The organism is Thioclava sp. GXIMD4215, from assembly GCF_045291555.1.
GTDB lineage: Bacteria > Pseudomonadota > Alphaproteobacteria > Rhodobacterales > Rhodobacteraceae > Thioclava > Thioclava litoralis.
In genome coordinates this window covers 171,990-286,781 of record NZ_CP149517.1, presented here as the reverse complement: position 1 = coordinate 286,781, position 114,792 = coordinate 171,990, and the positions used below count along the sequence as shown (strand labels likewise).

Annotated in this window: 102 protein-coding genes, 5 tRNA genes, 3 rRNA genes and 1 pseudogene (2 of these 111 running past the window's edge); 54 read left to right on the top strand and 57 right to left on the bottom strand. The window is 61.7% G+C overall.

From position 1 onward, the window contains the following. Positions 1-186: the final stretch of a dipeptidase gene (locus tag WDB86_RS17880; protein WP_341485977.1), read on the top strand. It extends 1,191 nt beyond the left edge of the window; only the last 186 of its 1,377 coding nucleotides appear in the window; its start codon lies off the left edge, out of view; its stop codon occupies positions 184-186. Positions 187-247: 61 nt separating this feature from the next. On the opposite strand, the gene WDB86_RS17875 is transcribed toward WDB86_RS17880, so the two are convergent. Next, a complete protein-coding gene (locus WDB86_RS17875) occupies positions 248-1,153 on the bottom strand; it encodes a LysR family transcriptional regulator (protein ID WP_330629300.1) in 906 nt (301 codons plus the stop codon). Positions 1,154-1,308: 155 nt separating this feature from the next. Between WDB86_RS17875 and WDB86_RS17870 the strand changes: the two genes are divergently transcribed. The 4 genes from WDB86_RS17870 to WDB86_RS17855 all read left to right on the top strand — a co-directional run bounded on the left by WDB86_RS17870 (position 1,309) and on the right by WDB86_RS17855 (position 5,416). Further along, positions 1,309-1,470, top strand: coding sequence for a hypothetical protein (locus WDB86_RS17870; protein WP_330629301.1), 162 nt, complete (start codon positions 1,309-1,311; stop codon positions 1,468-1,470). Positions 1,471-1,481: 11 nt separating this feature from the next. Beyond that, on the top strand, positions 1,482-2,957 hold the full coding sequence (locus tag WDB86_RS17865; protein WP_341485976.1) for a cytosine permease: 1,476 nt from the start codon (positions 1,482-1,484) through the stop codon (positions 2,955-2,957). Continuing rightward, positions 2,950-3,900, top strand: a complete 951-nt coding sequence (speB, locus tag WDB86_RS17860) for an agmatinase (RefSeq protein ID WP_330629303.1) — start codon at positions 2,950-2,952, stop codon at positions 3,898-3,900. Before WDB86_RS17865 ends, speB (WDB86_RS17860) begins: the two co-directional genes overlap by 8 nt. Positions 3,901-3,973: 73 nt before the next feature. Further along, complete coding sequence (locus WDB86_RS17855) at positions 3,974-5,416, top strand: aldehyde dehydrogenase family protein (RefSeq protein WP_341485975.1); 1,443 nt, start codon at positions 3,974-3,976, stop codon at positions 5,414-5,416. A 227-nt stretch (positions 5,417-5,643) separates the two neighbouring features. Here the strand turns inward: WDB86_RS17855 and nhaC are convergent, their stop codons facing one another. The 3 genes from nhaC to rocF all read right to left on the bottom strand — a co-directional run bounded on the left by nhaC (position 5,644) and on the right by rocF (position 9,295). Continuing rightward, positions 5,644-7,092 (bottom strand): Na+/H+ antiporter NhaC, encoded by a 1,449-nt coding sequence (nhaC, locus tag WDB86_RS17850; protein ID WP_330629305.1) that lies wholly within the window; start codon positions 7,090-7,092, stop codon positions 5,644-5,646. Between the two features lie 212 nt (positions 7,093-7,304). After that, entirely contained in the window at positions 7,305-8,366 is a 1,062-nt protein-coding gene (locus WDB86_RS17845) for an ornithine cyclodeaminase (protein ID WP_406737087.1), read from the bottom strand. After that, positions 8,366-9,295, bottom strand: a complete 930-nt coding sequence (rocF, locus tag WDB86_RS17840) for an arginase (protein WP_339109866.1) — start codon at positions 9,293-9,295, stop codon at positions 8,366-8,368. Before rocF ends, WDB86_RS17845 begins: the two co-directional genes overlap by 1 nt. 120 nt (positions 9,296-9,415) lie before the next feature. On the opposite strand from rocF, the gene WDB86_RS17835 reads away from it, so the two are divergent. After that, the gene (locus WDB86_RS17835) at positions 9,416-9,877 is read left to right on the top strand and encodes an Lrp/AsnC family transcriptional regulator (protein WP_330629307.1); all 462 of its coding nucleotides are present in this window, start codon (positions 9,416-9,418) and stop codon (positions 9,875-9,877) included. Positions 9,878-9,943: 66 nt separating this feature from the next. Here the strand turns inward: WDB86_RS17835 and WDB86_RS17830 are convergent, their stop codons facing one another. After that, positions 9,944-10,525: a TetR/AcrR family transcriptional regulator gene (locus WDB86_RS17830; RefSeq protein ID WP_330629308.1), complete on the bottom strand. Its 582-nt coding sequence runs from the start codon at positions 10,523-10,525 to the stop codon at positions 9,944-9,946. A 161-nt stretch (positions 10,526-10,686) separates the two neighbouring features. On the opposite strand from WDB86_RS17830, the gene WDB86_RS17825 reads away from it, so the two are divergent. From WDB86_RS17825 to WDB86_RS17815, 3 genes are read left to right on the top strand one after another with little or no spacing between them, the layout of a single operon-like run. Then, positions 10,687-11,364: a PspA/IM30 family protein gene (locus WDB86_RS17825; protein ID WP_341485974.1), complete on the top strand. Its 678-nt coding sequence runs from the start codon at positions 10,687-10,689 to the stop codon at positions 11,362-11,364. Between the two features lie 25 nt (positions 11,365-11,389). Beyond that, a complete protein-coding gene (locus WDB86_RS17820) occupies positions 11,390-11,665 on the top strand; it encodes a YiaA/YiaB family inner membrane protein (protein ID WP_330629310.1) in 276 nt (91 codons plus the stop codon). A gap of 60 nt (positions 11,666-11,725) precedes the next feature. Beyond that, positions 11,726-12,736 carry a DUF4105 domain-containing protein gene (locus WDB86_RS17815; protein WP_406737086.1) on the top strand — a complete coding sequence of 337 codons (1,011 nt, stop codon included), beginning with the start codon at positions 11,726-11,728 and terminating at the stop codon, positions 12,734-12,736. A 3-nt stretch (positions 12,737-12,739) separates the two neighbouring features. Here WDB86_RS17815 and WDB86_RS17810 read toward each other — a convergent pair whose 3' ends face one another. Continuing rightward, the gene (locus WDB86_RS17810) at positions 12,740-13,201 is read right to left on the bottom strand and encodes an Lrp/AsnC family transcriptional regulator (protein WP_330629634.1); all 462 of its coding nucleotides are present in this window, start codon (positions 13,199-13,201) and stop codon (positions 12,740-12,742) included. Between the two features lie 151 nt (positions 13,202-13,352). On the opposite strand from WDB86_RS17810, the gene WDB86_RS17805 reads away from it, so the two are divergent. Further along, positions 13,353-14,273 (top strand): DMT family transporter, encoded by a 921-nt coding sequence (locus WDB86_RS17805; protein WP_341485971.1) that lies wholly within the window; start codon positions 13,353-13,355, stop codon positions 14,271-14,273. Between the two features lie 15 nt (positions 14,274-14,288). On the opposite strand, the gene WDB86_RS17800 is transcribed toward WDB86_RS17805, so the two are convergent. Then, a complete protein-coding gene (locus tag WDB86_RS17800) occupies positions 14,289-15,686 on the bottom strand; it encodes an ATP-binding protein (protein WP_341485970.1) in 1,398 nt (465 codons plus the stop codon). After that, entirely contained in the window at positions 15,677-16,354 is a 678-nt protein-coding gene (locus WDB86_RS17795; RefSeq protein WP_339109870.1) for a response regulator transcription factor, read from the bottom strand. Before WDB86_RS17795 ends, WDB86_RS17800 begins: the two co-directional genes overlap by 10 nt. 72 nt (positions 16,355-16,426) lie before the next feature. Here WDB86_RS17795 and dsbD point away from each other — a divergent pair, with 72 nt between their 5' ends. The 6 genes from dsbD (at position 16,427) to WDB86_RS17765 (ending at position 22,556) form a co-directional block, all read left to right on the top strand. Continuing rightward, positions 16,427-18,253, top strand: a complete 1,827-nt coding sequence (gene dsbD, locus WDB86_RS17790) for a protein-disulfide reductase DsbD (protein ID WP_341485969.1) — start codon at positions 16,427-16,429, stop codon at positions 18,251-18,253. 72 nt (positions 18,254-18,325) lie between these two features. Continuing rightward, positions 18,326-19,066 carry a L,D-transpeptidase gene (locus WDB86_RS17785; protein WP_341485968.1) on the top strand — a complete coding sequence of 247 codons (741 nt, stop codon included), beginning with the start codon at positions 18,326-18,328 and terminating at the stop codon, positions 19,064-19,066. Next, positions 19,063-19,680 (top strand): DsbA family protein, encoded by a 618-nt coding sequence (locus WDB86_RS17780; RefSeq protein WP_330629318.1) that lies wholly within the window; start codon positions 19,063-19,065, stop codon positions 19,678-19,680. Before WDB86_RS17785 ends, WDB86_RS17780 begins: the two co-directional genes overlap by 4 nt. Before the next feature lie 126 nt (positions 19,681-19,806). Further along, positions 19,807-20,847 (top strand): SLAC1 anion channel family protein, encoded by a 1,041-nt coding sequence (locus WDB86_RS17775; RefSeq protein WP_330629319.1) that lies wholly within the window; start codon positions 19,807-19,809, stop codon positions 20,845-20,847. Positions 20,848-20,859: 12 nt separating this feature from the next. Continuing rightward, the gene (locus WDB86_RS17770; RefSeq protein WP_330629320.1) at positions 20,860-21,636 is read left to right on the top strand and encodes a sulfite exporter TauE/SafE family protein; all 777 of its coding nucleotides are present in this window, start codon (positions 20,860-20,862) and stop codon (positions 21,634-21,636) included. Between the two features lie 23 nt (positions 21,637-21,659). Then, complete coding sequence (locus tag WDB86_RS17765; protein ID WP_341485967.1) at positions 21,660-22,556, top strand: MBL fold metallo-hydrolase; 897 nt, start codon at positions 21,660-21,662, stop codon at positions 22,554-22,556. Positions 22,557-22,671: 115 nt separating this feature from the next. Here WDB86_RS17765 and WDB86_RS17760 read toward each other — a convergent pair whose 3' ends face one another. Then, on the bottom strand, positions 22,672-23,277 hold the full coding sequence (locus WDB86_RS17760; protein WP_339109875.1) for a TetR/AcrR family transcriptional regulator: 606 nt from the start codon (positions 23,275-23,277) through the stop codon (positions 22,672-22,674). A gap of 246 nt (positions 23,278-23,523) precedes the next feature. Here WDB86_RS17760 and WDB86_RS17755 point away from each other — a divergent pair, with 246 nt between their 5' ends. From WDB86_RS17755 to WDB86_RS17745, 3 genes are read left to right on the top strand one after another with little or no spacing between them, the layout of a single operon-like run. Next, positions 23,524-24,732, top strand: a complete 1,209-nt coding sequence (locus WDB86_RS17755; protein ID WP_330629323.1) for an efflux RND transporter periplasmic adaptor subunit — start codon at positions 23,524-23,526, stop codon at positions 24,730-24,732. A 4-nt stretch (positions 24,733-24,736) separates the two neighbouring features. Next, the gene (locus tag WDB86_RS17750) at positions 24,737-27,847 is read left to right on the top strand and encodes a multidrug efflux RND transporter permease subunit (protein ID WP_330629324.1); all 3,111 of its coding nucleotides are present in this window, start codon (positions 24,737-24,739) and stop codon (positions 27,845-27,847) included. Next, positions 27,844-29,235, top strand: coding sequence for an efflux transporter outer membrane subunit (locus WDB86_RS17745; protein ID WP_330629325.1), 1,392 nt, complete (start codon positions 27,844-27,846; stop codon positions 29,233-29,235). The genes WDB86_RS17750 and WDB86_RS17745 overlap by 4 nt, the downstream gene beginning before the upstream one ends. A gap of 169 nt (positions 29,236-29,404) precedes the next feature. Here the strand turns inward: WDB86_RS17745 and WDB86_RS17740 are convergent, their stop codons facing one another. Next, positions 29,405-30,349 (bottom strand): capsular polysaccharide synthesis protein, encoded by a 945-nt coding sequence (locus WDB86_RS17740; protein WP_330629326.1) that lies wholly within the window; start codon positions 30,347-30,349, stop codon positions 29,405-29,407. Positions 30,350-30,403: 54 nt separating this feature from the next. Next, positions 30,404-31,456, bottom strand: coding sequence for a hypothetical protein (locus WDB86_RS17735; RefSeq protein ID WP_341485965.1), 1,053 nt, complete (start codon positions 31,454-31,456; stop codon positions 30,404-30,406). A 189-nt stretch (positions 31,457-31,645) separates the two neighbouring features. On the opposite strand from WDB86_RS17735, the gene WDB86_RS17730 reads away from it, so the two are divergent. Together WDB86_RS17730 and WDB86_RS17725 are read left to right on the top strand one after the other, a co-directional pair. Beyond that, complete coding sequence (locus tag WDB86_RS17730; protein WP_330629328.1) at positions 31,646-32,581, top strand: glycosyltransferase family A protein; 936 nt, start codon at positions 31,646-31,648, stop codon at positions 32,579-32,581. A gap of 169 nt (positions 32,582-32,750) precedes the next feature. Next, the gene (locus WDB86_RS17725; RefSeq protein WP_341485964.1) at positions 32,751-33,833 is read left to right on the top strand and encodes an acyltransferase; all 1,083 of its coding nucleotides are present in this window, start codon (positions 32,751-32,753) and stop codon (positions 33,831-33,833) included. Between the two features lie 57 nt (positions 33,834-33,890). Here WDB86_RS17725 and WDB86_RS17720 read toward each other — a convergent pair whose 3' ends face one another. From WDB86_RS17720 to WDB86_RS17705, 4 genes are read right to left on the bottom strand one after another with little or no spacing between them, the layout of a single operon-like run. Beyond that, on the bottom strand, positions 33,891-34,982 hold the full coding sequence (locus WDB86_RS17720; protein ID WP_330629330.1) for a 4-oxalomesaconate tautomerase: 1,092 nt from the start codon (positions 34,980-34,982) through the stop codon (positions 33,891-33,893). Continuing rightward, on the bottom strand, positions 34,975-35,649 hold the full coding sequence (locus WDB86_RS17715; protein WP_339109879.1) for a 4-carboxy-4-hydroxy-2-oxoadipate aldolase/oxaloacetate decarboxylase: 675 nt from the start codon (positions 35,647-35,649) through the stop codon (positions 34,975-34,977). Before WDB86_RS17715 ends, WDB86_RS17720 begins: the two co-directional genes overlap by 8 nt. A gap of 12 nt (positions 35,650-35,661) precedes the next feature. Continuing rightward, positions 35,662-36,630 (bottom strand): VOC family protein, encoded by a 969-nt coding sequence (locus tag WDB86_RS17710; RefSeq protein WP_341485963.1) that lies wholly within the window; start codon positions 36,628-36,630, stop codon positions 35,662-35,664. 38 nt (positions 36,631-36,668) lie between these two features. Beyond that, positions 36,669-37,400: a PIG-L deacetylase family protein gene (locus tag WDB86_RS17705; protein WP_330629333.1), complete on the bottom strand. Its 732-nt coding sequence runs from the start codon at positions 37,398-37,400 to the stop codon at positions 36,669-36,671. Positions 37,401-37,565: 165 nt separating this feature from the next. Here WDB86_RS17705 and WDB86_RS17700 point away from each other — a divergent pair, with 165 nt between their 5' ends. The 8 genes from WDB86_RS17700 (at position 37,566) to WDB86_RS17665 (ending at position 46,613) form a co-directional block, all read left to right on the top strand. Further along, positions 37,566-38,441, top strand: coding sequence for a DUF1932 domain-containing protein (locus tag WDB86_RS17700; protein WP_341485962.1), 876 nt, complete (start codon positions 37,566-37,568; stop codon positions 38,439-38,441). A gap of 5 nt (positions 38,442-38,446) precedes the next feature. Next, positions 38,447-39,622, top strand: a complete 1,176-nt coding sequence (locus tag WDB86_RS17695) for a LysR family transcriptional regulator (protein ID WP_341485961.1) — start codon at positions 38,447-38,449, stop codon at positions 39,620-39,622. 112 nt (positions 39,623-39,734) lie between these two features. Next, complete coding sequence (locus WDB86_RS17690; RefSeq protein WP_330629336.1) at positions 39,735-40,712, top strand: TRAP transporter substrate-binding protein; 978 nt, start codon at positions 39,735-39,737, stop codon at positions 40,710-40,712. Positions 40,713-40,717: 5 nt separating this feature from the next. Next, entirely contained in the window at positions 40,718-41,221 is a 504-nt protein-coding gene (locus WDB86_RS17685; RefSeq protein WP_330629337.1) for a TRAP transporter small permease, read from the top strand. Further along, entirely contained in the window at positions 41,218-42,525 is a 1,308-nt protein-coding gene (locus WDB86_RS17680) for a TRAP transporter large permease (RefSeq protein WP_330629338.1), read from the top strand. The genes WDB86_RS17685 and WDB86_RS17680 overlap by 4 nt, the downstream gene beginning before the upstream one ends. Positions 42,526-42,956: 431 nt before the next feature. Next, positions 42,957-43,526 carry a sugar dehydrogenase complex small subunit gene (locus WDB86_RS17675; protein ID WP_406721708.1) on the top strand — a complete coding sequence of 190 codons (570 nt, stop codon included), beginning with the start codon at positions 42,957-42,959 and terminating at the stop codon, positions 43,524-43,526. A 22-nt stretch (positions 43,527-43,548) separates the two neighbouring features. Then, positions 43,549-45,138: a GMC family oxidoreductase gene (locus tag WDB86_RS17670; protein ID WP_330629340.1), complete on the top strand. Its 1,590-nt coding sequence runs from the start codon at positions 43,549-43,551 to the stop codon at positions 45,136-45,138. 2 nt (positions 45,139-45,140) lie between these two features. Next, a complete protein-coding gene (locus WDB86_RS17665) occupies positions 45,141-46,613 on the top strand; it encodes a cytochrome c (RefSeq protein ID WP_341485959.1) in 1,473 nt (490 codons plus the stop codon). 269 nt (positions 46,614-46,882) lie between these two features. Here the strand turns inward: WDB86_RS17665 and WDB86_RS17660 are convergent, their stop codons facing one another. The 9 genes from WDB86_RS17660 to speB (WDB86_RS17620) all read right to left on the bottom strand — a co-directional run bounded on the left by WDB86_RS17660 (position 46,883) and on the right by speB (WDB86_RS17620) (position 61,872). Next, positions 46,883-48,277 carry an oligosaccharide flippase family protein gene (locus tag WDB86_RS17660; RefSeq protein ID WP_341485958.1) on the bottom strand — a complete coding sequence of 465 codons (1,395 nt, stop codon included), beginning with the start codon at positions 48,275-48,277 and terminating at the stop codon, positions 46,883-46,885. Positions 48,278-48,385: 108 nt separating this feature from the next. Continuing rightward, positions 48,386-51,334 (bottom strand): hypothetical protein, encoded by a 2,949-nt coding sequence (locus WDB86_RS17655; RefSeq protein ID WP_406737085.1) that lies wholly within the window; start codon positions 51,332-51,334, stop codon positions 48,386-48,388. A 233-nt stretch (positions 51,335-51,567) separates the two neighbouring features. Beyond that, positions 51,568-54,342: a calcium-binding protein gene (locus WDB86_RS17650; protein ID WP_341485956.1), complete on the bottom strand. Its 2,775-nt coding sequence runs from the start codon at positions 54,340-54,342 to the stop codon at positions 51,568-51,570. 307 nt (positions 54,343-54,649) lie between these two features. After that, positions 54,650-56,044, bottom strand: a complete 1,395-nt coding sequence (locus tag WDB86_RS17645) for a phosphomannomutase (protein ID WP_341485955.1) — start codon at positions 56,042-56,044, stop codon at positions 54,650-54,652. Between the two features lie 9 nt (positions 56,045-56,053). Continuing rightward, positions 56,054-57,220, bottom strand: a complete 1,167-nt coding sequence (locus WDB86_RS17640; RefSeq protein WP_330629346.1) for a nucleotide sugar dehydrogenase — start codon at positions 57,218-57,220, stop codon at positions 56,054-56,056. A gap of 5 nt (positions 57,221-57,225) precedes the next feature. Then, complete coding sequence (locus WDB86_RS17635; protein WP_339109890.1) at positions 57,226-58,689, bottom strand: mannose-1-phosphate guanylyltransferase/mannose-6-phosphate isomerase; 1,464 nt, start codon at positions 58,687-58,689, stop codon at positions 57,226-57,228. 293 nt (positions 58,690-58,982) lie between these two features. Beyond that, a complete protein-coding gene (locus tag WDB86_RS17630) occupies positions 58,983-60,113 on the bottom strand; it encodes an acyltransferase (protein ID WP_330629348.1) in 1,131 nt (376 codons plus the stop codon). Positions 60,114-60,463: 350 nt separating this feature from the next. Further along, positions 60,464-60,829 (bottom strand): RidA family protein, encoded by a 366-nt coding sequence (locus WDB86_RS17625; RefSeq protein ID WP_339109891.1) that lies wholly within the window; start codon positions 60,827-60,829, stop codon positions 60,464-60,466. 2 nt (positions 60,830-60,831) lie between these two features. Then, a complete protein-coding gene (gene speB / locus WDB86_RS17620; protein WP_330629350.1) occupies positions 60,832-61,872 on the bottom strand; it encodes an agmatinase in 1,041 nt (346 codons plus the stop codon). Positions 61,873-61,991: 119 nt separating this feature from the next. On the opposite strand from speB (WDB86_RS17620), the gene WDB86_RS17615 reads away from it, so the two are divergent. Further along, on the top strand, positions 61,992-62,906 hold the full coding sequence (locus tag WDB86_RS17615; protein WP_341485954.1) for a LysR family transcriptional regulator: 915 nt from the start codon (positions 61,992-61,994) through the stop codon (positions 62,904-62,906). An 86-nt stretch (positions 62,907-62,992) separates the two neighbouring features. On the opposite strand, the gene WDB86_RS17610 is transcribed toward WDB86_RS17615, so the two are convergent. The 8 genes from WDB86_RS17610 to WDB86_RS17575 all read right to left on the bottom strand — a co-directional run bounded on the left by WDB86_RS17610 (position 62,993) and on the right by WDB86_RS17575 (position 70,350). After that, entirely contained in the window at positions 62,993-63,280 is a 288-nt protein-coding gene (locus WDB86_RS17610) for an SH3 domain-containing protein (RefSeq protein WP_330629352.1), read from the bottom strand. A gap of 419 nt (positions 63,281-63,699) precedes the next feature. Next, positions 63,700-64,551 carry a fumarylacetoacetate hydrolase family protein gene (locus tag WDB86_RS17605; protein ID WP_339109894.1) on the bottom strand — a complete coding sequence of 284 codons (852 nt, stop codon included), beginning with the start codon at positions 64,549-64,551 and terminating at the stop codon, positions 63,700-63,702. Between the two features lie 73 nt (positions 64,552-64,624). Next, positions 64,625-65,680: an amidohydrolase family protein gene (locus WDB86_RS17600; RefSeq protein WP_339109895.1), complete on the bottom strand. Its 1,056-nt coding sequence runs from the start codon at positions 65,678-65,680 to the stop codon at positions 64,625-64,627. A 24-nt stretch (positions 65,681-65,704) separates the two neighbouring features. Beyond that, on the bottom strand, positions 65,705-67,009 hold the full coding sequence (locus WDB86_RS17595; protein WP_339109897.1) for an FAD-dependent monooxygenase: 1,305 nt from the start codon (positions 67,007-67,009) through the stop codon (positions 65,705-65,707). 40 nt (positions 67,010-67,049) lie between these two features. After that, positions 67,050-68,267 carry an MFS transporter gene (locus tag WDB86_RS17590; RefSeq protein ID WP_330629357.1) on the bottom strand — a complete coding sequence of 406 codons (1,218 nt, stop codon included), beginning with the start codon at positions 68,265-68,267 and terminating at the stop codon, positions 67,050-67,052. Between the two features lie 175 nt (positions 68,268-68,442). After that, positions 68,443-68,847: a nuclear transport factor 2 family protein gene (locus WDB86_RS17585; RefSeq protein WP_330629358.1), complete on the bottom strand. Its 405-nt coding sequence runs from the start codon at positions 68,845-68,847 to the stop codon at positions 68,443-68,445. Then, positions 68,847-69,629 carry an SDR family oxidoreductase gene (locus WDB86_RS17580; protein WP_341485953.1) on the bottom strand — a complete coding sequence of 261 codons (783 nt, stop codon included), beginning with the start codon at positions 69,627-69,629 and terminating at the stop codon, positions 68,847-68,849. The genes WDB86_RS17585 and WDB86_RS17580 overlap by 1 nt, the downstream gene beginning before the upstream one ends. A gap of 10 nt (positions 69,630-69,639) precedes the next feature. Then, entirely contained in the window at positions 69,640-70,350 is a 711-nt protein-coding gene (locus WDB86_RS17575; protein WP_341485952.1) for a dienelactone hydrolase family protein, read from the bottom strand. 228 nt (positions 70,351-70,578) lie between these two features. Here WDB86_RS17575 and WDB86_RS17570 point away from each other — a divergent pair, with 228 nt between their 5' ends. Next, positions 70,579-70,971 carry a hypothetical protein gene (locus WDB86_RS17570; RefSeq protein ID WP_330629361.1) on the top strand — a complete coding sequence of 131 codons (393 nt, stop codon included), beginning with the start codon at positions 70,579-70,581 and terminating at the stop codon, positions 70,969-70,971. Between the two features lie 88 nt (positions 70,972-71,059). On the opposite strand, the gene hpaD is transcribed toward WDB86_RS17570, so the two are convergent. From hpaD to WDB86_RS17555, 3 genes are all read right to left on the bottom strand, one after another. Next, positions 71,060-72,067, bottom strand: coding sequence for a 3,4-dihydroxyphenylacetate 2,3-dioxygenase (gene hpaD, locus WDB86_RS17565; RefSeq protein WP_330629362.1), 1,008 nt, complete (start codon positions 72,065-72,067; stop codon positions 71,060-71,062). A gap of 155 nt (positions 72,068-72,222) precedes the next feature. Further along, on the bottom strand, positions 72,223-73,029 hold the full coding sequence (locus WDB86_RS17560; RefSeq protein ID WP_330629363.1) for an IclR family transcriptional regulator: 807 nt from the start codon (positions 73,027-73,029) through the stop codon (positions 72,223-72,225). Between the two features lie 58 nt (positions 73,030-73,087). Beyond that, complete coding sequence (locus tag WDB86_RS17555; RefSeq protein WP_330629364.1) at positions 73,088-73,735, bottom strand: GntR family transcriptional regulator; 648 nt, start codon at positions 73,733-73,735, stop codon at positions 73,088-73,090. 179 nt (positions 73,736-73,914) lie between these two features. On the opposite strand from WDB86_RS17555, the gene WDB86_RS17550 reads away from it, so the two are divergent. The 9 genes from WDB86_RS17550 (at position 73,915) to WDB86_RS17510 (ending at position 84,718) form a co-directional block, all read left to right on the top strand. Beyond that, positions 73,915-75,150, top strand: a complete 1,236-nt coding sequence (locus tag WDB86_RS17550; RefSeq protein ID WP_341486149.1) for a DUF3500 domain-containing protein — start codon at positions 73,915-73,917, stop codon at positions 75,148-75,150. Between the two features lie 98 nt (positions 75,151-75,248). Next, positions 75,249-76,103: a fumarylacetoacetate hydrolase family protein gene (locus tag WDB86_RS17545; RefSeq protein ID WP_330629367.1), complete on the top strand. Its 855-nt coding sequence runs from the start codon at positions 75,249-75,251 to the stop codon at positions 76,101-76,103. Continuing rightward, on the top strand, positions 76,100-76,918 hold the full coding sequence (hpaH, locus tag WDB86_RS17540) for a 2-oxo-hept-4-ene-1,7-dioate hydratase (RefSeq protein ID WP_341486148.1): 819 nt from the start codon (positions 76,100-76,102) through the stop codon (positions 76,916-76,918). Before WDB86_RS17545 ends, hpaH begins: the two co-directional genes overlap by 4 nt. Before the next feature lies 1 nt (position 76,919). Then, positions 76,920-77,705, top strand: a complete 786-nt coding sequence (locus WDB86_RS17535) for an HpcH/HpaI aldolase/citrate lyase family protein (protein WP_341486147.1) — start codon at positions 76,920-76,922, stop codon at positions 77,703-77,705. Positions 77,706-77,849: 144 nt separating this feature from the next. Next, positions 77,850-78,953: a hypothetical protein gene (locus WDB86_RS17530; RefSeq protein WP_330629370.1), complete on the top strand. Its 1,104-nt coding sequence runs from the start codon at positions 77,850-77,852 to the stop codon at positions 78,951-78,953. 289 nt (positions 78,954-79,242) lie between these two features. Then, positions 79,243-80,652, top strand: a complete 1,410-nt coding sequence (locus WDB86_RS17525; RefSeq protein ID WP_341486146.1) for a M20 family metallopeptidase — start codon at positions 79,243-79,245, stop codon at positions 80,650-80,652. Between the two features lies 1 nt (position 80,653). Beyond that, positions 80,654-81,466 (top strand): sulfite exporter TauE/SafE family protein, encoded by an 813-nt coding sequence (locus tag WDB86_RS17520; RefSeq protein ID WP_341486145.1) that lies wholly within the window; start codon positions 80,654-80,656, stop codon positions 81,464-81,466. 1,259 nt (positions 81,467-82,725) lie between these two features. Then, positions 82,726-84,306 carry a malate dehydrogenase (quinone) gene (mqo, locus tag WDB86_RS17515; RefSeq protein WP_330629374.1) on the top strand — a complete coding sequence of 527 codons (1,581 nt, stop codon included), beginning with the start codon at positions 82,726-82,728 and terminating at the stop codon, positions 84,304-84,306. A 336-nt stretch (positions 84,307-84,642) separates the two neighbouring features. Beyond that, positions 84,643-84,718, top strand: a tRNA-Val gene (locus WDB86_RS17510). Between the two features lie 976 nt (positions 84,719-85,694). Here WDB86_RS17510 and WDB86_RS17505 read toward each other — a convergent pair. Continuing rightward, positions 85,695-86,156: a hypothetical protein gene (locus tag WDB86_RS17505; protein WP_341486143.1), complete on the bottom strand. Its 462-nt coding sequence runs from the start codon at positions 86,154-86,156 to the stop codon at positions 85,695-85,697. 339 nt (positions 86,157-86,495) lie between these two features. Between WDB86_RS17505 and WDB86_RS17500 the strand changes: the two genes are divergently transcribed. Then, positions 86,496-86,585, top strand: a tRNA-Ser gene (locus WDB86_RS17500). A 1-nt stretch (position 86,586) separates the two neighbouring features. Here WDB86_RS17500 and WDB86_RS17495 read toward each other — a convergent pair. Further along, a complete protein-coding gene (locus WDB86_RS17495) occupies positions 86,587-86,730 on the bottom strand; it encodes a hypothetical protein (protein WP_406737108.1) in 144 nt (47 codons plus the stop codon). Between the two features lie 137 nt (positions 86,731-86,867). Continuing rightward, complete coding sequence (locus tag WDB86_RS17490) at positions 86,868-87,305, bottom strand: hypothetical protein (RefSeq protein ID WP_341486142.1); 438 nt, start codon at positions 87,303-87,305, stop codon at positions 86,868-86,870. A 187-nt stretch (positions 87,306-87,492) separates the two neighbouring features. On the opposite strand from WDB86_RS17490, the gene WDB86_RS17485 reads away from it, so the two are divergent. Both WDB86_RS17485 and WDB86_RS17480 read left to right on the top strand, forming a co-directional pair. Further along, entirely contained in the window at positions 87,493-87,666 is a 174-nt protein-coding gene (locus WDB86_RS17485; RefSeq protein ID WP_341486141.1) for a hypothetical protein, read from the top strand. A gap of 15 nt (positions 87,667-87,681) precedes the next feature. Then, positions 87,682-87,924 (top strand): hypothetical protein, encoded by a 243-nt coding sequence (locus WDB86_RS17480; protein WP_341486140.1) that lies wholly within the window; start codon positions 87,682-87,684, stop codon positions 87,922-87,924. A 189-nt stretch (positions 87,925-88,113) separates the two neighbouring features. Here WDB86_RS17480 and WDB86_RS17475 read toward each other — a convergent pair. The 6 genes from WDB86_RS17475 to WDB86_RS17450 form a co-directional block, all read right to left on the bottom strand. Continuing rightward, positions 88,114-88,190 (bottom strand) — tRNA-Met (locus WDB86_RS17475). 60 nt (positions 88,191-88,250) lie between these two features. Next, positions 88,251-88,365, bottom strand: a 5S ribosomal RNA gene (gene rrf, locus WDB86_RS17470). 77 nt (positions 88,366-88,442) lie between these two features. Next, positions 88,443-91,273 (bottom strand): 23S ribosomal RNA (locus tag WDB86_RS17465). A gap of 286 nt (positions 91,274-91,559) precedes the next feature. Beyond that, positions 91,560-91,635 (bottom strand) — tRNA-Ala (locus WDB86_RS17460). 15 nt (positions 91,636-91,650) lie between these two features. Then, positions 91,651-91,727, bottom strand: a tRNA-Ile gene (locus WDB86_RS17455). Between the two features lie 144 nt (positions 91,728-91,871). Further along, positions 91,872-93,339: ribosomal RNA gene (locus WDB86_RS17450) — 16S ribosomal RNA — on the bottom strand. Together the 16S, 23S and 5S rRNA genes with 3 tRNA genes alongside form the textbook arrangement of a ribosomal RNA operon. A 108-nt stretch (positions 93,340-93,447) precedes the next feature. Here WDB86_RS17450 and WDB86_RS17445 point away from each other — a divergent pair. Further along, positions 93,448-93,813, top strand: coding sequence for a hypothetical protein (locus WDB86_RS17445; protein WP_341485891.1), 366 nt, complete (start codon positions 93,448-93,450; stop codon positions 93,811-93,813). Positions 93,814-94,016: 203 nt separating this feature from the next. Here WDB86_RS17445 and pcaF read toward each other — a convergent pair whose 3' ends face one another. The 3 genes from pcaF to WDB86_RS17430 are packed head-to-tail and all read right to left on the bottom strand — an operon-like array spanning position 94,017 to position 96,612. Further along, positions 94,017-95,216: a 3-oxoadipyl-CoA thiolase gene (gene pcaF / locus WDB86_RS17440; RefSeq protein ID WP_341486139.1), complete on the bottom strand. Its 1,200-nt coding sequence runs from the start codon at positions 95,214-95,216 to the stop codon at positions 94,017-94,019. Continuing rightward, positions 95,216-95,893 (bottom strand): 3-oxoacid CoA-transferase subunit B, encoded by a 678-nt coding sequence (locus tag WDB86_RS17435; protein WP_330629387.1) that lies wholly within the window; start codon positions 95,891-95,893, stop codon positions 95,216-95,218. Before WDB86_RS17435 ends, pcaF begins: the two co-directional genes overlap by 1 nt. Next, positions 95,893-96,612: a 3-oxoacid CoA-transferase subunit A gene (locus WDB86_RS17430; RefSeq protein WP_330629388.1), complete on the bottom strand. Its 720-nt coding sequence runs from the start codon at positions 96,610-96,612 to the stop codon at positions 95,893-95,895. The genes WDB86_RS17435 and WDB86_RS17430 overlap by 1 nt, the downstream gene beginning before the upstream one ends. Before the next feature lie 105 nt (positions 96,613-96,717). Here WDB86_RS17430 and WDB86_RS17425 point away from each other — a divergent pair, with 105 nt between their 5' ends. From WDB86_RS17425 to WDB86_RS17415, 3 genes are all read left to right on the top strand, one after another. After that, on the top strand, positions 96,718-97,476 hold the full coding sequence (locus tag WDB86_RS17425; RefSeq protein WP_330629389.1) for an IclR family transcriptional regulator C-terminal domain-containing protein: 759 nt from the start codon (positions 96,718-96,720) through the stop codon (positions 97,474-97,476). Positions 97,477-97,557: 81 nt separating this feature from the next. After that, on the top strand, positions 97,558-98,277 hold the full coding sequence (locus WDB86_RS17420) for a hypothetical protein (RefSeq protein WP_341486138.1): 720 nt from the start codon (positions 97,558-97,560) through the stop codon (positions 98,275-98,277). 38 nt (positions 98,278-98,315) lie between these two features. Then, complete coding sequence (locus tag WDB86_RS17415) at positions 98,316-98,816, top strand: YdcF family protein (protein ID WP_341486137.1); 501 nt, start codon at positions 98,316-98,318, stop codon at positions 98,814-98,816. Here WDB86_RS17415 and parA read toward each other — a convergent pair. The 5 genes from parA to WDB86_RS17390 form a co-directional block, all read right to left on the bottom strand. Then, positions 98,800-99,423: a ParA family partition ATPase gene (parA, locus tag WDB86_RS17410; protein WP_330629392.1), complete on the bottom strand. Its 624-nt coding sequence runs from the start codon at positions 99,421-99,423 to the stop codon at positions 98,800-98,802. The genes WDB86_RS17415 and parA overlap by 17 nt on opposite strands. Positions 99,424-99,614: 191 nt before the next feature. Further along, positions 99,615-99,800, bottom strand: a complete 186-nt coding sequence (locus WDB86_RS17405) for a hypothetical protein (RefSeq protein ID WP_330629393.1) — start codon at positions 99,798-99,800, stop codon at positions 99,615-99,617. 369 nt (positions 99,801-100,169) lie between these two features. Further along, positions 100,170-100,964 (bottom strand): metal ABC transporter permease, encoded by a 795-nt coding sequence (locus tag WDB86_RS17400; protein ID WP_330629394.1) that lies wholly within the window; start codon positions 100,962-100,964, stop codon positions 100,170-100,172. Beyond that, positions 100,961-101,743, bottom strand: coding sequence for a metal ABC transporter ATP-binding protein (locus tag WDB86_RS17395; protein ID WP_341486136.1), 783 nt, complete (start codon positions 101,741-101,743; stop codon positions 100,961-100,963). The genes WDB86_RS17400 and WDB86_RS17395 overlap by 4 nt, the downstream gene beginning before the upstream one ends. Next, positions 101,736-102,254: a Fur family transcriptional regulator gene (locus tag WDB86_RS17390; RefSeq protein ID WP_330629398.1), complete on the bottom strand. Its 519-nt coding sequence runs from the start codon at positions 102,252-102,254 to the stop codon at positions 101,736-101,738. The genes WDB86_RS17395 and WDB86_RS17390 overlap by 8 nt, the downstream gene beginning before the upstream one ends. Before the next feature lie 89 nt (positions 102,255-102,343). On the opposite strand from WDB86_RS17390, the gene WDB86_RS17385 reads away from it, so the two are divergent. Genes WDB86_RS17385 through WDB86_RS17375 form a run of 3 tightly spaced genes read left to right on the top strand, consistent with a single transcriptional unit; the run spans position 102,344 to position 104,647 of the window. Continuing rightward, positions 102,344-103,348, top strand: a complete 1,005-nt coding sequence (locus WDB86_RS17385; RefSeq protein ID WP_339109924.1) for a metal ABC transporter solute-binding protein, Zn/Mn family — start codon at positions 102,344-102,346, stop codon at positions 103,346-103,348. Between the two features lie 55 nt (positions 103,349-103,403). Further along, positions 103,404-104,159, top strand: a complete 756-nt coding sequence (locus tag WDB86_RS17380) for a 2-dehydro-3-deoxygalactonokinase (RefSeq protein ID WP_406737107.1) — start codon at positions 103,404-103,406, stop codon at positions 104,157-104,159. Continuing rightward, on the top strand, positions 104,156-104,647 hold the full coding sequence (locus tag WDB86_RS17375; protein WP_341486134.1) for a MarR family transcriptional regulator: 492 nt from the start codon (positions 104,156-104,158) through the stop codon (positions 104,645-104,647). The genes WDB86_RS17380 and WDB86_RS17375 overlap by 4 nt, the downstream gene beginning before the upstream one ends. Positions 104,648-104,763: 116 nt before the next feature. On the opposite strand, the gene trpB is transcribed toward WDB86_RS17375, so the two are convergent. The 5 genes from trpB to WDB86_RS17350 all read right to left on the bottom strand — a co-directional run bounded on the left by trpB (position 104,764) and on the right by WDB86_RS17350 (position 110,925). Further along, the gene (gene trpB / locus WDB86_RS17370; RefSeq protein ID WP_330629403.1) at positions 104,764-106,002 is read right to left on the bottom strand and encodes a tryptophan synthase subunit beta; all 1,239 of its coding nucleotides are present in this window, start codon (positions 106,000-106,002) and stop codon (positions 104,764-104,766) included. Positions 106,003-106,150: 148 nt separating this feature from the next. Beyond that, the gene (locus WDB86_RS17365; RefSeq protein WP_341486133.1) at positions 106,151-107,173 is read right to left on the bottom strand and encodes an AraC family transcriptional regulator; all 1,023 of its coding nucleotides are present in this window, start codon (positions 107,171-107,173) and stop codon (positions 106,151-106,153) included. Positions 107,174-107,348: 175 nt separating this feature from the next. Next, positions 107,349-108,713 (bottom strand): ethanolamine permease, encoded by a 1,365-nt coding sequence (gene eat / locus WDB86_RS17360; RefSeq protein WP_341486132.1) that lies wholly within the window; start codon positions 108,711-108,713, stop codon positions 107,349-107,351. Between the two features lie 40 nt (positions 108,714-108,753). Then, positions 108,754-109,524, bottom strand: coding sequence for an ethanolamine ammonia-lyase subunit EutC (gene eutC, locus WDB86_RS17355; protein WP_341486131.1), 771 nt, complete (start codon positions 109,522-109,524; stop codon positions 108,754-108,756). A gap of 9 nt (positions 109,525-109,533) precedes the next feature. Beyond that, positions 109,534-110,925 (bottom strand): ethanolamine ammonia-lyase subunit EutB, encoded by a 1,392-nt coding sequence (locus WDB86_RS17350; protein ID WP_341486130.1) that lies wholly within the window; start codon positions 110,923-110,925, stop codon positions 109,534-109,536. A 273-nt stretch (positions 110,926-111,198) separates the two neighbouring features. Between WDB86_RS17350 and WDB86_RS17345 the strand changes: the two are divergent. From WDB86_RS17345 to WDB86_RS17330, 4 genes and pseudogenes are all read left to right on the top strand, one after another. Then, a pseudogene (locus WDB86_RS17345) lies at positions 111,199-112,189 on the top strand (ABC transporter ATP-binding protein). Then, positions 112,186-113,079 carry a sugar ABC transporter permease gene (locus WDB86_RS17340; protein ID WP_341486129.1) on the top strand — a complete coding sequence of 298 codons (894 nt, stop codon included), beginning with the start codon at positions 112,186-112,188 and terminating at the stop codon, positions 113,077-113,079. Before WDB86_RS17345 ends, WDB86_RS17340 begins: the two are co-directional and overlap by 4 nt. Beyond that, the gene (locus WDB86_RS17335) at positions 113,079-113,897 is read left to right on the top strand and encodes a carbohydrate ABC transporter permease (protein WP_341486128.1); all 819 of its coding nucleotides are present in this window, start codon (positions 113,079-113,081) and stop codon (positions 113,895-113,897) included. Before WDB86_RS17340 ends, WDB86_RS17335 begins: the two co-directional genes overlap by 1 nt. Positions 113,898-113,935: 38 nt before the next feature. Then, positions 113,936-114,792, top strand: partial view of an ABC transporter substrate-binding protein gene (locus WDB86_RS17330; RefSeq protein ID WP_341486127.1) — the 5' portion only. It continues 433 nt past the right edge of the window; the window shows 857 of its 1,290 coding nt (coding positions 1-857); its start codon is at positions 113,936-113,938; its stop codon lies off the right edge, out of view.

Genomic DNA, 114,792 nt, shown 5'->3' with positions numbered 1-114,792 from the left:
ACCGGCATGGGCGGGTCCATTCCGATTGCGGGCTATTTCAAGGATATCCTCGGCATGGATGCGATGCTGATCGGCTTTGCCAATGAGGATGACGCCATTCACAGCCCGAACGAGAAATACGACGTGACAAGCTTCCATAAGGGCATCCGGTCCTGGGTGCGTATTCTGGACCGCCTCAACGGCTGACCCTTCACGGCTTTACGGCAAACCCGCGGGGCGGAGGCCATGGCCCCTGCCCCGCGCGGCCTCAACGCCGTTTCTTGGCCTGCACGGCCAGATCGCGCAGATGGCGCATCGCGGCGGTGTCGCGCTGTCCGGCCCGCGAGATCAGCGAGACCTCGAAGGTGACCGAATAGTTATCCGTCACGCGCCGGATCTCGTTGCGGGTCACGAAAGAGGCCGCTGCATGCGAGGGCAGATAGCCCAGCACCGGCAGCGCACTCAGGATCACCCCCACCGCTTCCAGATTGGCTGCCGTGGCGGCGGCAGGCCCCAAGGCCAGCGGGAAACCCGCTTCGGGGTCCAGCCGGTAGCTCCGGCGCACCCATCGCTGCGCTTCCAACGTCTCGGCATCATAGTCCTGCGGCGCATCCTTGAAAAACGGGTGGAGCGGGCCGCAATGGATAAACTGGCGCTCTTTATAAAGCGGCAGGCGGTCATATTGTGCATCCGACGCCGGAAACGCCCCGATGGCCATATCGAGACTTTTATTCAGGATCTGGTCCACCAGCACCGACTGGATATCCTGCACCACCTGCAAATTGACCTCGGGCGCAAGCTCGTGAAAGCCGCGCAGCAGTCTCGAAACCGAAAAACTGGGCGTGTTCGACAGATGGTCCATCAGCCCCAGCCGCAATGTGCCCACGGTCTTGTTGGTCAGCGCCGCGGCCGTCTGGGTGAAGCTTTCCACCGCCAGATTAAGCCGCGCGCTGGCCTCCAGAAGGGTGCGCCCCCGCTCGGTCAGGCGCAGCCCGCCGGGCCCCCTGTCGCACAGCCGGAACCCCAGACGGCGCTCCAGATTGGCGATCTGCACACTGATGGTGGATTGCCGGACATCTAACTTTCGTTCAGCCGCGGCAAAGCTTCCGCATGCACAAATCGTCTGAAATACGTGCAAAGCGCGTAAATCTGCCCCTGTCAGGTCAGTTAGCATCGGCCCCCCGAAAATAAGCATTGATGTTTATCTATGAATTCTTTCGTCCGCAAATGATAGCCCCCTGTCGGCAGAGCTGATAGCCCGAAGCTCTCAATGACAAAGATGATGCGCCGCTTTGCGGTCAAGACATCATCATGCAACAGGATAATGGTATGAAACTTTCCCCCGAGATGCGGGCCGAGCTGAGCTATCGGCTTGAGCGCAAACAGCAAGAGGCCGCAACCGACCCCGCCCTGCGCCCGCTGCCCAAAGCCGATTGGCTCGTCCTTTTCGCGATCACCGCCCTCGCCCTTCTGGCGGCGCTGGTTCTGTAAGGGAGGCGCGCATGACATCGGCATCTTCCCTCCCGTCCCGCTCAGCCCTGCCCGGCGCCCATCACGGGGCGATGCGCGACTGTCTTCCGGTGCTGGCCGAAGACCGCAGCTGGGGCCTTCTGGATTTCGTCTGGGTCCAGAGCGGGCTGGCCATCGCCACATGGGCCTTTCTCTTTGGCGGTGTGACCGCCCTTTTTGTCGGCTTCTATGACGGGCTCTGGACAATGCTCGTGGGCAATATCCTCGGCGCGGTCGTGATGATGATGGCCTCGGCGATCATGACCTGCAAATGGGGCACCGAGCATTTCGTGATGCAGCGGGCCATTTACGGCGCAATCGGTGTGCTGGTGCTGGCCATCGGTCTGATCGCGCCCTTCATTCTGGGCTGGACCACCATTCTGGCGCTGATGTTCGGACGCGCCTCGACACAGGTGATCAGCTATATCGGCGGCACCGATCTGAGCGGCAACACCACCGTGATCACCGGCTTTGCCTTTGCGGCTCTGGCCTTTGCATGGCTGATCGTGGCCAAGGGCGACAAGGCCGTGCGGCTTCTCAACCGTTTTGTGGCACCGGGCCTGATCGTGATGAGCGCGATCCTGTTCGCGATGATCTTCACACAGCATAGCTGGGCCGAAATCGTGGCCGCAGCCCCCATCGACCCCGCCGCAAGCCACGCCACCAACCTGATGCTGGCCATCGAACTCAATATTGCCGCCGGTGCGGGCTGGTGGTGCGCGGTGGGCAATATCGCCCGCGGTGCCAGAACCCAGCGCAGCGCCACTTGGGGCAGTTTCATCGGGTTGGTGCCGGTGGCGGTGCTGGCGCAGATGGTGGGTCTGACGGCGGCGCTGGTGATGGGCGATAGCGACCCGACCGTGTGGATGCTGCCGATTGTCGGCCCTGCCGTGGGGGCGGTCCTGCTGGCCTTTCTGGCCTTCGCCAACCTCACCAGCATGTCGAGCTTCGTCTTCTCGGGCGCGCAGACCTTTACCCAGCATCTGGGCAGCTGGACCCAGCGGATCGGCTGGACCGCCCTGACGGGGGCCATGTTCGCCATCTGCGCGCTGTTGATCCTGTTCACCGCCAGCGAGCTTTATGACCGCTTCTTCGTCTTTGTCGCATGGACACAGGCCGTGCTGATCTCGGCCATCGGCATTGTCATTGCCGATTACTATATCCTGCGGCGGCAATGGGTCGATCTGGAGGCGCTTTATACCACAGGGCCGCAGGGGCGCTATCACTTCTGGGCGGGCATCAACCCTGCACCGCTGGTCGCTCTGGCCGCAGGGATTGCCACCTATGCCGCGCTTTTCGACCCCTATGCCCTTGTCGGCAACGCTGTGTTCACCGCGTTTTCGGCCTCGATCCCCGCCTTCATGGCCGCCTTCCTCTGCCACCTCCTGCTTTCGGTGCTTTGGGTCATTCCGGCAGGCAAAGGCGGCTATCGCAGTATTTCCGACCGTAAAGGACCACGTCATGACTAATTCTTCTGCGTTCAACCAGCCGCTGGGAGGCAACACGATGCCGCGCTTTGGCGGACCGGCCACGATGATGCGGCTGCCCGCTCAGGACAGCGCCAAGGGTCTGGACGCCTGTTTCGTGGGAATCCCGATGGATATCGGCGCCTCGAACCGCGCGGGCACCCGTTTCGGCCCGCGCCAGATCCGCGATGAAAGCCGGATGATCCGCCCCTATAACATGGCCACGGGGGCGGCCCCTTTCGAACGGATGCAGGTGGCCGATATCGGGGATGTCCCGATCAATACATTCGATCTGAAGAAATCCATCGGGATTATCGAAAGCTTCTATGACGAGATCCTGTCCCATGACACCATTCCGCTGACCCTGGGCGGCGATCATACGCTGACATGGCCGATCCTGCGCGCGATGCGCAAGAAACACGGGCCGGTTGCGCTGATCCATGTGGATGCCCATTCGGACACCAACGAGGACATGTTCGGCGAAACGGTGGCGCATGGCTGCCCGTTCCGCCGCGCATGGGAAGACGGCTGTCTGCTGAATGACCGCGTGACCCAGATCGGGCTCAGGGCGACAGGCTATGCGGCGGATGATTTCGACTGGGGCCGCCAGCAGGGCTGGCGCGTGGTGCAGGCCGAAGAGTGCTGGTACCAGTCCCTCAAGCCCCTGATGGAAGAGGTGCGCGCCCGCGTGGGCGATGCGCCGGTCTATCTGTCCTTCGATATCGACAGTCTCGATCCGGCCTTCGCACCGGGTACGGGCACTGTCGAGCCGGGCGGTCTGTCGACATGGCAGGCCTACGAAATCGTGCGTGGATGTGCGGGGCTCAATCTTGTGGGCTGCGATCTGGTCGAGGTCTCGCCGCCCTATGACCCCTCGGGCAACACCGCCGTGATTGCGGCCAATCTGCTCTACGAGATGCTCTGCGCCCTGCCCGCGCGCCGCTGACCCCGAAGCGCGGCCCTGTGGCAGATGCGATGCCACAGGGCCGCCCGTCCTTTTCCCGAAAGACCGTTAACGCATGACCGACCTTACCCACCGGCCCCGCCCGCTTTTCATTGATGGCCTCTGGCATGAAGGCCATGCCGAGGCACGGATCACGGTGATGGACCCCGCGACCTCCGAGATCTTTGCCCGTATCGGTGCCGCTGATCGTGACCAGACCGGCATGGCCTGCGCCGCCGCCGCGCGGGCATTTCCCGCATGGCGGTCTCTGACAGGGGCTGCGCGGGCGCAGGTTCTGGAGGGCTTTGCCCAAGGATTGCGGGCGCGCCATGCGGCGCTTGTGTCGTTGCAGATGCGCAATAATGGCAAACCGCGCGCCGAGGCCGAGCTGGATCTGGCCGATGCGGCGGCCTGCTTTGACTATTACGCGGGACTGGCGCGTGCGCTGGACAGTCCCGCCCCTGTGCAGGATCTGTCGGAGGACGGGCTGACTGGGCGGGGGCTTGCCCATGCTGTGGGGCCGGTCGGGCTGATCGTGCCGTGGAATTTCCCTCTGGTGACAAGCGCATGGAAAATTGCCCCGGCGCTGGCTGCGGGCTGTAGCGTGGTGCTGAAACTCTCGGAGATGACACCGCTGGCCGAACTGGTCTATGGCGATATCGCGGCCGAAATGGGCCTGCCCGCCGGTGTGCTGAACATTCTCACGGGCTTTGCCGAGGTCGGGCAGGCGCTTTGCGACCATCCGCAGATTGCCAAACTGTCGTTTACCGGCTCGAACCCCGTGGGCGCGCAGGTGATGGAAGCCGCCGCGCGCAGGATCGTGCCGGTCTCGCTTGAGCTGGGTGGAAAATCCCCGATTGTGGTCATGGCCGATGCCGATCCGGCGCGGGCGGCAGAGCTGGTGCTGGACGGGATCTTCATGAATGCGGGCCAGATGTGTTCGGCCACCTCGCGGCTGATCGTCGAGGCTCCGATCGCGCCGGATCTGATTGATGCCGTGGTCGAGGGCGCGCGGGCACGCCGCCTTGGCGCGCCGGACGGGGCACAGATGGGGCCGATCACCACTGCGCCGCAATACCGCCATGTGCTGGAGCATTTCGCCCGCGCCAAGGCCGAAGGCGCGCGATGTCTGACCGGCGGTGCCGCGCGCACGGATCTGGCCGGACAATTCGTCGCGCCGACGGTTTATGCGGATGTGCCGACAGACAGCTTCCTCTGGCGTGCGGAACTCTTCGGGCCGATCCTGTCTGTCCGGCAGGCCGCATCGGAGCATGAGGCCATCGCGCTGGCCAATGATACGGAATTCGGGTTGGCCGCGACGGTGGTGACCGCCGACGCCGCGCGCGGCCAGCGGATAGCCAGCCAGATCGCCGCAGGCCATATCTGGGTCAACGCGCCACAGATCATCCTGCCGCAAAGCCAGTGGGGCGGCTTCCGCGCCAGCGGCATCGGGCGCGAATTGGGACCGGCCGGATTGCAGGCCTATCAACAGCGCAGCTTTATCACCACACAGGGCTAGACCGCCCGCCTTCCCTGCCTTTCCCCGAGTTGCGGGCCCTGCCGGAAGCGGGGCCCGCAATTTTATATCCGCCCCTTCCGGTGACGGGCCTCGGGTGTGCGGCAAGGGCCCTATCTCTTCAGGCAGGGGTCTCGGGCCTCCCGCCGCCCGAATGAGAGTAACCCAAATGAGAACAGGCGGGGAGATCCCCGCCTGTTCTGCGTCCGTTTGACCGGATCGTGGCTTGCTCAGGCTTCCTCGGCCACGGGCTCGGCGCCCTCGGCGGCAACGGGCTCGGCCTCGTCCTTGGCAAGCGGGGTGATGGTCCAGCCCATATAGCCAAACAGCACCGTCACCAGCGGCGAGAGCCAGCAGAAGAAGGTGAAGGGCAGATAGGCCAGCGTCGCAACGCCCAGCGTGGTCGCCTGATAGGCCCCGCAGGAGTTCCACGGCACCAGAACCGAGGTGACCGTGCCGCTATCCTCGATGGCGCGCGACAGGTTCTGCGGTGCCAGCCCACGGGCACGGTAGGCATCGGCATAGCTGCGGCCACTGATCACGATCGACATATACTGGTCACAGAGCACCAGATTGGCGCCGACTGCGGTCAAAACGGTGGACAGGATCAGCGAACCGGTCGATTTCGCCCGCGACAGGATATGCAACGCCACGACACGGATCTGGCCGGTACGTTCCATCACGCCGCCAAACATCATCGCAACGAGGATGATCGACACGGTATACAGCATGCTTTGCATCCCGCCGCGCGAGAGAAGGCTGTCAACATCCTCGACCCCCGTGCTTGCGCTGAACCCGTTGAACGAGACCGTCATCAGATGCGCGAAATCCGCGCCTTGGAAAATGACACCGCACAGGGCACCGGCCAGAATCCCGACCGTAATCCCCGGAATGGCGGGCAGTTTGCGATAGCTGACCAGCATCACCAGCACCGGCGGCAGAAGCAGGATCGGCGAGATGGTGAAGTTCTGTTCAAGCGTGCTGAGAATGGTCTGGATACGGGTCAGGTCGACGGCGGTCGCGCTGTAATGCAGGCCCAGACCGATCTCGATCAGCAGCGTCAGGGTGATGGTGACGCCGGTGGTGTAGGTCATATGGCGGATATGGGTGAACAGGTCGGTGCCCGCCATCGCCGGAGCCAGATTGGTGGTATCGGACAGCGGCGACATCTTGTCCCCGAAATAGGCCCCCGACAGGACGGCCCCTGCAACGATGGGCAGCGGGAAGCCCAGACCGGCCCCGACCCCCATCAGTGCCACGCCGATGGTCCCTGCCGTGCCCCAGCTGGAACCGGTGGCCAGTGACGAGATCGAGCAGATCACCAGTGTCGCGGGCAGGAAGACGCTGGGCGACAGCACCGTCAGCCCGTAATAGATCAGCGTCGGCACCACACCGGCAAGGATCCAGACGCCGATCAAGATCCCCACGACCAGCAAAATCATGATTGCGGGCAGGGCATTCGAGATGCCACGGACCATGCCCTGTTCGATATCATGCCATTTGAACCCTGCCCGCACCCCGATCAGGCTGGCGGCAATGACCCCCAGCAACATGGGCACTTGCGGGTCGAGCCCGTAGAGCACGATTGAAACACCGATTCCGACGGTAAGCGAAAGCAAGGAGAACACCGCTTCCCACAATTTGGGAAGGCGCGCCCCTTCGGGCAGGTCTGGCATCATCGACTAATTCCCTGTCTAGGCCCGAACGGCGGGCCCCTGTCTGACGCCCCTATTGCGGGGCTGTTGTGGTTTAGGACCCGAGGATGGAATCCTCCAGCCCTTTTCGGGGCGTTGCAGCCGGAAATTTCAGGCGACAACGCAGGTTGTGAACGCTTTCGCCCCTCACCGCATGTACAGGATGTCGCCCTGATGCGGGTGCGGGGCGCGCAGGCTCAGTTCGCGGGGGCCACTTCGGCGCGCGTGACCATGCCGAACAGATCGCGCGGATCATCGGGGTCTGCCAGCATGTCGAGGCGCTCGGAGAACGCGGTGCCCGCAACCTTGTCGCGCACGTAACGCAGCGCCGAGAAATCCTCGATGGCAAAGCCCACGCTATCGAACAGCGTCAGCTGTTTCGCATCGCGACGGCCGGGGATCTCGCCGCGCATGACCTGCCACAGCTCGGTCACCGGATAATCGTCATCCAAGGCCTGGATCTCGCCCTCGATGCGCGTTTGCTCGGGATATTCCACAAAGATGTCGGACCGCAGCAGGATGTCGCGATGCAGTTCCGTCTTGCCGGGGCAATCGCCGCCGATGGCGTTGATATGCTGACCCGCGCCGACCATGTTGTCGGTCAGGATCGTGGCATATTGTTTGTCTGCGGTGCAGGTCGTGATGACATGCGCGCCTTCCACAGCTTCCTGCGCCGAACGGCAGGTCACCACCTCGAAGCCGCGCGCCACAAGGTTGCGCTGCGCTTTTTCGGTCGCTTTCGAATCGATGTCATACAGGCGCAGCGTGTTGATCCCGCAGAGCGCGCGGAACGCCATCGCCTGGAACTCGCATTGCGCGCCATTGCCGATCATCGCCATCACCGAGGCGTCTTTGGGGGCCAGATAGGTTGCCACCAGAGCCGAGGTGGCCGCCGTGCGTAGCGCGGTCAGCACCGTCATTTCGGTCAGCAGCACCGGATAGCCCGTCGTGACTTCCGACAGAACGCCGAATGCGGTCACGGTCTGGTGGCCGGTTTTGGTGTTCTTGGGGTGGCCGTTGACATATTTGAAGCCGTAAAGCGACTTGTCTGCCGTCGGCATAAGTTCGATCACACCGCCGGGCACATGCGATGCCACGCGCGGGGTCTTGTCGAATTCCGGCCAGCGCTTGAAGTCTTCTTCAATATAGACGGCCAGTTCTTTCAGAAAATCTTCGATTCCGATGTGGTTCACGAGGCCCATCATATTTTCTACGGAAACGAACGGCACATAGGCCAATGCGGAAGGCGCGAGTGTCATCAGCCAAAACTCCTTGTCATACGGTCCATTACGCGGCGGCCGAACAGGCTCGCCGTGAGATCACATAGCAGCACGGCCGTCCGGCCGCGTTCGTCGAGGAACGGGTTCAGCTCGACCAGATCGAGCGAGGTCACAAGCCCGCTGTCGCAAAGCGTTTCCATGATCAGATGCGCTTCGCGGAAGGTGGCGCCGCCGGGCACGGTGGTGCCGACCGCCGGTGCGATCGACGGGTCGAGGAAATCGACATCGAAAGACAGGTGCAGCATACCATTGGCCGCCTTCACCCGTTCAAGGAAGGCCTGCAGCGGCGGCAGCACACCGGTTTCGTCGATGGCGCGCATGTCATGCACTTCCAGACCGATCTTCTTGATGCGCTCACGCTCGGCCTGATCGACAGAGCGGATCCCCATCATGCAGATATTGGCGGGATCAACGGCATGGCCCAAAGCCGGATAGGCCTCGCAATCTTCCTGCGCCGTGAAATAGGCCGCAGGCGTCCCATGCAGGTTGCCGCTTTCGGTGGTTGCCAGCGTATGCATGTCGGGATGCGCATCCAGCCAGAGCACGAACAGCGGACGTCCTTCATCGGCGGCACGACGCGCCATAGCCGGCACGGTGCCTGCCGCCATCGAGTGGTCGCCGCCCAGAAAGATCGGGACATCACAGGCTTTGCCTGCTTCGAATGCCGCTTTCTGCAGGGCCGTAATCCATGCCGAGGTCTCGGCCAGATGGTGCAGCGCCGGATTGGCATGGGTCTGCGGTGCGACCGGCGCAATGGTGACATCGCCCAGATCCGTCACATCCCAACCAAGCGCGCGTAGCTCGGAATCGATTTCGGCAGTCCGCAGGCTTGCAGGCCCCATCAGACAACCGCGCTGCGATGCGCCTGTTTCAATCGGCGCGCCAAGGATGGCGCAGGTTCTGGACATTGTCTCGTCCCCTCTTCGTCAAATCTTTTGTAAATCATGCACAGGAAAAGATCTTATTTGACAATTAAATTGACCATATAGAAAGTATATCTGATCATTTTGAAAATACTGATGGGCATAATGACGAGTTTACGAAAAAATGGTGACATCCTCGGGGCGGATATTTCGGCCAGCGACCACGCGCTGATCTCCGCCCTTCGCGACAATGCACGCATGTCGGTTACCGAGCTTGCGCAGGTCACCGGATTGTCGCGCACCACGGTGAAGGCGCGGCTTGACAGCCTCAAGGCCAGCGGGCGAATCCGCCGTTTTACCATTGAAACAGATGTGGATGTGGAAGGCGGGGTGCGCGCCATCACGATGGTCGAGCTGCAAGGCCGCATGTCGCGGCAGGTTGTGCATACGCTCTCGCGGATCAACGGCGTCAGCACCGTATGGTCAACCAACGGGGCATGGGATCTGGTGGTGGATATCCGCACCGACACCCTTGTGTCCTTCGACAAGGTGCTGCGTGCGATTCGCGAGGTGCCCGGGGTGATCAACTCGGAAAGCTCGCTGCTGCTGACCCATGTAGCAGGCTAGAGGCGCGCCCGCCGGAACGGGCGCACAGGATGCAGGGCCACAAAATGCAGGGGCCGGAAAGACGCCCTACCCGACCAGCGCGGTCACCAAAGCCGCCACTTCGGATTGCAGATGCTCGCGCGGGACGCCGACGAACCGCCCCTTGAACGACAGATGCACCACCCCCTGCACCGCCGCAAAAAGGGTGCGCCCACGCATGGAGAGCTGATCGCCGCTCAGTCCCGGCACCAGTTGCGACAGCGGGCCGTTGATCTGCGCGATCAACTGCTCGTGGTCCTGTTTGTGCCAGTCGGGGATGTCGCGCCCCTCGGGCAGACGATGCTCGAACAGCGCAATCCACAGCCGTTCATTCTGCGTGGCAAAGGCCACATAGGCATGCGCCAGAGCCAGAAGAGCCGCTTTGGCCGTCATATCGGGCCGCACCGCCTGCGCAAGCTCCTGCCCCAGACGCGCCAGCGTCTTGGAGTTGACGTGCAGCACGAGCATGTCGAGATCTTCCACCGCATTATATAGCGCCCCCAAAGCACATCCCGCCTGTGCGGTTACGGCCCGTGCCTTCAGCCCGCCCAGACCATGCTCCCTGATCTGGTCTTCGGCGGCTGTGATCAGGCGCTGCTTCAGATCTTCACGTTTTGCGTCTTTGTTCATAGGTCCTCGATTTTTTTGAACAGCGTTCACAAAAGGGCTTGAACATCGTTCATGACTCTCGTAAACAGTCCTCATGAACAGCGTTCATAACGAAAAACGAATGCAAGTCAACGCGTTCCACGGCGCACCCCGCGTCAGATAAGAAAGAAACGAGGTCTTCGATGTTCAAATTTATCAGCACGCTCGTTCGCGCCCGCAGCCATGATGCGGCCGAAGCCCTGAGCGATGCCAATGCCATGTCCATCCTGCGCCAGCAGTTGCGCGATGCGACCCAAGGGCTGGAGGCCGCCAAGCGCTCTGTGGCGGTGACAATGGCCTATGCCGAGCGCGAGAAAACGAATGCCCAACGGATCGAAGCGCAACTGGCCGATCTGGAAACCCGTGCCTGTGCGGCTTTGGCCCAAGACAAGCTGGATCTGGCGCAAGAGGCCGCCGAGGTGATTGCCCAGCTTGAAGAGGAGCGCGCCGTTAGCCAGCAGGCGATTGCGACCTATACCGCGCAGATCCGGAAATTGCGGGAAGAGATGTCGCTTGCGGAACAGCGCCTGCGCGCCCTGCAACGCGGCAAGCAACTGGCCGAGGCCACCGACCGCACCCAACGCCTGCGTGGCGCGGCCCCTGCCGGTGTGGTCTCCTCGATCGCCGAAGCCGAAGCGACGCTGAAGCGTCTGCAGGACCGCCAGTCCCTGACCGAAAGCACCGAAACCGCCCTTGCCGCGCTGTCGCTGCCCAACGAGGCCGAAACCACCCGCGACAGGCTGGCCGCAGCAGGCTGTGGCCCTGCCCAGAAATCCTCGGCCTCGGCGGTCCTTGACCGCCTGAAAGCCAAAGCCCAATAACCCTTATTCCCGAAGGAACAGACCCATGAACAATTACATCCCGCATGCTTCGAAAGCCTGGAACTACTTCACCTATTTCAACTTCGCTCTGGCCGCGATCATGATGGCTGGCGGGATTTACTCCCTTGAGGCCAGCTTTGCCGCGAAAGGGTTCTATAGCATGGCGGCCATCATGCTGGTCTATTCGACCGCCTCGATCACCAAAGCCCTGCGCGACAAGGAAGAAGCCGACCGGATCTATAACAAGCTCGAGGATGCCCGCACCGAGCGCCTGCTGTCCGAAAGCTCGCAACACGATTGATCCCGATAGCTGCCGGCCCGTCGACGGGCTGGTGGCTTGCTCCAGCCGATGGTGGTTCCCATGACCTTCTTTCTCAAAACCTTTCGTATCATCTGTTTCAGCCTTGTTCTTCTGGCTGCCACCGGCTGGAGCGCCTGCGCCCTTTGGTTCCATCTGGACGGACCGCTGCGGGTGGCCGCGCTCTGTCTTCTGGGCGGGGCCGCCTGCGGTCTCTGGGGGCTGCGCCTATGGCGCAAACGCTGGGCCTATGCCGGTTTTCTGGCCGCGGCCTGCATCATGGCCGGATGGTATAGCACGATCCTGCCCCGTCAGGACCGCGACTGGGCTCCGGAGGTATCGCGCGGGGTGATCGCCCGCCGCGACGGCGATCTGGTCCAACTGGCCAATATCCGCGATTTCGACTGGAAAACCCGCGACACCGCGACACCGCGCTGGATCACGCAGGAATATGACCTGACCCAGCTTGAACGGGTGGATATGCTGACATCGGTCTGGGACAATCCCGATATCGCCCATCTCATCGTCAGTTTCGGCTTTGCCGACGGGCGCGAGGTCGCCTTCTCTGTCGAAATCCGCCGCGAGGCCGGTGAAAGTTTCAATGAGCTGGGCGGGTTCTTCCGGCAGTTCGAAATGGTGCTGATTGCCGCCACCGAAGAGGATATCGTCAAGCTGCGCACGAATTACCGGCAGGAAACGGTCAGCCTCTATCCTGTGAACCTGACCGCTGCACAACGCCGCACGCTGTTCCTGTCCTATATCGACCTGGCGCAACAGCTTGAGGAAAAGCCTGCCTTCTACAATACGATCACCGCAAACTGCACGACAACCGTCTACCGGCTGGCCAAGACGCTGGATGCCGACCTGCCGTTGGGCAGCGATCTGATTTTCTCGGGACGCCTGCCCGAATATCTCGACCGTCTGGGCGTGCTGGACCCCGCCCCTTCGATGCAGGCCCGCCGCGCCAGTGCCGAGATCAGCGCCCGTGCCCGTGCCCTGCCGGAGGGCGGTGACTATTCGGCATGGGTGCGCCGCCCTCAACCGGAACCAGAGCCGCAACTGGCTGCACAATAACGCTCAGGTCTTCAGGTGATTGGTCGGTAGCGCGGTGGTGTATTTCACCTGATCCAGCGCGAAGCTGGAGCGGATATTGGCCACACCGGGGATCTGGGTAAGAAAATTCATCACCAGATCCTGATAGCGCAACAGATCCTCGACCACGACGCGCAGCATGAAATCCTCGGAACCGGTCATCAGATAGCATTCCATGATCTCGGGCCGGTTCCGGATGGCATCGGTAAAGGTCTTGAGCGTCTTTTTCTCCTGCTTTTCCAGCGTCACATGCACGAACACATTGACCAGCAAGCCAAGGCTCACCGGATCAACCAATGCGACCGACCCACGGATCACCCCTTTCTCGCGCATATCGGCCACCCGCCGCCAGCAGGGCGAGGCAGACAGATGTGCATGGGCGGCCAACTCGGCCGTGCTGAGTTCCGCATTCTGTTGCAGCGCCTCGAGAATGCGCAGGCTGGCCATATCCAGATCTTCGGGCTTGCGGTTCAATTTTTCCCTCATTGGCAGATAAGCGGTGAGATATACCTATAAACCGCCATTCCGCAGCAAGAAAGAACAGCTTCACCCGCGATGATACGAAAAGATGGGCCGAACCAGTCACACCGGATATCCCATGCTCAGTTCCCCAGCCCTTCACCTGTTTCCACCCTCCGATCTGTCGCGCACGGGGGGCGCTCTGGGGATGATGGTGCTGCTTTGGGGGCTCAGCTGGCCCGCGACCCAGATGGCATTGCAAGAGATCCCGCCGCTCTGGCTGGCGACATTCCGCTTCGGCTCTGCCGCCCTATGCCTGTTTGCGGTGCTGGCCGTGCGGGGCGCGATCACATGGCCCAAACGCGCCGACCTGCCGATCGTGCTCAGCATCGCCCTGTTGCAGATGACCGTGTTCACCGGTCTCGGGATGATCGCCATGACGGTGACCGATACCAGCCATGCGGTGCTGCTGGCCTATACCACCCCGCTCTGGACCGTGTTTCTGGGCGCTGTGATGTTGCGCCAGCGCCCGAGCCGCGCCCAGCTTGTCGCTTTGGGGCTTGGCCTTTCGGGCATCGCGCTGGTCTGTTCGCCGCTGGAAACCGACTGGACGCAGCCCGATGCCTTCATGGGGGCGGGCTTCCTGCTGATCGGGGCGATCTGCTGGTCGGGGGTCATCGTGCATATCCGCCGTCACCGCTGGCACAGCAGCCCGCTGGCCCTTGCGCCGTGGCAGATGGCGCTGGCGGCGCTCTGCCTTGGTCTTGGGGCCTTCTGGCTTGAGGGCCCGCCCCGCCAGATCCGCTGGAGCCTGTCTCTGGTCGGGATGCTGGTCTTTATCGGCCCTGTCGCCACCTCTTTGTGCTTTGTGATCGCGGCAGATTATGGCCGCCGCATTTCGGCATTCGCCATGTCGAATGTCACGCTGGGTGTGCCGCTGATCGGCATTGCGGCGTCGGTGCTGCTGCTGGCAAACCGGCTGTCACTTCTGTTCCTGACGGGGTTGGCGCTGGTATTCTGCGGCATGGTCCTTGCCGCCCGCGCCACATCCAGAGCCTGAGATCAAAACCCGAGGTCAGAGGCCGACACCGGAGTGGGCGGACGGCAGCAGGAAGCTCATCTTATGGCCCCGCACCGTCTGCGCGCAGACCAGACGACAGCCCAGAAGCGCGAGGGCATCCGATGTGATGGCCAGCCCCAGCCCGCTGCCCAATCCGCCAGCAGCGGACGGGCGCAGGAATTTCTCGCCAATCCTTCCGGCCAGCTCTGGCGGCAGCCCCGGCCCGCCATCATAGACGGCCAGTTCAACCCCCTCGGGCCGCAGGCAGACCTCCACGCCGATCTGCCCCCCGGCGGCTGTGGCATGAATCGCGTTTTCCACCAGATTGCGGATGGCCAGCCCCAGCAGGACAGCATCGCTGCGGATCATCGGCCGCTCGGGCGCTTCCAAGGCATAGCCCACCCCTTTCGCATCCGCCATATCGGTCAGCGAGATCATCTGCTCGCGCGCCAGTGCCGCCAGATCCAGTGCTGCGGGTTCCAGCGGGCGGTTCTCGATCTGCGCGAGATCCAGAAGTTGCCGCACCATCCGGTCCGTGCGGGTCACCGAATACTCGATCGCCTGCAGAGCATGAAGCCGCGCGGCCTCGTCAGGGGCATGGCGCGCGACATAGGCCTGCATCTTCAGCCCCGCCAAGGGGGTCTTCATCTCATGCGCGGCATAGCTGACAAAATCCTTCTCGCGCCGTCGCGCCCGATGGAGCCGTGCCAGAAGATCGTTCAGCGCGGCAATCACCGGACGGATTTCGCGCGGCGTGGCGGGTTGCTGCGGGATCTGGCCCGCATCATCGATATGACGGTGCCCCAGCGCCTTGGCCAGACGTTCCAGCGGTTTTAGCCCACGCCCTGTCGACCACCAGATCAGCCCGCCCATCAGGGGCAGCACAACCAAGGCAGGCAGGGCCAGACCTTCCACCACGCCATGCACCAGCCGGTCCCGCATCTCGAGGCTATCGCCCACCGTCACCTGCACCCGCAGATCGGGATTGACGATCGCATAGACCCGCAACGCCTTGCCCTGACTGGTCACATCGTGAAAGCCGGTCTGGTCAAAGGACAGAAGCCGCCCGTCCGGCGCATCTTCCGAACGTCCGATCATCTGCCCGCTCAGCGACCAGATCTGGCAGAATTGCTGCTGCGTATACCCCGCTCCCGTCAGGAGTGCCCCCGCCGCCTGTCCCCCCTTCGCCTGTGCCCCCCTCGACAGTGCCCCCGCCGCCTGAGCGCTGTCACCCCTGCGCATATCGCTGCTCTCGACCAAAGAGGCCACCATCCGCGCCGCTTCCATCAACCGCGCGTCCAGCACCTTTTCCACCTGCGCACGGGTGACATGTTCGATCCAGACCACCGCCGAGAACCAGACGATCAGCGTCGAGGCCGTGAGGATCAGGAACAACCGGAGCTTTATCGACATGACCGGCCCTCCTCGGGGCGGATACGGTAACCGATGCCGCGCAGGGTTTCGATGAACCCGCGCCCGAGCTTGGCGCGCAGATGATGGATATGCACCTCGACTGCGTTGCTTTCGATCTCTTCCCCCCAACCATAAAGCCGGTCCTCCAGATCGGATTTCGCCAGCACCCGCCCGGGGCGTTCGGCCAGCGCCAGCAAGACCGCATATTCGCGCCGCGACAGGGACAGCTCGCGGTCCAGATAGACCGCACGCCGCTCGGCCGGAAAGAGACAGAGCCCCTGCACCTGCAGTTGCGCTTCGGCCCGCCCGTCCGAGCGGCGCATCAGCGCACGCAACCGCGCGGCCAGTTCGTCAAGCTCGAAAGGTTTGCCCAGATAGTCATCCGCCCCGCAATCCAGCCCTGCCACGCGGTCGGCCACCTGATCGCGGGCGGTCAATAGCAGGATCGGCACCTGATTGTGCCGCCTGCGCTGTTCGGCCACCAGATCCAGCCCGCTACCGTCCGGCAGCATCAGATCCAGCACAAGCGCGGCATAGGCAATGCCGGCCAGCGCATGGCGCGCATCCTCCAGCGTGGCGACCTGATCCACCGCAAACCCCGCGATCCTCAGCCCTGCCACAAGCCCGTCGGCCAGCACATGATCATCTTCAACCACAAGTAAGCGCATGATGTCTCCTTTGGCGTCAGGGGCGGCACCAACCTTAAGACTGACTTAAGGTGGATTTCCTGTCTGCCCCTTATGAAACACACTCCGTCCCTTCTGGCCATTGCCCTGACGCTGACTGTCGCACTTGGCACCGCCGCTTCTGCCCAGCCGGATCTGCGGCACAGCCTGACCCCGCGCGCCCAGCCCCTGCCCCCCGATCAGGCGTTCGGGGTGCAAACCCGCTGGCAGGGGGACAGGCTGATTGTCACGATGGACATCGCCAAAGGCTATTACCTTTATGAGGACAGGCTGACGCTAAGCCCTGATGCGCCTCGGGTGGAGGCCAGCCCGACCCAAAGCAAGCAGGACCCGAATTTCGGGCAGGTCGAGATCTGGCAGAACCATGCCCGTGTCGTTTTCGCCCCTATCAATCATACCGCAACCCTCAGTTGGCAGGGCTGCGAGGAAGCAGGGCTGTGCTATCCGCCGCAGGCGCGTCAGGTGGTTCCGCCCGCAGCTTCGGCCTCCCCCCCGACAGGGCCGCTCCAAAGCACGCCGCACCAAACAGGGCCGCTCCAAACAGAAGCCCCGCAGGCAGTCCTTCCGCCCACAGACCCTGCATTGGCAGACACTGCGAAGACAGGCATTCCGGCGAAAGAAGCCTCGGGGCTGGTGGCCTCTTTGGGGCAGTCGGGCGGCGCGCTCTGGGTGGTGGTCGCGTTTTTCGGCTTCGGGCTGGCTTTGGCCTTTACCCCCTGCGTGCTGCCGATGGTGCCGATTGTCGCAGCCATGATCGGCACCCGCATACAGGGCATCACGCCGCGGCGCGGATTGGGCCTTGCCACGGTCTATGTGCTGGCAATGGCACTGGCCTTTGCGCTGATCGGCGCCGTGGCGGCCGTTTCGGGGGCCAATCTGCAGATCCTGCTCCAACAACCGCTGGCGGTCGGGCTGATGGCGGGGGTCTTTGTGTTGCTGGGCTTGGGCAGCTTCGGTCTGTTCACCATGCAAATGCCGCAGGCACTGGCCGCACGGGTCGGGCAGATCGCGCCACGACCGGGATCTCCGGCCCGCGCGGCCCTGTTGGGGTTCTCGTCGGCCCTGATCATCGGCCCCTGTGTCACCGCCCCTTTGGCGGGAGCCCTGCTCTATATCGCGCAAAACGGGGATGTCGTGCTTGGCATGGGGGCGCTCTTTGCGCTGGGGCTCGGGCAAGGCATGCCGCTTCTGGCCGTCGGGCTGTTCGGGGCCAGTATCCTGCCGAGAATGGGCCCGTGGACGGGGCTGGTCAACCGCGCGATGGGGCTGCTGTTTCTGGCCCTCGCGATCTGGTTGCTGGGGCGCATCCTGCCCGGTCCACTGACGCTTGCGCTTTGGGCGGTGCTTCTGCTGGGCCTTGGCGGCAGCCTGCTGGGCCGCGGCGCAGGCATGGGCAATGCGCTGGGGGCCATCGCCCTTTGCGGCGGTGCGCTGCAGGGGGTCGGGGCCGCACTGGGCGGCACGGACCCCCTGCAACCGCTGGCCGCGCTACAGGGCCGGACCGAAAGGCCCTTGACCGAAGACGCGGCGGCGGCGTTTCAGGCGATTGGCACGCCGGAGGCATTGGACGCCGCGCTGGCCCACGCCCGGCAGACCCGTCTTCCGACGCTGATCTATGTCACCGCCGACTGGTGCACATCCTGCCGGACCATCGACCGCAAGGTTCTGACCGACCCAGCCATTCGTCACGCCCTGCAGAACTGGCAGCGGCTGGTCGTGGATGTCAGCCACCTTGACCAGAACCGTCAGGCCCTGATGACGCAGCTTGCGGTGATCGGCCCGCCGACCATGATTTTTGTCACCCCCGAGGGCGAGACGCGGCTGCTGGGCGAGATCACCGCAGACCAACTGCACAGCGCACTCGCGGCGCATCCCTCCTAGTGGCCCCCGCCCGGGCCCCAATGGCACAGGCCTGCGCCTGATGCCCCCCTTTTTCAAATGAAAGATCCCAAGATGACCCGATCCCCTACAGGGCTTGCCCTGATCTGTATCGCCTTTCTGGCCGCTTGTGCGCCCAGACCGGACCCCTCCGCCACACCGCCCGCCCCTGCGGTGCCTGCCGATGTCCTTGCGAAATACGGGGCCGAGCAGGATGGCACGCGCGTCATCCCTGCGGTGGACCCGAAATATCTTTCCGCCGAGAAAGCCCGTCAGGAGGTCGATTACTGGACGGAGGAGGCGCCCGGCACGATCATCGTCGACCCGTGGGCGCGCAAACTTTACTTCGTGCAAAAGAACAACCGCGCCCTGCGTTATACCGTGGCCGTGGGCGAGGAAGGGCGCGGTTTCACCGGTGAGGCGCATATCCCCTATCAGCGCGACTGGCCCAGCTGGCGGCCCACCCAGAACATGATCAACGATGACCCCCAGCTTTACGGGCCGGTCAAAGACGGGCTGGAGGGCGGGCTGGAAAACCCGCTCGGGGCACGGGCGCTCTATCTGCACAAGGGCAATCGCGACACCTTCTACCGCATCCACGGCACCAGGCAGCCGTGGAGCATTGGCGAGGCGACCTCGGCGGGCTGCATCCGGCTTTGGAACCAAGACATCGTCGATCTGGCCGCACGGGTCAAATCGGGCACCCATGTCGTGGTGCTCTCGCAGGCCGAAAGCGGCAAGGGCACCGTCCCGCCCGGCACGCCCCTGCCGCACCATCCCCAAGATCCGATCCCCAGCAAAGGAGCCGCCCTATGATCGACCGTCGAAATTTCCTGATCCTGTCAGGGGCCGCAATGGTCCTGCCCGCCGCCGCCAAGGCCGAAGCCGAAACAGGGGCGCTTGACCCGCAGATGGTCTTCCACGACCCCGATGCCCCCGCTTTGGGCAACCCGCAGGGCGATGTCACTCTGGTGGAGTTTTTCGATTACCAATGCCCCTTCTGTAAAAAGAACCATCCCGTTCTGGAAGAGGTGATGGCCGAAGATCGCGGTTTGCGGGTTGTCATGAAGGACTGGCCGGTCTTCGGGCCGGTCTCGCTGCGGGCTGCACGGCTGGTGCTGGGCGCGCAGGAAAACGGCGCCTATGCCACCGCCCTTGAAGCCCTGATGGCCACCAAAGGACGGTTGAGCGATGCACAGGTCGACAAAACCCTGAACGCGGCGGGCGTTTCCGTGCCGAAGGCGCAGGCGGGCTATCAGAGCGCCCGCCAGAAGATCGACGCCGTACTGGCGCGCAATGACCGACAGGCCAGCGGTTTGGGTTTGTTCGGCACACCGGGTTTTGTGGCGGGGCGCATGATCTATCCCGGCGCGCTGGACAAAGCCGCCCTGACCGAGGCGATCCGTGTGGCCCGCCATCCGCAAGGATGACATCTCACGCCCCCGTGAGGGCCGCGCGTGACAATGTCACCGTCGCGGCCCCGCAAAGGGTCTTATGCCGGACCCCGAGCCACCCTCACGACCCCGCCGCGTGCGCCGCGCCCAAGGAGCCCTTCCATGCGCCCTGATCATCCTGTCCGGTTTGCAGCCCCCTCCCCCGCCTCCTCGCTGGGGGCCGCGCAGACCCCGTCGGCGGGCCCCGCCGCACTCCCCCCCGAAAGCTCCGGCTGGCTGGCACATTTTCCGGTCAGCCTGTTCGGCATGACGATGGGGCTTATGGGCTATGCGCTGGCGCTGCGTTCGGCCGGAGCGATGATGGCGTCGCATATGGTCTTCGGGCTGGCCTGCGCTGTCTTCGGGCTTCTGGCCACGCTGTTTGTGGCCAAGGCCCTGCGCCAGCCACAGGCGTTGAAAGCCGAATGGAACCACCCCGTGCGGCTGGCATTCTTTCCGGCCATCGCCATTTCGGGCCTGCTCTTGGCGCGTCTGGTGCTGGAATATGCCCCGAGCCTGGCCAATATCCTGTGGATGCTGGGGGCTGCGGCGCAATTCGGCCTGACGCTGGTGATCATCTCGGCTTGGATCTCGGCGCGTCCCTTCGGTCCCGAAAGCCTGTCACCGGCGTGGTTCATTCCGGCGGTGGGCAATCTGGTGGTGCCGCTGGCAGGGGTGCCGCTGGGCCATATCGAAGCCAGCTGGTATTTCTTTGCCGCAGGGCTGACCTTCTGGATCATCCTCACCACCTTGGTCATCAACCGGCTGATTTTCCATGCGCCCTTGCCGGGCAAGCTGCGCCCCACACTGGTGATCCTGATCGCGCCGCCCGCGATGGCCTTCCTGTCATGGCTGCTGCTGACCGGCCCCAACCCCGATGCGCTGGCGCGGATCTTGCTGAATGTCGCCTATCTCTTCGCGGCGCTCGTGCTGTTCCAACTGCCGGGCCTGCTGCGCCTGCCCTTCTCGATCTCGTTCTGGGCGCTGTCTTTCCCGCTGGCGGCGCTGACCACGGCGAGTTTCCGCTTTGCGGCCATGACGGGATCGGTCTTCCACCAGAGCTTGGGCCATGCGGGTCTGGCCCTGCTGAGCCTGACCGTAATCCTCCTGCTGTGGAACACCCTCCGCCTCGCGCTGCGTGGCCAGATCTGCCTACCCGAATAAAGGACCGACCCGATGTATGACACCCTGCACTACTCTCTTGGCGCGCTTTCGGGCGGGCTGGTCGGGCTGACGTTAGGCCTCGTGGGCGGCGGCGGCTCCATTCTGGCCGTGCCGTTGATGGTCTATGTGGTGGGGGTGGCCAGCCCGCATGTCGCCATCGGCACCTCGGCGCTTGCGGTGGCCGTGAATGCCGCCAGCAATCTGGCGCTGCATGCCCGCGCCCATACCGTCAAATGGCGCTGCGGGGCGATCTATGCCGGTGCGGGGATCATCGGGGCTTTCGGCGGATCGACGCTGGGCAAGGCCATCAACGGCCAGCACCTGCTGTTCCTGTTCGCGCTGGTCATGGTGGTCGTGGGAGTGTTGATGCTGAAAAACCGCCATGCCGAGGGCATTCCGGGGGCGCAATGCGGCCGCGAGAATGCAGGCAAAGTCGCCGGTTTCGGCTTTGGAACGGGGGCCTTTTCAGGGGTGTTCGGGATTGGAGGCGGGTTTCTGATCGTGCCCGGGTTGATGGCCTCGACCAGAATGCCCACCCTCAATGCCGTGGGCACAAGCCTTGTGGCCGTGACCGCTTTCGGCCTGACCACCGCGCTGAATTACGCGTTTTCGGGGCTGGTGGCATGGGGGATCGCCGCGACCTTCATCGCAGGCGGGTTTCTGGGCGGGATCGCCGGCACGGGCCTTGCGCGGAAACTTTCGGGCAAAGGCACCCTGACCACCGTCTTTGCGGGCCTGATTTTTGTCGTCGCGGCCTATATGTTATGGAAAAGCTGGACCGCGTTGTGATCCGGCTGGAAAGGAGATCTGTCATGCTTACCAAAATCAGCCCCTCCCGTGGGTCCGGCTCGCCGGTCGTGGTCGGATTTTACGAACCGGTTTCAGGATCGTGCCAGTATCTGGTGATCGACCCTGACACCCGTGCCAGCGCCCTGATTGATGTGGTGCAGGAATTCGATGTCACCGCCGCGCGCAGCGGCACAGAATCGGCGGATCATGCACTGGCGCTGGTCAAGGACCATGAGGCCGATCTGAAGCTGATCCTTGACACGCACCCCCATGCCGACCACCTCACCGCAGGCCGCCTGCTGGCCGAACGCACCGGTTGCCCGCATTGGATCGGCGAGAAATGCACCGATATCGCGAAAATCTGGACCGAAATCTATCACCTCCCGCCCCAGACGCTGGACCCTGCCACGCTGTATGACAGGCTTCTGGCCGATGGCGAGGAATTCACGCTGGGCCGGCTGCCGGTCAAGGTGATGCTCTCGCCCGGCCACACGCTTGGCTCGATCACCTATGTGATCGGTGATGCGGCTTTCGTGCATGACACGTTCATGCAGCCCGATGCTGGCACCTCGCGCGCGGATTTTCCCGGCGGTTCGGCGGCAGAGCTATGGGACAGTCTGCAGGCCATCCTTGCCCTGCCCGACGAGACGCGGATCTTTGTGGGCCATGATTACGGCACCAAAACCCGCGAGGAACCGGCATGGGAAAGCACCGTGGCGCAGCAGAAAGCCGAGAATATCCATATTGGCGGCGGACGCAGCCGTGCAGAATATATCGCATTGCGTGAAAAACGGGATGCCACGCTGAGCCTGCCCAAGCAGATGCTGCATGCCCTTCAGGTCAATCTGCGTGGCGGTCGCCTGCCCGAGCCGGAAGCCGACGGGCATCGCTATTTCAAAATCCCCGCAAACAGGTTCTAGGACCGGTTGCGTCTTGGGTCGGGCACCGGACAGCCCGACCTGCCGCCCCGACCTCTGGCATGGGCAGTCATGGCCCGCGCCCCCTTTGGCCCGAAGAACAGCCCCGAGGGGCGCGTCAGGGGGAGGACGGACCCGGGGCCTCGGGGCCGACAAACAGCTGGGCGATTTCACAGATGGCGCGCCAGCCCTGTTCCAGGGCCATGTCGGATGTGACCCTGTTTTCCAGCCACGCCATGATCCCGTTCCAGGAGGCGCTCATCAGCATCTCCGCAAGCACCGCGCGGAAAAGCTGGGTGGATTCGGGCAGACGGTCCTCCAGCATCTGGGCCAGCCTCTCGCTCATGGCAGCCCGCTCGGCCATATAGACCTTCAGCACCTTCGGCTGCGTCTGCAAGGCAGGGACGATGATCGCCAGTTCGGCCTTGCGCGGCACCGCCCGCATCATCATCGCCCGCAAAAGCTGGTAGAGATCGTCCGCCAAAACCCCGCTGCCCGGAACAAGTGTGCGGCAGATCTCGTCCGTCAGAAACGGAACCTGCCCGAAAAGCGCGGCTTCCTTGTTGGCGTAGTAGTTGAAAAACGTCCGCGCACTGATTCCCGCCTGCTGGCTGATCATTTCGGTCGTAATGGCGTCAAAGCCGTAATCCCGCGAGAGATCGATCGTCGCCTGCTGAATCACCTGCGCCATTTCCGCCTTACGGCGCGATCTCAAATCACTCATGCCTCTCCCCTGAGCAAGTCGGCACATCCCGCTTTATAGGAAGCCTTGGCCGCGTATCAGAACACCTGACCCTTGCTGTTTTTACGTGCATCGGGCCGAAATATTTTCAAAAATCAAGCGCTCGTTATCGCGCCAGATATTTACACTTTCGGCAAATTTTGCACACTCTGCAAGAATTGACCATAGACTTCGTCGCCAGGCCATCGTCAAGAGCGAGTGACAGCGGAACGATAGAAACGAGCGGATATGATGAACACAAAATTACGCATGCCTCTGGTGGCGGCCTTCCTTGCACCGGCGATGGGGCTGGGCACCACAGGGATCGCCTTTGCACAGGCCTACCAACAGCCGAATGCCGAAGTCGGGTATGTCGTGCTGCATCCAAGCGACGTTCCGCAGACCATCGAGCTTCCGGGCCGCGCCGTGGCCTTTGAACAGGCCGATATCCGTCCGCGCGTGGACGGGGTGATCATGCAAAAGCTCTATAAACCCGGGGCAGAGGTGAAAACCGGCGATCCGCTGTTCCAGCTGGACGATGCCAGCTATCAGGCCACGGTCGAGGCGGATGAGGCGACAGTGGCCGAAGCCGAAGCCGATCTGCCTGTCAAACAGGCCGCCTATGACCGTGCCGCCAAGCTTGAGGGGTCGGGCTATACCGCAGCCGATGTGGAAACCGCCCGCTCGGATCTGGCATCGGCAAAAGCGACGCTGCAATCGGCGCAAGCGGCGCTGAAATATGCCAAGATCGAGCTTGGCTGGACCACGATCCGTTCGCCGATTGACGGGGTGGTGGATGTGGCCGATGTCTCGACCGGCGACCTTGTGACCTCGGGGCAGGACACCGCCCTGACCACGGTCACGACGCTTGATCCGATCGATGTCGAATTGCTGGAACCTGCCGCCGATATCCTGTCGCTCCGCTCCAAGGTCAAGAACGGCGAATTGCAGCTTTCCGACAAGTTGCAGGCCAATCTGGTGCTTGAAAACGGCGAGACCTATAAAGCGACTGGCGAGCTGGTCACCCCGTCTCCGACGGTGTCCACCACCACCGGTTCGGTCACGGTGCGCTTCCGCTTCGACAATCCCGACCATATCATCCTGCCGGGCATGTTCCTGCGCGGGAATGTGCAGCTCGGCTCACTCAAGGCCTTTCTGGTGCCCCAGCGCGCAGGCGAGCATGATACCAATGGCAATCTGAGCTTCTTCGTGGTCGATGCGGACGGCAAGGCCAAACAGGTCAGCGTGCCGACCGAAGGCAGCACCGATACCGCGTGGATTGTGACCTCCGGCCTTGAGGACGGGGTGAAAGTGATCGTGGACGGGCAGAAAACCCTGCAGGACGGTGCCACAGTGAAGGCCGTGCAGGTGAAGATTGCCGACGACGGCACCACGCAGGATGTCGCCACCGACGCCGCCTCTCAGGACAGCGCCGAGAGCGCAGCAACGGCGGACTGATCCGATGGCACAGTTCTTCATTCACCGGCCCGTCTTTGCTTGGGTGCTTGCGATTGTCCTGATGATCGCGGGTGTCTTCGGGCTGAACTCGCTTGCGATTTCGCAATATCCCGAAGTCTCGCCGACCACGGTGCGGATTCAGGCCACCTATACCGGAGCCTCCGCCCAGATCGTGGCCAATTCGGTGACATCCGTCATCGAGGACGGCATGACGGGGCTGGATGGTCTGCTTTACATGACCTCGAATTCCTCGCAGGGCAGTTCGCAGATCTCGCTTGTCTTCAACTCCAGCACCGACGCCGATATGGCGCAGGTGCAGGTGCAGAACAAGTTACAGCTGGTCGAGAGTTCCCTGCCTACAGCCGTGACCCAGACGGGGGTCTCGGTCACCCGCTCCACCAGTTCGATCCTGCTGGTGGGCGCGCTTGTCTCCGACGATAACAAGCGCAGCAATGTCGAGTTGGGGGATCTCTTCTCGAACCAGATGGAAGATACCGTCCAGCGTCTGGAAGGCGTCGGCTCGATTCAGGTCTTCGGGTCGGAATATGCCATGCGCATCTGGCTCGATCCGGCAAAGCTTTACAAATACTCGCTGACCCCTTCGGATGTCACCGATGCCGTTTCGGAACAGAACACCAATGTCACGGTCGGGTCGCTGGGCGATCTGCCAAGCAAGAACGGGCAGGAAGTCACCATCTCGCTGAAGGCCCAAAGCCAGCTTTCGACGGTGGATGATTTCCGCAAGATCCTGCTGAAAACCAATGATGACGGCTCTTCGGTCTATCTGGGCGATGTCGCTACGGTCGAGCTGGCCGATGACGATTACTCGGTGCTGGGCCAGTATAACGGCAAGAACGCCACCGGTTTCGGCGTCAACCTGCAAAACGGTGCCAATGCCGTCGAGACCTCCGAGCGCGTCCATACCGCGCTTGACAAGCTGGCCAAGTCGCTGCCCGAAGGCGTGACGCTGGTCTATCCCTATGACACGACCCCGTTCATTCAGGAATCCATCCACCAGATCTATCACACCCTCTTCGAGGCCATCGTGCTGGTCTTCGTGGTGATCATGGTCTTCCTGCAAAGCTGGCGGGCGACCATTATCCCTTGTATCGCCGTGCCGGTGGTTCTGCTGGGCACATTCGCCGTGCTTGCCGCCACGGGGATGTCGATCAACACATTGACGATGTTCGCCCTTGTGCTGGCCATCGGGCTATTGGTGGATGACGCCATCGTTGTGGTGGAAAACGTCGAACGGGTGATGGAAGAAGAAAAGCTGGGCCCTGTCGAGGCGACCGAGAAATCCATGAAGGAAATCTCGACCGCGCTGGTGGGGATCGTGGTGGTGCTGTCTTCGGTATTCCTGCCGATGGCCTTCATGTCCGGCTCGACCGGTGTGATCTACCGGCAGTTCTCGGTGACCATCATTTCGGCAATGGTGCTGTCGTTGCTGGTGGCGCTGATCCTGACGCCGGCCATGTGTGCAAGCCTGCTGAAACCCTCGCATGACAAGCCCAAGATCTGGCCCGCGCGCAAGTTCAACAAAGGCATGGACCGCGTCAATTCCGGCTATACCGGCACGGTCATCCGCCTGATCCGCCGTCCGTTCCGGATGCTGGTCGTGGTGGTGGCGGTTGGCGTGGGCATCTATGGCGTCTATTCCCGCCTGCCCTCGAGCTTCGTACCGACCGAGGATCAGGGCGTGCTGATGGCGTCGATCTCGCTGCCGCAGAACGCGACGCGGGCGCAGACCCAGCAAAGCGTTACGGCCATCACCGACTTCATGAAGCAGAACTACCCCGACGCGACCAAAAGCGTGTTTGCGGCGATCGGCTTCGGCTTCTCGGGGTCCGGCCAGAACAATGCGATGATGTTCGTCAAGCTGTCGGATCTGGAAGACCGCAAGGGCATCACGGCAGCCTCCATCGCGATGAAAGCCAATATGTTCTTCGGCTCGGGGCGTTACGGGCAGGTCTTCTTCCTGCAACCGCCGCCGATCCACGGGATGGGCTCGTCTGACGGGTTCGAGATGTATCTGATCGACCAAGGCAATGAGGGGCTCGACAAGCTGCGCGAGACGGCCGCCAAGGTGGCCCAGAAAGCGCAGGAATCGGGCAAGGCAACCGCCATCCGCGGCTATGAGGCCAATTCCAAGACGCAGCTTGCGATCAATCTGGATGCGGCCAAGGCGCAGTCGATGGGGCTGACGATCTCGGATATCAACTCCAACCTCTCGACCATCTTCGCGGGCAGCTATGTCAACGACTTCACGCTGAACGGCAAACTGCGCGACGTGCGGGTGATGGGCGATCAGGCATACCGGATGCAGCCGGGCGATATCAAGAAATGGTATATGCGTAACAGCGATGACGAAATGGTTCCGATGTCGGCCTTCTCGTCGCAAAGCTGGGGGCAGACCTATACCAAGATCGCCCGTTATGGCGGCGTCAACGCGATCGAATTGCAGGGCTCTCCGGCATCGGGCGTCTCGTCCGGGGATGCGATGGCCGAAATGGAGAAAATCGTCGATAGCATGGATGGCAATTACCAGAGCGCCTGGGTCGGCCTGTCCTATCAGGAACAGCTCTCGGGCAATCAGGAACCGATCCTGTATACGCTTTCGGCAGTGGTCGTCTTCCTTGCGCTGGCGGCGCTTTATGAAAGCTGGTCGGTGCCCTTCGCGGTGATGCTGGCCGTGCCGATCGGCCTGCTCGGGGCGCTGATCGCGGCTCTGGTCTTCGGGCAGTCGAATGACGTCTACTTCAAGGTCGGGATGCTGACGACCATCGGTCTGGCGGCGCGTAATGCCATCCTGATCGTGGAATTCGCCGAGACACTCCGCGCCGAGGGGCTGGGCCTGTTCGAGGCGGTGAAAACGGCCGCGCGGATGCGTCTGCGCCCGATCCTGATGACCACCTTTGCCTTCGGGCTGGGGGTTCTGCCCCTTGCCATCGCCAGCGGCACAGGTGCAAATGCGCAGAACTCCATCGGGATCGGCATGTTGGGCGGGATCCTCTTCTCGGCTGTCTTCGGTATCCTGATGGTTCCGGTATTGTATGTGGCGGTCCGTCGTCTTGTTGACAGAAAATCCGGCGCAGGCCGCAAGGAGAATGCATGATGCGCTTTATGAAACTGGTTCCGCTAATGGTTCTCGCGGGATGTGCGGTCGGGCCGGATTACAAAACGCCCGCCGTGCCTGTCACCACCCAATTCGTGGGCGGGGACACCAGCCCGCTGGCGCAGGTGGCCTATCGTGCATGGTGGCGCGATTACCGTGACCCGCTGCTCAACGAGCTGGTCGAGACGGGGATGAAACAGAGCCTCGACATCCTGCAGGCGCAAGAACGCATCCGTCAGGCACGCGCCCAGCTTCGCCAGACCGGCGTGAACGAGGCGCTCAGCGGGTCGGCCAGCGGGTCCAAGACCCGCTCGGGCGTCACCAAAGGGGGCGGGTCCGGCTGGGACAATGCCACCGGCACGCTGGATGCGGATTTCGTGCTCGACCTGTTTGGCGGATTGCGCCGCGAACGCGAGGCGGCCAAGGCCAATCTGGCAGCCAGCCAGGCCAATGTCGGCACCGAGCGTCTGGCATGGCTGGCCGAGCTGGTCGCCGATTATGCCGATGCGCGCTATTACCAGCAGGCGCTGGAGCTGACGCGCAAAACCATCGCGACCCGTCAGGATACGTTCAACATTACCCAGCAGGAGGTGAATGCCGGTGCCGCGACCACGCTGGAACAGGCCGAAGCCGAAGCCGCGCTGGAATCGGCCAAGGCCGATTTGCCCAACTACCTTGCGCAATTCCGCGCCAAGGTTTTTGCCATCGCGACCTTGCTGAACGTGCCCGCAGGCCCGTTGATGGACCGGATGGAAAAAGGGGCCGCCCCGTTGCGGATTCCGACCGACAGCGCCACCGGCGTTCCGGCGGACCTGCTGCGCAACCGTCCCGATATCCGCTATTACGAAGCGGTGCTGCATCAGGAAGTGGCCACCGTCGGCGTGGACACGGCAGCCCTTTACCCCTCGCTCAGCCTCTCGGGCACCGTGTCGGGCACCAGCAAATCCACCAGCTGGAGCTTCGGCCCCACCATCACCCAGGCCATCTTCAATCAGGGGTCCCTGCGCGCCGCCCGCGATGCGCAGGTCTCCGCCGCCAAACAGGCCGAGATCGACTATCGCTCGGCCATCACCTCGGCGGTGGAAGATGTGCAGGTCGCGCAGTCCAACCTGCGTCAGTACCGCGCGCAGGCCGCACAGCTTAACCGCGCGGCGCAATCCTATTCCAAAGCCTTGGAACTGGGGCGCACCACCTATCGCAATGGCGGCATGACCCTGCTTGACCTGCTGGATACCGACCGTTCCGAAGCATCGGCACGGATCTCGGCAGCCTCGGCGGCCAATAGCGCGGCACAGGAATGGGCGACCTTGCAGATCGCCATCGGCGCGGGCGCAGGCTATGCCGAAAGCCCCGAAGAGGCTCCGGCCCCCAAGGCCGCCGCCAAATAGGCTTTGGGATAGGGGGGCGCGCCCCCCTGCACCACCAGAAAAGGGCGGTCCCGTGAGGGGCCGCCCTTTGTGGTTTCGGCAAGCCGCGCGGGCAAACCGTGCCGTCCCTCGGAACGGCGCTTAGGAGCAGCCCCTAAGAGCGGCGGGAACGACAGGCGCGCCGCACGGGCTATTGCGCCGGAAGGGCGGATCGTGGGGCGGCCAACACGGGCTGCGCCTCGGCAAGAAGTGCCTCCAGCCGGTCGACCAGCCCCTGCGGGTCAAGGCTGGAGCGGTGACTGAGCTTGCTGACCGGAAAGCCACATTCCTGCGCGGCAAGGAAGGGATCGAGCGTCGCATTCCCCTCCAGCGCGGCCATCAGATAATAGGCGGGCACGGCGGGCAGGCTTCCGGCGGCACGAAATGCATGGCGCAGCTTCGCATTGCGGATCATCGCCCATTGGAAGGTGTAGATCATCATGAAATACTTGCGCGGCGTATGGCGCAGGCGGGTCACATAGGCATCGTAATCGGCACACCAGCGCTGGATCAGCGGGTTTTCGGGATGGGCGGCGATAAACCAGTTATCCACCCAGCGGTCATGATAGGGGCCACCAAAGGTGAAAAAGCCGGTCTGCCCGCCCAGAAGCGGCATCCATTCATCCAGCGGGCGGTGGCAATAGGTGGTCACATCGGCCCAAAGCCCGCCATAGCGGGCCAGCAGGCGCAGCCGGAGCGCATTGGCATGCAGACGGAACGCGAGGCTGTCATCGATATCGGACAAATCGACCCATTCGCCGACCGTCTCACGCGTCAGCACGCGCAGATCCCAGCCCGGGTTCATTGCCCGCCACTGGGCAATGCAGCGCTGCACGACGGGGGGGGCGGCCTCGATCCCCTGTGCCCAATACATCCAGATGATCTTCGGGATCGCCCGTCCGCGATAGGGGGCGTAATATGCCGGTGTCGCCTCGGGGGCATTGAACATCATCTGCGCGGTCAGATGGCGGTTATGACGGTCGATATGGCGGGCGTAAAGTTCAAGCCCCGGCGCATAAGGCAGCTCCGAACGCAGCCATTTCGCGGTGAACCGCGCGGATTTGAGAGCTTTGGACAGGCAGGAAGGAAGGGGCATGGGAGATCCTGAAAACGGTTTTCAGAAGGAATTTAGGGAGAGATGGCGCGCGGGCTACAGGATTGCGTCGAGTTCGCGCCACACACGCAGGGCATTGGTTTCGAAATAGGTTTGCGAATACCGCTCATGGATTCTGGCACAGGCGCGGGCGCAAAGCCCATCGAAAACCTTCGGGCTCTCCTCGAAAGCGGCAATTTGTTGCTCGACCGTCAGCACCATGCCCGCGAAATCGCCTTCGGGGATCGGGAAGCCGGTGCTCCGGTCGAAATATTCCGCAGCCCCCAGCCCGTCATAGCCAATGGCCACCGCCCCCGCAGCCATCGCTTCCGCCGCCGGAAAGCCAAGGCTTTCGCGCCGCATGAGCGAGATGAAAAAGCGGCTTTTGCGCAACTTGTCGATCACCTGTGCGCGCGGGATGCCATCAATCGCTTCCAGCCGGTAGCCCTGTAGCTTGCCGCGTTTTTCCAGCATCTCGACGATCTGGCGCGCCTCTTCGGGACGCTTGCGCGGCATATAGGTGATCAGCCGCTCCTTGTCGGGCATCGGCACGAAACCGATCTCTTCGGGCTTCATGCTGACCGGAAATTTCAGCACCGTCTCGGCCTCGATCAGGTCGAGATGGGTATGGCAGACCTCGGAGGTGCTCAGATAGGCCCGCACCGAGCGCGCCGGATCAAGGCCGCGCTCGACCGCGCGTTGATAGCTTTCCATCAGCAGGAACGGGTTCTGCACCAGAATGCACAGTGTCTGGCCGGGGAACGCCTCCAGCGCCTCGGCCAGAAAGAGTTCGGGCATCACGATCACATCCTCCGGCCGCGCCACGTAACGCGGATTGGGGCCGGCAAGGCGCACCCGACGGCGCGTCTTGAGATAATATCCCAGACGGCTGCGGCGCGGCTGGTAACGGCCATAGATACGGTCGAATGCGCCGGTCCAGAATTTGGGCAGATCCTGCGGATGGTCGGGATAGCAGCCGGACGGGCTGTTATGCAACAGCGCGCAATCCAGCCCATTGCGTCGCAACAGCGCCACCAGATCATAGATCACCGCGACCCCGCCTGCAGCTTTTGTGATGTCCGGGCTCCAGAAAAGATAGCGACGGGTCATTGAATATCCATGATAAGGAATAAATTTAACCCTGTTTTGGCCTTTTGCTGCGCAGTTGACAAGCATGTAAGCGGATAATCGTCAAGGTTGTGCCGCGACGCAGCGACAATCGTGTGAGGTCTCTTGTCATGAGCGCGCCAAAGAGTCAAACTGCACCAAAGTCGCTTCAATTTCAGCACGGAACCTTTCATGCCCCACTCAGGTCGTCGCTATGCACTGATCACCCCCTGCCGTGACGAGGCGCAATATATGCGCCGCACGCTGGACAGTGTTGTCGCGCAAACCGAACACCCCGCCCTTTGGTTGATCGTCGATGACGGTTCGACAGATGACACCCCGCAGATCCTTGCCGAATATGCCGCGCGGCATGACTGGATCCGCGTGGTTCCCAAACCCAATCGCGGCGCGCGCGCTGTGGGTCCGGGCGTGATCGAAGCCTTCTATTTCGGCCTTGACCAGATCGATATGGGCGCATTCGACTATATCTGCAAATTCGACCTCGATCTGGAAATGCCCAGCGGATATTTCGCGATCCTGATGGACAAGATGGAGGCCAATCCGCGTCTGGGGTCGTGCTCGGGCAAGCCGTGGTTCATGTGGAACGGGGCCAAGGTCTCGGAGAAATGCGGCTCGGAAATGTCGGTCGGCATGACCAAATTCTACCGTGTGCAATGTTTCCGCGAGATCGGCGGCTTCGTGCGCGAAGTGATGTGGGATGCGATCGATTGCCACAAATCCCGCCAGCTTGGCTGGCAGGCCCGCGCCTTTGACGACGAGGCGCTGTCTTTCGAGCATCTGCGCCCGATGGGGTCGTCGCAGAAGTCGGTCTATACGGGACGGATGCGCCACGGCTATGGCCAGTATTTCATGGGGTCGAGCTTCTGGTTCTTCACCGCAAGCTGCATTTTCCGCATGGCGCACCCCCCCTATGTCACCGGCGGGCTTGCCTCGTGGTGGGGATATGTGCGTGCCGCCCTTCAGGGCAAAGAGCAGCTCCCCGACCCCGAGTTGCGCGCCTTCATCCGGTCTTACCAGCGCCGCGCACTGGTCAAGGGCAAGGATGCGGCGATTGCCGAAATCGATGCAGCACAGGCACCGGTCTGGGATGCGCGCGCCGCCGTCTGAGGCGCGGCACTCCACGCCGGTTCCTGCCACCTAGCCGCTCAGTCGCCCTGGCGCCGCGACCGAAAGCCTCTGGCCACGCCGCCACAGGCCGCCCGCTCGAACAGCTCGCACAAACGGGGCGCTCAAACGGGGCGCGCTCCCCTTCTTTCCGGGTCAGAAAGGCACCGCGATGACAGGACCACAGAAACGCGAAACGCATGTGGAAACCATGCGGGGACTGGCCTGTCTGGCGCTGGTATCCTACCATGTGGTCGGCGCGACCCCGCAGGTCGGGCTGGAGGTTCCCGGCACCGACTGGCTGTTCCGGCTGCAACTGATGCTGGCGGATATGCGGATGCCGCTGTTCAGCTTCATCTCGGGCTATGTCTTCACCGCCGTGCTGAGTGCGCGCAAAAGCTGGGGGCAGGTGCTGACCAGCAAGATGCGCCGCCTGCTGGTGCCGATGATCTTTGTCGGCGGCCTGTTCTGGGTGATTGGCGATGCCACCGGACGGGTGCAGATGCCGTGGGTCGATACTCTTTTCCTGCCCTATGCGCATTTCTGGTTCCTGCAGGCGACCTTCACGCTGATGGTACTGCTTCTGGCGCTCAACTGGCTTTATGCGCAAATCAGGCCCGACGCCTTCGCCCGCGACCCCAAAGCGGTGTCGGTGCGCAATGCCGCGCTGATCGGCGCCCTCGGGGCGGCCATCTTCATCTCGGGGCGGCTGGACGGGTTCCAGATCTTTTCCTTCCCGCGTGCTGCCTATCTGGCGCCGTTCTTCATGGGCGGGCATATCGTTGCGCAGCGCCTGAAACCGGCACTGGCGGGGCTGTCGGATCGCGGCTGGCCGCGTGTGCTTGCCGGTCTCTGGCTGGGGGCGCTGGTTCTGTGGGGGGCGCTATGCGCCTTCCAGCTTCTGGGCCCGTGGCAGTCCGAGATCCGGCGCAGCCTGTCGGTGCTGGTCGGGCTGACAGCCGCCCTGTCCTTTCTGGTGCTGCGGGTCCATATCCGGTTTCTGGCATGGATCGGCGACAAGTCCTTTACCATCTACCTGTTCCACGTCTTTTTCACCGCGGCGGCAACCTTGGCGATGCAGCATCTCCTGCCCGCTCTTGACCGACACTGGATCTATCCGGTCTCGCTTCTATGCGGCCTGACCGGCCCGATCCTGTTGCATCAGGTGATCCTGCAGTCGCGCCTGTCGCGCTTCCTCTGTCTGGGGATCGGTATGCCCTTCGCACCGCGTCGCGTGGCCACTGCGGCACGATAGAACGGGACGGGCCTGCCCGACCCGCCCCGCATCAGAATGTCCATCCCCGCGCAGGGATCAGTCAGCGAAAACCTGCCCCGCAAACAGCTTGCGCGCCGTGCGCACAGATCCTGCGGCCACGGGATAACCCGCGCCATCGGTGCGCAGGACAATATCGGCCGCCCCCGTCGGATGCTCTATGCGGAAGGTCTCACCCTCTGGCAGCCGCGCAAGAGGCGCGGCCACCGTGCCTTCAATCGTGCAGGCCGAGGCCACACTGATCGCCGCGAAAACCCCGATAGAAGCGTGACAGCGATGGGGAATGAAACTGCGCGTCGCAATCACCCCGTCCTCTTGCGCGGCACTGAGAATGGTCATTTTCGGCACGGATTTCTCGGACACATCGCCAAGCCCCATCAAAGGCCCCACCTGCAGCCGCAGGGCCTCGAGCCTTGCGCGCAGGGGCATGTCCCCTTCCAGCGTCTCGCGGCTTTCCTGCCCTGTCAGCCCCAGATCCTGCGCGGCGACAAGCGCGACCGGCATGCCATAATCGATCAGGGTCATCGCTATGCCATCCACCCAATCGCGCGGCTGGCCGGTGGGAAACAGGTGACCGCACATCGACCCCGCCAGATTGGAAAACAGCAACCGCACCGGTGCCGCCGTACCGGGCACACCGTCAATCGCGGTCGTGCCCCGATAGCTGACCCGCCCTTGCGGTGTCTGCACAGTGGCCTCGGCAATCTCGCCGGTATTGCGCATATGGATCCGCAGCGATGTCTCGCCCTCCTGCGCGGCAACAAGCCCCAGCTCCAGCGCCGCAGGCCCGACACCGGCCAGAATATTGCCACAGGCCTGCGCATCCGACACCAGCGCCTGATCGACAAAGACCTGCAGGAAAAGGTAGTCGATATCGGCATCGTCGCGACTGGGCGGCGAAAGGATCGCCACCTTGGAGGTCAGCGGATCGGCCCCGCCGATCCCGTCAATCTGGCGCGGATCGGGCGACCCCATGATCCGCAGCAAAAGCGCATCGCGCGCCTGCCTGTCTGCGGGCAGATCGCTGGCACGGAAATACGCCCCTTTCGACGTCCCGCCGCGCATCCACAGACAGGCGATCCCCTCGGACGCCCCGCCGCCGCCGGACCCGCCGATCTGCGGCTCAGACATAGCGCAGGCCCTTTTCCTTCAGACGCGGGCGCATGTCATAGATATCCAGCCCCAATTCTCCGGCGGCAAGCCGCTGGCGCTTGGCCTCTTCGGCGGCAAGCCGTGCCGTGGCATTGGCCATCACCTGCGCGGCCTGCGCCCGCTTGACCACCACCACACCATCATCGTCGGCGCAGATCACATCCCCCGCCTCGATGCACTGCCCCGCGCAAACCACCGGAATATTCACCGATCCCAGCGTCTCTTTCACCGTGCCTTGCGCCGAGATCGCCTTCGACCAGACCGGAAAATCCATCGCCTTGAGATCCGCGATGTCACGCACCCCCGCATCGATGATCAACCCGCGACAGCCGCGCGCCTGCGCCGAGGTTGCCAGCAGATCACCGAAATAGCCGTTATCGCAGGGCGAGGTCGGGGCCAGCACCAGAATATCGCCGGGCTGGAGCTGTTCGATGGCCACATGCACCATCCAGTTATCGCCCGGCGCGGCGGAAATGGTCACGGCCGATCCGGCAATCTTTGCCCCCGAATAGATCGGGCGCATATAGCTTTGCAGACAACCGGTCCGCCCCTGCGCTTCATGGACGGTGGCCACACCGGCCTGCGCAAGAGCCGCGATCACATCGGGATCGGCGCGTTGGATATCTTGGACTACCACAGGCATCATTCTCTCCTTTTTTCAGGCTTTCCGGACCGGCGGGGTGCCATGCAGATGGAAGCTCTCGATGGTCTTCAAGCCCCAGGCCTGCCCCTTCTTGCGCTCTGTCTCGGTCCAGGTGACGGTCTCCCAGTCGGGGGCCAGAATGAGCCGCGCGCCGGAATTGGCCAGCTCGACGCGGTTGCCCGCAGGTTCCCAGACATACAGGAAGAACGTGCCCTGAACCGCATGCTTATGCGGGCCGGTTTCGATATGGATGTCGTTTTGCAGGAAGATGTCGGCGGCGCGCAGGATGTCCTCGCGCTGGTCGGTGGCATAGGTCACATGATGCAGCCGTCCCGTGCCGCCGCCATGTTCTTCCGTACAGGCAAGATCATAGGTCTTGTTGTTGACGGTGAACCAGCAGCCCCCCAGCCGACCGTTATCCAGCTGGATCTGTTCGGTCACCCGCGCGCCCAGACAGGTGGTCATGAAGCGGCGGAATTCGGTCACGTCTTCGGCCAGCAGGTTGAGGTGGTCAAGACGCCGCGGGGCAGCGCCGGTAAAGGACGACGCGGTATTCTTCAGCGCGGCCCGTTCTGCCGCATCCGGCGCGGTATACCAGTTGGTATCGTAATAGATTTCGAACACATGCCCGAACGGATCCTCGAAACGGAACGCCCGCCCGTGCGACAGGTCCCCGTCATTCCAGCCGATCACCTTGAAATCCGAGGCCTCGATGGCCGCAACCCGACGCTCCAGCGCCTCGGGCGAAGAGGCGCGATAGCCGATATGGGCCACACCCGTGACATCGGATCTGGTCAGTTTGAGCGTGCAGAATTCGTAATCATCCCATGCCCGCAGATAGGCCGAGTTCCCGTCCTGCGCCGAAAGCTTGAGCCCGTAGACGCGGGTGAAAAAATCGAGGCTCTCGTCGAATTTGTCGGTGAGCATCTCGACATGGCCGAGATGGGCAATGTCGAAGCTTGGATTGGTTGCCGGATGGCTCATGATAGTCTCCTCCCGAAACGGCCCGAGGGCCGCCTCTCTTACAATTCGTCGACGGTGCGCGGGAAAACCGACTGGAACCCCTCGCCATACTGGCAGTCACGCCCTCCCGACATACCACCGGAATTGCGCTTGAAATGGTTGGCGCGCTGTTGGGCCACGCGGGTGTAATATTCCCACAGATGGACCTGCCCGTTCATGCATTCCATTGCCGCCCGCTTCTTGTCCCAGACCGATGTGATGTCGAGGAACGTATCGGGTTTCCAGCCCATCTGCTCGGTCTGATGCGGCTCGAACAGGTATAGTTGCGGCGCGCCCAGCACCTTCTCGCCCGGATTATGCCCCCAAGCCTGCGCCACCATCCGCGCCTCAAGCGCGATGCGGGTGGTATACATATGGTCGGTATTATAGGGATCATACTGGCTATGGCTGAGCATGAATTTCGGCTGCACCTTGCGGATCAGATCGACCAGACGGAATTTGTCCTCGCGGTCAAGCTCCAGCGGGTAATCCCCCAGATCGAAGCAGTGCAGATCGGCCACGCCCAGAACCGCGGCGGCTTTCTCGGCCTCGTCACGGCGGATCGCCTTCACCTCGTCAAGTGACTTACCCTCTTTCCAAAGCCGCGCGCTTTCTCCCCGCTCTCCGAATGACAGGCAGGCCACCGTCACGTCATAGCCAAGCGCGGCATGCAGCGCGATGGCCCCGCCGCAGCGCCACACGAAATCCGCCGCATGCGCGCTGATCACCAGCGCCGTTTTACGATCTGACATTCTTTCCTCCGAGATCCCCGAAACCTGTTGTCGCAAACTTCCGGAAATCCGGCAGCGGAGGCAATTCAGAAACATTCGCCAACCCATAAGAACGCGCTATAACCGCTTTGAAATACGCACCGATCGGCCCAAAATTCACACGAGTTTGCAAGGGGCCATGACAGGATGACACAGCTAACATTGATCGGGTTCGGAGAGGCCGCCCAAGCCTTTGCCAAGGGCTGGAACGCCCCGCGAGGCTTTGACTTGGGCTGCTATGACCGGAAGATGGGCGGCGCAGAGCGCGCCACGGTTCTGGAGCGGGCGGCGGTGCTCTCTGTCACCGCGCAGGACAGTCCCGAGGCCGCCCTTTCCGGCGCACAGATCGTGCTGTCGCTGGTGACCGCCGATCAGGCTGTCCATGCCGCGCGCGATTATGCGCCCTTCCTGCGCCCTGAGGCGCTGTGGCTTGACTGCAATTCCTGCGCGCCCAGCAGCAAGACACAGGCGGCGGGCTATGTGCAGGCGGCGGGCGGGCGCTATGTGGATGTGGCGGTGATGGCACCTGTCTATCCGAAACTGCATCATGTGCCGCTGCTGGTGTCCGGCCCGCATGCGGCATCCGCCCTGCCCTATCTTCAGGCGCTGGATATGCGTGCTACGCTGGCAGGCCCCGAAATCGGCGCGGCGTCTTCTGTAAAGATGATCCGCTCGGTGATGATCAAGGGTATGGAGGCGCTCAGTGCCGAATGTCTGCTGGCAGCCCGCCGCGCCAATCTCACCGATGCGGTGATCGCCTCGTTGCAGGCTTCCGACCCCGATACGGATTGGGCCGCACGGGGCAATTACAATCTGGAACGCATGATGGTGCATGGCACACGCCGCGCCGCCGAGATGGAAGAGGTCGCCAAGACGCTGGCCGATCTGGGGCTGCCCAACGACATGGCGCAGGCCGTCACGCGGTGGCAAAGGACCGTCGGGTCACTGGGGCTGGGCGCGGGCAAAGATGGTCTCGAATCCCGCAGCACCGCTGTGCTAGAAGGGTTGGCACATAAAGGGTAAGGGCAATGCTGGGCTCCAATCTGCGCCATTTGCGCGTCTTTCATGCGGTGGCCGAAACGGGCTCGGTGACGCGGGCGGCAGAGCTTTGCCTTGTGTCGCAACCCGCCGTGACACAGGCGATTGCCAAACTGGAAGCCGAGGCCGAACTGCCGCTGTTCCGGCGCACGTCACAGGGGTTTTTCCTGACCGAAGCGGGGGCACTGCTGGCGCGGCGCGGCAAACGCGCGCTGGACATGCTGGACGGGGCGCTGAACGAGATCGCCCCCCGCCTGCCACTCACCGCGACGCGGGCGCAGCTTCTGGCGCTGATTGCCACCTCGGAGGCGCAGAATTTCTCCTTGGCGGCCCGCCAGCTTGGCATTGCCCAGCCGACGGTGCATCGGGCCGTGACCCAGTTGGAACGCGAGGCGGGCAAGGCGCTTTTCCAGCGCAGTGCGTTCGGCATCGTGCCAACCCGCGCCTGCGCCATGCTGGCACGGATCGCGCGGCTGAGCTTCGCCGAGCTGGATCAGGCGGTGTCGGAACTGGGTGATCTGGTGGGGCGCGAAGTCGGGGAGATCACCATCGGAGCGATGCCACTGGCGCGGTCGCACCCGATGCCGAAGGTGCTGGCGCGGTTTCGCGAAAAACGCCCGAATCTGCGGATCCGCATTATCGAAGGCACGTATGACGAGCTTCTGGGCCAGTTGCGGCGGGGCGATCTGGACTTCCTGATCGGCGCGCTGCGCAGTCCCGCCCCCATCGAGGATGTGGTGCAGGAAAGGGTGTTCGACGATGATCTGGTGCTGCTGGCGGGCCATCACCATCCGCTCTTGCAGCGCCCGTTGTCTCTGGAGGTGCTGCGCCAGCAACACTGGCTGGTCACCCGCACCGGCACACCGACGCGCACCCAGTTCGACGCGATGTTCCATGCGGCGGGTCTGGCACTGCCCGACAGCATTATCGAAACGGGCTCTGTCATCCTGATGCGCGAGATGATGGAAATTTCCGATGTGCTGTCCTGTGTCTCGCATCTGCAGGCTCGCGCCGATATCGACCGCAAGCTGGTGGCGGTGCTGCCTTTCGCGGTGCCCCATTCCACCCGCGCCATCGGGTTGACCTATCGCCGTGACTGGATGCCGACGCCTGCGCAAAGCCTGATCATGGAAGAGATCCGGCAGGCCTCTGCCGAGGCGTTATAGCGTAAATTTATGAAGGGGCGCTTTCTTCTGATTGGTAGAGCCCCGATTTAAAATGTGATCTTTCAGGGCGAAGTAGCGCGGGGGGAGCCCGCTACACCAAGGGGAGGATGACATGAAAGCCGCTAATCTCTTGCTGGGTCTGATGATGGGATCCGGACTGGCCGTCACCGCACAGGCCGACGAAATGAAATTTGCCAATTTTATGCCTGCAGGGCATCCTTATGTGGCATCGACCTTCCAACCCTTTGCCGATCAGGTGGCGCAGGCCACCAAGGGCGATGTGACCGTCAAGCTGTATTCCGGCGGCGAACTGGGGGCAGGCCCTGCCGAGCAATATGGCCGTGTCGTGGACGGGGTGGCGGAATTCGCGGTCTCGCTTCCGGGCTATACCGCCTCGCAATTCCCGCTGACGCTGACCGCCGAACTGCCCGGACTGCTGGACGAGAAGACCGGCACGCAGGAGCTGAGCGCCCATCTCGACCTGTTCGCCAAGGAATACCGGCGCGCGCATCTGGTGGCGCTGTGGTCCAATGCCGAAAACATCCTGTTCACCGTGAAAAAGCCCGTTCATAGCCCTGCAGATCTGAAAGGGCTGAAGATCCGCGTGCCGTCGCGCAATACCGGCCGACTGGTCGAGGCATGGGGGGGCACGCCGGTCTCGATGCCGGTGTCCGAAATCTATAACAGCCTGCAGACCGGCGTGATCGACGGGGCGATGATCGATGGCACGGGGATCAATGCCTTCAAGCTGTCCGAGGTCACGAATTACATCACGATGGGCATGGAAACGACCATCTCGCCCTTCTTTATCCTGATGAACCGCGACGCCTATGCCGATCTCAGCGAGGCCGACCAGAAGGCCATCGATGCGGCAGGGCTGGAGGCGGCGAAGAACGGCCATGACAGCCAGCTTGCCGTTGCCAGCAAGGGGATCGCGGATTTCGCCGCCCTGCCCGGCAAGCAGGTGATCCATCTCACCCCCGAGGAAGCGTCCGCCTTTGACAGGCTGTCGGACGGGCTGGTGAAAACCATCGCGAAAGAAGAGGGCAAGGACGCCCAGCATATCGTTGACGTGCTTTCGGCGCAGTAACCGTGATGGAACCTGTATCTCGCCCGCTCTGGCTACAGATCTTCGACCGCGCCAATCTGGTTCTGGTGACCTTGGCAGGGGCCTTCCTGATGGTGGTGCTGGGACTGGTCTTTGTGGGGGTGTTTGCACGCTATGTCTTCAATGCCCCCATCCTTGGCATCAATGAGGTGGTGCAACTGGCCTCGGCGGCGGTGGTCATGTTGGCCCTGCCCTATTGCACCTCCTATTCGGGCCATGTCAGCGTGGATGTGCTGGACGGGGTCATCGGCGCATGGGGGCGCTTTCTGGGCGATATCGTCTCGCGCGTGCTGTCGTCTTTCGTGCTGTATATCCTGTGCACACGGGCCATCGCCAAGGCGGTGGATGCGTGGGACTACGAAGACACCACCAATATGCTGGGCCTGCCGCTTTGGCCGTTCTACGCGATCATCGCGGCGGGCGTAGCGCTGTGTATCGTGGTGATGGCCCTGCAAGCCATTGTTATTATGATTGAAAAGGTGCGCGCATGACCGATCTCTCTGTTGGCCTGCTGGGCATTGGCGGGCTCTTCCTGCTGATGATCTTCCGCACTCCGGTGGCGTTCGCCATGCTGATCGTGGGCTATTTCGGGCTATGGCAGCTTGAGGGCAGCCGCACGGCAGGTGCCGTCACCCTGACCGAGACCTATTCGGCGGTGACCAATTATAACCTGATCGTGGTACCCATGTTCATCTTACTGGGCAATATCTCCTCGGTCGCCGGATTCTCGCGCGCCTTGTATGATGCGGCCTTCGCATGGGTCGGGCGGTTCAGGGGCGGTCTGGCCTCGGCCTCGGTGCTGGGCTGCGCGGTGTTCTCGGCGGTGTCGGGCTCATCTGTGGCCACGGCGGTGACCATCGGCAAAGTGGCGCTGCCGGAGATGAAACGGCTGGGCTATGGCGATGCGCTCTCGACGGGGTCCATCGCCGCAGGCGGCACGCTGGGCTTCCTAATCCCGCCCTCGACCGGCTTCGTGCTCTATGCCATCCTGACGGAAGAATCCATTGGCCGCCTGTTCATGGCGGGAATCTTGCCGGGACTGCTGCTGATGGGCCTTTTCATCGGCACGATTGCCATCATCGCGACGCTCTCCCCCGAAACCGGCCCGCGCGGCGCTCGGGTGCCGCTGACACGGCGTCTGGCCCTGCTGGGGCGGGCGATGCCGCTTCTGTCGATCATCGGCATCTCCATTGGCGGGATCTATGCGGGGATCTTCACGCCGGTCGAGGCCTCTGCCATCGGAGCGGGGCTGGTGACCCTGCTGGCCTTCGTGATGCGGGCCATCAGCCTGCGCACCTTCCGCGATGCCCTCTTCGAGACACTGAAGACATCGGCCATGCTCTATATGGTCGTGATCGGGGCCAATGTCCTCAACCCGTTTCTGGCGGTCACCCATATCCCCGAAACGCTGGGCCATGCGCTGGTATCGATGGAGATCGGCCCTTATGGCACGCTGGCCCTGATCCTGCTGGGCTATATCGTGCTGGGCATGTTTCTGGACGGGCTGTCGATGCTGGTGGTCACCATTCCGATCGTCTTTCCGGTCATCGTCCAGCTCGGGTTCGATCCGGTCTGGTTCGGGGTCGTGGCGGTGATCGTGATCGAAATGGGGATGATCACCCCGCCGGTCGGGCTGAACGTCTTTGTGGTCAAGGGGGTCGCAACCGATGTACCGATGGCCACCGTTTTCAAGGGGGTCACGCCGTTCCTGATGGCGATGGTGCTGGGGCTTTTGCTGATCATCCTGTTCCCGCAGATCGCCCTGATCGTGCCCAATTCGATGTTCGGGCAATAACGGCGGCCTGTTCGTTCCGAACCAGGGCGCGGCACCGGAACACGACCGGTGCCGCGCCTTTTTCTGTGCGGGTGAATCAGCCCCGCCCGTAGCGACAGGACCTGTAAGGCCTCGGAAAAGGTGCCCATCTGCTGTGCAATTCCCCGCAGGCCGCAAATGGCGCGACACAAAATAGCGCGATCAAAGCGTGATCCATCCCGTATCTTTCGCACTCGGGATGCGTTTTGATATTTTGAGCAAAGATATAATAAGCCCGCCAATAACACCCTTGATGTTAGCGCAAAATCACTACAATCAGCAGGCAAGGCAAGGTTTTTCACGTCTTTCGCGCGCACGCGTGATCTCCTGAACGCGGATGGCATCGGGCAGATCCTGCAAGGGCCGCGGCGCCAACAGACGCGAAACCTGACCCAAACGAGAAAGGTACACTCATGATTTCCTCATTGTATGAGAGGACAGGACACGAGGCCGATGGGGCGGCTTCCGGTCGTCTGACGCGCAGGCGTCTTCTGGGAAGCGCAACTGCCATGCTGGCCGCTGCGGCAATGCCGGCGGCGGTCGGGGCTGCGGTGACACAGCCGCTTGATGCAGACGGGTTTACCCGCCTGTCGCAACTGCTGACCGGCCGCGAAACCCTGTCGCCCGTGGTGGGCGCGCGCGCCCTTGCCGCGTTATCGCAAGACGATGACGCTTTCGCCGCCCAGGCCGCCGAGCTTGCACAGGCCATCGAGGCCGCCGGTTTTTCGGATATGCGGCAGTTCAACAGCTTTGCCGAGGCCAATCCGGCGCTGCGTCCGGTGGCAATGAAGATCATCTCTGCATGGTATCTGGGCTATACCGGAACCCCGTCGATGAACACCACCAAAGACGATGCCCAGTTCGTATCCTATGCGGAAGCTCTGATGTACGAGCCCACCCGCGATGCAACGGTGATCCCCAGCTGGTCGCGCGGCCATTCCAATTACTGGAAAAACCCGCCCGCCTTCATGACCGGCAAGTAACAAGTTTTCGAAAGCAACCCAAATGGCAACTGAATTTGACGCCGACGTTATCGTCGTCGGCTCCGGTGCTCTAGGCAGCAATGCGGCATATGAACTCGCAAGTCGCGGCAAATCCGTGATCATGCTGGAGGCCGGCGAATGGATCCCGCGCTGGAAAGTGGTCGAGAATTTCCGCGCCTCGCCGCGCAAAGGCAACCATAACGACCCCTATCCGAACGCCCCTTGGGCGCATACCTCCTTTGACGGGGACTATCTTGAAAACACCGGCAGCTTCGAATTCAAGCCCGGTATGCTCAAGCTGGTGGGCGGCACCACATGGCACTGGGCGGCGGCCACATGGCGCTATATCCCCAATGACATGAAGCTGAAGACGCTCTATGGCGTGGGCCGCGACTGGCCGATGGACTATGACGAGCTGGAGCCGTGGTATACCAAGGCCGAATACAATCTGGGTGTGGCCGGTTCCGATACCGAGGACCAGTCGGGCCGCGGGGGCGATAGCGCCTACCCGCCCCGCTCGAAACCCTATCCGGTGCCGCCCGAGGCCGAAACCTATTACTTCCAGCGTCTGAAGGCGCGGATCGGGGCCGAAGGCTATAACTTCCTGCATGAGCCCAATGGCCGCACCAACCAGCCGTGGGACGGGCGTCCGGCCTGTTCGGGCAACAATAACTGCATGCCCGTCTGCCCCATCGGGGCGATGTATTCGGGCGATGTCCATGCCCGCCATGCACAGAAGGCCGGGGCCAAGATCCTGACCGATGCCACCGCCTACAAGCTGGAAAAAGGCGAGGGCGGCAAGATTGCGGCGGTGCATTACCGCTCGTCCAAGGGCGATGACGTGCGCCTGACGGCCAAGTATTTCATCATTGCCTGCCACGGTCTGGAAACGCCGAAGCTGCTGCTGCTATCGGATGTGGCCAACAGCTCGGATCAGGTCGGGCGCAACCTGATGGACCATAGCGGCATGGGGCTGCAATTCCTCGCCGATGAACAGCTCTGGCCGGGCCGTGGTCAGGTGCAACAAGGCGGCATTTTCAACCTGCGCGACGGCGATTTCCGCCGCGAGCATTCCGCCGTTAAACATGCGCTGACCAATACCGTGCCCAACCGCGCCATTGCCGAGCGCCTTCTCAAGCAAGGGGTCGTCGGGCCGGAGCTGGACGAGCGTATCCGCGACATGGCCGCACGTTGGGTGGATGTCTCGACCGTGTTCGAGATGCTGCCGCATCCGGAAAACCGCGTGACACCGTCGCAGAAGAAGGATGCTTTGGGCATTCCGGGACTGAGCGTGCATTATGACGTGGATGATTACGTCAAGGCGGGCGCGGTCAAGGCCAAGGAGAACTTCGCCGATTTCGTCCGCATCATGAATGGTGAGGTCATCGAGGATGATACCGGGTTCCAGAACCGCGACCATATCATGGGCACCGTCATCATGGGCGACGATCCGAAGGACTCGGTCGTGAACCACGAATGCCGCACATGGGATCACCCGAACCTCTTCATGGCCACGACCGGCGTCATTCCGGCCTCGGGTGTCATCAACCCGACCCTGCCCGGCGTCGCACTGGCGCTGCGTTCGGCCGACATCATCGCGCGGGAGATCTGATCATGCGTTACAGTCTTGTTCTGCCCCTTGTTCTGGCAGGGGCGCTGCCCGCCGCAGCCGACGGTCTTTATACCGGCGGTCCGGACGCCGCGCCCGATCTGGTGCAGCGGATTGCCGACGACAGCACGTTGGGCACGGAGGCGCTTCTGTCACCGGAGGGCGATCTGATCGCGCAGGGTCGCTATATCGCGACCGCAGCCGATTGCGCTGCCTGTCACACCGCACCGGGTGGCAAGGATATGGCGGGCGGCTATGCGATCGCCTCTCCGATGGGAGCGATCATCGCCTCCAATATCACGCCCTCGAAAGAGTTCGGGATCGGCAACTGGTCCGAAGAGCAGTTTGCCAAGGCGCTGCGTCAGGGCGTCGCGCCGGACGGGCATCTCTATCCGGCCATGCCCTATACCGCCTATGCGGGCATGACCGATGCGGATGTGCACGCGCTCTACAGCTATCTAATGCAACAGGTGCAGCCGGTTGATGTCGCGCCTGCGCAGCAAACACAGCTTGGCTTCCCCTATGACCAGCGCTGGTTGATGGCGGGCTGGAACCTGATGTTTGCCGGCGGCACACCGGCACAGGCCGCCGATGTCGCACCGGGTGCCGAGGGGCGCGGGGCCTATCTGGTCAATGTGCTGGGGCACTGCCAGACCTGCCATACCCCGCGCAACCTGCTGATGGGCGAGACCTCTTCGGCCTATCTGGGCGGGGCGGATCTGAATGGCTGGCACGCCCCCAATATCACCTCCGACAAGATTTCGGGGATCGGCGGCTGGAGCAAGGACGAGATCGTGTCCTACCTGCGCAGCGGGGCCGCACATGGCAAGGCACAGGCGGGCGGCGCAATGGCCGAAGCCGTCGGGAAAAGCTTCCGTCACCTTTCGGATGCCGATCTCGAGGCGATTGCGGGCTATCTGAAAACCGTGCCGGCCATCCATGCCGAGGGCCAGACCATTCCCTCTTATGGCGTGACCAAGGCGGCAGATGTGCAGATGATGGCCTTTGATGCGCCCATCGATCACGCGCCGCGGGCTATGGCCGATGGCAGCTCGACCGACGGAGCCGAGATCTATGCGGGCGCCTGCTCGAGCTGCCACCAGCTGGACGGCGCAGGCACCGCAGACCAGTTCTACCCCTCGCTGAGTGCCAATTCTGCAACGGGCGGGCTGTCGGCGGCCAATCTTGTGATGGCCGTGGCCAATGGCATCCATCGCGAGACCAATGGCTATACCGTCTCGATGCCCGCCTTTGGCGACACGCTCAGCGATCCGCAGATCGCGGCGGTCTCGAACTATGTCCTGACCAGCTTCGGCAACAAGGATCTCAGCGTTACCGCACAGGATGTGGCCCAGATGAAAGCCGGTGGTCCCACGCCTTGGCTGCTGCGCGCCACACCTTGGTTGCTGGGCGGGGCCGTGCTTGTGCTGGTGCTGCTTCTGGCGGCTCTGATCGGTGTGATCCGCCGCAAACGCTAACGGGTCTGCGGGCCTCCGGCCATCGCCGGAGGCCACGCGCTCCCCAAAAACACAAGCCCGAACGCGCCGTTTGTCCTGCGCGTTCGGGCTTTTTCATAGGCATTCCCATACGCCTTTGGCAGCTCCGGAGGGCGTTTGCGAAAACTCTGCCAAGCACCCTGCCCGAAGACCGCGCGATGTGCAAACCGCCCTCCTGCCCGCCATGACGGGGCAAGAAGGCTCGTTGTGTCCAAATACCGGAAGGCCCGCAAACGGCGCCTGCCTCACGCTCAGGCAGCGATCGCCCAGCCCGCAGCCGCCAGCACCTGCCGGATGAACGGCCCGACAGCCCCCCACCAATACCACGTCGCCAAAGCGGTGATCGCCCAGCCCAAGGCCAGCGCACCGATATCACCGATCGGGTCCCATGCCTGATAGCGCCGCAGAAGCTTGGCGCGGAACGGATAGACGCACAGCACCACGCCGACCGGCGCGAAGATCGCCCCCAGCAGGCCGAACCACGCCACGCCCACCAGCAAAAACACCAGTTGCAGCGCGGCAGACAGCGAGGTCAGGAAGAAGTGGTTGCGGCTGTCGCCTTTCGACAAATAGGCCCCGTCATACATCGACACAGAGATCTGTGCCGCCATAGAGAACCCCATCAGCACCACGATCGGACCGGCCTTGATGTATCGCTCGTCATACATCACGCCGATCAGCCCGACCCCGCCCAACGAGATCGCACAGGCCAGACAGAGCGTGAACAGCCGTGTCAGCCGCCGCGCCCGATGGACCTTGCGGCGGTTCTCTGCGGATTGATCCATCGGAAAACGGCGATAGAGCGGAAAGATCACCTTGCCGCCCGCCTGCTGCGCCAGCAGAAGCGGGATGCTGGCCACCGTATAGGCAATCGTGTAGATCCCCAGATCGCCCAGCGGAATATGCGCCCCCAGAATGGCACGGTCGCTCTGGTTGACGATGAAACCGGCAATCGAGCTGAGAAAGATGAACTTGCCGAAACGGATCAGCTCCTGCGCGGCGGGTTTGTCCCAATGGAAGCGGTTCGCAGGGCCCTTGAGCATGACATGCTGCGCCGAGACCTTGAACACCGCGGCGCAGACCCCGCCAATCACCAGCGCCCAGACATCGCGCCAGATGAACGTCAGCACGACCGTCACGATCAACCCTGCAAATTGCGCGGCCAGCTCGGTCATCACCTGCACACCAATCTGCAGGTTCCGGTTGGCCACGGCGATCTTGGTGGTGGTGAAGCCCGTGATCACCGCCGTCAGGGCCGCGACCGGCATCAGCTCCATCAGGCGCGGCTCGTGGTAAAGCTGGGCGGCAGGCCATGCCAGAGTGCAGGCAATGGCCCAAAGCAGCACCCCGCGCAGGATCTGCACGGTCCAGGCGGTGTTCAGGAACTCGGGCTCTTCCCCGCGTTTGTTCTGGATGATCGAGGCGTTGATCCCCAGATCGGAAAACATCTGCAGGCCGGTCAGGAACACCTGCACCAACGCCATAAGGCCGAACGCTTCCGGATAGAGAAGCCGCGTCAGGATCAGGTTCGAGCCAAGCCGCAGCACATTCTGCCCGCCGAACCCGACAACCACAAAAGCCGAAGACCGCATCGACCGCGCCTTGACGCTATCGCCCCGGATGAGCTCTCCGATTTTGCCGCGCATGGATATTCCTTTTCATGGTCCCCGCAATTTCCGGGGGCTGCCGTTCTGAAATCTTGGTAAGCTTTTCATCCGCTTTCACGGCGGGGACAAGGCCTGCCGCGCGCCCGATCACCCTTGCGCAGCGTCAAATACGTAAACAAAAGCCTCTGCCGGTGGTAGATCGGCGATATTCAGCCTCAATTTTCCGCTTTTGTCGGAAACAAGGTCCGGTTGTGGCTCCGCCACCAGCTTCGCCTCGGGGGCCAGATAGTTGCTGGCCCGATATCCACCCTCCATCCGGTAGCGCGTCACCTTGGGGCCGGTGCCTGCGGGCAGATCCACCGTCAGGGCCAGATGGCCATCCTGACCTTTCGGGATCTGCGGCAGCAGGCGCGAGGTCACCACCACCACCAGACGCGACCCGCGGCGCAGCGCATAGGCCCCGACCATCGGCACATCCTCACGTGCGGCCCGCCGCGCCATTTTGGGGATATCCATGCGGGGCAGGTCCGTGCCACGCACCTCCAGCATCTGCGCCCCCCCGGCCTCCGGCCCCTCCAGCACCAGCCGGTTGATCAGGGCCAGCCAGTCCCATGACGGATAGGCCTGCCCGCCATGATCCCAGCGCGCATGCGACGACCATGTGCGCCCTTCGCCGAAGGTGAAGAAATTCTGCACCTTATAGCCATCCGCAGCCTGCAGCAGAAACGCATCCAGCGTCGCAGTGCCCGCCACCACCCCTTTCATCGCCAGTTCCTGCTGGGCGGCCTGATCGGCACTGACCTTCCGCCCGTTCAGCCCGTTGATCGTATAGCCCGGCCCGGCCTCATAGGTTCCCAGAGCCAAGGGCCGTTTCCGTCCGCGGTCCAGCTGGCGCAGATCCTTCCCGTAGCGCTGCGCATTCGGCCCCCCCATCTGTGGCCCGAAACTGAGAATGGTCGCGAAATTGGCATCATTCGGGCGGACCACGCCCTCGCCCTGATCCCAACCGCCGATATATTCGGCATGGGTCAGCTCGGCGCTATGCGGCGAATGCGCGGCGGCATCCGGCCCGTAATCGCTGCCATTGAACCCGCCCAGCACAGGGATCAGCTCGGGTTCCAGCGCGGCCCAATAGGGGCTCTGGCGCAGGATGGACAGCACATATTCCTGATAAAGCCCGTAGACATCGCCATTGGAATACTGCGCACCGGTTGTGGCATCGCGCATCTTCGGAAAGGTCCAGGGCGCAAAAAGCCGGTTCCATGTCTCGTTGCCCAATTCCAGCCGGATATGCGGGAAACTGTCGGTCCACGGGGCCGGATGGCCTTGGGCTGCGCGCTTGTCTGCCATCGGGCCCGCGCCCTCCGGCCCTGCCAGATATTCCGCCAGCCCCAGCCATTCCGCGCGGGACAGATGCGGTTCGATCTGGAGCCAGGGCGACATGCCCGCCGCCGCAATCCCCTTGAGGCTCTGGTCCAGTGTCGCCGTTCCGGGCAGATTGCTGGACCCGCCGGTATTGGTCAGTTGCGCCAGATCATAGCTATCGCGCCCCGTGCGCACCAAAGCATGGGTGCGCAGATCCGACATGCCCGACAGCTTCAGACGCGCCAGATCTTCGGGGCTCCAGTCCAGAAAGCCCGCATCGGTGGCATAGATCCGCAGATTGTCCAGATCGACAGCCCCCTGCCCCGAAAGTTCCAGCTGGATCGCGCCGGGCTTGTCGCCCTGATAGATGCGGTCGGGGCGGAACTCGACGCTATAGCGCGTCCAGCCATCCTTGATCTGCAATGCGGCGGGCAGGCCCGTCACGCCCAGCTTGGCCAGCGGCCCCTGCAGGACAAATCGCGCCTTCACCCCCGGATCGGCACGCATCCAGACTTTGGCGCGATAGGTCTTTTCGGGGTTGAGCACCGGATAGAACGCCTGCCCCGCACCGGAATGGTTGTAATTGCCCAAAGCGGTTTTGCCGCCCGCAAGATCAAGGTGCAGATAGCTCTGGCCGCCAGCGCCTGCCGCCATACCGGCGGGCTGCTTGCCATCCCACATGCGCAGAGACCACGGCTGGCGGCCCTCCCACAAGGCCCGCCCGATCCCGTTTGGCGCAAGCAGGCGACGAGCGGGCCAAGAGGTCCATTCGGCATCGGTGACAAGCGCATCGCGCCCGCGCCCCGCAAGATTGGCACGCACGATCACCAGATCTCCGGCCTTCACCGAGGCCCCTGCCTTGTCAAAGACCAGCGCATAGCCCTTCTGGGCCTCGGGGGCCGTGTCCGAGCTTTCGACCACATAGCCTGTCGCGCCGCTCTGGGCCGCCCAGCTGAGCTGCGCCAGACCGGAGGCGGTCAGCCGCGCCGCCAGACGCGGTGCCGAAAGCCGTGACGCATGATCCATGCGCAGGTCCGCCTTGGCCAGTTGGGGACGCGGTGCCTTGCCTGCGGTTTTGGGCACATTCACCACCGCGACATTGGACGGCTCCGACAGGCGCCCCGCCGCATCCACCGCACGCAGCCGGAAATATCGCGCCGATCCGGGACGTGCGTCCTGTCCCAGATCCAGTTGCACACTGGTCTGTGTGCCGCGCAGCATCCGTCCCTCCGCCAGCGGCAGGAACCCGCTGGCATGGAACCCGCCCTGCGCCACATGCCCCAGCCGCACCGAGCGGAACTGGCCGTTCTCGATCCGCAGCACTTCAAGCTCGGCCCCGTCCAGCGCCCCGTCACGCAGGAGGCCATTGGCCGAAATCTTGGCGGGGTCCGCACTCACCCGATCCGTGGCATCCTGTGTTGCCGTCAACATGGTGCGGTAGATCGTGGGTTCGAACCCCATCGGTGCCAGATCCGCGCCATTGCCGAAATCGCCCACCGTCGCGGTAAAGGGGTGCAGATCCTGCTGCAGCACCTGCGGGCTTACCGTGATCTCCGGTCCGGCATGGACCGCCCCCGCCGGAACACTCCCCGCCAGAACGCCGCCCGCCAGCAGCCCGCCCAGCGAAACGGCCCCGAGAACCAGATGCCGGAGGCCATACCAGACCCGCCCGCCATCAGGCAGACGGGGCATACGGGAAAAACCGGACAGGGAAAGGCGCGACAGGATCATGGGGCATTCCAGAAAGCAGAGCGAAAGAGCGACAAACAAAAAGCACATAGGACCGGTCGGCAGAGCAGCAAGACCGCTTGCCTCCCCGCCTGCAAAGGTCACAGCTTTCCACGCGTCCGCGCGATTGTAAACGCGCAAAGGGTGCGGTTTCCCGCACCCTCACCCGCCGTTGATCGCCCTTGATAAGACCGCCTGATCCGGTCGGAGCACGGCGCAAAGCCGCCCTCTTCGCGCTATTCGAAAATCCAGTCGGCATCTTCGAGGCTGCATCCCGCAAATAGGATCGAATCCGTGCCGTTGCTTAGCAAAAGCCCCTCATCCGTCTCGCTCAGAGCCGAGGCAAGATCGGAAATGCCTTCCATGAAATCGCGCAGGATCAGGATATCCTCATCGGTGAAATCGGTGATGGTATCCTGCCCCGTGCCCTGATCGAAGATGAACTGGTCCACCCCCGCACCGCCGGTCAGCAGATCATCGCCCGTGCCGCCCACCAGACCGTCGGCACCGTCGCCGCCCAACAGGGTGTCATTGCCCCCGCCGCCCTGTATCCAGTCGTTATCAGCGCCGCCATCCACAAAGTCATTGCCGTCGGACGTGTTGATCGTGTCGTTGCCCGCCCCGCCATAGACCACATCATCGGCACTGCGCATATTGAAGCTATCCGCCCCCTGCGAACCGATGACCTGATCCACATCCAAAGCCACATCCCCCAGCATCTGCGCGGTGATCAACGCGCTGCTGGTCAGGGCCACCTTGCCGGAATCAAGGCTGTTTTCATTGGTCGTCCAGTAGCTGATCCCGAATTCCTGCCCGTCCACCGTCGCGGTACTGCCCCTTTCGGCGTAGAAATAGTTCTGCGAATCCTGCAACCCCAATTCCTTGCCAAGCGCGCTATAGCGGTTGATCGCGCTGATCGACTGCCCTTCGGTGAGATCCGACAGATCCAGAATATTTTCCGTGGCCACCACTTCGGTCTCGTCAGCCAACGGTTCGTTGACTGCGGTCGATCCGGCCTCCTCGACAAGCGCTGCAGCCACCAGATCCGGCTCTGCGGCGGCAATCTCGACATCCAGACCCACGACAGTATCGTCGAACTGCAATTCCTCGACATCGCGGATGTAGTCCAGCCCGTCGGCCCCCTCGACCAGATAGACGCCATCGCCCTCGGCGGTGATGGTGTAATCGGCAAAGTTCCCCGACAGAATCAGACGGTCCGTGCCTTCCCCGCCATTGATGCCGTCATTGCCCGCGCCGCCCACAAATGTGTCATCGCCATCGCCGCCAATCAGGTAATCCTCCTGATCGGTGCCGATCAGAATGTCGTCCTCGGCGGTGCCGCGGGCCACGATCCCCTGCAGATATTGCGTGCCGCCGGTGGCTTCCCACCATGTATCGCTGATCTCGTTCAGCTCGGTCAGCAGATCGGCGCGTTCATTGCTGTCGGAGAGGTTGGCATAAAGCCCCCAAGAGCCATAGGCCGTCACCGTCGAGGCTTCCTGATACTGCATGAAGGGCCCGTCGGACACGGCGGACCACAGGTCGAACGCGGTCTGATACATCTCGGCCATTTCCGGCGTGCGCACCAGTTCGGCCATGAAATCGATCAGGAGGGTCCGCTCGTCGGCGCTCAGCCCCGTGGTCGAGAACCAGCTGAACAGATGCTGCCCGCCCTCATAGGCCACAAGTTCCAGCCCCGCATCATGGGCAAGCTCGGCCTGCTTGGCCCAAGCCGCTGCCAGCGTCGGGATCGAATAGCTTTGTGACGGGTCCATCGTCAGCGCGACGATATAATCGATCGCCGCCTGCGTGCCCTGCGTCTGCAGCAAATCCAGCACCGCGGTGCGCCCCGCAGTGGTCTGCAGCGGGTTGGTGCCGAAGTAATTGGTGATCGCGAATTCCTCGAACAGCTCGGACGGATCGACATAGGCATCCGGCTCGTTCTCGGCCCAGACCGAGGCCTCCAGCAAGCGGGCCGTGCGCCATGTGTTATTGGCCTGACCGGACAGCACATTGACCAGACGGTCATCGGCCTCCTCGCCAAAGACCTCCTCCCAGATCTGCGCCACCTGACTGGCCATCTTCACATAATAGGCATCCTTGGCTTCCTGCCCGGTCAGCCCCCATTCGGACAGGGCCTGCTCGGCCAGCCACGCATTGACGGCGTAATCGGTGTTCCAGGCCTCGTTCGAATATTCCACCCGCACCACCAGATCCGGATCGAGATTGTCGCGCACATATTCCGCAAAGGCGCGGATATAGCTCTCATCCGCCAGATAGGGGATGGAAAACCACGGGTCCGCCCCGACCTCATTGGCCAGCCGCACCATATCCTCCAGCGAGGCATCGGTGGTCAGCCCGCGCTCGTCGGTGGAAATCTTGAGATCCTCCACCGTGACCGCCGTCGAGCTGTTGGTGTTGAGCCAGTCCATGAAGCGCAACTGGCGGGCATCGTCGATCAGGTTGATCCAGTCGGGGTTATAGACCGCCCCTGCCTGAAACAGATCATAATTCTCCTCGGCCACCACAGTGACATCACGGATGTAATCGCCCGTGCCTTCGGGGTCGGTCTCGGTGATAGTCAGGGTCCAGCTGTTTCCGGACACATTCTCGAAGACGATCTTGCCATCCTCGTTCGACAGGATCGTCACATCGCCCTGAAGTTTCAGCGTCCCCTCGCCCTCGTATTCCACGATATAGACGCCGGCCCGTTGCTCGGCCAGGGCCGCATCCGCCGTCGAGGAGGTGGTCCAGTCGAACACCGTACCGATCCCGTCCGCCCCTTCGGGAATTTCCGTAGGCCAGCCGTTCTCGTCGAAAATACCGGCCTCGATCGCCTCCGACAGGCTACCTCCACCCCAGACACCGTCTTCATGGACAAGCCATTGCCGCATCATCTTCATCTGATCGAGAAACTGCGAGGCAGAATTCCAATCGGTGATACGCGACAAATTGAAAGCCAGTGTCGGATTATCATTTCCGGTCGCGGAAATGGTCGAATAGCTCGTCATCGGGCAGGCCCTTTCTGGTCTCGGAACAAGGAGTGGTTTCAAAATCCGTGAGACGCAGGCGCACCGGTGGAGATACGTCTACGTAAGAACAGGCTGCATGCGCGCGGCGCTAAAGCCGCGTCATGTTCGTGGCGATTATTGGGCGGATCACGACAATTAATCCAAACTATGCGCGTATTTTCTGCAGTATGGATATGCCTTTTGCATTCTCAGGTTGTGCGCCGCAACCGAGTAGATATTACGCAAAAACCAATAAAAAAAGGGCCATGCCGCGACGGCATGACCCCCTTTTTTGCGTTTTCCATCATCAGCCTATATGGGCGGATACGCGTTCCATAACCGAAGGCACCAGATCCTGCGCCGCTTGGGCGGTTCCGGCCTGGGCATAGATGCGGAATTCGGGCGCATTCCCCGAGGGCCGCAGATGCACGACAGCGCCCGAGGTGAAATTCACCCGAAGCCCGTCGGTCAGGTCGATATCGGCAATCGGGCCTTCGGGCGCGAAGAAGGCGGCCCGCGCCTGCATATCGGTGCTCAACCGGCTCAGGAATGCCCCCGCCTTGTCACGGTCGATATCCTGCAAGCGGTCTGCGGCGGTAAAGCAGGGCGGCAGCGCCGCAACCAGCGCCGCCAGCGACAGGCCCGCCGCACGCGCGGCAATCAACGGCACCACGATCGGCAACAGGCTGTCACGCGTCATCAGCGGCGCAAGCGGCTGGCGCTGATGGGCCTCGAACCCCAGAAGGAAGCCACCATTGGCTTCAAAACCACATATTTTCGCCTGCGGGTCCCGATCACGTGCGGCCTCCATGCCCGCAATCACGAAGGGCGAGCCGATCTTGGTCAGATGCACGTGATGGAATTCGGGGATCTGGCGCACCATGTCATTCGACGACACAGGCGTAACGATCACCTCGGCGCCCAGATAGCGCGCGCTCAGCACGCCCAGAATATCGCCCGGCACGACATTGCCCGCCGCGTCGGTCAGCATCGGGCGGTCGGCATCGCCATCGGTCGAGATCACCGCATCCAGCCCGTACTCGCTGCACCATTGCGCCAACTGGTGGCGGGTCCCGGGGTCCACGGCCTCGGTATCGACGGGAATGAAGACATCGGAGTTGGCAAGCGGCACGATCTCGGCCCCCAGCCCCGCCATCACGGCCTCCATGACATCGCGCGCCACCGAGGAATGCCGGTAAACACCGACGCGCAGCCCCGCCAGCGCCTGCGCGCCGAAGCCCTGCACATAGCGCGCGATATAGGCGGCACCGGCATCGGGGGCCGGACGCGCCTGCCCGCCGCTGCCCTGCGGCTTGTGCCCCGCCGCGCGGGCTGCCTTGATCGCGGCCTCGTCGGCTTTGGAAATCTCGCCTTCGGGGATGTAGAATTTCAGCCCGTTGCGATCTGCCGGAATATGGCTACCAGTGACCATCACGGCGGCACAGCCCGCCGCCATCGAGGCCATCGCCAGAGACGGCGTCGGCTGCGCCCCGCAATCCACCGTATCCATGCCCACCGCCTGTGCGGCAGCAATGACGACGGCGGCAATCTCGGGCGAGGACGGGCGCAGGTCACGCCCGACATAAAGCGCGCGTCCCTGCGGACAGGCCACAAGAAACGCTTCGATATAGGACGCCACAAGCTCGGGCGTCAGCTCCGTCACAAGGCCACGCAGGCCTGACGTACCAAAAGCGGGTGCCATCCTCGTTCCTTAATCCGCGTGGAAGAGATCGCGCGTGAAGATCTTGGCCTCGACATCGCTGATATCATCCGTGATCCGGTTGGCCACGATCACATCCGCCTCGCGTTTGAAGGCCGCCAGATCATTGACGACGCGCGAACGGTAGAATTCGGGCTCGTTCAGCACGGGCTCATAGACGATGACCTCGACGCCCTTGGCCTTCAGCCGCTTCATGATGCCCTGGATCGAGGACTGGCGGAAATTGTCCGAACCCGCCTTCATCACCAGACGGTAGATACCCACGACTTTCGGGCCGCGCATCAGGATCTGGTCCGACAGGAAGTCCTTGCGCGTGCGGTTGGCATCCACGATGGCGCGGATCAGGTTCTGCGGCACCTGATTGTAATTGGCCAGAAGCTGCTTGGTGTCTTTCGGCAGGCAATAGCCGCCATAGCCGAAGGAGGGGTTGTTGTAATGGCTGCCGATCCGCGGGTCGAGACCGATGCCTTCGATGATCTGGCGGCTGTCCATGCCCCCCGCCATCGCATAGCTGTCAAGCTCGTTGAAATAGGCCACCCGCATCGCAAGATAGGTATTGGCGAAAAGCTTGATCGCCTCGGCCTCGGTCGGACCGGTGAACATGACCGGCACGTCCTTCTTGATCGCGCCGCCCAGCAGCAGGTCCGCGAAGATCTTGGCGCGCTCGCTCTCTTCGCCCACGATGATCCGCGAGGGGTAGAGATTGTCGTAAAGCGCGCGGCCCTCCCGCAGGAATTCCGGCGAGAAGATCACTTGCTGGGTGTCCAGCTCTTCGCGGATATCCTGCACATAGCCCACCGGAATCGTGGATTTCACCACGATGGTCGCCGTCTTGTTGACCGCGATCACCTGCTTGATCACCGAATTCACCGAAGAGGTATCGAAATAGTTCGACTTGGTGTCATAATTGGTGGGCGTCGCGATGATCACATAATCCGCCCCCTCATAGGCCGGACCTGCCTCGGTCGTGGCCACCAGATCCAGATCCTTGTTGGCCAGATAGTCTTCCAGCTCGCGATCCTCGATCGGGGATTTCTTGTTATTGACCATCTCCACGCGGCGGGCATCCACATCGACTGCCACCACCGCGTTGTTCTGCGCCAGAAGCACAGCATTCGACAGGCCTACATACCCAAGGCCAGCAACAACAATTTTCATCCGGATTATCCTTTTTCACCCTGCCCGCGGGAATAAATATCCTCGTAGCGCACAATATCATCCTCGCCGACATACGAGCCGGTCTGCACCTCGATCAACACCATCGGCACCTTGCCCGGGTTTTCCATACGGTGCACCGATCCCAAGGGGATATAGACCGACTGGTTCTCGGTGACGAGGGTCACTTCGTCATCAATCGTCACCCGCGCGGTGCCTTCGACCACGATCCAGTGCTCGGAGCGGTGGAAATGGCTTTGCAGGCTGAGCGCCGCCCCCGGATGGACATGGATACGCTTCACCTGAAAACGCGCGCCCACCACAAGGCTTTCGAACCAGCCCCACGGGCGATGGTCTTTCGGGAAATGCGTCGCCTGTTGCGATTTCTTGGCCTTGAGCGCATCCACCGCCTTTTTCACATCCTGCGCGCAGTTCATATCGGCCACCAGCACGGCGTCATTCATCGCGACCGCCATGATGTTCTTCAGGCCGATGCCCACGACTTCCAGACGGTCGCTATCGGAACGCAGCAAGCTGTCCTCGCAGTCGATCGCGGTGGCCGCCCCCGAGAGCCCGACCCCGTTCTCGTCGCGCGCCCCTTCGCGCCAGACGGCATCCCAACCGCCCAGATCAGACCAGCCCGCCGAGAACGGCACGACCGATAGGTTTCCGGCTTTTTCCATCACCGCATAGTCGATGGAAATATCCTTGGCCCCCGCCCAAGCGGTCGGGTCCAGCCGCAGGAAGCCCAGATCGGGCTGCGCCTCGGTCACCGATGCCTGTACCGGCGGGATCAGATCGGGGGCATGGGTTTCGAAAGCGGCAATGATATCCGCCGCGCGGAACAGGAAGATGCCCGCATTCCACAGATAGGTGCCTGCGGCCAGCATCTCGGCGGCGCGGGCGGCATCGGGCTTTTCGACAAAGCGCTTGAGCGCGACAGGATCGGTGCCGGATGGCGTGCCGGTCAGCTCCAGATACCCATAGCCGGTTTCGGGGCGGTCGGGCGTGATGCCGAAGGTCACCAGATTGCCCTGCGCAACCGCCGCAAGCCCCGCCTCGACGGCGGCGCGGAAGCTGTCCCCGTCGGGGATGACGTGATCGGAGGGCGAGACCAGCAGGATCGCCTGCGGGTCCTTGGCCTGCGCATGAAACGCCGCCGCCAGCACGGCGGGGGCGGTATTGCGCCCCTCGGGCTCGATCATGATCGCACCCGGATCAATGCCTGCCTCGGCAAGCTGCTCGGTCACGATGAAACGGAAATCGGAATTGGTCAGCACCACGGGCGCTGCGAAATCCATAGTCCCGACCGCACCGACCATCCGCTTTGCGGAAGACTGGAACAGGGTTTCTTCCCCGACCAGTGGCACGAATTGCTTGGGGTAGGATTTACGTGATAGCGGCCACAGCCGCGTCCCCGACCCTCCCGCTAGAATAACGGGAGTGATCTTTTGACGGGAAAAGACAGTCATGAGAAAGTCCTTGGATAAACTCAGGCTTTTGGCCAAGAAACCCCACCTTGCGAGAAATGCCAAGAGCACTCGCCCGAAAGAGGATGAAAAAACCGTAGGGTAAAATGGTATTTGCGGGGTTTGCAGCCGCTTTCGGTGCCGTTTTGCTTATAGAACGGCCCCGATGCGCCAAGATCCGCCGCGTGATGCCCAACAGGCGGGCAGCGCCCGAATGACAGCCCCCGCCACAAAACCGTAAGTTGAATCACCTGCGCCCTCCCCGACGAACGGGACAGGCCGCGTGTGCCGCCACGTCAGCGCGAGGGAAGCTCCTGTTCGGACGTGCCAGAGGCGGGGGCGGTATGTGCCAGAACGGTCGGGCGATGTCTGGAGGGCCCCTTGCCCGTCATCAGAAGCCGTGCCACCGGCACATGCCGTGCCATATGTTGCAGCAGCCATGCGGTCACAAAAGACAGCGGATAATTCAGCAAGAACAGGAACAGGAACACACGGTCATTATCGGTGATCCCGAGATGGTCGAGAAGTCGCATATAAAGGATCGTCACGATCCAATGCGAGCAGAACATGAAGAACATGTAAGGCTCGCACCGTCCCAGCAGATGCGACACGGCAGGTTTCGTGGCCAGCGATAGGCAGACCCGCCACATCAGCATCGAAATCGCCAGACGGTGCAGAATGTCGCTCAGGGTTTGCGGCAGATAGCTGCGCCCCGTCCACAGATCCAGAAGATGTGCCGCATAGACGATCCCGATCAGCCAGAATGCAGGACGCGGCGGGGCCTTGGCAAATAGCGAGATCGCGACGCCAAAGAGAAAGAAAATGAAGATGCGGGATTTGATGAAGATCGGCAGCATCGGCAGATGCAGGTTATTCACCCCCCATGCGGCCACGTAGACCGCCAGCAGCACCCCCAGAAGCAAGGCCGGCGCATGTTTGCCCAAGGGCCAAAGCGCCAGCAAGACAACATTGCAGACCAGAAGATCGCGCAGGAAATACAAGGGTGTATTGGCGGGCATCTCGGTCAGAGCGGTGAACCAGCTGATGCGTTGCAGCCAGTCTGTCTGTGCCAGAGCCGCCTGTAAAGCCGCAGGGCTATAGGCCAGAAGCAGGACGAAACTGACAGAACACCAGAACAGCAGCGGAATGCCCAGCCGCGCCAGTTTGGAACGCAGGATCTTGGTGCGGGCGCGGCCCGAGGACATCGCCTGCGTGACCAGAAAACCCGAAACGATACTGAGCAGCGGCACGCTGGCACGGCCGAATTCATCCAGCACCAACCAGATCAGCCCATGCTCGAGCCGCGTCAGCGGCAGGGCAAGAAGCGTATTGATCCCCGGTGCGAAATGGATCCCGATCATCAGGGTGATACAGAGCACCCGCGCCAAACGGATCGCAAGCGAAGAAGTCGTGTCAAGATGGGCCATGAAACCTGTGGGATCCGTTAAAATGGACAACGTGGGCGGGAAGAGTTCAACAATATGCTCGGGAGCACAAATAACAGCCCCGACATTAACCATTCTGCCACGGCTTGCCCATGCCCTTCCATACCCAAATGCGATATTTCCGGAACGGCATTTCCCTCCTTGGTTGCAAAATGCGCAAAAACTGCCCATGCGCCCATCCCCGACGCGCGCTGCGGGATTGCACCGCCGGAGCGCGACGCTTTCTTATGCTTCGGGCGTTCCAAGTCCAGGCGATGGCGGCGCGCGCCATCAGGACAACAGCCGCAAGTCATCTTGCGGCTGTTGCGTGTCTTCACACTATCGCTTCGCGGCTATGCCGCCGCATCGTCGCCCTGCGCCGCAAGGATCAGGATCTCGACGCGATACTCCTCTGTCGCCAGCCGTGCCTCGCCGCAGGCGCGTGCGGGCGGATGCTCGGGGTCGATCCAAGCATCCCAGACCGCATTCATATCGGCAAAATCGGCCATATCCGCCAACCAGATCTGGGCTGACAGAATGCGGGATTTCGAGCTGCCCGACTGCCCGAGCAGGGTCTCGACACGGGCCAGCATATCGGCGGTCTGGGCGGCCACTGTGGCCCCTTCGCCCACCTGCCCCGCCAGCCAGACCAGACCGTTGTAAATGACGGCCTCGCTCATGCGGGGGCCGGGCTCAAGACGTGTAATCGGAGGAAACATGATTATCCTTTGGGAAGTGACGGAGAAAACTGCATGAGGCTGAGGATCTCGAACAGCATCTGGGCCGCGTTCTGCGCGGTATTCGTGGTGCTGTCATAGGCCGGAGCCACCTCGACGACATCCGCACCGACGATATTGGCCCCCTTGAGGCCCCGCAGCAAACGCAGCACTTCGCGCGGGGTCAGGCCACCAACCTCCGGCGTCCCTGTTCCGGGGGCGAATGCCGGATCGAGACTGTCGATGTCGAAACTCAGATAGGTCGGGCCGGTGCCGATCACTGCACGGGCACGGGCGATGATGTCGGGCAGCGATGCCTCGGTGATCTCCTGTGCAGGAATGACCGTCATGCCCGACAGGGTCGAGAATTCCCAGATATATCCCGCCGCCCCGCGAATACCGATCTGGATGGTCCGCTCCGGGTCCAGAACCCCTTCCAGCACGGCATTGCGGAACGGGCCGCCATGATGGAACTTCTCGCCCTCATAGGCCCCGCCCGTATCGCAATGCGCATCGATATGGATCATCCCCACAGGGCGTTCCCGCCCGATGGCCCGCAAGACCGGCAGGCTGACCGAGTGATCCCCCCCGACCCCCAGCGGCAAGGCCCCCGACGCGACAATCCCCGCCACGAATGCCTCGATATCCTCATGGCTCCGCGTCAGGTCGAAGCGGCTGCGGAAGGGCACATCCCCGATATCGGCCACCGCCATCTCGTGCACGGGCGCGCAGACCAGCGCATCGTTATAGGGGCCTATCCGCTCGATCGCGCGCAGCGCGCGCGGACCGAAACGTGCGCCATTGCGATTGGTCACGCCCAGATCCATCGGCATCCCGTAAAGCGCGACCTGAAGCCCCTCGGCGCTTCCATCCGCCCGTGCGGGGGCATCCAGCAAGGTCGGCAGGCCGGCATAGGGCGCGGTGCGGCGCCCCTGCGGATCAAAGATCTGCGCCGCAATCCGGCGGAAATCCGGATCGACCATCTCGCCGCCATTCGTATTGCAAAACTGCTGCCGCAGCTTTGCAAGTTTTTCGTCATTCCACATGGGTCCATTCCGGCAAACTGTCTTTATGCGGCCTATCCTAGCGGCGGCAAAAGTTTCTTAAACTTGCAAGAATCAAACATAAGTTGCATATTCATGCACGTCATTGCGCAGGAGAACTCATGGCACGGCGACGCAAGGTCTTTTCGGGGCAGATCAGTGATGTCGACATCCGGCTGATGCGCGTCTTCCGCACGGTGATCGAATGTGGCGGCCTGTCGGCAGCCCAGACCGAACTGGGGGTCGGGCGCTCGACGATCTCGCGCCAGATCGCGGATCTGGAAACGCGGCTTGGGTTGCGGCTGTGCCATCGGGGACGGGCGGGGTTCAGCCTGACACAGGCGGGGCGGCAGGTGCTGGACTATGTGGACCGCTTCCTGAAATCCGCCGATGACTTCAGCGCCAATATCGCCGCGATGGGAGACCGTCTGGTGGGACGGCTGGAAATCGGCCTGATGGATTTTGCGCTGACCGACGAGGCCAATCCGCTGCTTGGGGCCATCAAGACCTGTCGCGCCGATGCGCCCGGCCTGACCGTGAATATCACGGTCGGCACACCCGCCGAAATCGAGCGTGGAGTGCTAGATGGCCGCCTGCATCTTGGGGTCGTGCCGGATTACCACCGGACACCGGGGCTGCAATGCCACCCGCTTTACGATGAACCGGTGGGGCTATTTTGCGGCGGGGACCATCCGCTGGCGCAGGCGCTGGATCGGGGCGCGCCGCTGTCAGAGCGCGAGATCCGCGCACATGCACTGGTCTATCGCGGCTATTTCGAAAGCGATCTGCTGCGTCAGCGCAAACTGGCCTTTCCGCAAGGCAGCACCGCCTATCAGACCGAGGCGGTGATGGGGCTGATCCAAAGCGGGATCTATATCGGGTTCCTGCCCGTTCACTGCCAGCGGCATCTGCACGGGCGCAGCCACGAACTGCTGCCGGAACTTTTCCGCTACAGCACGCCGATCCATGCAATCTGGCGCAGCGATCGGGAACAATCGGCCACCTTATCGGATTTCCTGCCGCTGTTTCTGGGCTGATCGCGCACCGTTCGCGCGCACCCATGCCGTCTCAGCCGCCCGCGCGGGCCGGAGACACCGCTCCGGCCTATGGCGGCGAGGCCGGATCAGCGGATCGCCAGATAATCGGCAGAGACATAGCCCATGACTTGCGGCGCATTCACCAGCGAGACATGGCACCAGAGCTGCCCGACCTCGGTGACGCATTCATGCTTTTTCAACTGGGTGCCATTGGGCAGACCCATGATGATATTGTAGCCAAGGCCCGGCCCCGCACGCAGCTTCAAAAGCTCGTCCGGCCCTGCTCCTTTAACCACAACACCCCCCGACCCCATGCCGGTGCAGCCTGCCAGCAGCGCAAGCGCCATTACTTTGAGAAAGGTGTGACCACGCATTGATTTGCCTCATCGTCTTTTCTTATTGCCTGACCGCAGGACGTTCCGCGTACCCCGTCCGGCGAGAGCCGCCGGAGCGTTCCAATCGAAACGTCTTTGCGGGCACCAGCCGATCTGCGGGACCGGCCCGACGCGCCGAGAAGGGCCGCAAATCGCAGGATGCCCCCTTGGCTTATGCGATCATGCGCCCCCCGTCCAGAAGCGTAAAGGCCACCCGCCCCTGAACCTGTGCCACATGGGAGAGGCAAATCCCGCGGCACAAAGCACTGCGCCGGTCTCGGGAGGGGCCATAGCAGGGTTTCGCCCTCGCCGATCCGGCATGACAGGGTGGCGGCAACCTCGGGCCAAGGTGCCGCCATTGACCGGACGCCGCAGCACGGGTGCCGCAAGCCTCCGGCCAAATACCGAGCGCCTTTCGGTCAGGCCGTCTCTGCGATGACCTCCGCCGCAATCCGGCCCAACCGCTCGATCTCCAACTCCATCCGGTCGCCCGGTTGCAGGAACCGCCCGCTGGGCGCACCGATGCCGCTGGGCGTTCCGCTGGCCAGAATATCACCCGGCTGCAGCGTCATGACCGTGCTCAGATAGGCAATCTGGTCATAGATGTCGTAGATCATATCGCTGGTCCGGTCATTCTGGCGCAATTCGCCATTGACCCACAGTTTCATGGCCAGATCCAAAGGATCGGGGATCTCGTCATCGGTCGTGATCCACGGCCCCACCGGCCCATGCGTGTCAAAGGATTTGCCCAAGGTGAAGGTGGGCGATTTGGGCAGCCAGTCCCGCGCGGAAACATCATTGACGATCACATATCCCGCAATCACCGACCGCGCATCCGCGCGCGCGACATGACGGCAGGCCTTCCCGATCACCACGCCCAGTTCGATTTCGTAATCGACCTTCTCCGAGGCGTCCGGCTTGACCACCGGATCAAAGGGCGCATTCAGGCACGAGACCTGCTTGTTGAACCAGAACTGGCTGGTCGGGGTCGGGATACCGGCCTTTGCGGCCTCTTGGGCATGTTTGGCATAATTCATGCCGATCGCCATGAATTTCTGCGGGTCCGGCACCGGAACTTCCAGCCGGATATCGGCCAGCGCATAACGCGGCCCTTCCAGCGCCTCCAGAGCGGGGCGCAGGGCATCGAGATCGGCCAGCACGCGGCGCATCGAGGCCCCTTCGCCCAGCACAGGGGTCAGATCCACGATCTCGTCGCCAAGCACCTTGCCGATCCGGGTGCGCGACGCTTCGGTGAAGCGGGCAAGTTTCATTGATATCGCCTTGTTCTACATCGTTTTTCACAAAGGGCGGCCGGACAAGCGCCGGCCACCCGAACCTGCGGGCTTACAGCCCGAACAGCGTCTCGGCATTTTTCGAGAAGATCTTCTCTTTCGCGCTGTCCGAAATATCGAGCGCTTCGACCGTTGGCACACCGTCAAAGAACCAGTCCTTACGGATCGGATAGGAGGCACCGTAAAGGATATTGTCCTCGCCCAGCACCTCGACCGCGCATTCAAGCTGTTTCTTGCCCCATTGCGGCGGGCCGGAAATATCGAAGAACAGGTTGTTCCTGAGCTTTTCGCGCAGGTTGGAATTGCCGGTGTCGAAGCGGTCCACCGCATCGCCATAGGCATGTTTGGGCTTGGGCACCAACATATCGACGAAGGCAAAGAAGCCGCCGCCCAGCATCGAATGGCTCAGCCGCAGGTTCGGGAAACGGTCGAACAGCCCCGAGAACAATTCACGCCCGACCGCCGTGCCCTGCGCGATGCAACGGCCATATTGGCGACGCTGGTTGTTGAACGAAAGGATCGAGTCATAATCCACCGGCAGCGGTGTATGGTGGACAACGGCGGGGATCTTCCGGTCGTTGAGGAATTCGAAATAGGGGTAGAAGGCCTCGTCATCCAGATAGATGTCGCCGTATTTGCAGGCAAGCTGCACGCCCTTGAAGCCGAGCTGGTCGATGCAGCGCTCGACCTCGTCGATCATGGTCTTGTCGCCCCAAGGCGGGCAGACCGCCAGCGCGGTGAACCGCCCGTTCGAACGGCTGACATATTCGGCCAGACCGTCATTGATGCGCTTGGAGCATTCCAGATCCAGCCACTCCTGCCAGACCGGAATACGGAACACGGCATGGTCGATCCCCGCGCGGTCCATATCCTCAAGCTGGCTTTCGATATTATACTGCCCTTCGGCGTAGTTGATATTCACAAAGCCCTTCGGCTCTTCAATGATGATCTGGTTGAGGTTCTTGCCCTCGATCGGCACCATCTTGACGTGGATATTGTTCTGCCGCGGGATACAGCGCATCATTTTCTCGCGCAGGTCGTCATCGGTAAACAGCGTATCGGGGAGCCAGTGCATATTTGCGTCAATGACGCGCGGTTTCGTAACCATTTTCAGTCTCTCTTTCCTACTCACTCAGCGGATGTCTTCGGCAAATGCCGTTTTCTTCATGGTTTCTTCGGTGAAGACGGCCTTGAACGCGGCCTTTTGGGCATCGTCGGGACGTTTCATCCCGGCCATGCGGTGGTATTCCATGAACAGCGCCTCGACTTCGGCACGGGGAATGACCGTGTCGATATCGTCGAAGGGCTGCCCGCCGGATTTCTCTTCGACCAGCCGGCGGATCACCTCGGGGCCTTCGCCGCGATTGGCGATGACCAGACGGTTGACCCCCTCCAGACGGGCGTCCTGATAGGCCTGAAGGGCCGCAACCGGATCGTCGATCTCGTGCAGTTTCTCGGCAATGACGCGGGCATCGACCAGCGCCTGACAGACCCCGTTGCCGCCGCGCGGATACATGGCGTGGGCTGCATCCCCCACCAGAGACACCCGCCCGAAGGACCATTGCTCCAGCGGATCATTGTCGATCAGCGGGTAGATATAGATCTCGCGGGCCTCGCGGATCATTTTGCCCACATCCAAGAAATCCAGCTTCACGTCATCGAACACATGGGCGATCTCGTCGGGGCTGACGCGCACCGACCAATCCTCGACCCCTTTGGGCTTGCCGCGCTGTTCGCAGACCCAGTTGACCAGCACATTGCCCTGGCCATCCACATCGTTGCGGATCGGATAGACAATCAGGCTGCCCTGCCGGATCGGGTCCCCGATATGCAAGATCGTGCCGCCATCGCGATAGGCAGGCATCACCGTCACCCCGCGATACATCGCGATGCCGGAATAATGGGTGCGGGTGGAGGCGGGCAAAAGCTGCTTGCGCACCGCCGAATGGATCCCGTCGATCCCCAGCATGACATCGGCACGTACGGTCTGCGGCACCCCTTCGGCCTCGGCGAAATGCAGCGTGACGCCGGTCTCGTCCTGCTCGAAGGTCTGCAACCTAGCGCCATAGACAATCGCATCGGGGCCCAGACGTTCGATCACCGCCTCGCGCAGCAGAAACTGCAGCGTCCCGCGATGGACGAAGCGTTGTTCGTGATCATAGCCGATATGCTTGCCGCATTTCTCGCCGAAGATCTCCTGACCGTGGCCGGTATAGAAAATCGATTCCGTCGCCTCGACCGAGATCTCCTGAAACCGTTCCAGAAGTCCCATCTCGGTCAGTTCCTTGGTGCCATAGACCTTGATGTCGACGCCTACGCCAAGCGGTTGCAAATCGGGCACGGCCTCGTAGATTTTCGGACGGAAGCCTTTCTGTTCAAGGCGGAGGGCTGTGGCAAGGCCGCCGGGGCCTGCGCCGATGATGGCGATATCAAGCATAGGGTTCTCCTTTCGGGGGCTTGGTGCGGTGACCAAGCGTTCAATGAGTGGCTTCGACGACAACGGCACGGGCCGCAGAGGTCTTCGGAGCGTGATCGGCCAGACGGCAGACCGGATAGCGCAGTGCACAGACAACCAGCGCGCCAAGGAAGACGGCCACCGTGACGCCGGCCCCTGCGGCCTGTGCGGCGAAATAGGCAGGCGGGCCAAGCAGCACACCAAGCAGGGTGAACTGGGTCACAAGGCCGCTGGTGGCACCGTTGGTTTCAGGAGACGGCGCGGTATAGGGAACCAGCGTCCACATCCCGACCAGCAGCCCCGAGCCGAACATCAGCCCCCAGACCGCATAGATGGAATTCATGAAGCCCAGATCCGTGCCGTATAGCAGCGCCCCCGGAATGCCGGTGATCAGGATGCCGAGCGTGGTCACCGCGCGGCTGGACACACCCCGCCGGAGCAGCAGGCCCACGCTGAGGCAGGCCAGCGCATTGACCACCATCGAGACCGCATTCCAGTGCGCCACCGCCACTTCCGGCTGATTGTATTTCGCCGCCAGATAATGGCCGAGCGTGGCCAGAACACCGGTTTGCAGGAAGGAGTCCCCTGCGAAGGAAATCCCCAGCAGATAGACCATCGGTGCGCGCAGCACCTTGCCGACACCACGGCTGCGCACAGCGCGTTCGCCCTCGGTGCGGCGCGGGATTGCCAGCACCGCCAGCACCAGAAGCCCCAGCATCAGCGCGATATGGAAGCCGAAAGCCGCGCGCCAGGTGCCCAGTTCGGCGGCCAGCCCCGCCGACAGGAACGGCAGCAGGAAACTCATCGGCACGAATGTCGACCAGAGCGCCAGCGCCATCGTCCGCTGGTGGCCCTTGGTCAGGCGGATCAGCGCGGTGATCGCGGCGACCGCCGTCAGGACATATCCCACACCGGTCAGCGCACGGGCCGCCAGCAAAAGTCCCAGCGACGGCACCGCAATCGCGCAGGCATCGCCAAGGATCATCACGACCACACCGGCATACAGCACGCGGCGGTCTCCCAGACGGTCCACCAGATAGCCCGCCAGCAATGCCCCAAGGGCCACGACAAGCGACGGCATCGACATGATGAAACCGATTGTCGAATGCGAGCCCGGATGGAATTCCTGTGCAATCTTTCCCAGTTCGGTCACGGCTTCGCTGACGCACATCGCGGCAGCTACACCAAGCCCGTAGACGATCAGAACGCGCCCGAACGGCGACGTGATCACAGTCGACATAAAGTCCCCTCCCAAGATGAAGACGGGCGGTGCAAGCTTGGTCCAGATCTCTCCCGACCGGCAGTCCTCTCTGCGCTTGCGGCGCCCTCTAAAGGTAGTCTGTCGTGCCCTTGCGCCTTCCGCCAATGTTACTTCTGAGATATTTCATATTGCGGAACGCGGCTGGATATCGGGCCTAGCCCGTCAGGGTGAGCTGCGACAAAAGCACTTGCCACCCCTCCTCCCCGAGGGTCGCGACAACCGTGCTAAAGCCAATCAGATCAACGGTTTTCCCTGTATCAAGACGCCGGACGCGATTGCGGGTCGGGCCGCTGATAATGGCCCCCGCCGCCGCATCCGTTCCTGTCTGGCGCAGCTCGATCTCGCCCCGCTCGATCTCGACAAAGCCGCCCATACGCGCGACATGCGCCATGAACGCGGCCTTGTCATGCACCATCCCCGTTGAATGCACATGCACCAGATCGGGATGCAAAAGCGCGTGCAATTCGGCCGCATCCGCCGACACCAGCGCGTTACAGCGCCGCGCCTCGAACGCCAGAAGGGCCTGCGCGAGCGCGGTGTCATGAGACAGCCGCGCCATCAGATCAGCCCCTCATACGTGCCGCCATCCAGTTGCAGGTTCTGCCCCGAGATATAGCCCGCCTGCGCCGAACACAGGAAGGCGCAGGCATCACCGAATTCGCTGGCCTGCCCGAAGCGCTTGGCGGCAATGGTCGCAATCGTGCGGGCGCGCACCTCGTCACGGGTCAGCCCCTCGGTCTTGGCAAAATGCGCCGCCACCGCGTCCTGCCGCGGGGTGTCGATCTTTTCCGGCATCAGGTTGTTGATGGTGACATTATCCGCCACGACCTCGCGCGCGATGGCCTTCGAAATCGCTGTCAGCGCGGTGCGGGCCGCTGTTGACAGCCCCATGAAATAGCGCGGGCTTTTGACCATCGCCGAAGTGATATTGACGATCCGCCCGAATTTGCGCTCCCGCATCCCGGGAATATACTGCCGCATCAGCTGCACGGCAGGGATCATATTCATCTCCATCGCGCCCAGAAGCGCCTCCTCGGTCCACTCCTCCAGACCGCCGGGTTTCGGGCCTTCGTTATTGGTCACCAGAATATCGACCTCGGGCAGGGTCTTCAGGATGGTTTCGCGACCCTGCGCGCTGTTCAGATCGGCAACGATATACCCCACCACCGCATCGGGATGCGCGGCCTGCAGCGTTGCGACCGCGCGCTGCAATTTGGCTTCGGTGCGACCATTGATCGTCACCCGCGCCCCCTCGCGCGCGAGGGCGGTGGCACAGGCCAGCCCCAACCCCTGTGACGAGGCGCATACAAACGCGCTGCGGCCCTGTAATCCAAGTTCCATATAGCTATCCTCAAACGAGACAATGAGTGAAGAAATCCGCCATCGCCGCCCATGAACGCTGGTCGGCATAGGCATCGTATCTGGCAAAGGGCGGACGACCGGGGGCATCGGGTTCGGTGAAAGCATGACGGGCCCCGCCATAGATATCGGCCTCCCACGGGACCGCCGCCGCCGACATGGCCGCCGTCAGACGCTGCAGGTCCTTGCTCTGCGCCATCGGGTCATCGCTGCCGGTGCACAGCAGGACACGCCCCGCCGAGGCCGCGGACCAGTCATTCGCGACCAGATCCAGCCCTGCATGGAAGCTTGCCACACAGCGCACAGCCCCGCCCGTGCGGATGAATTCCAGCGCGCTACTGCCGCCGAAACAATATCCCAACATCCCGATCCGCGTGGCATCGGCCTCCGGCTGGGCCGCCAGCGCCTGACGGGCCGCCTCCAGCCGCGCCATCCATGCGGCCCGATCGGCAAGGCAGGCTCCGATGCGGGCCTCGATCTGCTGCGGCCCCTCCGGCAGGGCCCGCCCGCCCCACAGATCCACCGCCAGCACGGCAAAGCCCAGATCTGCCAGCCTCACAGCGGTGTCCAGCATGAACCGGTCCAGACCGTGGGCGCCGTGCACCAGTAGCAGCGCCGGTCGGGGCAAGGGGCTGTCCCCGCAGATAAACCGGCCCGACATGGTGGTTCCGGCAAGGCTATAGGCAAGATCTCTGGCGGGCATCGGGCGGCTCCTGTGGTTCGGGGTGTGCCCATTGGCCCGTGGCAGGGCGATAGGGGCAAGCAGGACGACAGGTTTTGTTCACATTGCGAAACCGCAGGCGAAATCGGCGGCGCTCACACGAAGAGGCTCCACATGATGAACACAACGGCGCGCAGGGATTGATCTCCCGCCGCGCCGCGCAAGACTACGAAAACCCTACCCTTTTCTCTGGCAAGTCAGGACATAGCCATGCCGCATTGCATTATCGAATATTCCAGTAATCTCGAAGAAAGCGGCCAGATCGACGCGCTCCTGCACAAGATCGCCGCGCATTTCCGCACCGCGCCGGAGGTCTTCCCCACAGGTGGCGTGCGGGTGCGGGCCTGGCCGGTGACGCGCTATGTGATTGCCGATGGCAATCCCGAACATGCGTTTGTCAACGTGATGTGCCGGATCGGCGCAGGCCGCCCCGCCGATATCCGCAAGGCCTTCTTTTCCAAGGCCTACGAGATTGTCGTCGCCCATTTCGAGGCCGAAAGTGCGCGGCGTGGTCTGGGCATCACCTTCTATGTCGATCAGGCCGATCCCGAAGGGTCATGGAAGACCAATTCGATCCATGCCCATATGGCCAAATCCCTCTAGGCCGAATATCCGCCCTTCACATCGCCGACCGCCGGAGCCTCGGGCTCCGGCGGTCATGTCCATGAAACGGGTCAGGCAGGACAGGGCCCTAGCTGGTCAGTTCCAGAAAACGCTCGAGTGTCGGAGCTTCGACCGACAGATCCGGCTCGACCGGCGCCGCACCTTCAAAAACGGTCGCCTCGTTGAACCATTTCGCCCGTGCGGGCATGCCCCATTGATCGGCCCGTTTGGGGTTATCGAGGCTCCATGCCACAGGCGGTTCCAGATCGATATGCTGGTAATGGGTGTTGAACAATTCGATGCGGTGGCCGTCAGGATCGCGGAAATACAAGAACATCGCGCCGGAAATCCCGTGACGGCCCGGGCCGCGCTCCAGTCTGCGGCCCAGCCCCAAGGCCCCCGCCACATCACAGGCATGCATCAGATCGGCGGTATCGCGCAGCAGATAGGCGAAATGGTGCAGGCGCGGCCCCGGCCCGTTGGTGAAAACCTGATCATGCGGATTACCCTTGCGCTGCATCCAGACCCCCCACAGGTCCACCTGCCCCTGCGCCCCGTCCGAATAGGTATATTCCGAGGTCCGGAAGCCCAGAGGGTGCCAGAAATCGAACGCCTTCCGCACATCCTGTGCCTGAATCTGCCAATGGTCGATGCGCTGCGCGGACGCCCCGCGATACTGGTCATAGGCCATAAACATGCGCTCGCGGATCGGCATGGAGGCGGTCAGCTCGACGGGCATCCCGATCGCATCGCGAAACTGCAATGTCTTGCCCTGATACGGCACATCGACCAGCTTTGCCTCGGTGCCGATGCTGTTGAAATAGGCTTCGGCCTTGTGGATGTCGTCTTCGGTCTGCACGCGGAACCCGAGCCGCTGACAGTTCGGGGTCTCGCCCTTGCGCAGCACCAGCGAATGATGCGCGTTCTCCTCGCGCCCGCGCAGCCAGACCGTTTCGCTATCGGCATCACTGACCACCAGCCCCACCAGATCGGTGTAGAATGTCCGGCTGGCCTCGAGGTCACGCACGCTCAGCACCACATGGCTTGAGCGGGTGATATTGAAAGGCGGGGTCAGAACTGGGTCCGGAATATGCATGCTTTCCTCCTCTGGACGGCGGGGCAACCCCGCGCTCGTATGAACCGAGCATTCGTTCCGGAAAGGGTTCGGGCAAGCGCTGCGGGGCGTTCTGTTCACATGCCGGAATACCCTGCCCCGAAACCGGCCAGACCGGTGCCGGAGCAGCACATGGCTCATCCCGCCAGACGGGTCTCGAAGAGCGAGGCGCTGACCTTGCGGCTGGCCTCGCGCAAGGCGGGCCACAGCCGGTTGACCCGTTCCGCCCCCAGCCGTGCCGCAGGCGCGATGACACAGAGCGCCCCGATGGCCCGCCCGCCGATATCGCGCACCGGCACCGCAAGCGCCCGCCGCCCGCGACCCGTCAGACTGTCCTCGACCAGATACCCCTGTTCGCGCGCGCGCGTGATCCCGTCAAGGATCAGGGCCTCGGGGCAGTTCCATTCGGCATAGCGTTCAAGGTTTTCCTGAAACACTTCGGTGGCGCGGGCCTCGCCCAGATAGGCCATCATGACCCGTCCCGCCACGCTGACCCCCAGCGGACGCCGTGCGCCCACATGCACCCCGCGCGCCTGCACGGGCCAGCTGCCGAAACGGCGGTCGGCATAAACCGCATCATTATGCGATGGCACCGACAGGAAGATCGAATCCTTGGTCAGCTGCGCCAGTTCGTCCAGAACAGGCGAAGAGATGCGGGTGATCGGGCAGCGGTTGAACGGGGCCACCCCGAGCCATGCGGCCTCCGCCCCCAACCGGTAACGCGACGTGCCCCCCGCCCGCTCGACAACGCCTTCCTTTTCCAGCGCCTTCAGGATGCGATGCGCCGTCGGATGCGACAGCTTGAGCGAGCCCGCAATATCGACAAGCTTCTCCCCGTCATGATCGCCCCCCGCCAGCATCCGCATGATGGCGAAACTGCGCCGGATGCTTTGCGTGCCGGTCACCTCGTTGCGCAGCACGCCCCCTGTTTCTTGATAGCCCATTCTGCCCTCCTCCTTTGCCGTCTCCACCCGGCATATGCATTCGGTATCCCTGTCCGGTTCAGACCAGCCCCGCATCCAGCAGATCCTGCGCCGTGCGATGCAGATGTGCCCCCAGAGCCTCGGCCGCCTCCTCGGCCTTGCGCTCCAGCACCAGCTCCATGATCTGGCGATGCTCGGTTTCGGTATCGCGGTCCTGCCGCGCATGGGGCAGCAGGATGCGGCGATACCTCTCGGCCTGCACGTAAAGCTGGTCGCGCAACCGCAACCACCACAGGCTGTCACAGGCCGAGACCAGATCATCATGGAATTGCGCATGCAGACGCGGCCAGTCGGCATGCGCCCGCCCCTCGGCAGAGGCACCGGTCTTCGACAGGCAGTGCCATGTCGCCAAGATCCGCGCCTCCCAATCCAGATCGCCCACCGCAATGGCCCGCCGCACACAGCGCGCCTCGATATCGATCCGCACAGCCGTCAGGTCGATCAGATCCTCGCGCGAGACCGGTGCCACGGTGAAGCCGCGCTGCGGCATCGCCTGCACCAGCCAGTCCGATGTCAGACGCGACAGGGCCTCGCGCACCGCGCTGGGGCTGACCTCGAAATTCGTCGCAAGGGAGTCGATCGCAAGCTTCGATCCCGGCGCGTAGCCACCATTCAGCAGCTCTTCCTTGAGGTCGCTATAAAGCGCCGCGGTCTTGCTGATGGCCATCCTGCCGCCCTCCGGTCCTGCGTTCATGAGGAAGCTCACCATAAAATATATATTTTTGTCAAAATCTATTTTGTCACAGATCCGAGATTTTCCGGAATATGGAAGATTCCCCCCGTGCCGCTTGCGCAGGCCCTCAGGGCTGGCCCTGATAGACGGCGAGGAGCAGCGGAGAGGACCAAATGACTGCACAAGACTATCGCGCCTATATTCTGCCCGAAAGCTATGATCGGGTCGGGAAATCGCATGGCCTCGACCCTGTCACCTATTCCCAGCCGGTTCTGGCCACCCCGCAAGCCATTGCGCTGAAAGAGGAATGGGCACGGCTACAGGATGCCCCCTATATCGGTGTCACCCATGACGGCACCGCAGAGACGGGCCTGTTCGACCTCGCGGATGAAGGGTTCGACGTGGCGCTTGCGGTTTCGGCAATGGAGGCGATGCTGGCCACGCTGCGCCCGCAGGAAAAGGCCGCCGCCATGAAGCCGATCGACCATCGCAACTGGCGCGGCTGGTATAATCCCGAACTGGTGTTCAACACCGAAGGCGTCCGGCTGGAACATCTCGGCCCCGCCTCGCGCGACTGTTTCTGGGATCTGCTGGCGGCCTGCACCTCGGCGCGGGGGTTCCAGAAGATCCGGCGTCTGATGAAGGCGAATCTTTTTCTGGGCGAGCTTTATGATCTGACGACGATCATGAACGAGTGGTCCTATCATTTCGAGATTTTCGGCACCCCATCCGTAACAGAGCCGTGGGGCTGGCATATCTACGGCCATCATGTCGGCTTCAACGTCTTCATTCTGGGACGGCAGATGGTGATTTCCCCCACCTTCATGGGCACCGAACCCAATGAGGTCGTGCTGCGCAGCGGCGAGACGTTTTGCATGTTCAAGGAGGAAGAGGCGCAGGGGCTGGCCCTGATGCGCAGCCTGCCGCCGCCCCTTCAGGAACGCGCTACGCTTTACAAGGAGATGGAAGATCCCGCCCTGCCGCAATGGCGTTTCAACTTTGCCGACCAGCGGCATCTGGGCGGAGCTTTTCAGGACAACAGGATCGTGCCACTGGAGGGCGTCTGCGCCGCAGAGTTCGACCCTGCGCAGCGGCAGGCCCTGATGGATCTGTGCGAAACCTTCCACATCCATTGGCCGGATGGTCCGCGCAAGGCCCGCCTGCAGCAGATCGAGGCCCATCTCGACCGGACGTATTTCAGCTGGATCGGCGGGCATGGCCCCGACGACCCGTTCTACTACCATATCCACTCGCCGGTCGTGATGCTGGAATTCGACCATCATTCCGGCATGTGGCTCGGCAATGAAGCCCCCGCCAAATTCCATATCCATGTCATCAGCCGCATCCCCAATGGCAATGACTACGGCAAGGCCTTTCTGGCCGCCCACCAGCAGCGGGCCTCCCGCTGACACAGGGCCAGCCCCTGCCCGCGCCACCGCAGTACCGCTTCTGAACGGGCCGCCCTGCTGCCCGTCTGTCCTATCCTTTCCTGTTTCGGAGATCCCCTATGAATCTGGTCTCATTCACCGCGCAGGGCACCGCCTTCTGGGGTGTCGCGCGAGAGGATGGCGTTCTGGCCCTGTCGCCGGAATTCCCGCAATATCGCACCCTGCGCGACGTGATTGCCGCGCAGGCCCTGCCCGACATCCTGACCGCCGCGCAAGGCCGCACCGCCAGCCATAAGGCGGGCCTGTTCCGCTATACGGTGCCGATCCCCGATCCCGGCAAGATCCTTTGTGTCGGGGTCAACTTCCCCGACCGCAACGCCGAATATAAGGATGGCAAAGAGGCACCGCCACATATGTCGCTTTTCCCACGCTTCGTGCAAAGCTTTGTCGGGCAGGGAGAAAACCTGATCCGCCCGCCCGAGAGCGCACAGCTGGATTACGAAGGCGAGATCGCGATTGTCATCGGCAAGGAAGGGCGGCGCATCGCAAGGGATCAGGCGCTTTCCCATATCGCCGCGTTGACCCTCTGCAACGAGGGCACGATCCGCGACTGGGTGCGCCATGCGAAATTCAACGTCACGCAGGGCAAGAACTGGGACCGTTCGGGGGCAATGGGGCCGTGGCTTGTACCCTTTACCGACCCCGCGCAGATCCTTGATATCGCCTTGGAAACCCGAGTGAATGGCGAGCTGCGCCAGTCTGACCGCACGGGGCGGATGCTGTTTCCGGTGGCCGAACAGATCGCCTATATCTCGACCTTCACCACATTGCGGCCCGGCGACATCATCGTCACCGGCACCCCCACAGGGGCGGGGGCGCGGCATGACCCGCCCATCTGGCTGACACCGGGGGACAGGATCGACATCACCGCCGAAGGCATCGGCACCCTGTCCAACGGAGTGGCTGACGAATGACCCTGACCCTGACCCACGCCGAGATCGCCGCCGCCGCCGCCGCCCTGTTCGAGGCCGAGCGCCGCAGACAGCAGACCGGCCTCCTGTCGCAGCAATATCCGCAGATGACGCTGGATGACGCCTATGCGGTGCAGGCCGCCCTGATCGCACATAAACGGGCGGCGGGGCTGGAGGTGATCGGCTGGAAAATCGGCCTGACCTCGCGCGCGATGCAGCAGGCGCTGAATATCGACACCCCCGATTCCGGTGTCTTGCTCAGCGATATGGCCTTTCCCAGCGGCGCGACCATTCCACTGGGCCGCTTCATCCAGCCACGGATCGAAGCCGAGATCGCCTTTGTCCTGAACGCTCCGCTGGCGGGGGCCGATGTCACGCGGGCCGATGTGCTGGCCGCGACCGATTTCGTGGCACCGGCGCTTGAAATTCTGGACACCCGCATCCTGCGCGCAGATCCGGTCACGGGCGTCTCGCGCAAGATCCATGACACGGTATCCGACAATGCCGCCAATGCGGGCATCGTGCTGGGCACGGCACGGCACGCCCCGCAGAGCATCGACCTGCGCTGGATCGGGGCCATCGTGCGACGCGATGGCATTGTCGAGGAAACCGGCCTTGGCGCGGGGGTTCTGGATGATCCGGTTGCAGGGATCGTCTGGCTTGTGCGGCGTCTGGCACAGTACGGCCAAGGGGTCGCCGCGGGAGACATCCTTCTGTCGGGCAGCTTCATCCGCCCGATAGAGGCCCCGCCGGGCAGTTGTTTCCATGCCGATTTCGGCCCCTTCGGCCATGTCGACCTAACCTTTGCGGAGAGCTGATATGCCTGCCCCTGTGAACCGTCTCAAACAGCGTCTGGCAGCCGGCGAGACCACGCATGGCCTGTGGCTGGGTCTGGCCGACCCCTATCTGGCCGAGATCGCCGCGACCGCGCGGTTCGACTGGCTTTTGCTGGATGGCGAACATGCGCCCAATGACATCCGCTCGCTTTCGGCCCAGATCGGTGTGCTGCAGAACGGGCCAAGCGATATCGTGCTGCGCCTGCCCGATGACGATCCCGCCAAGATCAAACAGGCGCTGGATATCGGCGCGCAGACCCTACTGGTGCCGATGATCGAATCCGCGGCGCAGGCACAACGCGCCTTGGCGGCCTGCCACTATCCCCCCAACGGGCTGCGCGGGGTTGGCTCGGCGCTGGCGCGGGCCTCGCGCTTTGCCGAGATCCCTGACTACCTGAACACGGCGGATGCGCAGATCTGCCTGATCGTGCAGGTCGAAAGCCGCGCGGGACTGGCCGCACTGGAGGACATCTTGCAGATCGAAGGGCTGGATGCCGTCTTTATCGGCCCGTCCGATCTGGCGGCGGATATGGGGCATCTGGGCAATCCGGGCCATCCCCAAGTCCGGCAGGCCGTGCTGGAGGCGCTTGATCGGATCAGCCGGTCCGGCAAGGCCGCAGGTGTCCTGAGCACCGATCCCGAATTCATCCAAGCCTGCACGCAGGCGGGGGCACGTTTTGTGGGCGTAGGCATTGATGTCACCGTTTTTGCCCATGCCCTGCGCCAGCTTGCCGCGCGCTACCGCAACAGCGCGGAGAGCACCCGCTAACGCCAGACGCCAGACGCCAGAGCGACAACCTGACCCGCCCCTATCCCCGCAAACAGCTTTTGCGGGCGCGTCGGGTCATGTCCGCAAACCGGTCGCCTCGGGGAGGAGAGCGGCCAGACCATCGTCACTATCAGGGAGGAAATAATGAAAGCACTTACTGTTCTGACAGCAGTCGCCACGGGGATCGGCCTGATGACAGCCGCCCCCGTTTTCGCCGATATGCCGGATGGCCGGACAACAGGAGCACAAACGGAACGCTCGGCCATCACATCCCGTTTCCAGCGCAGCTTCGGCCATGCCGGATTGCTGACGATCTGGAGCAGCAACGAGATCTTCGGCATCACGCAGGACAAGATCAATAACGGCATGCTGCATTTCAATCAGGCCGAGAATTCCGGCGTCCTGTCCGGTTATCGGGACAATATCTCGACGGCCGAGGTCCCGATTTCGGCGCTGGTGGGCATCAGCGATCACGCGATGGTCTATACGAACCTGTCGTTGAACGGCTTCTCGGCCTCGCCCGATCTGGCCTATGCCAGCGGCGGGATCGGCACGCTGACTGTCGAATATCTCAATATGCCCAGCGACAACCTGACATGGGGCATTGGCGCGATCGCGCAATATGCCCATACCAATCTCAAGCAGAATGACGGCAAGATCAACAACCCTTGGGGCGGCATTCGGGGTGACCTGCTTTACAAGATGAACGATCACTGGGCGCTGGCCAACCGCTTTGTCGCGCAATGGGGCAACGCACGCAGCGAAATCCCGCTGGGCTTTGCCACGCTGACCGACCGCCAGCACACCGCCCTGACCTATTGGCAAAGCGATCTTGTCGGCACCTATTCCGATGCCGAGATCGGCTTTCTGCCTGCAGGCTGGCTGATGCATCCGCGTCTGGGTTTTGCCATCGAGGAGCTGACCAATTCCTCCTCCATCAACAGCCTCGGCACCAAGGTCGACAAACAGAAAATCCATTACAGCGAAGGCATGGCCACGCTGCGTTTCGAAAAGCCCGTCTACGGTCCGGGCGCATGGTCGCCGCAGCTTGAATTCGGTCTCAAGCATGAATTCGTCAATAGTTTTGACAGCTACTCGAACGAGCAGAACTTCTATTACAGCTCCGTCGGGCTGGGACGGCAGATCGGCAAGGACCTGTTCTTCAACCTTGCCTATGTGCGCTATGACGGCTTCCGCGGCAATGTCCGCAACCAGACCTTCAAGGCGATCTTCTCCTATACGTTCTAGGCAAGCCCTGTCTGCAGGCGGCCCCCTCGGGCGCGGCCTGCAGACCCTTTTCCGGACGGCCCCGCAGAGCACGCGCCGCAGCAGCATCCAGCCTGTGTTCCTGCACACGGGCCTGTGACCGCGCTTTCGGGCAATCCGGCCCGTTCCGGCCTTGGCCAAGCCTGCGGCTTTCGCCTATGCTCTGCGGTGAAGGACCGGATGTCAGGCGTATGGCCGTGGCCCCCTCCGGCAGAAGACCCCCTTGTCCGCCTTGCAGCGGCAGGCCCGCGACCGACGAAGGAGGCAGTTCATGACACTCGGCCACGCCGCCATAACCCGGATCAGCGCCTATTTCGACAACGGGACATTCCAGCGCGATCTGGCCGGACTGGTGGCCCGCCCGACCGAAAGCCAGACCCCGCGCGGCAGGCCCCATCTGCATGCCTATCTGCACGAGGCCATGCAACCGATGCTGACGGAAATGGGCTTCACGACAACGATCCATGCCAACCCCGATCCCGAGGCGGGGCCGTTTCTGGTGGCCTGTCGCCGTGAAGACCCCGCCTTGCCGACCGTGCTGATCTATGGGCATGCCGATGTGGTGCGAGCGCAGGAAGACCAGTGGCGCGACGGGCTTGCCCCTTTCACCCTTATCGAGGAGGGGGACCGGCTTTATGGGCGCGGTGCCGCCGATAACAAAGCCCAACACCTGATCAATCTCCGCGCGCTGGAGGCGGTGATCGCCACACAAGGGCGGCTGGGGTTCAACGCGAAAGTGCTGATCGAGACCGGCGAAGAAACCGGCTCGCCGGGGCTGCGGCAGTTTTGTGAGGATAATCAGGCGCTGCTGGCCGCCGATGTGCTGATTGCCTCGGACGGGCCGCGCCTGTCCCCCAAAGCGCCCACCATCTTTACCGGCGCGCGCGGCGCGATCATGTTCGAGCTGGTCGTCGCGCTGCGCGAGGGGGCCCATCACTCGGGCAATTTCGGCGGGCTTCTGGCTGACCCCGCGATCTATCTGGCCCATGCTCTGGCCAGTATCACCGATGCGCGCGGCCAGATCCGTGTGCCGGAATGGCGCCCCGACAGCCTGACCCCGCGCCTGCGCGAGGTTCTGGCGGCCCTCCCGCCGGTAGAGTCGGGCTTCCCCCTTGATCCCGATTGGGGCGAGGAAAGCCTGAGCATGGCCGAGCGTGTCTTCGGTTGGAACAGTTTCGCCGTGCTGGCGATGGTGTCGGGCGTGCCGGAGGCCCCGCTGAACGCGATTTCAGGAGAGGCACGGGCCACCTGCCAGCTGCGCTATGTGGTGGGAACCGAGGCTTGCGAGATCCTGCCCGCCCTGCGCCGCCATCTGGATGCGCAAGGCTTCGACAAGGTCACCATCCGGCACACCGACCATGGCAGCTTTACCGCCACGCGTCTGGACCCGGACCACCCCTGGGTGCGCTTTGCCGCAGAGTCCCTCGGCCGCAGCACGGGCGAAGCCGTGCATATCCTGCCCAATCTGGGCGGCTCTCTCCCCAATGACTGTTTTTCCGACGCTTTGGGGCTGCCCACGATCTGGGTGCCCCATTCCTATGCGGGATGCAACCAGCATGCGCCCAATGAGCATGTGCTGAAATCCCTTTCACGACAGGCCCTTATCGGCATGACGGGGCTATTCTCCGATCTGGCCGAACAGGGTGCGCCTGTCCCCCTGACCGCGAAGGCCCCGACCTGAAATGGATATTCTGATTTTTGTTCTTGTGATCGGTGTCGCAGGGCTTGTTGCCGGACTGATCTCCGGCCTGCTTGGCGTGGGGGGTGGCATCATTCTGGTGCCCGCATTCTATTACGTCTTTCAGGGGCTGGGCTATGCACCCGAACAGCTGATGCAGATCTGCGTGGCCACATCGACAGGCACCATCATCGTCACCTCGCTGCGATCGGTCACCGCCCATCACCAGCGCGGCGCCGTCAGCCTCGCGCTGATCCGCAGTTGGGGGCCCTTCATCGCGATAGGATCGGTGCTGGGCGTGCTGGCCGCCGCCAGCCTGCGCAGCCATGAACTGCAACTGATCTTTGGCGGTATCGGCGTCTGTCTGGGCCTGTATATGCTGCTGGGCAAGAAAAGCTGGCGCCTGTCCGACAGCCTGCCCGGACGTCGCCTTGCCGCGCTTTATGGCAGCCTTATCGGTTTTTTCTCGGCCCTGATGGGAATTGGCGGCGGCAGCTTTACCGTGCCGCTGCTGACCGCCTATAACGTGCCGCCCCATCGTGCGGTCGGCACCTCGCCCGGCTTCGGATTACTGATCTCGATCCCCGGCTTCATTGCCTATCTGCTGACGGGCTGGCACCTGACCGGCAAGCCCCCCGGCACAGTCGGCTATGTCAACCTGCCCGCCGTCGCAATGATCATGGTCACCTCGCTGATTGCGGTGCCCTTCGGCGTGCGACTGGCGCACCAGCTAAGCCCCCAACGCTTGCGGCTGGTCTTTTCCCTGACCGTGCTAGTGCTTGCCGGAAACATGCTGCGCAAGGCCCTGATGGGGTAACCGCAATCAAGAACCGCCCCGCCACCGCGCGGGGCGTTGACCTGCCTGCAACGCAGATCGGACCCATCTCCGGAACGGATTGTTTTACAGCGCATGATATAAATTCAGTAAAATCAGCATATTAAATGGTGGATTTACTGCAAGGCCGTGCAGAGAATTGCTACAAAGTACACGCCGTCTGTGGGGTTTTACCTGTGGGGCTGGTGACATTTTGACGAAGACTAGACGACATGCTGAACCGACTAGCCCCACGCGGCATCCAGACCGCAGCGCCGGGCCGCCACGCAGATCCGCGCGTGCCAGATTGATTTCCTTGCTCTTGTCGAATTCAGCCGCATGCGCATTAAGCCCCAAGCCGCGCGCCACCATTGTCGCCCCGCACGAATGCCCTGCAAGCATCGTGTAAAACGCCTGCGTCGCGCCCAGCCCCTTCACGAAATCCGTTATCTTCCATGCATCCTCTTGCGTGTATCGAATGCACCGGAAGATGCGCGGAAATGGCGCGCGGGCAATGTGGTGTAAGCGCCGCGCGCCATTCTCATATTTAACTGATTTTATGACATTTTTGAGAAAATTGACTTTCCCTTAGCAGGAGAACGCCTTCGACCACTCGGCCACGTCTCCGTTGACCTGTATAGCCGAGCTGCCTGTTGCATACCGTGGCATGACGGCGCTTGGCGGGGCCTCGTCTTTTACGTCAAGGTCACATTGTCTGCCATATCGCGTCACGCGGTTCGACGAAGCGCGGCGTGACCGAGGGCTTGCTCGGCTGAAGGCGACGGTTCTACACAAAATGGCACGTCATCCATTGTGCTCTCCGTTTCGGTATGCAATTGCATGCGACAATCTGTGGCATTGAAAGGTGGAACAGCGACTTCCATCTTTGCGGCCCTAAATGATTCGTTTGTGACCCTGGCTCGGTGGTTAGTTTTTATGACCAGATGAAACGAGTCCGGTCAGTTAGCGATAGCATCACGGGCTGCGACAAGCTGACGCAGACCCCATAACGGGCAAGAGCTGCCCGCCTGATGCATAGCGGATTTGCAGATAAGGCGTGAAACGCATATCTCAGATCCAACTTGCGATGCTGCTTTTGCAAAGTAAAATGCTTCCCAAACATAGCTTTAGCCGTAAGACTTTGCGTTTCCTCACAATTTTGTTCAGGAATTCTCGGGCCGCTTATGCTGCAACGCGGCGGTTGCATCCTTTCGCCAAATTCATAGTTTCGCCCCATCGGATCCGCGAAGGGGGCGGTTATCATGGATTTCAAAAACAAAACCGCAGACCGTTCGGTCGACGTACTCCTTGTTGGTGGCGGCATCATGAGCGCAACTTTGGGTGTGCTATTGCATGAGCTGGAACCGGAATGGACAATCGAGCTGACCGAACGGCTGGATGAGGTCGCGTCGGAAAGCTCGAACGGCTGGAACAATGCCGGCACGGGCCACTCGGCGCTGTGCGAGCTCAACTATACGCCTGAAGCCGAAGACGGCACGATCAATATCGAGAAGGCGCTGTCGATTAACGAGCAGTTCCAGATTTCGCGCCAGTTCTGGGCCCATCAGGTGCGGCAGGGCGTGTTGACCAATCCGCGCTCCTTCATCAACCGCACCCCCCATATGAGCTTTGTCTGGGGCGAGAAAAACGTGAATTTCCTACGCAAGCGTTATGAGGCGCTGGTGCGGAGCCCGCTTTTTGCCGGCATGAAATTCTCGACCGATCATGCGGAAATTTCCAAATGGGCACCGCTCATGGGCGAGGGGTTGAACCCCGACGAAAAAGTGGCGGCCACGTGGGCCCCGCAAGGGACCGATGTCGATTATGGTGAAATTACCCGCCAATATATCCGCTTCCTTGAAAGCAGTCCGCGCTTCCAACTGAATACGGGCCGCACCGTGACCGGCATCCGCCGTCGCAAAGAGGGGGGCTGGCGCGTTGTGTGCACCAATTCGCATGGGGGCGACAAGCAGATCGTCGATGCGAAGTTCGTCTTCCTCGGGGCTGGGGGCGGTGCGCTGCCGCTGTTGCAGATGTCCGGCATTCCCGAGGCCCGCGAATACGCAGGGTTCCCCGTTGGCGGGTCCTTCCTCGTGTGCGAAAACCCCGACGTGGTGAACAAGCATAACGTCAAGGTCTATGGCAAAGCCTCGACCGGCGCCCCGCCGATGTCGGTGCCCCATCTCGACCGTCGGGTGATTGATGGCAAGGACATGCTGTTGTTCGGTCCGTTTGCGACCTTCTCGACCAAGTTCCTGAAGGAGGGGTCGCTGTGGGATCTGCCGTCCTCGATTACGCGGCGCAACCTTGTGCCGATGATGCAGGTGGGTGTGCATAACTTCAATCTGGTCGAATATCTGGCCGGTCAGCTGATGCTGTCGGAGAAAGACCGGATGAAAGCCCTGCGTGCTTATTTCCCGCAAGCCCGTGATGAGGACTGGCGCCTGTGGCAGGCGGGTCAGCGTGTGCAGATCATCAAGAAAGACCCGAAAAACGGTGGTCAGCTGAAACTCGGCACAGAGATCGTAGCCTGTGAGGACCGCTCGATTGCGGCGCTTCTTGGCGCATCTCCGGGCGCGTCCACGGCCGCTCCGATCATGCTCAAGCTGCTGGATCAGGTCTTCCCCGAGCGTGTCTCCAGCGCCGCATGGCAGGCCAAGCTGCGTGATATCGTGCCGAGCTACGGGCAATCTTTGCAAGACAGCCCCGATCTGATCGCCAGCGAATGGTCGGAGACCGGCAAGGTGCTTGAACTGCTGGATGCTCCTGTCGAGGACATCCGTAACTTCATCGATCAGTTCCTGATTTCTTCGGAAGCCGAGCTGAAAACGCAGGCGGCCTGACCCCCTGCCAGCGCGGCATAGCGTACCGGAAACCCCCGCCCTCCCTCCGGAAGGCGGGGGTTTCCCTATGCAAGGGGGCGCGTGATGTCCCGCCCACCTGCCAGATCAGATACGCGCCCCGCGCCATCCGGTCTTTTGTGCCAGGGAGGGCGGTTGATCCGCTGGCCTGCCTGCCGAAGAGTCCCTTTAAAATATGGGGTTGGGTCGGTTTGTCTGCGGGGCTGCGACTGACGTTCTATCGGGCATGCCCCCTGAAACCTATTCCGGAAATTCAGATATTTTACGACATAATGCTCTTGCGGTGCAAAGAAACTGTCGGTAGAAGCAGCTTCAGGCGGGCGGTTAGCTCAGTTGGTAGAGCGCTTCGTTTACACCGAAGATGTCGGGGGTTCGAGTCCCTCACCGCCCACCATGTAAAACAATCACTTACATGATTATATGACGCATTCAACGAAGCTTTCCAAAGTTCCGTGAACCCAAAATCGTCGGATCCGTCAAAAATCAGAGGACTATCCGCGCCGAATGTTCATGAAATCTAGCGCCGCAACGGCATCTTGCATCTGGTTCGGCAGGAAGCACCCATAGACCCGATACGTTGCCGACACGTTCGAGCGGCCGAGCACCTGTGCGACCTTCTCGATCGGGATTCCCGCGCCGAGCATATCCTAAGCCCTGCGGTGTCACAAAGCTGCGGGCAATCCAAGACAAGTCTTAGTTCAGGATTCGCAAGGATCGTGACGCCGGACGTCCATCCACTCAGATGGTCAAAGAGAGCCTTCCAATCGGCTGACAAACTTGGGGTAAGGGTATTGAGCGTGCGCCGCTTCTCTTCAACGCACAGCACGGAAATGTACTCTTTGAGCCACTTCTGAGCATGCTTGAGAGATTTCAGCTTGCACCGTGCTGGTAGCGGTTCTGTCGTACAGTGTTGATCGGCAAAATATCGAAGCTCATCAATTGTAGCAGGAGAGCACGCATCATCAGTTATATTTCCGGCCCAACGAAAAACTGCCGCGGCCTTGCGCAATGCAGCAACTTTACGTGGCTGGACTGAGCTTACCCAACACGCGCTGTAAAGACCCGCATTCCAATTTGCGAGTAAGATTTGCGGCGTTGGCGGCGTATTACACGACTGATGGGTTTCAAGCATAGGGACTTCCTTTCTTTTAACGAAAGCAGGTAATGAAGGAGGGGCCGACCCGCAGGGCAAGATATGCAGCGAATGCAGTCAAATCGGCGATTGTTGCGCATTTTGACTCAGCCGGGGTGCCGGACCTTTAAACCATGACCGGCATCCACAAGTGTCATTTTTTTGATTTAAAAATATGATTTTTATGCATTTTCTTGAGTGGGTCAGGCGCATTGAATGTCGGCATTGTCGCCTCGAGTCATTTTCGATTTTTCCTTTCGTGGACAGCGTGCGCGGGACGAAATCGATAAGATTTGCCTAAGCGAATAGAAGGGTGCTTTCCCGTTTTGAGCGCACGGTGATAATGGGAGGCATCAAGCCTCGTCTCTCGAATGACGGTCTCTCGCCATTCATCCAGCGTCAGAAGGTCAGCGCAGAAAATGGCACGACCAAGATCTGTTGTGTCGATCCATTCCCTGATCGGATCGTTGACGCCTTCGATCGATAGAACCTCAAGGAGATCGAAAGACTTCGGTAGGGTGCTGACGTTTGGGTATGCTGAAGCGAGAATTGCGCGCACGGTGTCAGGGCCAAGCCTCCAACGTTGACGTAACTCCTGTTGTGTGAAGCTTCTAAGCGTGTGACGCGATAAGGCGCGGGCATAGCTGCGTAAAAGCTTCGCATTTTCTATTGCAGCCTCTTTTTTTGTGACGTGCGGCACATTCGCCGCTGCGTGAATCCGAGTGCTTCATAAGACCTCCTTTGCGCTGACAAGGAGGTGGGATCGTTCTGGACGTCTCAGAAATAGAAGCGGCAAATTCTGGCGGAGCTTTTCAAATCCATGAGCAAAGAACCGAGGACCTATTGTGCGGTTGATCACCGTGGGGATAAATTCTGCACAAAATACAACCTTGAGGCGATGGCCAGATCCTGACCAAAAGTACCGTAAATCTGGGTGTTTTTCGGCATTTTCAGAGGCTTGAAGGCGCTTTTGTCTTTTTGTCCAAAATCTAAAATTTGCTCTTGTATATCCGAGAGTTGGTCGGCTATACGGGTCAACGGAGACGTGGCCGAGTGGTCGAAGGCGCTCCCCTGCTAAGGGAGTATACCGGGAACGGTATCGAGGGTTCGAATCCCTTCGTCTCCGCCATTTAACTCAATAAAATAAATGACATAACCCCTACGGGGGCCATTTGTGCCACAAAATGTGCCACTTTTTGTGCCACATTTTTTCTGTGGATAATTTTATCGGCCCAGAAGATCGGCTTTGATATCCCGCCTGCAATGGTGATCATGATGTCCGCCGACAGCTACAGCAAAGAGGTGGAATGCCGCCGCGCCAGGCGCCGGATGATCCTACAGTCCCGCGAGGAAAGTCGCGTAATGCTTGTGATCGTCAAGAGGGCGCCCTTGATGAGGGCGCCGACGTTTTTCAGTTGGTCAGAAGCTCCTTGGTGACGTTGATTGCCGTCGAGAGATCCAGCGCTTGGATAACGGCACGCTGCATTTCCAATAGCATTGCACGATCTTTGCGCAGCGCCTCCGCGGCGGTGTCGTATTGCTTGACGAGGTAAGGTGCTTCGCGTCCTACAATCAGCCTGTCGTTTGTCTCCAACGGGACCATGGAGGTGCCCTCAGCGATGCGTCCTTCTACGGCTGCAAGCAACGCGTCGAGTTCTAAAACCACGGAAGGCCCGCAGCATGTCTCGGGCCTCAGGCTTCGCGCAAAACGTAGCGCTTCCGAGCGTGCTTGGCTGGCCAGATGCGGTGCGATCCGGTTCCGGATTTGGTGCGGAAGCATCTGCGCGAAGGTCACAGCGCTTGTGACACTATCGGCAAGGCGTTTTTCGAGAATTGTGACAGTACTCACAGTGTTCTTCCTTTTCGATGTAGGTGTTTAAAATCGCGCACTCGACCGGCCAGCGTTTTATTTTACAAGGGATGCGACGCTACGACAGGGAGAGGCACTCGCACAGCGAATAGCTGCGTCAACAGCTGACGTTTCGCGTCTTTTTCGCTTCTCCCCTCTTTTCAACACCCAAAGGGACAGCATCTTTATGCGCGACACCCAGTCTGCGCATGAAGATGCAGAGCCCGCCTCTTTTCTCTTTGATGCGCGTGGTACTATTGGTTCCCGCAAGAATATTTTTAATCATGTTTTATGGGCAAACTACGGATTCCAGCCGATCGGCGCACACTTTGGGAACTTTAGTCACCTGTTCTATCGTTGAAGTCAGCGAAGATATATGCCGCTGACAACGAACGAAGGAGCGGTGGCGACCCTTCGCGACATCATCGCGCCATTTGTAGACGAGGGATTTAGAAACCCGGCATTCCTCTCGCACTTCCTCGACGCTAAGTTGACCCGCCTCGATTTTCTCGCGTATAAATCTTTTGAAGCTCGGCGGCCAGACGCGACGGCCTCCTGGATGCAACTCGATCGCAAAGCCATAGTGGTTCCGAATCTTTGGAAAGTCATTCATGCATGATACCTCGTGTTTCGAGGATTCTAGCAGAGTGACGAGGGGAGAGATCTGCCCCTCAGAAGGGTTCAAATGCAACGCTTACAGAACAGCAGCATCATGAGCTGGATGTATCGGGCAAGCTGTTGGAGATGCTTATAAAAGCAAAGCCCGCCGGAGAGGCGGGCTATGTGTCGAACTCTCGTTCGCTAAATTTGGTTGCGGGAGTAGGATTTGAACCTACGACCTTCAGGTTATGAGCCTGACGAGCTACCGGGCTGCTCCATCCCGCGTTATTTGTGTCTGATTTGGGGGGTGTTATCGTTATAGAGATGAATGACGCTCTTTATTAGGTTTGGCGGTGACCTACTCTCCCACGTCTTGAGACGCAGTACCATTGGCGTGTTGGCCCTTAACGGCCGGGTTCGGAATGGGACCGGGTGTATAGCCAGCGCTATGACCACCAAACCGAATAAAGAGCGTCCAAGTCAAGTTGTGTTGTATGCATGATTTTGATCTGCAGGAGTGTCTGTCTACTACTGGATCAAATCAAGCCAATCGGGCAATTAGTACTGGTCAACTGAATGCATTGCTGCACTTACATCTCCAGCCTATCGACGTGGTGGTCTTCCACGGCCCTCAAGGGATACCTAGTTTTGAAGGGGGCTTCCCGCTTAGATGCTTTCAGCGGTTATCCTGTCCGGACATAGCTACCCAGCACTACCGTTGGCACGATAACTGGTCCACCAGTGGTCCGTTCACCCCGGTCCTCTCGTACTAGGGGCAACTCTTCTCAAGTATCCTACACCCACGGCAGATAGGGACCGAACTGTCTCACGACGTTCTAAACCCAGCTCACGTACCTCTTTAAACGGCGAACAGCCGTACCCTTGGGACCTGCTCCAGCCCCAGGATGAGATGAGCCGACATCGAGGTGCCAAACGGTGCCGTCGATATGGACTCTTGGGCACCATCAGCCTGTTATCCCCAGAGTACCTTTTATCCGTTGAGCGATGGCCCTCCCACTTGGGACCACCGGATCACTATGGCCGACTTTCGTCTCTGCTCGACTTGTCAGTCTCGCAGTCAGGCAGGCTTTTGCCATTGCACTCAACGACCGATTTCCGACCGGTCTGAGCCCACCTTCGCGCGCCTCCGTTACTCTTTGGGAGGCGACCGCCCCAGTCAAACTACCCGCCACACAGGGTCCCGGATCCGGATAACGGACCGCGGTTAGACATCAAGAGTGCGAAGGGTGGTATCTCAAGGATGCCTCCACCGGAACTGGCGTTCTGGTTTCAAAGGCTACCACCTATCCTGCACATCACAATCCTGATGCCAGTGTGAAGCTGTAGTAAAGGTTCATGGGGTCTTTCCGTCTAACCGCGGGTAGTGTGCATCTTGACACACAGTTCAATTTCGCTGAGTCCACGTTTGAGACAGCGGGGAGATCGTTACGCCATTCGTGCAGGTCGGAACTTACCCGACAAGGAATTTCGCTACCTTAGGACCGTTATAGTTACGGCCGCCGTTTACCGGGGCTTCAATTCAGAGCTTGCACCCCTCCTTTTAACCTTCCGGCACCGGGCAGGCGTCAGACTGTATACGTCGCCTTACGGCTTCGCACAGCCCTGTGTTTTAAGTAAACAGTCGCCACCCCCTAGTTTGTGCCCCCCACCACTAGTTGCCTAGCGATGGGGCCTCCTTCTCGCGAACTTACGGAGGCATTTTGCCGAGTTCCTTAAACGTGGTTCTCTCAAGCGCCTTGGTATTCTCTACCAGTCCACCTGTGTCGGTTTCGGGTACGGTCTTATAGAGAGGCTATTTCCAGGGACCTGTAGGCTGCCCACACAATCCGATAAGTGTGAACAACGGTTCAGATCCGTCACCATCTCACGGCCCAGGAATATTAACCTGGTTCCCATCGACTACGCCTTTCGGCCTCGCCTTAGGGGCCGGCTTACCCTGCTCAGATTAGCTTTAAGCAGGAACCCTTGGACTTTCGGCGACAGGGTCTCTCACCCTGTTTGTCGCTACTCATGTCAACATTCTCACTTCTGATCACTCCACCGGATGCCTTACAGCCCGGCTTCACAGTCAGAACATTGCCTCCAATCTTCCCTAAGGAAGTAAGGAGGCAGCGTTCTATATCACAGAACGCTCCGCTACCACGCACTTCACAGTGCATCCAAAGCTTCGGCTCGTGGCTTGAGCCCCGTTACATCTTCGCCGCAGGACCTCTTGACTAGACCAGTGAGCTGTTACGCTATCTTTAAAGGATGGCTGCTTCTAAGCCAACCTCCTGGTTGTTTTGGAAGTCCCACATGCTTTCCCACTTAGCCACGAATTGGGGGCCTTAGCTGTTGGTCAGGGTTGTTTCCCTCTCCACGACGGACGTTAGCACCCGCCGTGTGTCTGCCGATCAGTTCTTCCCGGTATTCGGAGTTTGCTTAGACTCAGTAAGGCTGTGGGCCCCCATCATCCATGCAGTGCTCTACCCCCGGGAGAATACAATCGACGCGCTACCTAAATAGCTTTCGCGGAGAACCAGCTATCTCCGAGTTTGATTGGCCTTTCACCCCTAGCCACACGTCATCCGGACCCTTTTCAACGGGTGTCGGTTCGGACCTCCAGTTGGTGTTACCCAACCTTCATCCTGCACATGGCTAGATCACTCGGTTTCGGGTCTGATCCCACGAACTCGTCGCCCTTTTAAGACTCGCTTTCGCTGCGCCTACACCTATCGGCTTAAGCTTGCTCGTAAGACCAAGTCGTTGACCCATTATACAAAAGGTACGCCGTCAGAGCTCGAGGCTCCTCCGACTGCTTGTAGGCGTCCGGTTTCAGAAACTGTTTCACTCCCCTCGTCGGGGTGCTTTTCACCTTTCCCTCACGGTACTGGTTCGCTATCGGTCAGTAAGGAGTACTTAGCCTTCGAAGGTGGTCCTCCGATCTTCAGACAGGATTTCACGTGTCCCGCCCTACTTAATACGTCCCGTTGAGCTTCGTATACGGGGCTATCACCCATATTGCTGGACATTCCAGACCATTCTACTCACTCTCAAGGCTCGGCTGGTCCGCGTTCGCTCGCCACTACTAGCGGAGTATCATATTGATTTCCTTTCCTCCGGGTACTTAGATGTTTCAGTTCCCCGGGTTCGCTCTTAAAACCCTATGTATTCAGGTAATAAGTCCCTGGTTATGTCGGTTGTAAATTACCAAGGTAATTACAACAAACATTCAGGTGGGTTTCCCCATTCGGAGATCCATGGATCAAAGCTTATTCTCAGCTCCCCATAGCTTATCGCAGAGTATCACGTCCTTCATCGCCTCTTACTGCCAAGGCATCCACCAAACGCCCTTCTCGCGCTTGATTTGATCCAGAAGAAGATAGACTTCTTCCTGTATCAAAAGCATGCATACTATTCCCGCTGATGATCTATGATCATCAACATTGGTTAGTGTACTTGACTTGAACAACATCGCTGCTTGCAGATCGAACTGCTGTCACCCGTACTTGGGCAACCCGCGATGCTGATGTTTAATTTCATCTCTATATACGATATCAAACCGTCCAATCGGACGAGCAAACCGTTCATCACTTGAACGCCTTGCTGATCTGATTGGATCAATTTCATCTTTGGTTTTGTCATCGGAAGTTATGGTGGAGCCTAGGAGGATCGAACTCCTGACCTCCTGAATGCAAATCAGGCGCTCTCCCAGCTGAGCTAAGGCCCCATAAACTGTGGAAAGTGGTGGGTCGAGGAGGACTTGAACCTCCGACCTCACGCTTATCAGGCGTGCGCTCTAACCACCTGAGCTACCGACCCATTCCTGGACCGAAGCCCTTGGCATTTTTCCGATTACTGAAGAGATATGAGGACGGCCTGGCCGTATATGTTTGAGGCTCTGACTGAGCCTCATGCTAAGTGTTTCACGAGCAAGGCAAGCCAAGCTACTAGAAACATCCTTAGAAAGGAGGTGATCCAGCCGCAGGTTCCCCTACGGCTACCTTGTTACGACTTCACCCCAGTCGCTGAGCCTACCGTGGTCCGCTGCCTCCATTGCTGGTTGGCGCACGGCCGTCGGGTAGACCCAACTCCCATGGTGTGACGGGCGGTGTGTACAAGGCCCGGGAACGTATTCACCGCGTCATGCTGTTACGCGATTACTAGCGATTCCGACTTCATGGGGTCGAGTTGCAGACCCCAATCCGAACTGAGACGACTTTTTGGGATTAGCCCATTGTCATCGCCATTGTAGCACGTGTGTAGCCCAACCCGTAAGGGCCATGAGGACTTGACGTCATCCACACCTTCCTCCGACTTATCATCGGCAGTTTCCCTAGAGTGCCCAGCCGAACTGCTGGCAACTAAGGACGTGGGTTGCGCTCGTTGCCGGACTTAACCGAACATCTCACGACACGAGCTGACGACAGCCATGCAGCACCTGTCACTGATCCAGCCGAACTGAAGGAAAGTGTCTCCACTAACCGCGATCAGGATGTCAAGGGTTGGTAAGGTTCTGCGCGTTGCTTCGAATTAAACCACATGCTCCACCGCTTGTGCGGGCCCCCGTCAATTCCTTTGAGTTTTAATCTTGCGACCGTACTCCCCAGGCGGAATGCTTAATCCGTTAGGTGTGTCACCGACAAGCATGCTTGCCGACGACTGGCATTCATCGTTTACAGTGTGGACTACCAGGGTATCTAATCCTGTTTGCTCCCCACACTTTCGCACCTCAGCGTCAGTATCGAGCCAGTGAGCCGCCTTCGCCACTGGTGTTCCTCCGAATATCTACGAATTTCACCTCTACACTCGGAATTCCACTCACCTCTCTCGAACTCAAGACTAGCAGTATTAAAGGCAGTTCCAAGGTTGAGCCCTGGGATTTCACCTCTAACTTACTAATCCGCCTACGTGCGCTTTACGCCCAGTAATTCCGAACAACGCTAGCCCCCTCCGTATTACCGCGGCTGCTGGCACGGAGTTAGCCGGGGCTTCTTCTGCTGGTACCGTCATTATCTTCCCAGCTGAAAGAGCTTTACAACCCTAAGGCCTTCATCGCTCACGCGGCATGGCTAGATCAGGCTTGCGCCCATTGTCTAAGATTCCCCACTGCTGCCTCCCGTAGGAGTCTGGGCCGTGTCTCAGTCCCAGTGTTGCTGATCATCCTCTCAAACCAGCTATGGATCGTAGGCTTGGTAGGCCATTACCCCACCAACTACCTAATCCAACGCGGGCCGATCCTTTGCCGATAAATCTTTCCCCCGAAGGGCACATACGGTATTAAACCCAGTTTCCCGGGACTATTCCGTAGCAAAGGGTACGTTCCCACGCGTTACTAACCCGTCCGCCGCTAGATCCGAAGATCTCGCTCGACTTGCATGTGTTAGGCCTGCCGCCAGCGTTCGTTCTGAGCCAGGATCAAACTCTCAAGTTGAAAGCGATTTACATCGCTAACCTTGACGCATGAACCTTCGCACATCGTCTATCCAATTGGATAAACGCTTTCTGCTTACCGTTCTCACTTGCGTGAAACCGACAAACAGTGAAGCTGACACTCACATCATCGAGCCGAAACCCTAGTGAGCCGATATGCAAACGATCATTTAGTCGATCATCGACCAAACCGCCCGCATATCTCTTCAGTAAAACCATCAATGTCAAAGAGCCGAAGACAAAAATTACCAGCAGCACCCAATCCTCAGGTGCTAACCGCCAACCTAATCTTCCGAATTTCTATCGCTTCAACCGCTTCAAACCGTCTCTTTCGATCCCGTCTGCCGCGGCTTCCGCGCCCCGCTGCGTCGTCTGCCGCTGCGGTGAAGCGGTATTTACGGAGAACACCCACAACCCGCAACCCCTTTTTTCACAAAAACATGCCAAAAACCAAAAAAATCAACTAACCAACTGAAATTAAAGTATATATTTCGAACAGTTTTATGACACCAATCCCCAACACACCCAAAATCACAGGAATCACCCGCCCCAAAACCACCCCCCACACCCCCTGCCCCAGCCGAACCCTCCCCGACGCGAAAACAAACCCACCTCAAATAGCGTCGTAACCAGTCAAAACAGAAACGGGCGGCCTCATCGCCGCCCGTCCTCACAAGATCAAACCCGCTCAAGAGCGATGGCAATGCCCTGCCCGACGCCGATGCACATACATGACAGCGACTTCTCGCCCGGCTTCAGGTCCAGCATCGCGGTGCCGGTGATCCTTGCGCCCGACATGCCCAGCGGATGCCCCAGAGCAATCGCGCCGCCATTACGGTTTACACGGGCATCATCATCGGCGATGCCAAGGTCGCGCAGCGTCGCAAGCCCCTGACTTGCGAAGGCCTCGTTCAACTCGATCACAGCGAAGTCGTCCTGGGCCAGCCCCAGACGGTCCATCAGCTTCTTCGAGGCCGGTGCCGGACCGAAGCCCATGATGCGCGGGGCAACCCCTGCCGTGCCCCCCCCCAGCACGCGGGCGATGGGGGTCAGGCCATTGGCCTCGGCTGCCTCTTTCGTCGCCAGAATCAAGGCCGCCGCCCCGTCATTGACGCCGGACGCATTGCCTGCGGTGATCGAGCCGCCCTCTTTCACGAACGCCTTAAGTTTTTGCAGCGCCTCGAGGGTGGTCTGCGGACGCGGATGTTCATCGGTATCGACAACCACCGGCTCGCCCTTGCGCTGCGGAATGGTGACCGGCACGATCTCCTGCGCAAGCCGCCCGTTTTCCATCGCGCGCCCCGCCGCCTGTTGCGAGCGCAGGGCAAAGGCGTCCTGATCCTCGCGCGAGACGTTGAAGTCTTCGGCGACATTCTCGGCCGTTTCGGGCATCGAATCCACGCCATACATCTTTTTCATCAGCTTGTTGACGAAGCGCCAGCCGATTGTGGTGTCCTCGACCGAATTGGCCCGCGAGAAGGCCGAGGTGGCTTTGGGCATCACGAAGGGCGCGCGCGACATGGATTCCACGCCCCCTGCCACAATCAGGCTGGCCTCCCCCGCCTTGATCGCGCGGGCGGCGGTGATGATCGCATCCATGCCCGACCCGCACAGGCGGTTCATCGTGGTGCCCGGCACCGTTTCGGGATAGCCCGCCAGCAGAAGCGACATACGCGCGACATTGCGGTTATCCTCGCCCGCCTGATTGGCGCAGCCAAAGATCACCTCGTCGATCTGCGCGAGATCAAGCGACGGGTTGCGCTCCGCCAACGCCTTCAGCGGGATCGCCCCCAGATCATCGGCACGGACGCTCGACAAGGCACCACCAAAACGGCCAATCGGCGTGCGGATATAGTCGCAGATATAGACTTCGGTCATCACAGGCCCTCCGGCACGGTCATCTCGCCTACCGAGCCGTCGACATGCAGCGTCGCCCCCGTATAGGATTGCAGCTCTTCCATCGACATGGCGGCCAGTTTCTCGCGCAGCACGAAACGGCCACCCTCGATATCGACCACGCAAAGCGAGGTATAGACGCGGGTCACACAGCCCAGACCCGTCAGCGGGAAGGTGCAGGCCTCAACGAGCTTCGGCTTACCATCCTTGGTGACGTGATCGGTCACCACCGCCACACGTTTGGCGCCATGCACCAGATCCATCGCGCCGCCTACCGCAGGCACGCCCTTGGACCCCACCCGCCAATTCGCCAGATCGCCGTTTTGGGCGACCTGATAAGCGCCCAGCACCGCCAGATCCAGATGGCCGCCACGGACCATCGAGAAGCTGTCCGCATGGTGGAAAAACGCGGCACCGGGGTTCAGGGTGATCGCCTTCTTGCCCGCGTTGATCAGATCCCAGTCCTCCTCACCGGCGGGCGGGGCCTCGCCAAAGCCCAGAACGCCGTTCTCGGTGTGATAGATCACATCGCGGCCTTCGGGTTGGAACTTGGCGATCATCTCGGGGAAGCCGATGCCGAGGTTCACATAAGAGCCGTCCTCGATGTCCTGCGCCGCGCGCCATGCGATTTGCGCGTTGGAAAGTTTCATATCAAGCATCAGTAGACCACTCCCGTCCGGACAAGGACTTCTTCCTGTTGCGGGTCTTTCACCTCGACCAAGGCATCGACGAAAATGCCGGGGGTGATGACTTCCTGCGGGTCGATCCCGCCCGGCTCGATCAGGCTCGAGACCTGCGCGATGGTGCGGTTTGCGGCCATCGCCATCAGCGGGTTGAAGTTCCGCCCTGCCATCCGATAGGTCATATTGCCCATCTTATCGCCGATATGGCCCTTGATCAGCGCGAAATCGGCCTTCAGCCAGCGTTCCTGCACATAGGATTTACCCTCGAATTCCTCGACGGGCTTGCCCTCGGCCAGCTCGGTCCCGAAAGAGGTCGGCGTGTAGAAGGCGGGGATGCCCGCACCTGCGGCACGGATACGCTCGGCCAGCGTGCCCTGCGGAACCAGCTCCAGCGCGATCTCGCCCGCGAGATATTTCTCGTTGAAGGCTTCGGCATTCGACGAGCGCGGGAAAGAGCAGATCATCTTGCCCACCATGCCCGCCTTGATCATCGCCGCGATCCCGATGGACCCGTTACCGGCGTTGTTATTGACCACAGTCAGGTTTTTCGGGCTGCCGGTCGCGCGGAACCGGTCGATCAATGCGTGGATCAGCTCGATCGGTGCGCCCGACCCGCCAAAGCCCCCGATCATCAGCACGCAACCGTCGGGAATATCCGCGACGGCTGCGGCCACAGACGAAACAGTCTTGTCCATGTAAGTCCTCCTAATTGGGGCCGACATTACGCTTGCGGATGTGACCGGAGAAGCCGTATTGTTCGTATATTGATCTTTGTTCATATAGACGAAAAGGGCGTTCGCATGTTGAACAAACCGACCGATCATATCGGGTCTCTGGCCAAGGCGCTGAAGGTGATGGAGTGCTTTGGTGCCGAGACGCCGCGCCTTGCCATCACCGATGTGGCCGCCCGCACAGGGTTTGACCGCGCCACCGCGCGGCGCTGCCTTCTGACGCTGTATCACGAGGGCTATGCCGAATATGATGGCAAGTTCTTCAGCCTGACGCCCCGCGTTTTACGGCTGGGGATGGGGGCGCTGGCCTCGATGCCGCTGGCGCAGGTGGTGCAGCCCTGGCTCGACCAGCTGTCAGAGCAGATCGGGCAATCCTGTTCGGTGGCGATCCTTGACGAGACCGAAATCGTCTATCTGGCGCGAGCGGCGCAGCGGCGGGTGATGTCCATCGGACTGATGCCCGGATCGCGGCTGCCGGCGCATTGCACCTCGATGGGGCGGGTGCTGCTGGCGGCGCTGCCCGAGCCCGATGCCCGCGCACGGATTGAGGCCTCCGATCTCAGCCCGCGCAGCCCGCAAAGCCTGACCGATCCCGACGAGATCATGGGCGTGATCGCGCAGGTCCGCGCGCAGGGCTATGCCACCATCGATCAGGAGGTCGAGCCTGGCTTGCGCTCTTTGGCCGTGCCGATCCTTGATGCGCGCGGCAGAACCGTTGCCGCGCTGAACACCGGCTTTGCCGCCCTGCACCACGATATCGACGAGGCGCGCGCCGAATATCTGCCTGCCCTGTTGAAGGTGCAGGCAGGGCTGCGCCGGATGATCTGACCGGGCCACAACCCTAAGAAGAAATTCCTTGGTCGGCAGGAGGGGCTGTGAGACACTGGGCCTCCGCTCAAGGAGGCCGCGATGCGCCCTTTCGCTCTGGTCATGCTCTGCCTGTGTCTGGCCACCCCTGTCGGGGCCGGACCGTGGATGCGTGAGAAAGGCACCGCTTTCCTGTCTTTCGGTCAGGAGACCGGACAGGAGACCGAGACATGGACCAGCCTCTATGCCGAATACGGGCTTTCGGCACGGAGCACCCTGATTGTCGATCTCGGGCGGGGCGACCGGTCCGAAGACTACTGGATCGGCTGGCAGACGCCGGTTTTTCCCGACACATGGTCGCAGAAGCTGACCATGACCGGCTGGGTCGGAACCCGCAAACTGGATGGAGAGAGTGTCTCCATGTACGGGCTGGGCGCGAATTGGGGCATGTCCGTGCAAGACCCGCTCTGGCACAGGCCGGGCTGGCTGAGCGCCGAACTGCGCCACCTGCAGGCACCGCAAAGCGTGCGCTATGATCCGGCGGCAGAGGGCATCGACCCGATGACCCTGCCGGACCCGAGCCACCTGCCCAGCAAAAGCTTCACCAAACTGGACCTGACGGCGGGCCTGCATCTGCGCGAGGACCTGATGGTCTTTACCCAGTTACAGCTTTACAAACCCGATAATGACGGCCTGTCCCGCAGCCTCACCGCCTCTGTCGTCAAGGAGTTCGCGTGGGCGCAGTTGCAACTGGGCGTCTCCGCCCCGCTAGAAGCGGAACGGCAGCCGCGCGTGAAACTGGGACTATGGTTCGAATTCTAGGACTGGATTTCAACCGGCCCGCCCCCTAGATGCGCCTTATGAGCCCGATAACGATCCTGATTCTCGGCGCTGCCGTCTGGCCCGACGGGCAAGCCTCTCCCGCCCTGCACCGGCGGGTCATGCAGGCGCTGACGCTTTGGCAGGCGGGGCAGGCCCAGCGGATCATCTGCTGTGGCGGGCTTGGCCGCCACGCCCCGAGCGAGGCCGAAGTCATGGCACGGATCCTGATCCGGCACGGCGTTGCGCCAGACCGTCTGGTGCTGGAGGACCGCTCGACCGATACGATCCAGAATATCACCAATGCCAAAGCCCTCTGCCCCGATCTGGCACAGGGGGGCGTGATCCTTGTCACCGACCGCTATCACGGCTTTCGCGCCAGACTGATTGCACGGGCCTTGGGGCTGGAGGCCAGCATCAGCAGCCCCGACCACCGCACAATGCGCCGGCATCGCTATGCCCGCGCCTGGATGCGCGACCGTCTGGCGCTTCTGAAAACCGGGCTCTGGATCATGCGCCACAAGATCAGGACGCTATATTGAGCTCTTCCAGCAGGGCGGCAATCTCATCCCATGCGGGACTGCGCTTGGCTTCCACGACAGACAGCCCCTGCCCGAGTGTTTCGGCATAGACCACGCGATTGGCCAGCGTGGAGGTCATCAGTTGCGCCTCGAGCTCTGCCGCAGCCTGCGCCACTTCCTGCCCTAGACGCGTGTTGCTTTTGACGCGATTGAGAAGGATGCGCGGGCTTTTGTTACAGCGCCGCGCCAGATCAAGGACCCCTTCGGTGGCCCAGAGATCGACATGGCTGCCTGCCACCGGAACGATGATCTCGTCGGCTTCACGCAGGGCCGGACGCAGATCGCTATCCACTTTGGGCGGCGTATCGACGATCACCACATCGAAATCGCGTTTCAGCTTTTCACATTCATAGCTGACGCCCCAGGACGACGAGGTGCCAAATCCGACCCCCGGATCGTCCAGCGCGTCGCGCCGCGTCATGAACCAGCGGCCTAAAGACCCCTGCGGATCGGTGTCGAGAAGCGCGACACTATAGCCTGCCCGCACCAAGCCTATGGCCAGATTGACCGCGACGGTGGTCTTACCCGCACCACCTTTTTGTTGAGCAACCGTAATGACTTTTCCCAAAACAATCCTCCCCCTGGCTCTCGACGGGGATCGACCCGCAACGAGATGTGCCTTGCAATTCTAGGTTATGTCCGGGCGGATAACAGTTGCAATCGGGAAAGGCACAGAATGCGGACACAACGGTCTTAGGCGCATGAAAAAAGCCGGAAAGCATCGCTTTCCGGCTTTTCCCATGAAATCAGTCAGACTGATTAGTCAGCCGCAGCAACTGCGATACCGACCAGCAGCAGAACCGGGATCAGGATCGCTGCGTTCGAGGACGAGCCTTGCTCGACGACGACCGGCTCCGGCTCAACGACCGGTGCGGTGTAACCGCCTGCGAAAGCGGACGAAGCCGAGAGACCGGCGACGAGTGCGAGGGTAGCGAGTTTTTTCATAGTAATCTCCGTCATTACCGTAGAGTGCCGCCAAACATGCAGCATCGAACGCGACGATTACACAGGCTCACGAAATTGCAAAGGGGGAATCTCAAGCTTTGCGCGCGTGACTGTGATATGTGTTGCACTTTGGCACGGTTTTTTAAGCTTTATGGCAACAGCGCCCTTTATACATGGGGGCAAACAGCTTCAGTAAATTGCATAGGTCCATGAAAATCAGAATTTTTCCGCGAATCACGGAACCTTATGCCCGAGGTCTGCGTAATCAGATTTGCCCTGCGCCCGGCGCCTGTCTTACGGGCCGGAAGCCAGTGCGGGAGCGAGAGCGGGAGCGGGCCCCGATCCGGCATGGCATGCCTGCAAAACGACTCAGTGACGCCTGCGGAAAAGCAGGAGCATCACGAAAATAAGAGCACTTCCCACCACGATCGACGGCCCCGCAGGCGTGTCCCAGCGTAGCGAGCCGAAAATACCCGCCGCCACCGAAGCCATTCCGATCAGCGTGGCACTAACCGCCATCGCCTCGGGACTGCGCGCCACCTGACGCGCCGCCGCCGCAGGGACGATCAACAGCGCCGCAATCAGCAAGGCTCCGACGATCTTGATTGCCACGGCCACCGTCAGCGCCAGCGCCACCGTCAGCACAAGCTGTTCGCGCCGCCCGTCGATTCCGGCAGATTTCGCCAGCGCCTCGCTGACGGTCGCGGTCAGCAGATTCTGCCAGCGCCAGACCAGAAGCGCCAGCACAACCAGCCCACCAAGCCAGATGATCGCAAGATCCATGCGCGACACGGCCAGAATATCCCCGAAAAGCCATGCGGAAAGATCCACCCGCAGCCCGCCGATAAACGAAGCCGCCACCAGACCGATGGCCAGCGCCGCATGGGCCAGCACGCCCAGCACGGTATCCGCCGCATATCCGCGACCGGACAGATGCGCCACGGTCAGCGCCATCAGCAGCGCCACCCCCAACGTTCCGGCATAGACCGAAACCCCGAAGCCCAGACTGATTGCAACGCCCAGAATGGCCGCATGCGAGGTCGCATCCCCGAAATAGGCCATACGCCGCCAGACCACGAAGGCCCCCAAAGGACCGGTGGCCAGACACAGCCCCACCCCCGCCAGCAGCGAGCGCAGAAGGAAATCATCGAAAAGCGCCATCATAACGGTGCAGTATCCTTGGTTGAGCTTGCGCCGTGATCATGGGCAAGGCAGGCTCCGCTTTGCGGATCGTGGCTATGGTCGTGATGGTGCTGGTAAAGCGCAAAGGCACCGCCCGTCCCGATACCGAACAACGCCCGGTATTCCGGTGCCTCGGACACAATCGCGGGGGTGCCCTCGCAGCAGATATGACCGTTCAGGCAGATCACCCGATCCGACGAGGACATCACCACATGCAGATCGTGGCTGACCATCAGAACCGCACAGCCGGTTTCGGCACGCACCTCCTCGATCAGCAGATAGAAGGCCGCCGTACCCGGCTGGTCCAACCCCTGTGTCGGCTCGTCCAGAATCAGCACATCCGGCTTGGCCAGAAGCGCGCGCGCCAGAAGCACGCGCTGCAACTGCCCGCCGGATAGCCCCGACAGCGGGCGGGACTCGATTCCCTCAACCCCGACACGCGCCAAAACGGCCCGCGCCGCCGCATCGCTGACCCGCTTGGGCAGGGACAGGAAGCGCCGCACACTCAGCGGTAGCGTCGCATCGATATGCAGCTTTTGCGGCACGTAGCCGATCACCAGACCGGCCGCTTTCTGAACGCGCCCCGTCGCCAATGTTTCCAGCCCGATCAGGGCCTTGATCAGCGTCGACTTCCCCGACCCGTTCGGCCCGACAACCGTCACGATCTCTTTGGGCCGGATGTCGAAATGAACCGAATGCAGAACGAAATCATCGCCGTGTTTCACACCGAGATTCTGCGCCGAAAGCAGGCTGTCAGACATCTTTCGTGGTCTCTTTCTCGGGCTTTTGCGCACAGCGCGGGCAAAGGCCCACGGCTTCGATGCTGGCGCGATCCACCCTGAAACCCACCCCCAGCGCGGATTTGTCCAGTTCGGCGCGCACTGCGGCTCCGGGCGCTTCGGCCACGGCATCGCACGTCTCGCAGATCAGGAAAACCGGCGCATGGTCCTCGCCCGCATGCAGACAGGCGATAAAGGCGTTCAGCCTGCGGATCCGGTGCACCAGCCCGCAATCGACCAGAAAATCCAGCGCGCGATAGGCCACGGGGGGCTGTTTGCCAAAGCCCTCCTCCGCCAGCCGTTCGAGCACCTCATAGGCCCCCATCGCGCGATGTTCCTCAAGCAGGATCTCCAGCACGCGGCGGCGCACCGGCGTCAGCCGCAGCTTTTGCGCCGCGATCACGCCTTCGGCGCGCGACATCGCATGGCCCGCGCAATGGGTGTGATCATGCGCCTCGAAGGCACTGACGCTCTCTTTTGAAACCTGCGGCATGTTATAGCATCACAATTCTGCTTGACTTGTTATTCTATTACATAAACAAAAGCACATTTGAAAACAAGTTCGTCCCGAAAGGAAACCACATGTCCCGTCTGCCGCTTCGTCTGGCCGCGACCATCGGTGCATTTGCCGCCCTGCCCGCCTTGGCACAAGCCGACATTCCCAGCGTCGTCACCGGCACGCCGGTCGTGCAATCCTTGGTCCAACAGGTGATGGGCAACCTCGGGGATGCGAAGGTGCTTCTGGATAAAGGGGCCGACCCGCATAGCTTCCAGCTGCGCCCCAGTCAGGCCCGCAGCCTGCAAGATGCCGATCTTGTGTTCTGGATCGGACCGGAGCTGACGCCGTGGCTTGATCGCGCGATCGATACGCTCAACAACTCGACCGCGATTTCGCTGCTGCATGCCGACGGCACGATCCGGCAGGATTTCCACACGCCGGAACTGGTGGAGGATGAGGACGGGCATGATCATGACCACGAGGCGCACGCCGATAGCGATCATGATCACGAGGACCATGACGACGGGCATGACCACGAGGATCATGACGAACATCACCACCATGACGGCCTTGATCCGCATGCATGGCTCAATCCGCAAAACGCCGAAATCTGGCTGCAGGTGATTGCCAAGGCACTGGCCGAAAAAGACCCCGAACATGCGGACACCTATGCCGCCAATGCCGATGCCGCGATTGCCAGGATCAAGGATCTTGATGCCGGTCTGGCAAAACAGCTTGCCCCGGCGCAAGGCAAACCCTTCGTCGTCTTCCACGCCGCCTATGGCTATCTGGCCGACCATTACGGACTGGAGATCGCCGGCAGCGTCAGCGCGGGCGATGCCGCAGCGCCCGGTGCGGCACATCTGGAAGACTTGCATCAGGCGCTCGGGGCCGATCACGTCATCTGCGCCTTCCCCGAGGCCCAGCACGACCCCAAACAGATCAAGATCCTGCTGGAGGGCACGGAGGTCAAACTTGGCGGCGCGCTGGACCCGTCGGGGAGCACGCTCGACTACGGTCCCGATCTTTACGCGACGCTGCTGTCGGGGCTGACCAAGACCCTCAGCGACTGTCTGACACAGGACTAATCCCTTGCCCCCGCGTCCGGCACATGATTTCTAGGGCTGGATAATGGAGGACAGGATGACAACATGGCTGGCGGGCGCCGTGGATGGCGCCCGACTTTTTCTCTGGGACGAACAGGCCGATTCCCCGCGTCACATTGCGCTGGAAGGCGCGGATGCGCAGACCCTCATGGCGCGCGAACTTGCCACCACCGGTGCCGAACGGGCTGTGCTGGCGGCAGCAGATGGGCCTGCACGCCACATTCCCTGCAAGGCCACCGCCACCACGGAGGGTCCGGCCCAGCAGATCCGGCTTCTGCCGAAGCTGGTACAAAACCATCCCCCCGTCACCGCCCACCCGCGCGAAGTGGCCCTGATCGCAGGGCTTCTGAAGGCACAGCCGCAATTCGACGGGGTCATCGCCATGACCGGCGAGACCACGTTATGGGCACAGATTTCTGCCGAAGAGGTGGTCTCGGTCACCCGCAGCGCCACGGGGCGGCTGTTTGCGGCATTCGGTGGCGGCGCGCCGCTGCCCCCTGACGCCGAATTCGACGCCGCCCTGTCCGAAACCCGCGCCCGTCCCGAACGGCTGATGCGCGCTCTGGCCACCCCCGCCCTGTCCCGTCAGGCCCTTCTGGGCAGCCTGATCGGGGCCGAGCTTTCGGACACCCGCCCGTGGTGGCTGGGCCAACGCGTATTGACCTTCGGGCCTTTCGCGCAGGCACTCACCCATGCTCTGGCACAACAGGGGGCCGCCGCGACCGAGGGCGCGGCAGACCATGCCCTGCGCGCAGGGCTCCTTTCGGCCTTCACTAACTGGAACCCCGCATGACCTCCCTTCCCCCGCTTTCGCGCATCCTGTCAGACAATGCCGCACAGCTTGGCCTGAGCCGACCTGCCGCGATGTGTCTGGGGGCAATCTGGCGCGCGGCACAGAACCCCTCGGCAGATGATCTGGTCACCCTTCTGGGCATTTCGCGCTCGAATGTCTCGACCGCCCTGAAAGAGCTGCGGGAAATCGGCTTGGTCCAGCAGGCCCGCAGCCCCGGCAGCCGGAAGGATTTCTATGTGGCGGATGCGGATCCCTGGGCCCTGCTGCGCAAGCTGATGATCGAGCGCCAGCGCAAGACGTTCGAACCTCTGGCCGAGGCCTTTGCCGCCCATGCCACCGAAGACCCGCGACTGCCCGCGCTGGCCGAGATCTCGTCGCAACTCAACATCTGGCTGCGGCAACTGACGGCGCTCGACCCTGACAGCCTTGCGAAGGCCACCGCAGCCGATCCGACGAAGCTACTGAAAAAGAAGAAAAAGAAAGACTGACGTGCGGCCATACCGTCGCGCCATGCGCCAAGGCCCCGCCCTGCAGAGGCGCACCATGCCAGCGCAGGAAAAAGCCCGAAGCCGGTCTCATGGCTTCGGGCATGCTCTGTCCGGACTTAGCGTTCGGTCTGGATATCGAACCCCAGATGCTTGGCGACCGCGAAGATATCCTTGTCGCCGCGCCCGCACATATTCATCACGATGATATGGTCTTTGGGCAGGGTCGGCGCGATCTTCATGACATGCGCCAGCGCATGGCTGGGCTCGAGCGCAGGAATGATGCCTTCGGTACGGCAGGAGAACTGGAACGCCTCCAGCGCCTCTTTATCGGTGATCGAGACATAGTTCGCACGGCCCGTATCATGCAACCAGGCATGTTCCGGCCCGATACCGGGATAGTCGAGACCCGCCGAGATCGAATGGCCCTCAAGGATCTGGCCATCGGCATCTTGCAGAAGATAGGTGCGGTTGCCATGCAGCACCCCCGGACGCCCGCCGGTCAGCGAGGCGCAATGCTCCATCTTCTCGTTCACACCGTGCCCGCCCGCCTCGACGCCGATGATATTCACCGATTTGTCGTTCAGGAACGGATAGAACAGCCCCATCGCATTCGACCCGCCGCCAAGGGCCGCCACCAGCGTATCGGGCAGACGGCCCTCGCCTTCCTGCTCGGCCAGTTGCCAGCGCACCTCCTTGCCGATGATCGACTGGAAATCGCGCACGATCATCGGGTAGGGATGCGGGCCAGCCGCCGTGCCGATGCAGTAGAACGTGTCGCGCACATTGGTCACCCAATCGCGCAGCGCTTCGTTCATGGCATCTTTCAGCGTGGCACGACCGGAGGTCGCGGGCACCACTTCGGCCCCCAGAAGACGCATGCGGAAGACGTTGGGTGCCTGACGCTCGACATCGGTCGCGCCCATATAGACCACGCATTTCAGACCGAATTTGGCACAAACCGTGGCCGTTGCCACACCATGCTGCCCCGCGCCGGTTTCCGCGATAATACGGGTCTTGCCCATGCGCTTGGCCAGCAGGATCTGGCCGATCACGTTATTGATCTTATGCGCGCCGGTATGGTTGAGCTCGTCGCGCTTGAGGTAGATCTTGGCACCGCCCAGCTCTTCGGTCATGCGGGGCGCGTAATATAACGGCGAGGGGCGACCGACATAATGCTTCCACAGATCGTCCATCTCGGCCCAGAAGGTCGGGTCGACTTTGGCGCGCTCGTATTCCGCCTCCAGATCGAGGATCAGCGGCATCAGCGTTTCCGAGACGAAACGCCCGCCATAGATCCCGAACCGGCCATTATCGTCCGGCACATTCATGAAGCTGTTGATCAGATCGTCGGCCATGACCTTCTCCCTTATGTTTGCCCCCATGTAACCCTGCTGGGGGCGAAGATAAAGCGGGCGATTGCGCTTTTGCGTGATAACAGACGATCTGCCCCAAAAAACAGCGCGCCGGAAGGGCGATCCGTTCTTGCGCGCGGGGCGCGGAAGATCAGTGGCGCAACGCGTTGAAGGCCTTGCGATAGTGCGACGGCGACGTGTTCTCCCAGCGGCGGAACACACGGACAAAGGCGCTGGGTTCGGAATAGCCCAGCTCTGCCGCGATATGCGAGATCGACAGGCGCGACCCTTCCAGATAGCGGCAGGCCTGTTCGCGGCGGGTCTCTTCGACCAGACGCGCGAAACTGGTGCCACATTCTTGCAGACGGCGCTGCAAGGTCCAGCGCGGCAGGCCCATCCGGTCCGACAGGCGGTCAAGATCCAGTTCCGCATCACGCAGATGCAGGCGGATCACCTCGGCCACCTCCTCGGTCAGGCTGGGGCCATTCTCGCGCAGGCTGAGGGCGCGCAGATTGCACAGCAAAAGCTGCTGCAGGGTGGCATCGGCCCCCGGCATGGCACGCACACCGTCTTCGCTGCGGAAAACCAGCGCATTGGCGGGGCGGCCAAAGCGCACCGGCGCGCCGAATGCAGCCTCTATTTCCTGACGCGAGCCGGTTTCGGGTTGTTCCAGTTCGATCAGTTCGGGCGTCCAGTCCGCCCCCGCCGCATGACGCAGAACGTTAGAGAACATGCCCAGCGTGACCAGCGCATCCTGATCGCGCAGATGCACACGCTCCGGCGCGATGCGATAGCTCATCCATGTCAGCCCGCCCTGCTGGCGACAGCCGGTCACGGTGCCTTGCTGGTGCCACGGGAAATAGGTCGCAAGATTTTGCGCCGCCGTGCCCAGATCCGGCGAATTTATGGCGATATAGCCGATCAGCCCCAGCATTTCCGGCGTGAACGCCTGCCCATAGGCCAGTCCGAAATTCACATCCCCCGACCGTTCGGCCCCCAGTTCCATCATGCGGCAGTAAAGGTCCAGATCCATCCGGCTCATCGGCTGGCTCGCCGTTTCCGGCGCAAAGCCCAATGTGCCGAAAAAACTGTCGGGGCAAAGCTTGTAACGGCGGATAAACCTGTCGATTCCGGTGGCCGCTGCGGCCAAAACCTGAGGTGTCGGAGCCTGCATCTGAATCCCTCCATATCGCGGACGGAATGAACCTTGGCTCAGGCTAGCGCAATCACGGCCATGCGCCCACACCTTATCTACAAGGCCGAAATACGACTAAAGTCCAAAAGTTAAACCGCTCGCCCAAATCTTGGGCAAGCGGCAATCTTTCCGGTCCGGACGTTGCAAGGGCGGCTTATTCGCCCGCCGTAGCCGTGGCCGTTTCCTTGCGGCGCAGCAGGGCGGCGGTGGTCGTGCCGAGGATCATCAGAACCGCGAAGATCACGAAGATCTCGAAGTTATAGATGATCATCGCCAGCATCGCGAGGCAGGCCAGCCCCAGCGCGATGGCCGGCAGGATCGGGAACAGGGGGGCTTTCCACGGGCGGTCCAGATCGGGTTCGGTCTTGCGCAGACGGAACAGCGCGGCCATCGACATGATATACATCACCAGCGCGCCAAAGACGGCCATCGTCACGATGGTGGCGGTCAGCGACATGCCCGCAACCGAGATCAGGCTGTCGGAATAGATCGCGACGATGCCCACGATCCCGCCTGCAATGGTGGCCACATGCGGCGTATGGAAGCGCGGATGGACCTTCGAGAAGACCTCGGGCAGCAGACCGGCGCGCGACAGGGCGAACATCTGGCGGGCATAGCCCATGATGATGCCGTGGAAGGACGCGATCAGACCGAAAAGCCCCAGCCAGACCAGCATATGGGTCCAGCCGCTGCCTTCACCCACCACGCGGATCATCGCCTGCGGCAGCGGGTCGTTGAGGTTGGACAGCTGCGACCAGTCGCCCGAGCCGCCCGCCATGATCATTACGCCGAAGGCAAGGAAGACCAGCGTCAGGATGCCTGCGATATAGGCTTTCGGTACGGTGCGGCGCGGGTCTTTGGCCTCTTCGGCGGCCATAGCGACGCCTTCAATGGCAAGGAAGAACCAGATCGCAAAGGGGATCGCGGCAAAGATCCCACCAATCGCCACGGGCGAGAACGCGCTGGCGCCAGCCCAGCCGTTGGCTGCGAAATTGGTCACCGAGAACGCGGGCGCAACGACCCCCATGAAGACCAGCAGCTCGAACACCGCCAGCAGCGTCACCAGCAACTCGAAAGTCGCGGCGATCTTCACCCCCGCGATATTGAGCGCGATAAAGATGACATAGGCGCAAACGGCGGCCAGTTTCGGGTCCAGCGCCGGAAACTGCACATTGAGATAGGAGCCGATCGCCAGCGCGATAGCGGGCGGGGCAAAGAGAAATTCGATCAGCGTGGCAAAGCCCGCGATGGCCCCGCCCGTGGGACCGAAGGCGCGGTTGGCATAGGCAAACGGCCCGCCTGCGCGCGGGATCGCGGTGGTCAGTTCGGTAAAACTGAAGATGAAGGCGGTATACATGGCCGCTACGATGATCGTGGTGATCAGAAAGCCCAGCGTGCCCGCGCTTTCCCAGCCATAGCTCCAGCCGAAATATTCGCCCGAGATCACGAGGCCGACGGCGAGGCCCCAGAGATGGAAGGCGTTGAGGCTTTTTGACAGCCCTGCTTTGCCAGTTGACATGATGTTTTCCCTGTTTGGTTATTATGGACCCGTTCGGGCCTTAGTCCTTTGGTCGTTCTGGTAGTGGCATGATCTCGGAAGCCGCCAGACTGGGGGCTTCTTCCTTCAGCTTGGTGCCGGTCAGGCCCCGTCGGCGCGCCTCGCGCACCAGCCATGCCAGTTTGGAGGCCGCCTGAACCGGCGTCTGCCCCCCACTGAGATGGATATTCGACAGGCAGTTCCGGTCGCTATCGGGGCAACCGGGCTGCGGGTTATGGGTAAGGTAGATGCCAAGGCTATCGGCCACGGTCAGCCCCGGACGCTCGCCAATCAGCACGGCCACCATGCGGGCGCCCAAGCCCTGCCCGATCTCGTCGCCCACGGCCACGCGGCCTTGGGTGACAATCGCCACAGGCGCAATCGACAGATCCGAAAGCGCCTCATGCGCGGCCCGCAAGGTCGCGCCCGCATGGGCCTGCACGGCCGCCGATGACAGCCCGTCACAGATCACAAAGGCCAGATCATAGCCGCCCCTCCGCAAGGCGCTGCGGCTTTCGTCGGACAGTTTGCGCCCCAGATCGGGGCGACGCAGATAGACAGACCGGTCGGCCGCAGCCGAGGCCAGCGCCAGCGTGTCAAAGCCGGAAAGCTCGTCCTGCAGGGCGCCCACATCCAAAGGCGCATGGACCGCATCGCGGGCACGCGCCGCATCCAGCCGGAAAGACGCCAGCGCAGAGGTCGGCAGCCCCGCGCCCGACCGCCCCAGCCCGATACGGGCGGGGGTGGCTTGGCGAAGGCGGGCAAAGGGGTCGCGGGTCAGATCATCGCTCATGGGCCTACCTCACGCGCTCAGGGCCGGACGGGTCATCTCCGCCAGCAGCCGGTTGGGGGTGGATGCAATCCGGCCCGCCCTGTCGATGATACCCTGCGCCTCTAGCCAGCTTTCGAATTCGGGCGCAGCGCTCAGGCCGAAACTTTCGCGCAAGTAGAGGATGTCGTGATAGGACAGCGACTGGTAATTCAGCATGATATCATCCGCCCCCGGCACGCCGATGAAATAGCGGCAGCCTGCATCGGACAGAAGCGTCAGCAACCCGTCCATATCATCCTGATCGGCATGCGAGTGGTTGGTGTAGCACACGTCGCACCCCATCGGCACGCCCATCAGCTTGGCGCAGAAATGGTCCTCAAGCCCCGCGCGGGTGATCTGCTTGCCGTCAAACAGATATTCCGGCCCGATAAAGCCCACGACCGTATTCACCAGAAGCGGATCAAAGGCGCGCGCCACAGCATAGGCGCGGGTTTCCACCGTCTGCTGGTCCATGCCGAAATGCGCATCGGCGGATAGGGCCGCCCCCTGCCCCGTCTCGAAATACATCACGTTCTGGCCCATGGTGCCGCGCTTCAGCGAAAGCGCCGCATCCTGCGCCTCGGCCAGCACCGCCAGATCGACACCAAAGCCACGATTGGCCTTTTCCGTGCCCGCAATCGACTGGAAGACCAGATCCAGAGGCGCGCCGCGATTGATGATCTCGATGGAATTGGTCACATGGGTCAGCACGCAGCTTTGCGTGGGGATCGCGTGACGCTCGCGCAGCTCATCGAGCAGATGGATCAGCGCCATCGCCTGCGGCACGTTATCGGTGGCGGGGTTGATGCCGATCATCGCATCGCCAATGCCATAAAGCAGCCCGTCGATGATGCTGGCCGCAACACCCGCCGGATCATCGGTCGGATGGTTGGGTTGCAGGCGGCTTGAGACCGTGCCAGCCAGACCCATTGTGGTGCGGAAAGCGGTAATCACCTCGATCTTGCGGGCCACAGAAATCAGGTCGCGGTTGCGCATCAACTTTGACACGGCGGCCACCATCTCGGGCGTCAGCCCGCGCGCCAGCGCCTTCAGCGCCGCGCTATCGGCCTCGTTCGACAGTAGCCAGTCGCGGAACTGGCCCACCGTCATATGCGCCACCGACGCGAAGGCTGCGCGGTCATGGCTGTCGCAGATCAGACGGGTGACCTCGTCCTCCTCATAGGGCACAAGCTGTTCGGCCAGAAATTCGGTCAGCGGCAGATCGGCCAGCGCCATCTGCGCCGCCACCCGCGCGATCTCGCTTTCGGCGGCCACCCCTGCCAGCTCATCCCCCGAGCGTTGCGGGCTGGCCGCCGCCAGAAGCGCGGTCAGGCTGTCGAAGCGGAAGGTTTCGGATCCGATCATATGGCGGTAGCTGGGCATAGGGCCTCCGGTAAGCGTCTGTTACAGATTACCCCATCCTGCCCCGCCAAGACTTGACCGCATATGACAATCGTCGGCCCGCCCCTGCCGCCTTCGGTCAAGTTTGCGCGCCTGTGGCAAAAGCACCGCTCGCGCCAAAATTGCGAGCATCGCGCAAACCATCCCCCGCCGCGCGAACCCCGCCCGCTTGTCGGAAATCTTTCACAAAACCTAAGCATGATTGTCACTTTGGCTCGCCATCTGCTGGCCCAAGCAGAGTTAAAGAAACATGACATGACCTCCCAATCCGTCACGCTGACGAATATCGGCAAGGGATTTGGCACAACGAAGGTGCTGAAGGGGATCGACCTCGACATTCAGGCGGGCGAGTTCCTGTCGCTGGTGGGGATGTCGGGCTGTGGGAAATCGACGCTTCTGCGGATTATCGCGGGGCTTGAAACCGCCGATCAGGGGCGCGTCGCGATCAATGGCGCCGATGTCACCGGCACCGATCCGACCGACCGCAATCTGGCGATGGTCTTCCAGTCCTATGCGCTTTATCCGCATATGTCGGTGCGCCAGAATATCGCAACGCCCTTACGGATGCGCAAGCTGCGGCTGATCGACCGCCTGCCGCTGATCGGGCGTCTGACCGCCAACCGCGCTGTGCTGCGCGAGATCGACCATGCTGTGGAACAGGCCGCCGAGGTGCTGCAGATCTCGGCGCTTTTGGACCGTAAACCGGCGCAGCTTTCGGGCGGGCAACGCCAGCGGGTGGCGCTTGCGCGGGCTTTGGTGCGCCAGCCTGCCGCCTTCCTGATGGACGAGCCGCTGTCGAACCTTGATGCGAAGCTGCGCGCCCATATGCGTGACGAACTCGCCGCCCTGCATAAACGTCTTGGCGCGGTTTATCGGTGCGCCCACCATCAACCTTCTGCCCGCCGAAAGCCTGGCCGATGGCCGCTTGCGCCTGCTGGGCGAGGTTATGGACATGCGTGTCCGTCAGGCAGGGCCGGTGACGCTGGGCCTGCGTTCCGAGGATATCCATCTGGCGGCCACGGGGCTGTCTGCGCGCGTCACACGGATCGAGACCCATGGTGCCGACCGCTATGTCACCTGCTGCCTGCTGGCCGACGAGACGCTCTCGATGACCCTGCGCCAAAGCGCCTCTTTGCCGCGGCCCTTGGGGCATGTGCATCTGGGCTTTGCGCCCGAGGCGCTGCATGTCTTTGGCGCGGATGGCCAGCGCCTGACCCCGCGCCTACGGCAGCAGGTGGTGGCATGAGCGCCCTAGACCTCGCCTACGCCCGCCCGCGCCGTAAACTCAACAAGGGCGTGCTGTTTGCCGCGCCTGCCGTCATGCTGCTGCTGGCGATCTATATCCTGCCGCTGATCACCTTGGCGGGGTTTTCGCTGACCGACTACCAGCTGGGCGCGATCCGCTGGGAGTTTGTGGGGCTGTCGAATTTCACCAAAGCCTTCCATGATCCGGTCTTCCTGCGCGCCTTCTGGAACACGGTGCTTTATGCGGCGATTGTTATTCCTTGCGGCATCTTTCTGGCGCTTGGCGTGGCACTTTTGGTGCATGGGCGCAAGCGCACGCGGGGGCTTTGGGAGGTTGCCTATTTCCTGCCCGTGACCGCCACTCTGGTTGCCATGGCCACCGTCTGGCAGTTCCTGCTGCATCCGACGCTTGGCCCCGTGAATGCCGTGATTACTTGGGCAGGCTTTGACGCGGTGCAATTTCTTGGCACCCCGTGGCTTCTGATCCCGACCATGGCGCTGATCGGTGTCTGGCAGGTGGTGGGCTTCAATATGGTGCTGTTTCTGGCAGGGCTGACCGCCATTCCGAAAGACCTGCATGAGGCCGCGCGTCTGGATGGCGCGAAATCCCCCATCGACCGGTTTCTCACCGTGACCTGGCCTATGCTGGGCCCGACCACGATGTTTGTCACGGTGACCACCTCGATTTCCGCCTTCAAGGTGTTCGAGACCGTGGCCGTGCTGACCAAGGGCCGCGCGGGGTCGGAGACGCTGCTGTACGCGCTCTACCTCGAGGGGTTTGATTATTCCAACACGGGCTATGCGGCGGCGCTGACGCTGATCTTCCTCTGTGTCGTGCTGGTGCTTTCCATTGGCCAGACGCTCCACCTTGAAAAGAAGGTCCATTACTGATGCGCGCCTCGAAATACCTTCCCCATCTGGTGCTGGGCCTTGGCGCGGTCGTGATGCTTCTGCCCTTCTACTGGATGGTGCTGACCGCGATCCGCTCGCCTTCCGAGATTTTCGACATCTCGCTCTGGCCGATCCCCAAGGACTTCTCGGGCGGTGAGAATTTCTATCAGGCGGCCACTTCGGTGCCCATGGCGCGGTTCATGCTCAACGGGGTGATCGTCTGCGCGGGCATCCTGATCGTGCAGGTGTTGACGGCTGTACCCTGTGCCTATGCGCTGGCCAAGCTGCGCTTTCCGGGCCGCAAGATATTGCTGTCGGTGGTTGTGGCGGCGCTTTGTGTGCCGATGCAGGCGCTGGCGCTGCCTTTATTCGTGGGGCTGGCCAAAGCGCAGATGCTTAACACCTATTTCGCGATGATGGCGCCGTTCTTCCTGTCGGTCTTTGCGATCTTCCTCTTTCACCAGTCCTTCCGTTCCTATCCCGACGAGATCATCGAGGCCGCGCGTTTGGATGGCTTCTCCGAAATGGAAATCTGCTGGCGGTTGGTGCTGCGCGCCTCGCTGCCCTCGCTTGCGGCCTTCGCGGTGTTTTCCGTGGTCGCCCATTGGAACGACCTCTACTGGCCGATGATCGTGGTCAACCGCACCGAACTCGCGCCGCCGCCGCTTGGCATGCTGTTCTTTGCCGATGCCGAGACCGGCACCAATTACGGTGCGCTCATGGCCGGTGCCTGCCTGATCACCGCGCCCATGGTCGCCTGTTTCTTCCTTGCCCGCCGTCAATTCATCGCGGGCATCACTATGGCGGGCGTCAAATGACCCAGCCTGTTTCCTCCCAACCGAACCGGAGTTTTCCCATGTATCCCACCCGCCGCACCGTTCTGACGGGGCTTGCCACCTCTGCCGCTTTGCTGATGGCGCTTCCCGCCGTGGCGCAGGAGGTCACGCTGAATGTGCTCTACAACATGCCGGGCTTTACGAAATTCCATCAGCCGCTGGCCGAGGAATTCGAGAAGAACAACCCCGATGTGAAGATCAACTTCCTCGCGCCCGCCGCCAACTATACCGACGGTCAGGCGCAAGTGCTGCGCGCAGCCGTCACCGGCGATCTGCCCGATGTCTATTTCTCGGGCTATAACCTGACCGCCGAACTGGTCCATACGCTCGCGCCGCGCGGCCAGATCACCGATCTGGGGCCCTTCATCGAAGCCGAAGGCGGTCAGGCTTTCCTCGACAAGAACTACTCGCCCAATATGGCGGCGCTTGGCCAGATCGATGGCAAGCAATATGGCCTGCCGGTCAATGCGTCCTCGCCGATCCTCTATATCAACTCCGAGCTGGTGAAAGAGGCAGGCGCCGATCCGGCGCATATGCCCGACACCATGCCCGAGCTGATCGCGCTTGGCGCCAAGATCCACCAGATGCACCCCGATATGGCGGGCATGGCCTATGATATCGCAGGCTGGCCGGATGACTGGCTGTGGCAGGCGCTGATCTTTGAACAGGGCGGCAAGCTGGTGGATGAGGAAACCGGCAAGGTGGCTTTCGACAATGAGATCGGCCTGAACGCGCTGAAGATGATCCGTCAGATGGCGGTCGAGGCCAATGCGCCCACCTTCGACTGGGATCAGGCACGCCAGCAGTTTGGTGCGGGCAAGACGGGCTTCATGGTCTCGACCCCTGCCCATGTGCAGACGATCGAGGGCCTTGTGGG

Bases quoted from the DNA above. Each gene is read 5' to 3' on its own strand.
- rocF (WP_339109866.1), bottom strand. From the start codon at position 9,295: ATGTCCAGAACCTGCGCCATCCTTGGCGCGCCGATTGAAACAGGCGCA.
- WDB86_RS17660 (WP_341485958.1), bottom strand. From the start codon at position 48,277: ATGCGCGGCAAAATCGGAGAGCTCATCCGGGGCGATAGCGTCAAGGCG.
- WDB86_RS17810 (WP_330629634.1), bottom strand. From the start codon at position 13,201: ATGGCCAGCCTGCGCATTCTCGAGGCGCTGCAACAGAATGCGGAACTC.
- WDB86_RS17665 (WP_341485959.1), top strand. From the start codon at position 45,141: ATGCGTTACAGTCTTGTTCTGCCCCTTGTTCTGGCAGGGGCGCTGCCC.
- WDB86_RS17705 (WP_330629333.1), bottom strand. From the start codon at position 37,400: ATGTCAGATCGTAAAACGGCGCTGGTGATCAGCGCGCATGCGGCGGAT.
- WDB86_RS17695 (WP_341485961.1), top strand. From the start codon at position 38,447: ATGCTGGGCTCCAATCTGCGCCATTTGCGCGTCTTTCATGCGGTGGCC.
- WDB86_RS17670 (WP_330629340.1), top strand. From the start codon at position 43,549: ATGGCAACTGAATTTGACGCCGACGTTATCGTCGTCGGCTCCGGTGCT.
- WDB86_RS17835 (WP_330629307.1), top strand. From the start codon at position 9,416: ATGACGAGTTTACGAAAAAATGGTGACATCCTCGGGGCGGATATTTCG.
- WDB86_RS17615 (WP_341485954.1), top strand. From the start codon at position 61,992: ATGGCACGGCGACGCAAGGTCTTTTCGGGGCAGATCAGTGATGTCGAC.
- WDB86_RS17530 (WP_330629370.1), top strand. From the start codon at position 77,850: ATGAAAGCACTTACTGTTCTGACAGCAGTCGCCACGGGGATCGGCCTG.
- WDB86_RS17550 (WP_341486149.1), top strand. From the start codon at position 73,915: ATGACTGCACAAGACTATCGCGCCTATATTCTGCCCGAAAGCTATGAT.
- WDB86_RS17585 (WP_330629358.1), bottom strand. From the start codon at position 68,847: ATGGCGCGGCTGTCTCATGACACCGCGCTCGCGCAGGCCCTTCTGGCG.
- WDB86_RS17350 (WP_341486130.1), bottom strand. From the start codon at position 110,925: ATGCCCAGCTACCGCCATATGATCGGATCCGAAACCTTCCGCTTCGAC.
- WDB86_RS17430 (WP_330629388.1), bottom strand. From the start codon at position 96,612: ATGGACAAGACTGTTTCGTCTGTGGCCGCAGCCGTCGCGGATATTCCC.
- WDB86_RS17385 (WP_339109924.1), top strand. From the start codon at position 102,344: ATGTCCCGTCTGCCGCTTCGTCTGGCCGCGACCATCGGTGCATTTGCC.
- WDB86_RS17745 (WP_330629325.1), top strand. From the start codon at position 27,844: ATGATGCGCTTTATGAAACTGGTTCCGCTAATGGTTCTCGCGGGATGT.
- WDB86_RS17650 (WP_341485956.1), bottom strand. From the start codon at position 54,342: ATGACGAGCTATTCGACCATTTCCGCGACCGGAAATGATAATCCGACA.
- WDB86_RS17630 (WP_330629348.1), bottom strand. From the start codon at position 60,113: ATGGCCCATCTTGACACGACTTCTTCGCTTGCGATCCGTTTGGCGCGG.
- WDB86_RS17380 (WP_406737107.1), top strand. From the start codon at position 103,404: ATGACAACATGGCTGGCGGGCGCCGTGGATGGCGCCCGACTTTTTCTC.
- WDB86_RS17480 (WP_341486140.1), top strand. From the start codon at position 87,682: ATGCCGCTGACAACGAACGAAGGAGCGGTGGCGACCCTTCGCGACATC.
- WDB86_RS17640 (WP_330629346.1), bottom strand. From the start codon at position 57,220: ATGAAAATTGTTGTTGCTGGCCTTGGGTATGTAGGCCTGTCGAATGCT.
- trpB (WP_330629403.1), bottom strand. From the start codon at position 106,002: ATGGCCGACGATCTGATCAACAGCTTCATGAATGTGCCGGACGATAAT.
- WDB86_RS17645 (WP_341485955.1), bottom strand. From the start codon at position 56,044: ATGGCACCCGCTTTTGGTACGTCAGGCCTGCGTGGCCTTGTGACGGAG.
- WDB86_RS17800 (WP_341485970.1), bottom strand. From the start codon at position 15,686: ATGTCGATAAAGCTCCGGTTGTTCCTGATCCTCACGGCCTCGACGCTG.
- WDB86_RS17765 (WP_341485967.1), top strand. From the start codon at position 21,660: ATGCTTACCAAAATCAGCCCCTCCCGTGGGTCCGGCTCGCCGGTCGTG.
- WDB86_RS17875 (WP_330629300.1), bottom strand. From the start codon at position 1,153: ATGCTAACTGACCTGACAGGGGCAGATTTACGCGCTTTGCACGTATTT.
- WDB86_RS17555 (WP_330629364.1), bottom strand. From the start codon at position 73,735: ATGGCCATCAGCAAGACCGCGGCGCTTTATAGCGACCTCAAGGAAGAG.
- WDB86_RS17820 (WP_330629310.1), top strand. From the start codon at position 11,390: ATGAACAATTACATCCCGCATGCTTCGAAAGCCTGGAACTACTTCACC.
- WDB86_RS17400 (WP_330629394.1), bottom strand. From the start codon at position 100,964: ATGATGGCGCTTTTCGATGATTTCCTTCTGCGCTCGCTGCTGGCGGGG.
- speB (WP_330629350.1), bottom strand. From the start codon at position 61,872: ATGTGGAATGACGAAAAACTTGCAAAGCTGCGGCAGCAGTTTTGCAAT.
- WDB86_RS17735 (WP_341485965.1), bottom strand. From the start codon at position 31,456: ATGACCCGTCGCTATCTTTTCTGGAGCCCGGACATCACAAAAGCTGCA.
- WDB86_RS17655 (WP_406737085.1), bottom strand. From the start codon at position 51,334: ATGATCCTGTCGCGCCTTTCCCTGTCCGGTTTTTCCCGTATGCCCCGT.
- WDB86_RS17375 (WP_341486134.1), top strand. From the start codon at position 104,156: ATGACCTCCCTTCCCCCGCTTTCGCGCATCCTGTCAGACAATGCCGCA.
- WDB86_RS17685 (WP_330629337.1), top strand. From the start codon at position 40,718: ATGGAACCTGTATCTCGCCCGCTCTGGCTACAGATCTTCGACCGCGCC.
- WDB86_RS17420 (WP_341486138.1), top strand. From the start codon at position 97,558: ATGCGCCCTTTCGCTCTGGTCATGCTCTGCCTGTGTCTGGCCACCCCT.
- nhaC (WP_330629305.1), bottom strand. From the start codon at position 7,092: ATGATGCCAGACCTGCCCGAAGGGGCGCGCCTTCCCAAATTGTGGGAA.
- WDB86_RS17730 (WP_330629328.1), top strand. From the start codon at position 31,646: ATGCCCCACTCAGGTCGTCGCTATGCACTGATCACCCCCTGCCGTGAC.
- WDB86_RS17365 (WP_341486133.1), bottom strand. From the start codon at position 107,173: ATGCAGGCTCCGACACCTCAGGTTTTGGCCGCAGCGGCCACCGGAATC.
- WDB86_RS17710 (WP_341485963.1), bottom strand. From the start codon at position 36,630: ATGAGCCATCCGGCAACCAATCCAAGCTTCGACATTGCCCATCTCGGC.
- pcaF (WP_341486139.1), bottom strand. From the start codon at position 95,216: ATGACCGAAGTCTATATCTGCGACTATATCCGCACGCCGATTGGCCGT.
- WDB86_RS17725 (WP_341485964.1), top strand. From the start codon at position 32,751: ATGACAGGACCACAGAAACGCGAAACGCATGTGGAAACCATGCGGGGA.
- WDB86_RS17635 (WP_339109890.1), bottom strand. From the start codon at position 58,689: ATGACTGTCTTTTCCCGTCAAAAGATCACTCCCGTTATTCTAGCGGGA.
- WDB86_RS17825 (WP_341485974.1), top strand. From the start codon at position 10,687: ATGTTCAAATTTATCAGCACGCTCGTTCGCGCCCGCAGCCATGATGCG.
- WDB86_RS17770 (WP_330629320.1), top strand. From the start codon at position 20,860: ATGTATGACACCCTGCACTACTCTCTTGGCGCGCTTTCGGGCGGGCTG.
- WDB86_RS17605 (WP_339109894.1), bottom strand. From the start codon at position 64,551: ATGAAACTTGCCCGCTTCACCGAAGCGTCGCGCACCCGGATCGGCAAG.
- WDB86_RS17865 (WP_341485976.1), top strand. From the start codon at position 1,482: ATGACATCGGCATCTTCCCTCCCGTCCCGCTCAGCCCTGCCCGGCGCC.
- WDB86_RS17740 (WP_330629326.1), bottom strand. From the start codon at position 30,349: ATGCCCCTTCCTTCCTGCCTGTCCAAAGCTCTCAAATCCGCGCGGTTC.
- WDB86_RS17600 (WP_339109895.1), bottom strand. From the start codon at position 65,680: ATGGTTACGAAACCGCGCGTCATTGACGCAAATATGCACTGGCTCCCC.
- WDB86_RS17780 (WP_330629318.1), top strand. From the start codon at position 19,063: ATGATCGACCGTCGAAATTTCCTGATCCTGTCAGGGGCCGCAATGGTC.
- WDB86_RS17395 (WP_341486136.1), bottom strand. From the start codon at position 101,743: ATGTCTGACAGCCTGCTTTCGGCGCAGAATCTCGGTGTGAAACACGGC.
- WDB86_RS17870 (WP_330629301.1), top strand. From the start codon at position 1,309: ATGAAACTTTCCCCCGAGATGCGGGCCGAGCTGAGCTATCGGCTTGAG.
- WDB86_RS17775 (WP_330629319.1), top strand. From the start codon at position 19,807: ATGCGCCCTGATCATCCTGTCCGGTTTGCAGCCCCCTCCCCCGCCTCC.
- WDB86_RS17715 (WP_339109879.1), bottom strand. From the start codon at position 35,649: ATGATGCCTGTGGTAGTCCAAGATATCCAACGCGCCGATCCCGATGTG.
- WDB86_RS17575 (WP_341485952.1), bottom strand. From the start codon at position 70,350: ATGCCCGCCAGAGATCTTGCCTATAGCCTTGCCGGAACCACCATGTCG.
- WDB86_RS17805 (WP_341485971.1), top strand. From the start codon at position 13,353: ATGCTCAGTTCCCCAGCCCTTCACCTGTTTCCACCCTCCGATCTGTCG.
- WDB86_RS17720 (WP_330629330.1), bottom strand. From the start codon at position 34,982: ATGTCTGAGCCGCAGATCGGCGGGTCCGGCGGCGGCGGGGCGTCCGAG.
- WDB86_RS17495 (WP_406737108.1), bottom strand. From the start codon at position 86,730: ATGATCACCATTGCAGGCGGGATATCAAAGCCGATCTTCTGGGCCGAT.
- speB (WP_330629303.1), top strand. From the start codon at position 2,950: ATGACTAATTCTTCTGCGTTCAACCAGCCGCTGGGAGGCAACACGATG.
- WDB86_RS17580 (WP_341485953.1), bottom strand. From the start codon at position 69,629: ATGGAACTTGGATTACAGGGCCGCAGCGCGTTTGTATGCGCCTCGTCA.
- WDB86_RS17425 (WP_330629389.1), top strand. From the start codon at position 96,718: ATGTTGAACAAACCGACCGATCATATCGGGTCTCTGGCCAAGGCGCTG.
- WDB86_RS17855 (WP_341485975.1), top strand. From the start codon at position 3,974: ATGACCGACCTTACCCACCGGCCCCGCCCGCTTTTCATTGATGGCCTC.
- WDB86_RS17610 (WP_330629352.1), bottom strand. From the start codon at position 63,280: ATGCGTGGTCACACCTTTCTCAAAGTAATGGCGCTTGCGCTGCTGGCA.
- eutC (WP_341486131.1), bottom strand. From the start codon at position 109,524: ATGAGCGATGATCTGACCCGCGACCCCTTTGCCCGCCTTCGCCAAGCC.
- WDB86_RS17340 (WP_341486129.1), top strand. From the start codon at position 112,186: ATGAGCGCCCTAGACCTCGCCTACGCCCGCCCGCGCCGTAAACTCAAC.
- WDB86_RS17830 (WP_330629308.1), bottom strand. From the start codon at position 10,525: ATGAACAAAGACGCAAAACGTGAAGATCTGAAGCAGCGCCTGATCACA.
- WDB86_RS17570 (WP_330629361.1), top strand. From the start codon at position 70,579: ATGCCGCATTGCATTATCGAATATTCCAGTAATCTCGAAGAAAGCGGC.
- WDB86_RS17545 (WP_330629367.1), top strand. From the start codon at position 75,249: ATGAATCTGGTCTCATTCACCGCGCAGGGCACCGCCTTCTGGGGTGTC.
- WDB86_RS17485 (WP_341486141.1), top strand. From the start codon at position 87,493: ATGCGCGACACCCAGTCTGCGCATGAAGATGCAGAGCCCGCCTCTTTT.
- WDB86_RS17815 (WP_406737086.1), top strand. From the start codon at position 11,726: ATGACCTTCTTTCTCAAAACCTTTCGTATCATCTGTTTCAGCCTTGTT.
- WDB86_RS17405 (WP_330629393.1), bottom strand. From the start codon at position 99,800: ATGAAAAAACTCGCTACCCTCGCACTCGTCGCCGGTCTCTCGGCTTCG.
- WDB86_RS17625 (WP_339109891.1), bottom strand. From the start codon at position 60,829: ATGTTTCCTCCGATTACACGTCTTGAGCCCGGCCCCCGCATGAGCGAG.
- WDB86_RS17560 (WP_330629363.1), bottom strand. From the start codon at position 73,029: ATGGGCTATCAAGAAACAGGGGGCGTGCTGCGCAACGAGGTGACCGGC.
- WDB86_RS17590 (WP_330629357.1), bottom strand. From the start codon at position 68,267: ATGTCGACTGTGATCACGTCGCCGTTCGGGCGCGTTCTGATCGTCTAC.
- WDB86_RS17595 (WP_339109897.1), bottom strand. From the start codon at position 67,009: ATGCTTGATATCGCCATCATCGGCGCAGGCCCCGGCGGCCTTGCCACA.
- mqo (WP_330629374.1), top strand. From the start codon at position 82,726: ATGGATTTCAAAAACAAAACCGCAGACCGTTCGGTCGACGTACTCCTT.
- dsbD (WP_341485969.1), top strand. From the start codon at position 16,427: ATGAAACACACTCCGTCCCTTCTGGCCATTGCCCTGACGCTGACTGTC.
- WDB86_RS17700 (WP_341485962.1), top strand. From the start codon at position 37,566: ATGACACAGCTAACATTGATCGGGTTCGGAGAGGCCGCCCAAGCCTTT.
- WDB86_RS17795 (WP_339109870.1), bottom strand. From the start codon at position 16,354: ATGCGCTTACTTGTGGTTGAAGATGATCATGTGCTGGCCGACGGGCTT.
- WDB86_RS17755 (WP_330629323.1), top strand. From the start codon at position 23,524: ATGATGAACACAAAATTACGCATGCCTCTGGTGGCGGCCTTCCTTGCA.
- WDB86_RS17390 (WP_330629398.1), bottom strand. From the start codon at position 102,254: ATGCCGCAGGTTTCAAAAGAGAGCGTCAGTGCCTTCGAGGCGCATGAT.
- WDB86_RS17415 (WP_341486137.1), top strand. From the start codon at position 98,316: ATGAGCCCGATAACGATCCTGATTCTCGGCGCTGCCGTCTGGCCCGAC.
- WDB86_RS17750 (WP_330629324.1), top strand. From the start codon at position 24,737: ATGGCACAGTTCTTCATTCACCGGCCCGTCTTTGCTTGGGTGCTTGCG.
- WDB86_RS17335 (WP_341486128.1), top strand. From the start codon at position 113,079: ATGCGCGCCTCGAAATACCTTCCCCATCTGGTGCTGGGCCTTGGCGCG.
- WDB86_RS17520 (WP_341486145.1), top strand. From the start codon at position 80,654: ATGGATATTCTGATTTTTGTTCTTGTGATCGGTGTCGCAGGGCTTGTT.
- WDB86_RS17525 (WP_341486146.1), top strand. From the start codon at position 79,243: ATGACACTCGGCCACGCCGCCATAACCCGGATCAGCGCCTATTTCGAC.
- WDB86_RS17760 (WP_339109875.1), bottom strand. From the start codon at position 23,277: ATGAGTGATTTGAGATCGCGCCGTAAGGCGGAAATGGCGCAGGTGATT.
- WDB86_RS17785 (WP_341485968.1), top strand. From the start codon at position 18,326: ATGACCCGATCCCCTACAGGGCTTGCCCTGATCTGTATCGCCTTTCTG.
- eat (WP_341486132.1), bottom strand. From the start codon at position 108,713: ATGTCAACTGGCAAAGCAGGGCTGTCAAAAAGCCTCAACGCCTTCCAT.
- WDB86_RS17435 (WP_330629387.1), bottom strand. From the start codon at position 95,893: ATGCTTGATATGAAACTTTCCAACGCGCAAATCGCATGGCGCGCGGCG.
- hpaH (WP_341486148.1), top strand. From the start codon at position 76,100: ATGACCCTGACCCTGACCCACGCCGAGATCGCCGCCGCCGCCGCCGCC.
- WDB86_RS17845 (WP_406737087.1), bottom strand. From the start codon at position 8,366: ATGACACTCGCGCCTTCCGCATTGGCCTATGTGCCGTTCGTTTCCGTA.
- WDB86_RS17535 (WP_341486147.1), top strand. From the start codon at position 76,920: ATGCCTGCCCCTGTGAACCGTCTCAAACAGCGTCTGGCAGCCGGCGAG.
- hpaD (WP_330629362.1), bottom strand. From the start codon at position 72,067: ATGCATATTCCGGACCCAGTTCTGACCCCGCCTTTCAATATCACCCGC.
- WDB86_RS17675 (WP_406721708.1), top strand. From the start codon at position 42,957: ATGATTTCCTCATTGTATGAGAGGACAGGACACGAGGCCGATGGGGCG.
- WDB86_RS17680 (WP_330629338.1), top strand. From the start codon at position 41,218: ATGACCGATCTCTCTGTTGGCCTGCTGGGCATTGGCGGGCTCTTCCTG.
- WDB86_RS17690 (WP_330629336.1), top strand. From the start codon at position 39,735: ATGAAAGCCGCTAATCTCTTGCTGGGTCTGATGATGGGATCCGGACTG.